General features: G+C 63.4%; 97 protein-coding genes, 3 tRNA genes and 3 pseudogenes (1 of these 103 running past the window's edge). 57 read left to right on the forward strand and 46 right to left on the reverse strand.

Annotation, left to right across the window (positions count from 1 at the left end; all coding sequences use genetic code 11):
- The 3 genes and pseudogenes from NP503_RS30245 to NP503_RS30255 all read right to left on the reverse strand — a co-directional run.
- A pseudogene (locus NP503_RS30245) lies at window positions 1-126 on the reverse strand (NAD(P)(+) transhydrogenase (Re/Si-specific) subunit beta); the annotation flags it as partial.
- Between the two features lie 119 nt (window positions 127-245).
- Window positions 246-322, reverse strand: a tRNA-His gene (locus NP503_RS30250).
- Window positions 323-691: 369 nt separating this feature from the next.
- The gene (locus NP503_RS30255) at window positions 692-1,150 is read right to left on the reverse strand and encodes a phasin (RefSeq protein WP_127270189.1); all 459 of its coding nucleotides are present in this window, start codon (window positions 1,148-1,150) and stop codon (window positions 692-694) included.
- A gap of 248 nt (window positions 1,151-1,398) precedes the next feature.
- Between NP503_RS30255 and NP503_RS30260 the strand changes: the two genes are divergently transcribed.
- Entirely contained in the window at window positions 1,399-5,160 is a 3,762-nt protein-coding gene (locus NP503_RS30260) for a PAS domain S-box protein (protein WP_127272204.1), read from the forward strand.
- A gap of 327 nt (window positions 5,161-5,487) precedes the next feature.
- On the opposite strand, the gene NP503_RS30265 is transcribed toward NP503_RS30260, so the two are convergent.
- The gene (locus NP503_RS30265) at window positions 5,488-7,446 is read right to left on the reverse strand and encodes an acetoacetate--CoA ligase (RefSeq protein ID WP_127270180.1); all 1,959 of its coding nucleotides are present in this window, start codon (window positions 7,444-7,446) and stop codon (window positions 5,488-5,490) included.
- Between the two features lie 273 nt (window positions 7,447-7,719).
- Between NP503_RS30265 and NP503_RS30270 the strand changes: the two genes are divergently transcribed.
- Window positions 7,720-9,573: an AsmA-like C-terminal region-containing protein gene (locus NP503_RS30270; RefSeq protein ID WP_127272203.1), complete on the forward strand. Its 1,854-nt coding sequence runs from the start codon at window positions 7,720-7,722 to the stop codon at window positions 9,571-9,573.
- A 22-nt stretch (window positions 9,574-9,595) separates the two neighbouring features.
- On the opposite strand, the gene NP503_RS30275 is transcribed toward NP503_RS30270, so the two are convergent.
- The 6 genes from NP503_RS30275 to NP503_RS30300 form a co-directional block, all read right to left on the reverse strand.
- On the reverse strand, window positions 9,596-10,414 hold the full coding sequence (locus NP503_RS30275) for an ABC transporter permease (protein WP_127271643.1): 819 nt from the start codon (window positions 10,412-10,414) through the stop codon (window positions 9,596-9,598).
- Window positions 10,415-10,418: 4 nt separating this feature from the next.
- The gene (locus tag NP503_RS30280) at window positions 10,419-11,393 is read right to left on the reverse strand and encodes an ABC transporter permease subunit (RefSeq protein WP_127272202.1); all 975 of its coding nucleotides are present in this window, start codon (window positions 11,391-11,393) and stop codon (window positions 10,419-10,421) included.
- An 8-nt stretch (window positions 11,394-11,401) separates the two neighbouring features.
- Complete coding sequence (locus tag NP503_RS30285; RefSeq protein WP_127272201.1) at window positions 11,402-12,541, reverse strand: ABC transporter ATP-binding protein; 1,140 nt, start codon at window positions 12,539-12,541, stop codon at window positions 11,402-11,404.
- Between the two features lie 84 nt (window positions 12,542-12,625).
- Window positions 12,626-13,723, reverse strand: coding sequence for a polyamine ABC transporter substrate-binding protein (locus NP503_RS30290; protein WP_127268369.1), 1,098 nt, complete (start codon window positions 13,721-13,723; stop codon window positions 12,626-12,628).
- A 340-nt stretch (window positions 13,724-14,063) separates the two neighbouring features.
- Window positions 14,064-15,014: a DMT family transporter gene (locus tag NP503_RS30295; protein ID WP_127268368.1), complete on the reverse strand. Its 951-nt coding sequence runs from the start codon at window positions 15,012-15,014 to the stop codon at window positions 14,064-14,066.
- 150 nt (window positions 15,015-15,164) lie between these two features.
- A complete protein-coding gene (locus NP503_RS30300) occupies window positions 15,165-16,607 on the reverse strand; it encodes a short-chain fatty acyl-CoA regulator family protein (RefSeq protein WP_127268367.1) in 1,443 nt (480 codons plus the stop codon).
- A 227-nt stretch (window positions 16,608-16,834) separates the two neighbouring features.
- Between NP503_RS30300 and aceA the strand changes: the two genes are divergently transcribed.
- From aceA to NP503_RS30315, 3 genes are all read left to right on the forward strand, one after another.
- Complete coding sequence (aceA, locus tag NP503_RS30305; RefSeq protein WP_127268366.1) at window positions 16,835-18,124, forward strand: isocitrate lyase; 1,290 nt, start codon at window positions 16,835-16,837, stop codon at window positions 18,122-18,124.
- Window positions 18,125-18,177: 53 nt separating this feature from the next.
- Window positions 18,178-18,420 carry a hypothetical protein gene (locus NP503_RS30310; RefSeq protein ID WP_127268365.1) on the forward strand — a complete coding sequence of 81 codons (243 nt, stop codon included), beginning with the start codon at window positions 18,178-18,180 and terminating at the stop codon, window positions 18,418-18,420.
- A 278-nt stretch (window positions 18,421-18,698) separates the two neighbouring features.
- Window positions 18,699-19,103: a response regulator gene (locus NP503_RS30315; protein ID WP_236383383.1), complete on the forward strand. Its 405-nt coding sequence runs from the start codon at window positions 18,699-18,701 to the stop codon at window positions 19,101-19,103.
- Between the two features lie 66 nt (window positions 19,104-19,169).
- On the opposite strand, the gene NP503_RS30320 is transcribed toward NP503_RS30315, so the two are convergent.
- On the reverse strand, window positions 19,170-19,886 hold the full coding sequence (locus NP503_RS30320; protein WP_127272725.1) for an HAD family hydrolase: 717 nt from the start codon (window positions 19,884-19,886) through the stop codon (window positions 19,170-19,172).
- 164 nt (window positions 19,887-20,050) lie between these two features.
- Between NP503_RS30320 and NP503_RS30325 the strand changes: the two genes are divergently transcribed.
- From NP503_RS30325 to NP503_RS30340, 4 genes are all read left to right on the forward strand, one after another.
- The gene (locus tag NP503_RS30325) at window positions 20,051-21,487 is read left to right on the forward strand and encodes a glutamine synthetase family protein (RefSeq protein ID WP_164749124.1); all 1,437 of its coding nucleotides are present in this window, start codon (window positions 20,051-20,053) and stop codon (window positions 21,485-21,487) included.
- A 46-nt stretch (window positions 21,488-21,533) separates the two neighbouring features.
- A complete protein-coding gene (locus tag NP503_RS30330; RefSeq protein WP_013530241.1) occupies window positions 21,534-21,902 on the forward strand; it encodes a four helix bundle protein in 369 nt (122 codons plus the stop codon).
- 103 nt (window positions 21,903-22,005) lie between these two features.
- Window positions 22,006-23,292, forward strand: coding sequence for an FAD-binding oxidoreductase (locus NP503_RS30335; RefSeq protein ID WP_127268125.1), 1,287 nt, complete (start codon window positions 22,006-22,008; stop codon window positions 23,290-23,292).
- A 262-nt stretch (window positions 23,293-23,554) separates the two neighbouring features.
- Window positions 23,555-24,379, forward strand: a complete 825-nt coding sequence (locus tag NP503_RS30340) for an SH3 domain-containing protein (RefSeq protein WP_164748959.1) — start codon at window positions 23,555-23,557, stop codon at window positions 24,377-24,379.
- Between the two features lie 12 nt (window positions 24,380-24,391).
- Here the strand turns inward: NP503_RS30340 and NP503_RS30345 are convergent, their stop codons facing one another.
- The gene (locus NP503_RS30345) at window positions 24,392-25,138 is read right to left on the reverse strand and encodes an SDR family oxidoreductase (protein ID WP_127268127.1); all 747 of its coding nucleotides are present in this window, start codon (window positions 25,136-25,138) and stop codon (window positions 24,392-24,394) included.
- A 314-nt stretch (window positions 25,139-25,452) separates the two neighbouring features.
- Between NP503_RS30345 and zwf the strand changes: the two genes are divergently transcribed.
- From zwf to edd, 3 genes are all read left to right on the forward strand, one after another.
- Window positions 25,453-26,922, forward strand: coding sequence for a glucose-6-phosphate dehydrogenase (gene zwf / locus NP503_RS30350; protein ID WP_127268128.1), 1,470 nt, complete (start codon window positions 25,453-25,455; stop codon window positions 26,920-26,922).
- Window positions 26,904-27,620 (forward strand): 6-phosphogluconolactonase, encoded by a 717-nt coding sequence (gene pgl, locus NP503_RS30355; protein ID WP_127268129.1) that lies wholly within the window; start codon window positions 26,904-26,906, stop codon window positions 27,618-27,620. The genes zwf and pgl overlap by 19 nt, the downstream gene beginning before the upstream one ends.
- A gap of 73 nt (window positions 27,621-27,693) precedes the next feature.
- Window positions 27,694-29,517 (forward strand): phosphogluconate dehydratase, encoded by a 1,824-nt coding sequence (gene edd, locus NP503_RS30360; protein WP_127268130.1) that lies wholly within the window; start codon window positions 27,694-27,696, stop codon window positions 29,515-29,517.
- A 68-nt stretch (window positions 29,518-29,585) separates the two neighbouring features.
- Here edd and NP503_RS30365 read toward each other — a convergent pair whose 3' ends face one another.
- From NP503_RS30365 to NP503_RS30380, 4 genes are all read right to left on the reverse strand, one after another.
- Window positions 29,586-31,250, reverse strand: coding sequence for a VWA domain-containing protein (locus tag NP503_RS30365; protein ID WP_127272341.1), 1,665 nt, complete (start codon window positions 31,248-31,250; stop codon window positions 29,586-29,588).
- A 369-nt stretch (window positions 31,251-31,619) separates the two neighbouring features.
- Complete coding sequence (locus NP503_RS30370) at window positions 31,620-32,618, reverse strand: GlxA family transcriptional regulator (RefSeq protein WP_164748958.1); 999 nt, start codon at window positions 32,616-32,618, stop codon at window positions 31,620-31,622.
- Between the two features lie 20 nt (window positions 32,619-32,638).
- Entirely contained in the window at window positions 32,639-33,538 is a 900-nt protein-coding gene (gene folD, locus NP503_RS30375) for a bifunctional methylenetetrahydrofolate dehydrogenase/methenyltetrahydrofolate cyclohydrolase FolD (RefSeq protein ID WP_127269251.1), read from the reverse strand.
- A 180-nt stretch (window positions 33,539-33,718) separates the two neighbouring features.
- Window positions 33,719-36,268, reverse strand: a complete 2,550-nt coding sequence (locus NP503_RS30380) for a Wzz/FepE/Etk N-terminal domain-containing protein (protein WP_127269250.1) — start codon at window positions 36,266-36,268, stop codon at window positions 33,719-33,721.
- A 199-nt stretch (window positions 36,269-36,467) separates the two neighbouring features.
- On the opposite strand from NP503_RS30380, the gene NP503_RS30385 reads away from it, so the two are divergent.
- Complete coding sequence (locus NP503_RS30385) at window positions 36,468-37,763, forward strand: lipopolysaccharide biosynthesis protein (protein ID WP_127272343.1); 1,296 nt, start codon at window positions 36,468-36,470, stop codon at window positions 37,761-37,763.
- Here the strand turns inward: NP503_RS30385 and NP503_RS30390 are convergent.
- The 3 genes from NP503_RS30390 to NP503_RS30400 are packed head-to-tail and all read right to left on the reverse strand — an operon-like array spanning window position 37,760 to window position 40,643.
- Window positions 37,760-38,683, reverse strand: a complete 924-nt coding sequence (locus NP503_RS30390) for a DUF6492 family protein (RefSeq protein ID WP_127271449.1) — start codon at window positions 38,681-38,683, stop codon at window positions 37,760-37,762. The two genes, NP503_RS30385 and NP503_RS30390, sit on opposite strands and share 4 nt — an antisense overlap.
- Window positions 38,680-39,474 (reverse strand): WecB/TagA/CpsF family glycosyltransferase, encoded by a 795-nt coding sequence (locus NP503_RS30395; protein ID WP_127271447.1) that lies wholly within the window; start codon window positions 39,472-39,474, stop codon window positions 38,680-38,682. The genes NP503_RS30390 and NP503_RS30395 overlap by 4 nt, the downstream gene beginning before the upstream one ends.
- Window positions 39,471-40,643, reverse strand: coding sequence for a glycosyltransferase family 4 protein (locus tag NP503_RS30400; RefSeq protein WP_127272679.1), 1,173 nt, complete (start codon window positions 40,641-40,643; stop codon window positions 39,471-39,473). The genes NP503_RS30395 and NP503_RS30400 overlap by 4 nt, the downstream gene beginning before the upstream one ends.
- A 172-nt stretch (window positions 40,644-40,815) precedes the next feature.
- Here NP503_RS30400 and NP503_RS30405 point away from each other — a divergent pair, with 172 nt between their 5' ends.
- The 3 genes from NP503_RS30405 (at window position 40,816) to proC (ending at window position 44,006) form a co-directional block, all read left to right on the forward strand.
- Window positions 40,816-41,814 carry a glycosyltransferase family 2 protein gene (locus NP503_RS30405; protein WP_127269839.1) on the forward strand — a complete coding sequence of 333 codons (999 nt, stop codon included), beginning with the start codon at window positions 40,816-40,818 and terminating at the stop codon, window positions 41,812-41,814.
- A complete protein-coding gene (locus NP503_RS30410; RefSeq protein ID WP_127269837.1) occupies window positions 41,783-43,129 on the forward strand; it encodes an O-antigen ligase in 1,347 nt (448 codons plus the stop codon). The genes NP503_RS30405 and NP503_RS30410 overlap by 32 nt, the downstream gene beginning before the upstream one ends.
- A 61-nt stretch (window positions 43,130-43,190) precedes the next feature.
- Entirely contained in the window at window positions 43,191-44,006 is an 816-nt protein-coding gene (proC, locus tag NP503_RS30415; RefSeq protein ID WP_127269835.1) for a pyrroline-5-carboxylate reductase, read from the forward strand.
- Between the two features lie 371 nt (window positions 44,007-44,377).
- On the opposite strand, the gene NP503_RS33320 is transcribed toward proC, so the two are convergent.
- Both NP503_RS33320 and NP503_RS30425 read right to left on the reverse strand, forming a co-directional pair.
- Entirely contained in the window at window positions 44,378-44,767 is a 390-nt protein-coding gene (locus tag NP503_RS33320; RefSeq protein ID WP_306256354.1) for a type II toxin-antitoxin system VapB family antitoxin, read from the reverse strand.
- Complete coding sequence (locus NP503_RS30425; RefSeq protein WP_127272181.1) at window positions 44,694-46,007, reverse strand: NAD(P)H-dependent oxidoreductase; 1,314 nt, start codon at window positions 46,005-46,007, stop codon at window positions 44,694-44,696. The genes NP503_RS33320 and NP503_RS30425 overlap by 74 nt, the downstream gene beginning before the upstream one ends.
- Window positions 46,008-46,347: 340 nt before the next feature.
- Between NP503_RS30425 and NP503_RS30430 the strand changes: the two genes are divergently transcribed.
- The 3 genes from NP503_RS30430 to NP503_RS30440 all read left to right on the forward strand — a co-directional run bounded on the left by NP503_RS30430 (window position 46,348) and on the right by NP503_RS30440 (window position 48,594).
- Entirely contained in the window at window positions 46,348-47,754 is a 1,407-nt protein-coding gene (locus NP503_RS30430; RefSeq protein ID WP_027035737.1) for a PTS galactitol transporter subunit IIC, read from the forward strand.
- 73 nt (window positions 47,755-47,827) lie between these two features.
- Complete coding sequence (locus NP503_RS30435; RefSeq protein ID WP_127267974.1) at window positions 47,828-48,289, forward strand: PTS sugar transporter subunit IIA; 462 nt, start codon at window positions 47,828-47,830, stop codon at window positions 48,287-48,289.
- A gap of 17 nt (window positions 48,290-48,306) precedes the next feature.
- On the forward strand, window positions 48,307-48,594 hold the full coding sequence (locus NP503_RS30440) for a PTS sugar transporter subunit IIB (RefSeq protein WP_023809203.1): 288 nt from the start codon (window positions 48,307-48,309) through the stop codon (window positions 48,592-48,594).
- A gap of 33 nt (window positions 48,595-48,627) precedes the next feature.
- Here NP503_RS30440 and NP503_RS30445 read toward each other — a convergent pair whose 3' ends face one another.
- The 3 genes from NP503_RS30445 to NP503_RS30455 form a co-directional block, all read right to left on the reverse strand.
- Window positions 48,628-50,022: a multicopper oxidase family protein gene (locus NP503_RS30445; protein ID WP_127267973.1), complete on the reverse strand. Its 1,395-nt coding sequence runs from the start codon at window positions 50,020-50,022 to the stop codon at window positions 48,628-48,630.
- Between the two features lie 103 nt (window positions 50,023-50,125).
- The gene (gene metH, locus NP503_RS30450) at window positions 50,126-53,935 is read right to left on the reverse strand and encodes a methionine synthase (RefSeq protein WP_127272180.1); all 3,810 of its coding nucleotides are present in this window, start codon (window positions 53,933-53,935) and stop codon (window positions 50,126-50,128) included.
- A 129-nt stretch (window positions 53,936-54,064) separates the two neighbouring features.
- Window positions 54,065-54,883, reverse strand: coding sequence for an alpha/beta fold hydrolase (locus NP503_RS30455; protein WP_127272179.1), 819 nt, complete (start codon window positions 54,881-54,883; stop codon window positions 54,065-54,067).
- A gap of 188 nt (window positions 54,884-55,071) precedes the next feature.
- On the opposite strand from NP503_RS30455, the gene NP503_RS30460 reads away from it, so the two are divergent.
- From NP503_RS30460 to NP503_RS30480, 5 genes are read left to right on the forward strand one after another with little or no spacing between them, the layout of a single operon-like run.
- Window positions 55,072-56,325: an ABC transporter substrate-binding protein gene (locus NP503_RS30460; RefSeq protein ID WP_027035742.1), complete on the forward strand. Its 1,254-nt coding sequence runs from the start codon at window positions 55,072-55,074 to the stop codon at window positions 56,323-56,325.
- 3 nt (window positions 56,326-56,328) lie between these two features.
- Complete coding sequence (locus NP503_RS30465; protein WP_027035743.1) at window positions 56,329-57,066, forward strand: ABC transporter ATP-binding protein; 738 nt, start codon at window positions 56,329-56,331, stop codon at window positions 57,064-57,066.
- Window positions 57,063-57,776, forward strand: a complete 714-nt coding sequence (locus tag NP503_RS30470) for an ABC transporter ATP-binding protein (protein ID WP_127269236.1) — start codon at window positions 57,063-57,065, stop codon at window positions 57,774-57,776. The genes NP503_RS30465 and NP503_RS30470 overlap by 4 nt, the downstream gene beginning before the upstream one ends.
- 12 nt (window positions 57,777-57,788) lie before the next feature.
- Window positions 57,789-58,664, forward strand: coding sequence for a branched-chain amino acid ABC transporter permease (locus tag NP503_RS30475; protein ID WP_127269237.1), 876 nt, complete (start codon window positions 57,789-57,791; stop codon window positions 58,662-58,664).
- Entirely contained in the window at window positions 58,661-59,695 is a 1,035-nt protein-coding gene (locus NP503_RS30480) for a branched-chain amino acid ABC transporter permease (RefSeq protein ID WP_127269238.1), read from the forward strand. The genes NP503_RS30475 and NP503_RS30480 overlap by 4 nt, the downstream gene beginning before the upstream one ends.
- Window positions 59,696-59,719: 24 nt before the next feature.
- Here NP503_RS30480 and NP503_RS30485 read toward each other — a convergent pair whose 3' ends face one another.
- The 4 genes from NP503_RS30485 to NP503_RS30500 all read right to left on the reverse strand — a co-directional run bounded on the left by NP503_RS30485 (window position 59,720) and on the right by NP503_RS30500 (window position 64,194).
- Window positions 59,720-61,036 carry a M20 family metallopeptidase gene (locus NP503_RS30485; protein ID WP_127272178.1) on the reverse strand — a complete coding sequence of 439 codons (1,317 nt, stop codon included), beginning with the start codon at window positions 61,034-61,036 and terminating at the stop codon, window positions 59,720-59,722.
- A gap of 57 nt (window positions 61,037-61,093) precedes the next feature.
- Complete coding sequence (locus NP503_RS30490) at window positions 61,094-61,999, reverse strand: MurR/RpiR family transcriptional regulator (RefSeq protein WP_127268681.1); 906 nt, start codon at window positions 61,997-61,999, stop codon at window positions 61,094-61,096.
- A gap of 170 nt (window positions 62,000-62,169) precedes the next feature.
- Window positions 62,170-63,795, reverse strand: coding sequence for a DUF882 domain-containing protein (locus NP503_RS30495; RefSeq protein ID WP_127268677.1), 1,626 nt, complete (start codon window positions 63,793-63,795; stop codon window positions 62,170-62,172).
- Between the two features lie 324 nt (window positions 63,796-64,119).
- Window positions 64,120-64,194, reverse strand: a tRNA-Thr gene (locus NP503_RS30500).
- A 161-nt stretch (window positions 64,195-64,355) separates the two neighbouring features.
- On the opposite strand from NP503_RS30500, the gene NP503_RS30505 reads away from it, so the two are divergent.
- From NP503_RS30505 to yacG, 9 genes are all read left to right on the forward strand, one after another.
- Entirely contained in the window at window positions 64,356-64,550 is a 195-nt protein-coding gene (locus tag NP503_RS30505) for a hypothetical protein (protein WP_127268678.1), read from the forward strand.
- A gap of 146 nt (window positions 64,551-64,696) precedes the next feature.
- On the forward strand, window positions 64,697-65,989 hold the full coding sequence (murA, locus tag NP503_RS30510; RefSeq protein WP_127268679.1) for a UDP-N-acetylglucosamine 1-carboxyvinyltransferase: 1,293 nt from the start codon (window positions 64,697-64,699) through the stop codon (window positions 65,987-65,989).
- A gap of 205 nt (window positions 65,990-66,194) precedes the next feature.
- Entirely contained in the window at window positions 66,195-66,629 is a 435-nt protein-coding gene (locus tag NP503_RS30515) for a DUF2948 family protein (protein WP_127268680.1), read from the forward strand.
- 7 nt (window positions 66,630-66,636) lie between these two features.
- The gene (hisD, locus tag NP503_RS30520; protein WP_127272355.1) at window positions 66,637-67,929 is read left to right on the forward strand and encodes a histidinol dehydrogenase; all 1,293 of its coding nucleotides are present in this window, start codon (window positions 66,637-66,639) and stop codon (window positions 67,927-67,929) included.
- A gap of 6 nt (window positions 67,930-67,935) precedes the next feature.
- Complete coding sequence (locus NP503_RS30525) at window positions 67,936-68,421, forward strand: UPF0262 family protein (protein WP_127271901.1); 486 nt, start codon at window positions 67,936-67,938, stop codon at window positions 68,419-68,421.
- Window positions 68,409-68,879 (forward strand): low molecular weight phosphatase family protein, encoded by a 471-nt coding sequence (locus NP503_RS30530; protein ID WP_127272356.1) that lies wholly within the window; start codon window positions 68,409-68,411, stop codon window positions 68,877-68,879. The genes NP503_RS30525 and NP503_RS30530 overlap by 13 nt, the downstream gene beginning before the upstream one ends.
- Window positions 68,880-68,966: 87 nt before the next feature.
- A complete protein-coding gene (gene infA / locus NP503_RS30535) occupies window positions 68,967-69,185 on the forward strand; it encodes a translation initiation factor IF-1 (protein WP_006200926.1) in 219 nt (72 codons plus the stop codon).
- A 21-nt stretch (window positions 69,186-69,206) separates the two neighbouring features.
- Window positions 69,207-69,836 (forward strand): Maf-like protein, encoded by a 630-nt coding sequence (locus tag NP503_RS30540; protein ID WP_127269084.1) that lies wholly within the window; start codon window positions 69,207-69,209, stop codon window positions 69,834-69,836.
- The gene (yacG, locus tag NP503_RS30545) at window positions 69,833-70,030 is read left to right on the forward strand and encodes a DNA gyrase inhibitor YacG (RefSeq protein WP_127269085.1); all 198 of its coding nucleotides are present in this window, start codon (window positions 69,833-69,835) and stop codon (window positions 70,028-70,030) included. Before NP503_RS30540 ends, yacG begins: the two co-directional genes overlap by 4 nt.
- Window positions 70,031-70,085: 55 nt before the next feature.
- Here yacG and NP503_RS30550 read toward each other — a convergent pair.
- Window positions 70,086-70,298 (reverse strand): annotated as a pseudogene (locus NP503_RS30550) (ABC transporter substrate-binding protein); the annotation flags it as partial.
- On the opposite strand from NP503_RS30550, the pseudogene NP503_RS30555 reads away from it, so the two are divergent.
- The 5 genes and pseudogenes from NP503_RS30555 to NP503_RS30575 all read left to right on the forward strand — a co-directional run.
- A pseudogene (locus NP503_RS30555) lies at window positions 70,288-70,434 on the forward strand (helix-turn-helix domain-containing protein); the annotation flags it as partial. The pseudogenes NP503_RS30550 and NP503_RS30555 sit on opposite strands and share 11 nt — an antisense overlap.
- Before the next feature lie 319 nt (window positions 70,435-70,753).
- Window positions 70,754-70,829 (forward strand) — tRNA-Phe (locus NP503_RS30560).
- A 155-nt stretch (window positions 70,830-70,984) separates the two neighbouring features.
- Window positions 70,985-71,422: a hypothetical protein gene (locus NP503_RS30565; protein ID WP_023813918.1), complete on the forward strand. Its 438-nt coding sequence runs from the start codon at window positions 70,985-70,987 to the stop codon at window positions 71,420-71,422.
- Between the two features lie 174 nt (window positions 71,423-71,596).
- Entirely contained in the window at window positions 71,597-72,067 is a 471-nt protein-coding gene (locus NP503_RS30570) for a hypothetical protein (RefSeq protein ID WP_127269086.1), read from the forward strand.
- Window positions 72,068-72,120: 53 nt separating this feature from the next.
- Window positions 72,121-72,702, forward strand: a complete 582-nt coding sequence (locus NP503_RS30575; protein ID WP_127273682.1) for a hypothetical protein — start codon at window positions 72,121-72,123, stop codon at window positions 72,700-72,702.
- On the opposite strand, the gene NP503_RS30580 is transcribed toward NP503_RS30575, so the two are convergent.
- Genes NP503_RS30580 through NP503_RS30590 form a run of 3 tightly spaced genes read right to left on the reverse strand, consistent with a single transcriptional unit; the run spans window position 72,699 to window position 76,440 of the window.
- On the reverse strand, window positions 72,699-73,574 hold the full coding sequence (locus tag NP503_RS30580; protein ID WP_127269088.1) for an alpha/beta hydrolase: 876 nt from the start codon (window positions 73,572-73,574) through the stop codon (window positions 72,699-72,701). The two genes, NP503_RS30575 and NP503_RS30580, sit on opposite strands and share 4 nt — an antisense overlap.
- Before the next feature lie 24 nt (window positions 73,575-73,598).
- Complete coding sequence (gene fhuB, locus NP503_RS30585) at window positions 73,599-75,650, reverse strand: Fe(3+)-hydroxamate ABC transporter permease FhuB (RefSeq protein ID WP_127272357.1); 2,052 nt, start codon at window positions 75,648-75,650, stop codon at window positions 73,599-73,601.
- Complete coding sequence (locus tag NP503_RS30590; protein ID WP_245456803.1) at window positions 75,643-76,440, reverse strand: ABC transporter substrate-binding protein; 798 nt, start codon at window positions 76,438-76,440, stop codon at window positions 75,643-75,645. The genes fhuB and NP503_RS30590 overlap by 8 nt, the downstream gene beginning before the upstream one ends.
- Window positions 76,441-76,841: 401 nt before the next feature.
- Between NP503_RS30590 and NP503_RS30595 the strand changes: the two genes are divergently transcribed.
- Window positions 76,842-78,947, forward strand: a complete 2,106-nt coding sequence (locus NP503_RS30595; protein WP_164748871.1) for a TonB-dependent siderophore receptor — start codon at window positions 76,842-76,844, stop codon at window positions 78,945-78,947.
- 434 nt (window positions 78,948-79,381) lie between these two features.
- Complete coding sequence (locus tag NP503_RS30600) at window positions 79,382-79,729, forward strand: hypothetical protein (protein WP_032808338.1); 348 nt, start codon at window positions 79,382-79,384, stop codon at window positions 79,727-79,729.
- A gap of 86 nt (window positions 79,730-79,815) precedes the next feature.
- Here the strand turns inward: NP503_RS30600 and ggt are convergent, their stop codons facing one another.
- The 3 genes from ggt to NP503_RS30615 form a co-directional block, all read right to left on the reverse strand.
- A complete protein-coding gene (ggt, locus tag NP503_RS30605; protein ID WP_127271721.1) occupies window positions 79,816-81,555 on the reverse strand; it encodes a gamma-glutamyltransferase in 1,740 nt (579 codons plus the stop codon).
- Window positions 81,556-81,865: 310 nt separating this feature from the next.
- Window positions 81,866-83,158 (reverse strand): L-rhamnose catabolism isomerase, encoded by a 1,293-nt coding sequence (gene rhaI, locus NP503_RS30610; protein ID WP_164748870.1) that lies wholly within the window; start codon window positions 83,156-83,158, stop codon window positions 81,866-81,868.
- 97 nt (window positions 83,159-83,255) lie between these two features.
- Complete coding sequence (locus NP503_RS30615; RefSeq protein ID WP_127267355.1) at window positions 83,256-85,358, reverse strand: bifunctional rhamnulose-1-phosphate aldolase/short-chain dehydrogenase; 2,103 nt, start codon at window positions 85,356-85,358, stop codon at window positions 83,256-83,258.
- Between the two features lie 185 nt (window positions 85,359-85,543).
- On the opposite strand from NP503_RS30615, the gene NP503_RS30620 reads away from it, so the two are divergent.
- From NP503_RS30620 to NP503_RS30650, 7 genes are all read left to right on the forward strand, one after another.
- A complete protein-coding gene (locus NP503_RS30620; RefSeq protein ID WP_023813909.1) occupies window positions 85,544-86,353 on the forward strand; it encodes a DeoR/GlpR family DNA-binding transcription regulator in 810 nt (269 codons plus the stop codon).
- 55 nt (window positions 86,354-86,408) lie between these two features.
- Window positions 86,409-87,404, forward strand: coding sequence for a rhamnose ABC transporter substrate-binding protein (rhaS, locus tag NP503_RS30625; protein ID WP_013533599.1), 996 nt, complete (start codon window positions 86,409-86,411; stop codon window positions 87,402-87,404).
- A gap of 84 nt (window positions 87,405-87,488) precedes the next feature.
- Window positions 87,489-89,030, forward strand: a complete 1,542-nt coding sequence (locus NP503_RS30630; protein WP_127269353.1) for a sugar ABC transporter ATP-binding protein — start codon at window positions 87,489-87,491, stop codon at window positions 89,028-89,030.
- Window positions 89,027-90,001: an ABC transporter permease gene (locus tag NP503_RS30635; RefSeq protein WP_127269352.1), complete on the forward strand. Its 975-nt coding sequence runs from the start codon at window positions 89,027-89,029 to the stop codon at window positions 89,999-90,001. Before NP503_RS30630 ends, NP503_RS30635 begins: the two co-directional genes overlap by 4 nt.
- On the forward strand, window positions 89,998-90,993 hold the full coding sequence (locus NP503_RS30640; protein WP_127269351.1) for an ABC transporter permease: 996 nt from the start codon (window positions 89,998-90,000) through the stop codon (window positions 90,991-90,993). The genes NP503_RS30635 and NP503_RS30640 overlap by 4 nt, the downstream gene beginning before the upstream one ends.
- The gene (rhaM, locus tag NP503_RS30645; RefSeq protein WP_127269350.1) at window positions 90,993-91,310 is read left to right on the forward strand and encodes an L-rhamnose mutarotase; all 318 of its coding nucleotides are present in this window, start codon (window positions 90,993-90,995) and stop codon (window positions 91,308-91,310) included. Before NP503_RS30640 ends, rhaM begins: the two co-directional genes overlap by 1 nt.
- Window positions 91,307-92,683, forward strand: coding sequence for an FGGY-family carbohydrate kinase (locus tag NP503_RS30650; RefSeq protein ID WP_127271724.1), 1,377 nt, complete (start codon window positions 91,307-91,309; stop codon window positions 92,681-92,683). The genes rhaM and NP503_RS30650 overlap by 4 nt, the downstream gene beginning before the upstream one ends.
- Here the strand turns inward: NP503_RS30650 and NP503_RS30655 are convergent, their stop codons facing one another.
- The 3 genes from NP503_RS30655 to galE form a co-directional block, all read right to left on the reverse strand.
- Window positions 92,684-94,510 carry an alanine racemase gene (locus NP503_RS30655; RefSeq protein ID WP_127271726.1) on the reverse strand — a complete coding sequence of 609 codons (1,827 nt, stop codon included), beginning with the start codon at window positions 94,508-94,510 and terminating at the stop codon, window positions 92,684-92,686.
- A 2-nt stretch (window positions 94,511-94,512) separates the two neighbouring features.
- On the reverse strand, window positions 94,513-95,763 hold the full coding sequence (locus tag NP503_RS30660; protein WP_127271728.1) for a D-amino acid dehydrogenase: 1,251 nt from the start codon (window positions 95,761-95,763) through the stop codon (window positions 94,513-94,515).
- Window positions 95,764-95,868: 105 nt separating this feature from the next.
- A complete protein-coding gene (galE, locus tag NP503_RS30665) occupies window positions 95,869-96,864 on the reverse strand; it encodes a UDP-glucose 4-epimerase GalE (protein WP_127270794.1) in 996 nt (331 codons plus the stop codon).
- Between the two features lie 267 nt (window positions 96,865-97,131).
- Here galE and hemA point away from each other — a divergent pair, with 267 nt between their 5' ends.
- Complete coding sequence (hemA, locus tag NP503_RS30670; protein WP_127270796.1) at window positions 97,132-98,409, forward strand: 5-aminolevulinate synthase; 1,278 nt, start codon at window positions 97,132-97,134, stop codon at window positions 98,407-98,409.
- A gap of 335 nt (window positions 98,410-98,744) precedes the next feature.
- Here hemA and NP503_RS30675 read toward each other — a convergent pair whose 3' ends face one another.
- A complete protein-coding gene (locus tag NP503_RS30675; protein WP_127271730.1) occupies window positions 98,745-99,911 on the reverse strand; it encodes a pyridoxal phosphate-dependent aminotransferase in 1,167 nt (388 codons plus the stop codon).
- 112 nt (window positions 99,912-100,023) lie between these two features.
- Window positions 100,024-100,446: a large conductance mechanosensitive channel protein MscL gene (mscL, locus tag NP503_RS30680; protein WP_027038576.1), complete on the reverse strand. Its 423-nt coding sequence runs from the start codon at window positions 100,444-100,446 to the stop codon at window positions 100,024-100,026.
- 142 nt (window positions 100,447-100,588) lie between these two features.
- On the opposite strand from mscL, the gene NP503_RS30685 reads away from it, so the two are divergent.
- The 3 genes from NP503_RS30685 (at window position 100,589) to NP503_RS30695 (ending at window position 104,783) form a co-directional block, all read left to right on the forward strand.
- Complete coding sequence (locus NP503_RS30685; RefSeq protein WP_127268170.1) at window positions 100,589-100,903, forward strand: hypothetical protein; 315 nt, start codon at window positions 100,589-100,591, stop codon at window positions 100,901-100,903.
- Complete coding sequence (locus tag NP503_RS30690; RefSeq protein WP_127268171.1) at window positions 100,893-101,168, forward strand: type II toxin-antitoxin system RelE/ParE family toxin; 276 nt, start codon at window positions 100,893-100,895, stop codon at window positions 101,166-101,168. Before NP503_RS30685 ends, NP503_RS30690 begins: the two co-directional genes overlap by 11 nt.
- 126 nt (window positions 101,169-101,294) lie before the next feature.
- Window positions 101,295-104,783, forward strand: coding sequence for a PAS domain-containing hybrid sensor histidine kinase/response regulator (locus NP503_RS30695; protein WP_127272462.1), 3,489 nt, complete (start codon window positions 101,295-101,297; stop codon window positions 104,781-104,783).
- Window positions 104,784-104,931: 148 nt separating this feature from the next.
- On the opposite strand, the gene NP503_RS30700 is transcribed toward NP503_RS30695, so the two are convergent.
- Entirely contained in the window at window positions 104,932-105,840 is a 909-nt protein-coding gene (locus tag NP503_RS30700; RefSeq protein WP_164748869.1) for a LysR substrate-binding domain-containing protein, read from the reverse strand.
- A gap of 146 nt (window positions 105,841-105,986) precedes the next feature.
- Here NP503_RS30700 and NP503_RS30705 point away from each other — a divergent pair, with 146 nt between their 5' ends.
- Window positions 105,987-107,498 carry an MFS transporter gene (locus NP503_RS30705; RefSeq protein WP_127328241.1) on the forward strand — a complete coding sequence of 504 codons (1,512 nt, stop codon included), beginning with the start codon at window positions 105,987-105,989 and terminating at the stop codon, window positions 107,496-107,498.
- A 32-nt stretch (window positions 107,499-107,530) separates the two neighbouring features.
- On the opposite strand, the gene NP503_RS30710 is transcribed toward NP503_RS30705, so the two are convergent.
- Both NP503_RS30710 and NP503_RS30715 read right to left on the reverse strand, forming a co-directional pair.
- A complete protein-coding gene (locus NP503_RS30710; protein WP_023813893.1) occupies window positions 107,531-108,190 on the reverse strand; it encodes a response regulator transcription factor in 660 nt (219 codons plus the stop codon).
- Window positions 108,191-108,310: 120 nt separating this feature from the next.
- Window positions 108,311-108,727, reverse strand: a complete 417-nt coding sequence (locus NP503_RS30715) for a hypothetical protein (protein WP_127266720.1) — start codon at window positions 108,725-108,727, stop codon at window positions 108,311-108,313.
- A 187-nt stretch (window positions 108,728-108,914) separates the two neighbouring features.
- On the opposite strand from NP503_RS30715, the gene NP503_RS30720 reads away from it, so the two are divergent.
- Both NP503_RS30720 and NP503_RS30725 read left to right on the forward strand, forming a co-directional pair.
- Complete coding sequence (locus NP503_RS30720; RefSeq protein ID WP_063173552.1) at window positions 108,915-109,265, forward strand: DUF952 domain-containing protein; 351 nt, start codon at window positions 108,915-108,917, stop codon at window positions 109,263-109,265.
- On the forward strand, window positions 109,262-110,338 hold the full coding sequence (locus NP503_RS30725; protein WP_127266719.1) for a quinone-dependent dihydroorotate dehydrogenase: 1,077 nt from the start codon (window positions 109,262-109,264) through the stop codon (window positions 110,336-110,338). Before NP503_RS30720 ends, NP503_RS30725 begins: the two co-directional genes overlap by 4 nt.
- An 8-nt stretch (window positions 110,339-110,346) precedes the next feature.
- Here NP503_RS30725 and NP503_RS30730 read toward each other — a convergent pair whose 3' ends face one another.
- Together NP503_RS30730 and NP503_RS30735 are read right to left on the reverse strand one after the other, a co-directional pair.
- The gene (locus tag NP503_RS30730) at window positions 110,347-110,520 is read right to left on the reverse strand and encodes a hypothetical protein (protein ID WP_164748943.1); all 174 of its coding nucleotides are present in this window, start codon (window positions 110,518-110,520) and stop codon (window positions 110,347-110,349) included.
- Window positions 110,521-110,820: 300 nt separating this feature from the next.
- Window positions 110,821-112,176 carry an MATE family efflux transporter gene (locus tag NP503_RS30735; protein WP_127266718.1) on the reverse strand — a complete coding sequence of 452 codons (1,356 nt, stop codon included), beginning with the start codon at window positions 112,174-112,176 and terminating at the stop codon, window positions 110,821-110,823.
- 131 nt (window positions 112,177-112,307) lie between these two features.
- Here NP503_RS30735 and NP503_RS30740 point away from each other — a divergent pair, with 131 nt between their 5' ends.
- On the forward strand, window positions 112,308-113,213 hold the full coding sequence (locus NP503_RS30740; protein WP_127266717.1) for a histone deacetylase: 906 nt from the start codon (window positions 112,308-112,310) through the stop codon (window positions 113,211-113,213).
- 66 nt (window positions 113,214-113,279) lie between these two features.
- Here NP503_RS30740 and NP503_RS30745 read toward each other — a convergent pair whose 3' ends face one another.
- Complete coding sequence (locus NP503_RS30745; RefSeq protein WP_013533620.1) at window positions 113,280-113,543, reverse strand: DUF6460 domain-containing protein; 264 nt, start codon at window positions 113,541-113,543, stop codon at window positions 113,280-113,282.
- A gap of 273 nt (window positions 113,544-113,816) precedes the next feature.
- Here NP503_RS30745 and NP503_RS30750 point away from each other — a divergent pair, with 273 nt between their 5' ends.
- Window positions 113,817-114,806 carry a glycosyltransferase family 2 protein gene (locus NP503_RS30750; RefSeq protein WP_206517189.1) on the forward strand — a complete coding sequence of 330 codons (990 nt, stop codon included), beginning with the start codon at window positions 113,817-113,819 and terminating at the stop codon, window positions 114,804-114,806.
- Window positions 114,799-115,343, forward strand: the 5' portion of a protein-coding gene (locus NP503_RS30755) for a class I SAM-dependent methyltransferase (RefSeq protein ID WP_127266715.1). It continues 157 nt past the right edge of the window; the window shows 545 of its 702 coding nt (coding positions 1-545); the start codon lies at window positions 114,799-114,801; its stop codon lies beyond the right edge, outside the window. Before NP503_RS30750 ends, NP503_RS30755 begins: the two co-directional genes overlap by 8 nt.

Raw genomic sequence — 115,343 nt, forward strand, 5'->3', positions numbered from 1 at the left:
GGAGTTGAGCATCGAGACGACGACCGGCATGTCGGCGCCGCCGATCGGGATGATCAGCAGGATGCCGAGCACCAGCGAGGCCGCAACGATCAACCAGAAGACCAGTTTGGACTCGGTGGTGACCAGCCTATTTGTATCACAATAAGAAACACATTAGGTATCACAAAATCGGAAATAGCCGCAAGGCTAATCACTAGCTGTCGAAACTTCTATAGTAAATTCAATAGCTTAGCGAGGAAAGTCGATGGTACCGTTGGCTGGGATCGAACCAGCGACCTCCGGATCCACAATCCGGCGCTCTAACCATCTGAGCTACAACGGCACGTTGCCTGAGCGGATCGAAACAGAAACTCATCCGCCCGCTCTGTCGTTCGGCGATGCGTCCTTACGGGCTTATGGATTCTAATTCAAGGCTTTTGGAAAGCAAAGGTCACTTCCCCACATCGACGCGGCATTTGCCCAGCAAGAAGGCGCAGGCAAGGGCCGGGCGACGGACAAAGAAAAAGGCCGGCGGGAGGAGGTGCCGGCCTTTTCCTGTTACGAGCCAGCGGGAGGAGGTGCTGGCTGGTCACCCGGGGAGCAGAGGGAGGAGGTTCCACTCACCGGGTATTCCTTGATGGCTGCTATCATACACCTGATCGTTTTTAAGAAAATGCGACCTTTTGTTGCATCTTCAGATCATGCGCAAATGTTAGGCAACCTTGATTTCCTTCATCGCCTTCTCGAAGGCGGTCTTGATCGGCTTGGAGACGTCCTCGGCCGCCTTGGAGGCAACGGCCTGGAAGTCCTTGGCCTGCTCGACGGTCGATTCGACGCGCTTGCGCAGGAAGGCGGTCTGCAGCTCGACGACTTCCGACAGCGACTTGGCGCCGATCAGGGCTTCGAGGTGGGAAAAGCCGGCCTCGGCATTGGCACGCAAAGCGGAGATGGTCTTGAGCGACAGGTCGTTGGAAACGGTCTTGGCGTTCTCGTAGGTCGACTCCAGAGCCTTCTGGGTCTCCTCGGCGCCGGTCTTCAGCTTGGCATAGGCCTCTTTCGACTGCTCAACGCCCTTTTCGGCGAAGGCGCGCATCTGGTCGGTGGCCTTGGAAGCGTCGAAGCTCGGGAATTCAACGTTTTCGATCGTCTCGGCGGTCTTGGTCCTGGACATTTTCCATCCTTTTCAGCGGCAGCGGCTTTGACAGAAAGCCGTCTCGTTCCTGTATGATGGCAATATAAAGGCAAATTTTGTGCGTTGCAATATCTTTGTTGCAGTGCACCATAAATTTCTTTTGGGCCGTTAACCAAGAGCCCAGATTCCAGCCTTTGCACGTTCTGGCTTGTGGACCTTCGCGCCTCCGGCTTTTATTAACAAAGCGTTAACTGCAAAATCGCCGCTCCGTGAGGTCCGCCAAGCGCATGCCGTCCGAATATTCCTTCCTCGATGTCGCCGTGCTCGACGCGGTCCGCCAGCGCTTTGCGGCAGGCGACGCGATCGCGATCCTGTCGGCGGATCTGGAGCAGGTGATCTGGGCCAACGGGCCAGGAGCCGCGATGTTCGGTTATCCCGACATCGAGGCGATCATCGGCGCCTCGGCGCAGTTGCCCGTGATCGCCAGGCGCCAGATCATGGCGACCAGCGGATTTCCCGAGATTGGCAGTGACCGCGCCATCATGGTGCGGCTGGCGACCGGCATGACCAGCCGCGCCGTCGGCTTCCTGGCCAGTGCGGTGACCATGCCGGACGCCGAAAAGGCGATCATGCTGGCAGTGCCGGCGGCTCAGACCGGGTCACGCAGTGCCGGCGAAATCGCCGCGCGCGCCATTAGCGGCCTCACCGAGGATGGTCATTTCATCGCCTTTGTCGATGCCGGGGGCAACGTCGAGGCGGCCTCGGAAGGATTTTCGGCACTGGGCATCCTGCCGGAGACGCTGGCGGCACTGGTTGCCGACGTCGCAGCCGAGAGCGACCGCATCGTCAAGCGCCTTGTCCCCGGCGGCACGGCCTCCTACCCGGCAGGGCTGGCAAGATTGACCGAGGAGCGGCATCTGCTGGTGGTGATCGACGAGGACCAGCTCGACGACACAGCCCCTGCGGGCGAACATCCTACGCAAACCATTGCCGAGACGGCACCTGCTGGCGACGCGGCTTCCCAGCCGGAACAGGGCCGCGAGGCACCGACCGACGAACCGAGCGCCTCGCAGCCGGCCGGCGACATCGCCGCATCGCAGCATGAGATCGCCGATGCGATCGGGCAGGCGCCGACGGCGGCTAACAGCGATCAGCCGGCAGCAGAGCGCATGCCCGCGCAGCACGACCATTGGTACTTCAACGCCGGCGAGGACGGAGGGCAACAGGCGCCGCGACCTGCCGCGTCCGGACCTGAAGCGCCTCAAGAGCCGGCCGCCCTGGAAGTCCAGTCCACGGCCACGCCGACGACCGTCTCGGCGATAGACCGCGCCGCGGCGCCGGTGCGCTTCGTCTGGCGCACCGATGCCGAAGGCAAGTTCAGCGCGCTGTCGCCGGAATTCGCCGACATCGTCGGCAAGCCGGCGGCCGACGTGATCGGCCGCCGCTTCCGGGATGTCGCCGCTACATTCGGCCTCGACCCCTCCGGCGAGATATCAGGGCTCCTCGAACGGCGCGATACCTGGTCCGGGCGCTCCGTGCTGTGGCCGGTCGTCGGCACCGATCTGAAGATACCGGTCGACCTGGCGGCGCTGCCTGTCTATGGCCGCAGCCGCGCCTTCGAGGGTTTCCGCGGCTTCGGCGTCGCCCGCGCCAGCGACGCGGTCGTCGATCCGGAGGCCATCGGCATGGCGCTGGTGCCCAATAGCCAGGCGCCGGCAACGCCGGAACCGCAAGTCATCCAACCCGCGCCCGAACAGCCGAACGCCGAAGAGCCCAAGACCGAGGACACGCAGGCATCGGATCCGTTCAAGGGCGAGGTGCCGGCGTTGACCATCGTGCCGAAACAGGAGCGGCGCTTTGCCGATAAGGTGATCCGGCTCGCCGAACATCGCCAGCCTGCCAACGACAAGGGCCTGTCGACCCTGGAACGCAGCGCGTTCCGCGAAATCGGCGAGCGGCTGAAGAAGGATAGCGCTCCGGTCGGGCCGCCAGAGACCGAGACTGTGGAGGCATCGGCAGCGGAGACCGAGGCTCCGGTCAATGCGTCCGACGACCCGATGCGCACCGACGGCATCCCTGCGTCAGGGCCAGAGAACGAACCGGTCGAGGCATCCGATGTCGATGCCGAAGACGACCGGGATCTGGCACGGCTTGACGGTCACGCGGACGAAGCCCCTCGTGACGCCCGCTCGGGGGTGAATGTGACGGGCTCGTTGCTCGACTATGCCGGCCAAGATGACGAACGTGGCCCCGTGGCGGCGGAACCAGAGAACACAGCTGCCGTTTCGCCCGGCGAAGAGCCTGAATCCACTGACGCGACACATGATGGCCTCGATGACGACAGCATGACGTCGGCGGATTTTCGCGATGCCGAAGACAATGAGGATTGGGCGCAGCCCGACGAGGAAGCCGCGTCGCCCGACGAGCAGACGGTTGGCGAGGAAACCGCAGGCGTCTCTGCGGAAATACCCCTCGAGCGCCCTCGCCTGCAGGTTCCGCCGCTCAAGGCCGAAGGGTTCGTGCCGTCGGCGTTTTCCGCCGGAGATGAACACAAGGCTCCGGACACGTCGCTGCTCGGCAAGCTGCCCGTGCCGCTGCTCATCCATTCCGGGGACCGGTTGCACTATGCGAATGAGGAATTCCTCAGCCTGACGGGTTACGAGGCGCTTGACGATCTGGCGGATGCCGGCGGCCTCGGCGCGTTGTTTGCCGACCCCTATGCCGACGACGGCGTTTCCGACGGCACCGATCGCGCGCTGCGGCTGAAAACGCGTGACGGACAGGAATTCCCGATCGAGGCCATTTTGCGCTCGGTCCCCTGGCGCGACGGCAAGGCGCTGATGCTGGTCGTGCGACGCTCCGGCGAGGATGATGCGCCGGCGAGCCTGCATGTGGTTGGCGACGAGCAGACGCAGCCGGATATTTCCGAACTCAAGGCGCGCATCGCCGAGATGCGCACCATTATCGACACCGCCACCGACGGCGTCGTGTTGATCGGCCGTGACGGCACCATCCGATCGATTAGCCGGCCTGCGGAAGCGCTGTTCGGCTTCGACAGCGACGATGTGACCGGCAAGCCGTTCGCCTCGCTGTTTGCGATCGAAAGCCAGCGCGCGGCGCGCGACTATCTCAACGGACTGTCCGAACCCGGCGTGGCGAGTGTCATGAACGACGGCCGCGAGGTGATCGGGCGCGAGTCGCAAGGACGCTTCATTCCGCTGTTCATGACCATCGGCCGGCTGCCCAACGACAGCGGCTTCTGCGCCGTCGTTCGCGACATCACGCAGTGGAAGCGGGCCGAAGAGGACTTGACGCAGGCACGTGCGGTGGCCGAGCGCGCGTCCTCGCAGAAGACCGATTTCCTGGCCCGCATCAGCCACGAGATCCGCACCCCGCTCAATGCCATCATCGGTTTTTCGGAATTGATGGTCGACGAGAAGTTCGGACCTGTCGCCAACGACCGCTACCGCGACTATCTGCGCGATATCAACCGCTCGGGCAATCATGTGCTCGACCTGGTCAACGACCTGCTCGACATCTCCAAGATCGAGGCTGGCCAGCAGGAGATGGCCTATGAGGCGGTGTCGCTCAACGACACGCTGGCCGAGACGGTGGCGATGATGCAGCCGCAGGCCAACCGCGAACGGGTCATCATCCGCTCCAGCTTCGCTTCGCGGCTGCCGGAAGTGGTGGCCGACCTGCGCAGCGTGCGCCAGATCGCGCTCAACATCCTGTCGAATGCCATCCGTTACACTCAGGCCGGCGGCCAGGTGATCGTCTCGACCGCCTATGAGACCTCGGGCGACGTCGTCATGCGGGTGCGCGACACCGGCATCGGCATGAGCCATGCCGAGATCGAGCAGGCGCTGAAGCCGTTCAAGCAGATCAACGCGCTGAAGCGCGGACGCGGCGACGGGACCGGGCTTGGACTGCCGTTGACCAAAGCGATGGTGGAAGCCAACCGTGCCCGGTTCACCATCAATTCGACACCGGGCGAAGGCACTCTGGTCGAGGTCGCTTTTCCGTCGACCCGTGTGCTCGCGGAATAGGTCAGCCCTCTCCGCGGTTCGGTCCCGATAAAAAGAAAAGGCGCCCAAAGGACGCCTTAAGAGATGGGATTGCTGTCACAACGGGGGCTTGAGCGAATTCGGATCCTCGGGGCTGAGGAACGGGATTTCTCCCTCAAGTTACCTGCGACTATCGACGCCGGACCTTAACAACTCCTTACCGGGGCTCCGGAAAATTTACGAATGTGTACCACTCATGAAATCTAGGTAAATTCTAGCGTGATATTTCGTTAACCATGCTGGAAAGGCCTTTTTCACCCATCTCGTTGCCTCCAACAGTGGCTCCTCTGGAGCGACATCCATTGGCGGTCACTCGGCCAGCTGTGGCAGGTTCTTGAACAGGTCGAGCGCTTCCGGGTTGGCGAGCGCTTCCTTGTTCTTGATGGCGCGGCCGTGCACCACGTCGCGCACAGCAAGCTCGGTGATCTTGCCCGACTTGGTGCGGGGAATATCCGACACGGCAACGATCCTGGCCGGGACATGGCGGGGACTGGCGCCACTGCGGATCTTAGCGCGTATGCGTTTTTCCAGATTCTCGTCGAGCTGCGCGCCGGCGGCCAGGCGCACGAACAGTACGACGCGCACGTCGTTGTCGAAGTCCTGGCCGATGCACAGCGCTTCCAGAATCTCCGGCATCTGTTCGACCTGGTTGTAGATCTCCGCCGTGCCGATGCGCACGCCGCCCGGGTTGAGCGTGGCGTCGGAGCGGCCATGGATGATCAGGCCGCCATGCGCGGTCCATTCGGCGAAATCGCCGTGACACCAGACATTGTCGAAGCGCTCGAAATAGGCCGCCCGGTACTTCTTGCCCTCGGGGTCATTCCAAAAGCCGATCGGCATCGCCGGAAAAGCCTTGGTGCAGACCAACTCGCCCTTCTCCTGCCGGACCGGCCTGCCGTCATCGTCCCAGACATCGACCGCAAGGCCAAGGCCGGGTCCCTGGATCTCGCCGGTCCAGACAGGCTGCGTCGGCACGCCGAGCACGAAGCAGGAGACGATGTCGGTGCCGCCGGAGACCGAAGCCAGATGCACGTCCTTCTTGATGCCGTCATAAACGAAGCGGAAATCTTCCGGCGATAGCGGCGAGCCGGTGGAGGAGATTGCCCGCACAGTGGCCAGATCATGCGTGCGGATCGGCTTGAGGCCAGCCTTGCGCACGGAATCGATGAACTTGGCCGAGGTGCCGAGGAACGTCATCTTCTCGGCATCGGCGAAATCGAACAGCACACTGCCGTCGGGGTAGAAGGGCGAACCGTCATAGAGCAGCAACGTGGCCCCCGAAGCGAGCCCCGACACCAGCCAGTTCCACATCATCCAGCCGCAGGTGGTGAAGTAGAAGAAGCGGTCGCCATCGGTGAGACCAGCATGCAGCCGGTGTTCCTTGACATGCTGGATCAGCGTGCCGCCGGCCGAATGGACGATGCATTTGGGAATGCCGGTCGTTCCCGACGAAAACAGGATGTAGAGCGGATGCGAAAACGGCAGCGGCTCGAAGGCAACGGGCTTGCCGACGAAGGGCGACAGCGCCTCTTCCAGCGCTACCGCCTTGTCGATGGTCCCGGCGACATCAGTCGATGTGCCGAGATAATCGACGACCAGAATCTTGCGGACAGTGCCGAGCTTGGCCGCGACCGCGGCGATCTTGTCGGCGACTTCGATCGCCTTGCCATTGTACCAATAGCCATCCGGCGCGATGAAGACGACGGGCTCGATCTGGCCGAACCTGTCGAGCACGCCCTGCTCGCCGAAGTCGGGAGAGCAAGACGACCAGACGGCACCGATCGAGGCCGCGGCCAGCATGGCGGCGACGGTCTCCGGCATGTTGGGCATCATGGCGGCAATGCGGTCGCCCTTCTTCACCTTGAGCGACAGGAAAAGCTGCTGCAGCCGCGAGGTCAGCGCGTGCAACGCGTTCCAGGACAGCCGGCGCTCGACCTTGTCTTCGCCGCGAAACACGATTGCGTCGCCTGAGCCGGTCTTCTTCAGCAGATTCTCAGCGAAATTCAGTGTCGCATCGGGAAAGAAAGAAGCGCCGGGCATCTTGTCGCCGTCGACGAGCAGGTTATCGCCCCTGTCGCCGACGATGCCGCAGAAATCCCAGATCAGGCTCCAGAACCCCTCACGGTCCTCGACCGACCAGGCATGAAGCTGCGAATACGAGGAAAACGCTACGCCGGCTTTCACTCCGGCGGCCTTGGTGAAGGCGGTCAAGGGTGCTGCGTCAATCTGGTCTTGCGTCGGGGTCCAGAGCGGTTGTCCGGCAGCCATGATCGTTCCTCCACGGTCGCCATCGCTTATGCATATCGCAGCGCAGCAGAGCAAGATTTTGTTCGGCTGATGCGACCAGATGTGCGCAAATGCCATCGCCGGGCCATAAAGACTTGAAATGCCTCAGCCCTAAGTCGTAGTGACAACTTGAAGTCGTGGTGGCGGCCGGAAGTCGTGGTCATGACTGGGGGTCGTGGTGACGACCGGGGTCGTGGTGACGATCGGGGTTACACCCGCCGGGCGATTTGTCGGAATGGAAGCATACGGGGCCATATGCCATCATCTATGATCCGGCGCGGAATATGGGCGATCGGCGCTGCCGTGATCGTCGTCGCGCTGGTCGTTGCCGCCCTGCCGCTGATTGCCTCCACCCGTATCGTGCGCGACCGCATCGCCTGGGAAATGAGCGCGTGGAGCGGCTTCCGGGTCGCCATCGACGGTTCGCCGCGCATCGAGGTCTGGCCGACATTCCGGGCAATCCTGACCGATGTGACGCTTTCACAATGGACCGACACCGAGGCGCCGCCTGTGGTCGAGGCAGAACGGGTCGAGGTCGACCTTTCCGCCATGGCGGCGCTGCGCGGCGACGTGGTGTTTTCGACGGCGCGGCTGGTGCGGCCGACGATCCGGGTCCAGCGCACGCCTGCCGGCCTTTTCCTGCCCGCTGTCCCCACCGGCGGGCGCATCACGCGTTCCATCGACACGGCGCGCGGCGTGGTCAATGCCGACCCCGCCAAGCCGGACCTCGACAAGCTGCCTACCGACACCTTCGGCACGGTCGAGTTTCGCGACGGCCGAATGGTAGCGTCCATCGGCGGCAAGGACGTCGAGATCCTGAGCAGTTTAAACGGTCAGGCGAATTGGGCGGCGATGAACAGCAATGCGACGCTGTCGGCAACAGGGATCTGGCGGGGCGAAAGCGTCGCGCTGGACGTCGCCTCGGCCAGACCGCTTGTGCTGTTTGCCGGCGGCACGGCGCCGCTGACGCTGTCCTTTAAGGCGGCGCCCGCCACCTTCTCGTTCGACGGCACGGCCAGCATGTCTGAAAATACCTATTTCGACGGTCAGGCGAAGTTCTCGGCACCCTCGCTGCGGCGTGTCCTGGAATGGTCGCAGGCCGGCATCGCTCCGGGTGCAGCGATCGGCTCGGTCAGCATTTCGAGCAAGATCACCGCGACCGGCGGGCGCGTCAAGTTCGACAACACGGCAATTGCACTCGACAACAATCCGGGGATGGGTGCACTGGACCTCTCGCTTGGCGAAGCACAACCTGTGATCTCCGGCACGCTCGCCTTCGACACGCTCGACCTCAGATCGTTTCTGTCAGCCTTCACCCCGCTGGTGCCGACCGGAGGGGCGGGACCCGGCGAAATCGACACAAGTTTCGCCGACAAGATCAATCTCGATCTGAGGCTGTCGGCAGCCCACGCCACGGCGGGACCTATCCAGCTCGCCGATGTCGCCGCCACGGCCCAGGTCAAGGATGGTCTGTCCGTCTTCGACATCTCCGATGCCTCGGCCTTCGGCGGCAACATCCAGACCAGCCTTCGCTTCGATCGCAAGCCGGAAGGCTCACAGGTCGAAATCCGCCTTCTGGCGTCCGACATCGACGGCGGTGCATTCGGCACGGCGGCAGGGATGACGCGGCTGGTGCCGGTCGGCACGGGCACCGTCTCGGTGATCCTCAAGGGGCCGGGCAGAACCTGGGATTCCATCTTCGACAATGCCGACGGCTCGGTCTCGGCGACCTTCGGGCCGGGTGCGTTGAGCAAGCTCAACCTGCCGGCCTTCCTCAAACATACCGAACAGGGCGGCTTCTTCGCGCTCGACGATGTCTCTGACGGAACATTGCCGATCGACGGTGCCGAGATCAAGGCCACCATTTCGAAGGGCGTGGCGCGGATCGACAAGGCCGAGGCCAATTCAGCGAAGTACAAGATCTGGCTGTCCGGCATCGCGTCCTACGCCGGGCGCGGACTGGCCTTGTCCGGCGGCGTCATTCAGCCTGACCAGGCGGCAACGCAGGCCAACGGCCAGCAAGGTCCCAACCAGTCATCATTCTTCGTCGGCGGAACCTGGAGCACGCCGTTCATTTCCCCGATCAGCCGCGGCGTTTCGGGGGAATAGGCGACACTGCGCCTTCTGTCTTTCACCCGCGCTGCGCCACCTGCTCGTCGAGCTGGCGCTGCACCTCACGCCGCTTGTTGGCAAGCGAGGCGATGATGACGCCCATCGCCACGACGGCGATCAAAATGGTACAGGCGGCGTTGATTTCCGGCGTCACGCCGAGGCGAACCTGGCTGTAGATCTTCATCGGCAGCGTCGTCGCGCCCGGCCCGGAGGTGAAGCTTGCGATGACCAGATCGTCGAGCGAAAGCGTGAAAGCCAGCATCCAGCCGGAGACGATCGCCGGCATGATGACCGGCAATGTGATCTGGAAGAAGGTCTTCACCGGCGTTGCGCCAAGATCCATCGCGGCTTCTTCCAGCGAGCGGTCGAAAGTCATGAGCCGCGACTGCACGACCACGGCGACGAAGCACATGGTCAGCGTGATATGGGCGAGCGTCACGGTGAGAAAGCCACGGTCGAGCCCGACCGCGACGAAGAGCAGCAGCAGCGACAGGCCGGTGATCACTTCCGGCATGACCAGCGGCGCAAAGACCATGCCGGAGAACAGCACCCTGCCCTTGAAGCGCGTGTAGCGGGTCAAGGTGAGTGCCGCCAGCGTGCCGAGAACGGTCGCTACCGTGGCCGAGATCAGGCCAACGCGCGCCGTCACCCAGGTCGCGTCCATGAGGCCCTGATTGTGGAACAGCGAGACGTACCATTTGGTCGAGAAACCGCCCCAGACCGTAACCAGTTTCGACTCGTTGAACGAGAAGACGATGAGCAGCACGATCGGCAGATAGAGAAAGGCAAAGCCAAGCACGATCGAAGTGATGTTGAAGCGGCTCCAGGTGGCGTTCATGAGGTCACCTGTCCATTTCCTGAGCGCGCGCCTGGGCCCGCTGGAAGAGCATGATCGGCACGATCAGCAGCAACAGCAGGATGACGGCAACGGCCGACGATACCGGCCAGTCGCGATTGGCGAAGAACTCGTTCCACAACGTCTTGCCGATCATCAGCGTCTGCGAGCCGCCGAGCAGATCGGGAATGACGAACTCGCCGACGGCCGGAATGAACACCAGCAGACAGCCGGCGATGACGCCGGGCAGCGACAGCGGGAAGGTGATCTTCCAGAACGCACTTGTCGGCGGACAGCCGAGATCCTTGGCTGCCTCGATCAGCGAATAGTCCATCTTCTCAAGCGCGGAATAGAGCGGCAACACCATGAACGGCAGGTAGGAATAGACGATGCCGATGAAGATCGCCGTATAGGTGTTGAGGATGATCAGCGGCTGGTGGATGACGCCGGTGGCGAGCAGCAGCTGATTGAGCAGCCCTTCGGGCTTGAGAATGCCGATCCAGGCGTAGACCCGGATCAGGAACGAGGTCCAGAACGGTAGGATCACCAGCATCAGCAAGGTCGGGCGGATCGTCGCCGGCGCGCGCGCCATGCCATAGGCGATGGGGTAGCCGACGAGCAATGTCAGGACCGTCGAGACCGCGGCGATGATGACGCTGGTTACATAGGCGTTGAAGTAGAGGGCGTCCTGCGTCAGCCAGGCGTAATTGTCGAGGCTGAGTTGCTTCAGCTGAGCCAGGAACCCGGAAATGCCGCCGCTGAAATCGAGCGCCGGCGTATAGGGCGGAATGGCGATTGCCGTCTGCGACAGCGAGATCTTGAAGACGATGACGAACGGAATGAGGAAGAAAAACAGCAGCCAGACATACGGGATGATGATGACCAGTCGGCCAACGAAGGCAGCACCCAGCCTGGCAAGGATGGATTTGCCGGCATTGGATGCCGGAGAGGCTGATGAGGTGGTGACGGCGGCGCTCGACATGGTCGCCCCTACCGCGTCAGCACGACGCCGGCATCGGGCCGGAAGGAAACCCAGGCGCGGTCGTTCCAGCTCAACGGATCCTCGGTGATACGGGCCGCGTTCATGGTGCTCGCGCGCACCACCTGGCCGTCGTCCAGCCTGACATGGTAGACGGTCATGTCGCCGAGATAGGCGATGTCGTAGACCTCGCCCTCGATGGCGTTGACCGCCTCGGCCGGCTTTTTCGACGACACCTTGATCTTTTCGGGCCTGATGGCGAAGGTGACGGCCGTCCCGGCGCCGGCGGTGCCGGCATTGTCGGTGCGGATGGTGAGGCCGTTGCCGGCATCGATGCTGGCGCTGCCGGCCTCGCCACGCGCGATCTTGCCCTCGAACATGTTCACATTGCCGACGAAGCCGGCGACGAAGCGCGATCCCGGCGCCTCGTAGACTTCGGCCGGCGTTGCCACCTGCATCACCTCGCCCTTGTCGATGATGGCGATGCGATCGGCCATGGTCATCGCCTCTTCCTGGTCGTGGGTGACGACGACGAAGGTCAGGCCGAGGTTCTGCTGCAAATCCATCAGTTCGAACTGCGTCTCTTCGCGCAGCTTCTTGTCCAACGCGCCGAGCGGCTCGTCGAGCAGCAGCACCTTCGGCCGCTTGGCGACCGAGCGGGCGAGCGCGACGCGCTGGCGCTGGCCGCCGGATAGTTGGTGCGGCTTGCGCTTGGCGAACTGCTCGAGTTTGACCAGCTTCAGCATCTCGGCAACGCGCGATGCGATTTCGGGCTTCGGCATGCCGTCCTGCTTGAGACCGAAGGCGATGTTGTTCTCGACCGTCATATGCGGGAACAGCGCATAGGACTGGAACATCATGTTGACAGGCCGCCGGTAGGGCGGGATGCCACGCAGATCCTGGCCGTCAAGCAGAATGCGGCCGGCTGTCGGCTCCTCGAAGCCGGCGAGCATCCTGAGCAGCGTCGACTTTCCGCAACCGGAGGCGCCGAGCAGCGCGAAGAACTCGCGCTCGAAGATGGTCAGAGACAGATTGTTGACGGCGGTGAAGTCACCGAACTTCTTGGTGACGTTGTCGAACTGGATGTACGGCTTGGCATTCGGGTCGTTCCACGGTGCAAAATCCCTGCGGATGCTGCCAAGCGATTTCATATCCCACTCCGTCCTGATTTTCTTGCTTCTTGCCCCAGGTAGAAACGGTCCCGGCAGGTGGCTGCCGGGACCGTGTCGGATTGCTTACTGGCCAGTGACGATCTTGGTCCAGGTGCGCGTGATGACGCGCTGGGTCTTGGGATCGTATGGCGAGACGGTGTAGAGCTTCTTTATGGTCTCGGCATCGGGATAAACCGAAGGATCCTCCAACAATGCCTTGTCGACGAATTGCTGCGAAGCCTTGTTGCCGTTTGCGTAGAGCACGTAGTTCGACGACTTGGCGATAACTTCCGGCTTCATCATGTAGTTGATGAACTCGAGCGCCTCCGCCACATGCGGCGCGTCGGCGGGGATTGCCATCTGGTCGAACCACATCTGCGCGCCCTCCTTCGGCACGGAATAGCCGATTTCGACGCCCTGCTTGGCCTCGACCGCGCGGTTGCGGGCCTGGAACACGTCACCCGACCAGCCGACCGCCAGGCAGATATCACCGTTGGCGAGCGCGTTGATGTATTCGGAGGAATGGAACTTCCTGATGTAAGGCCGCACCTTGAGCAAGGTCTCCTCGGCCTTGGCGATATCATCGGGTGACGTGCTGTTCGGGTCGAGGTTGAGATATTTCAACGCCGCCGGGATGATATCTGCCGGCGAGTCCAGCACGTAGACGCCGCAGTCCTTCAATTTGGCCAGGCTATCGGGATTGAAGAAGACGTCCCAGCTGTCGATCTTGTCAGTGCCAAGCGCCGCCTGCACCTTCTTGATGTTGTAGCCGATGCCAACCGTGCCCCACATGTAGTTGACCGAGTATTCGTTGCCGGGGTCATATTTGGCGGTTCGCTCGGTAACCGTGTCCCACATGTTGGAAATGTTGGGCAGTTTCGACTTGTCGAGCTTCTGGAACACGCCGGCCTGGATCTGGCGCGCAAGGAAATTGCCGCTGGGCACGACGACGTCATAGCCGCTGCCGCCGGCAAGCAGCTTGGTCTCAAGGATTTCGTTGGAATCGAAGGTGTCATAGACGACCTTGATGCCGGTTTCCTTGGTGAAATCGTCGATGATCGAACTGTCGATATAGTCCGACCAGTTGAAGACGTTGACGACACGATCCGCGGCGTGACCGCCGACGGTGAACAATGTCAGGAATGCCGAGGTTGCCGAAAGCCAGAGCGCTTTGCGGATCATGCTATTCTCCTTTGATGAGTGTTCCTTCACCGGCTCGTCGCGATATCAGCGCGACCGGCATTTTCTTCAGACTATTGAGCTTTCCAAGGGGCGACAAGCGCGAACTGCCGAGACCATGCAGGCGGTTCGATGAGATGGCTGGATGCCCCTGAGGCGGCCTGGGAGGCGTGCCAATACCGTCATAGGCTTTCGCCGTGGCGCGGGCAGAGATACGACGATATGGTCCGGTCCCGATCGGACCGGCTGGGAGACTTGGCAAGATACGCCTGTCTTGTTGTTGCCGTATTCCCAGCCTGCCCGTGCTGCAGCGACGTTGTCAATGGCAAAGCTGCAGGCCGCTTCAATTAGGCGACGGCACCCCGGTGACCCCTGCGCGTTCGGGCCGTGCCTGGCGCTTGAATTCGAGCCCGATATGGACGAGCAGCGCCGTGACCACCACCGCGCCACCGATGATGGTGCGCCCCGACGGCACCTCGGAATGGATGAGCCAGACCCATATCGGGCCGAGGATCGGCTCGAACGTGCCGAGCAGAGCCGCGATGGCCGCCGGGATCAACCGTGCGCCGGTGGCGAAGAAGGCGAGACCGAGGCCGAGATTGACCACGCCGAAGGCAAACAGAAAGCCCATGTCGCTGACTGACACGGTGAAGGTCGATGCCTGCGAGACGGCAAAGCCGGCCGCGAGCATGGTGCCGAGGCACGTCGCCGGCGTCATGCGCACGCCGGAAAACCGCCGGGTGATGACGGTGGCGACCGAGAACATGACCGCGATCAACAGCGCCAGCCCATCGCCTATGGGCGAGACGGCGCCATCCAGCGATTCCGACACCATGATGGCGACGCCGGTGATGACGGCGGCGATTGCCACCCAGGTGGCGACACCGACCCTTTCGCGAAACAACGCCCAGGCAAACAGCGCCGCCAGCAACGGCACGCCTGCCTGCATCAAAAGGATGTTGGCGACGGTGGTGTAGGCCAGCGCCACGACGAAGGCGGTCGATGCGGTGGCAAAGCAGATCCCGACGGCAAGGCCGGGCAGACCCATGTCGTGGAACAGCTTCAACGTGCCACGCCAGCCGTCACGCCAGACCATGAAGCAGACCAGGAAGGCGGCTGCCCAGACGGATCGCCAGAAAATGACCGTCCAGCTGTCACCGACAGTGATGAAGCGGGCGATGGTGCCGCCGAAGCTCCACATCAGCGCCGACAGGAAGACCAAAAGCATGCCGACGCGCTCCTCGCGCGGCGAGACGGCTGGCGATGCGACGATCGGCGATGCGGTATCGATCATGAGCGCGACTGTCGGGCTTTTGTGGACGGGACGATGCGCAAGGGACGACAAAAAGATGCTCTGTTCGCGTAACGCAAAGGCGCAGGCCGGAACTGAGCCAGCGGCCGGCGACAATTATGGCACCTTGCCCCCATTTCAGAGGACACGGCGTTACTGGAAATCGAAGGCACTCAGGCCCGTCACCATCTCGTCAAGGCCGAGCGGGCGCGTCACCGGCGGCTCGGCCCGCGCCAGGCAGCCGACGCGTTCGCAAAGCCGGCAGGCAGGCCCGACCGGCGTCGCCGCAATACTGCCGGCCTTTGCGGTGATTGCCGCACCGGGCAATGCCGCGCCATAGACGATCTCGTCCCGAAAGCCGATGTCGCAACCGAGCAGCAGCGCGGTGCGGCGCGGACGTTCCGAGAATGCGCCTTGCGGCCCTTCCAGTGTGCGGGCGATGCACAGGAACTCGGCGCCGTCGGGCATTTCCACTGCCTCGACGAAGACCTGGCCGGGTTGGGTGAAGGCAACATGCACGGGCAGCTTGGGACAGCCGCCGCCAAAGCGGCTTTGTGGAAAGCCCTGGCTGCCGGCCTTGCGGAAGCGGTTGCCTGCATTGTCGACCTCCAGCATGAAGAACGGCACCCCCGAGGCACCCTGCCGCTGCAGCATGGTCAGCCGGTTGGCTGCCTGTTCGAAGGAGACGCCGAAGCGCGAACGCAGGACATCGATGTCATAGCGGGCGCGCACGGCAGCCGCGTGAAAGGCCTGATAGGGCATCATCAGCGCATGCGCCGCATAACGGCCAAGTTCGAAGCGGGCCAGGCGGCGCGCCTCGTCGGTGCTCAGCTTGAGCGCCTGGATCTCGCCGGCGACCGCGACCGTCATGCGGATCAGGCAGGCCTCCATCGCGACTTCGCGCAACTGGTCGAACGGCGACAGGCGTTCGGACAGGAACAGGCGCTGCGAATGACGATCATAACGGCGGCGCCAGTTCGGCATGGTGGCGACCGGCAGCACCTTGACCACGATGCCATATTCGCGCTTCAGCCAGGCCTTCAGCGCGCCGAACAGATCGTCGCCGGGATCGAGCACCGAGGTGAACGCCGCGGCCTCCCCCTCGAGGGCAGCGAAATGGTTCGGCCGGCGCTCGAAAATCTCGTGCACCTCGTCGATCGGCAGGCGGGCGCCGGAAAGCGCCGTCGCCCGACCTTCGCGCGCCAATAGCTCGTTTAGGTCGGACAGGCGCTCGGCCTGCTCGCGATAGGCGCGGAACAGTTTTATCACCGCCGCGGACGCGTTGGGCGCGGCCTCGGCAAGCTCGATCAGTTCCTGATCTCCCGGCAACTCGCCGACCAGCAGGGGATCGGTGAACACTTCCTTCAAGGCAGCGACCGACCCCCTCGCCTCGCCCTGCAGCTCGTGCGGATCGACCTTGTAGACGGAGGCCAGTCTGAGGATCAGCTGCACCGTCAGCGGCCGCTGGTTGCGCTCGATCAGATTGAGATAGGAGGGCGAAATGCCAAGACCCTCGGCCATCGCCGTCTGCGTCAGGCCCTTGGCGTTGCGGATGCGGCGGATGCGCGGCCCGGCGAAAATCTTCTGGTCAGCCACGGACTGTCCTTTACAGCATTTACACGAATTTCTGGGCTCGGTCCTTTTACAATAATGACAAATTTACAACGCACCTCTGTCAAACGCAACACAGGTTTTCTCTTATATTCCGTCGGTTTCCCTGATTTTTGTGGCTGATGTCGCGCAGAAATGTAAATCCAGTCATAACCCAACGACCCCAAATTCTTGAAGCCTTGACACAGTTCAGCAATTCCTCGGAGTGACCAATGACTGATTTTTACAACCTCGTGCCATCGGCCCCGGAAGGTCGTTTCGACGGTATCGAACGGCCCTACTCCGCGGCGGATGTGAAGCGTCTGCGCGGTTCGGTGCAGATCCGTCAGAGCCTCGCCGAAATGGGTGCCAACCGGCTGTGGAAGCTCATCCATGAGGAGGACTTCGTCAACGCGCTCGGTGCCATGTCCGGCAATCAGGCGATGCAGCAGGTGCGCGCCGGGCTGAAAGCGATCTACCTGTCGGGCTGGCAGGTTGCCGCCGACGCCAACACGGCTGGCGCGATGTATCCGGACCAGTCGCTCTATCCGGCCAATGCAGCGCCCGAACTGGTCAAGCGCATCAACCGGACGCTGCAGCGCGCCGACCAGATCGAAACGTCCGAAGGCAACGGGCTTTCGGTCGAGACATGGTTCGCGCCAATCGTCGCCGACGCGGAAGCCGGTTTCGGCGGACCGCTCAACGCCTTCGAAATCATGAAGGCCTTCATCGAGGCGGGCGCCGCCGGCGTCCATTATGAGGACCAGTTGGCGTCGGAAAAGAAATGCGGCCATCTCGGCGGCAAGGTGCTGATCCCGACCGCGGCGCACATCCGCAACCTCAACGCCGCGCGCCTGGCGGCGGACGTGATGGGCACGCCGACCCTGGTCGTCGCGCGCACCGATGCGGAAGCCGCCAAGCTGCTCACCTCCGACATCGACGAACGCGACCAGCCTTTCGTCGACTACGACGCCGGCCGCACGGTGGAAGGCTTCTACCATGTCAGGAACGGCATCGAGCCCTGCATCGCCCGCGCCATTGCCTATGCGCCTTACGCGGATCTGATCTGGTGCGAGACCTCGAAGCCGGACCTGACGCAGGCCAGGAAATTCGCCGAGGGCGTGCGCAAGCATCATCCCGACAAGCTGCTCGCCTACAATTGCTCGCCCTCGTTCAACTGGAAGAAGAACCTCGACGACGCGACGATCGCCAGGTTCCAGAAGGAGCTCGGCGCCATGGGCTACAAGTTCCAGTTCATCACGCTCGCCGGCTTTCACCAGCTCAACTACGGCATGTTCGAACTGGCGCGCGGCTACAAGGCGCGGCAGATGGCGGCCTATTCCGAGTTGCAGGAAGCGGAGTTCGCGGCCGAGGCCGATGGCTACACCGCGACCAAACATCAGCGCGAAGTCGGCACCGGTTATTTCGACGCCGTGTCGATGGCGATCACCGGTGGCCAGTCATCGACCACCGCCATGCATGAATCGACAGAGCACGCGCAGTTCAAACCGGCCGCCGAATAGCGAACAGAAGAACTCAGAGGAAACGCCCAACAGGGCTTGGAAGGAGAAGACCAATGGCATCGATAAGCCGTGTCAAGGAACGCGCCGAGGAACAGTCGACGACGATGAACGTCGACCAGCAGGCGACGATCCGCATGCTGGCCAACGACCTGCACCGCCTCAACCAGTCGGTGATGAAGGCGGTCGAGGCGGGCGTCTCGGTGGAGCTCGTGCGCTCGGCACGACATCATGGCGGCGACGGCAACTGGGGCGATCTGCTGATCCCGGTGATCGTCACACAGCAGCGCCACGGCTGACCGGAATCCATGCAACCGGCCCTTCACCTGCGCAGCCCCTGCGCAGGTGAATTTTCTTTTTATGAAACGCACTTGTGGACAGTTGAGTACAGTAGCGTTGCTTGAAATTCACTGCTCCGGCGATGATTTCAGGCACTTTTATTTCAACTTGACATAGGCTCCGATCTCACGCCAATTGCGCTCCGGATTCAACTCTGCATTGAAATAGGGGCGAGCTTCTTGGCCGACTTGTGTGCCCGGTGAATGGCGAAGGCGAGACTCCAAGACATCCGAATCCGGTGACCCGCGGTTCAACCACCGAGGCGGTCCGCGATCCGTCGCAGGTGCTTGTCGTCGGCAAATCGCCAATCAATCGCGTGGTGATTTCAAAGATCGTCGAGCGATCCGGGCTCAAGCCGATTTCCGAATCTCCCGACACGGCGGCAAGGATCTTGCGGTCGCTCATTCCCGGCGCGGTTGTCCTTGACGGCGGCGCCGACAACAAGGACTGCGACAATCTGATGTCCAGCATCGACGCGTTGCGCCGCGCCTCGGGCAAATCGCTGCCACCAGTAATCCTGCTGTCAACCAAGAATGGCACCAGGGAAAGTCTGGGCCTGTCTGGTATCATCGACGTGGTGGTCGCCAAGCCGATCACGCCCGAACGGTTGCAACCGGTGATCGATCGCCTGATTGGCCGCTAGAGCAGCCAGAAAAAGTGCGCGGAGTTTCCGTCCGGGAATCAGAAAACAAACAGCTGGATCCTGTGATCAACCTGCATTCACGATGCTTTCGATCAGTCCGGGCAGTTGTCCGAGATCGGATATCTGGCGGTATCTCGTTTCAGCCACCGGCGCCTCGACATGCTCCAGCACCCAGGTCAGTTCATGCGGCACGTGGACGCCCCAACCGCCGGCCTCGATGGCCGGTACCACATCCGACTTCAGCGAGTTGCCGACCATCATGCTCTTCGCGGCACCATCGCCGTGGCGGCTGAAGATCCTGCTATAGGTGGCAGCATTCTTGTCACTGACGATCTCGACCGCGTCGAACAGATCGCCAAGGCCAGAGCCAGCCAGCTTGCGCTCCTGATCGAAGAGGTCGCCCTTGGTGATCAGCACGAGGCGGAATGCGCCGGCAAGCTTTTCGACCGTCTCGCGGGCATGCGGCAAGGCCTCGATCGGATGGTTCAGCATTTCGCGGCCGGCATCGAGAATCTCCGCTATGACCGAGGCCGGTACGCGGCCTTGCGTGACCTCGATCGCCGTCTCGATCATCGACAGGGTAAATCCCTTGATGCCGAAGCCATAGACGGCGAGGTTGCGCCTTTCGGCCTCCAGCAATCGTGCCGAGATGTGCTCCGCTTCGCCATGGTCGACGAGCATGGCGGCAAAGCGCTTTTCCGTCAGCCGGAAGAACTGCTCGTTCTGCCACAGCGTGTCGTCGGCATCGAATCCGATCGTTGTCAGTTTGCCGTTGGGCCGCATTCAATTTCTCGATTAAGATTTGGGGGCCTCGATTGAAGTGGGACGGCCGAAACTAAGCCGATTGGCGTGATTTTCAACCGCGCCGGCCAATGCCCGACGCGGCTCCCCTTCCCTTCCATAGGAGGGCACGGCTATACTCCACAATCCGCAACCCAATCTGGTGAATGATGCCGCCTGCAAAAAAGGAAGTCCGTCCGTCGAGCCGCGGAGGACGCGCCCGCACGCCTGCCTTCGTGAAAAACCAACGAGGCGTCAAGAACTGGAAGGAAGTCAGCGCCTGGCTGGAGTGGCGCGGCATCGAGGACATCGAGTGCATCACGCCCGATCAGGCAGGCGTTGCGCGTGGCAAGATGATGCCATCGAAGAAATTCACCTCCAACACCTCGCTGGCGCTGCCGTCGGCAGTCTTCATGACGACGATTTCCGGCGGCTACCCCGAGGATGGCAACGGCTTCCATTACCCGGAAGATGACGGCGACCTCAAGCTCATGCCCGACCTGTCGACGCTGACGGTGGTGCCTTGGGAAGAAGACCCGACGGCCGCGGTCATCTGCGACCTCGTCCACCAGGACGGACGCTCGGTCGAGTTCACGCCGCGCAATGTGTTGAAACGTGTGGTGGCCGCCTATGACAAGCTCGGCCTGAAGCCAGTGGTGGCGCCCGAGATCGAGTTCTACCTGGTGCGCAAGAATCCCGATCCGGACTATCCGCTGACCCCGCCGGTCGGCCGGTCGGGACGCGCGATCGGTGGCGGCGCCGGCTATTCGATCGCCGGCGTCAACGAATTCGACGAACTGATCGACGACATCTACCATTTCTCCGAAAGCCAGGGCCTGGAGATCGATACGCTGATCCACGAGGAGGGCGCCGGGCAGTTGGAGATCAACCTGCGCCACGGCGACCCGATCGAACTGGCCGACCAGGTGTTCATGTTCAAGCGCACCATTCGCGAGGCAGCACTCAAGCACGAGATCTATGCCACCTTCATGGCCAAACCGATCCAGGGGCAACCCGGCTCCGCCATGCACATCCATCAGTCGATCATCGACAAGAAGACCGGACGGAACATCTTTTCGGCCGCTGACGGCTCGGAAACCGACGACTTTTTCCACTTCATCGGCGGCATGCAGAAGCATGTGCCGAACGCACTTGTGATGTTCGCGCCCTATGTCAATTCTTACCGCCGGCTGACGCAGGCGGCGTCGGCGCCGGTCAACAACAAATGGGGCTATGACAACCGCACCACGGCGTTTCGTGTGCCGCGCTCGGATCCCGCGGCGCGGCGCGTCGAAAACCGCATCCCGTCCTCCGATGCCAACCCCTATCTGGCGCTGGCGGCATCGCTTGCCTGCGGGCTGATCGGCATCACCAACAAGATCAAGGCCGAGCCTCCCGTCCTGACCACCGCCAATGCCGACGAAATCGACCTGCCGCGTGGCCTGCTCGAAGCCGTCGACCTGTTCGAGGGCGACGAGGAACTCTGCGCGCATCTGGGCAAGTCCTTCGCCGCCACCTATGCGGCGATCAAGCGGGCGGAGTTCGAGACCTTCATGGAAGTGATCAGCCCGTGGGAGCGGGAGTATTTGTTGCTGAATGTTTAGGGGAGTAGGGGAGTAGGGGAGTAGGGGAGTAGGGGAGTAGGGACGGATGACCGAAAAAACAGGGTCCTACAAGGACTTGCTTGTTTGGGAGCAGGCGATGGATCTTGCGGTGGCGGTCTACGGTGCTACTAAATCCTGGCCCAAAGAAGAGCTTTATGGGCTGACCAGCCAAGTGCGGCGCTCTGCAACGTCGGTGCCGGCAAACATAGCCGAGGGGTATGGCAGGGAAATTCGAGGCTCCTATTTGCAATTTCTCCGTATTGCCCAAGGATCATTGAAGGAACTGGAAACTCAGCTTCTGATTGCTGAACGTATTGGCATCGCGCCGAAAGCGACGTCCGGCCCATTGTTGGCGAGTACCGAAAGTGTGGGAAAGCTTCTTCGGCTTCTCATCCGTAAACTTGCAGCCGAATAGCCTCCCTATTCCCCTATTCCCCTATTCCCCTATTCCCCTATTCCCCTATTCCCCTACTCCCCTATTCCCCTATTCCCCTACTCCCCTACTCCCTGCGAGCATCATGCCTTACCAATCCCCAATTTCCCCCGGCCGTTCCTGGTACGAGGACACGGCGGGACCGAGGCCCGAATATCCCGGACTGGATGGCGACCGGACATGCGATGTCGTCATCATTGGTGGCGGCTTCACCGGGCTGTCGGCGGCGGCGCATCTGGCCAAGGCAGGCACCAATGTCGTGCTGATCGACGCGTACCGCTTCGGCGATGGCGCCTCCGGGCGCAATGGCGGGCAGCTCGGCACCGGCCAGCGCGCCTGGGCCGAGGACCTGGAATCCGAGTATGGCTTGGCCCGCGCCAAGGCGCTGTTTGATCTTGCCGAAGAGGCCAAGGCGCATCTCCTCGAATTCACTGCCGCCAACCAGATCGATATCGACTATATGCCGGGCCAGCTCTCGGTGGCGCACAAGCCCCGCTATGTCGACGACTACAAGGCGCATGCCGAGATCATGGCGAGCCGTTTTGCCTACCCGCATATCTCGTTCATGGATGCCAGGGAGACGGCGGAGCGGTTGGGCTCGACCGCCTATTTCGGCGGCACGCGCGACACCGGCACCGGCCACATCCATCCGATGAAGCTGGTGATCGGCACGGCGCGGGTGGCAGCGCTTGCAGGCGCGCAGCTGTTCGAGGGGACGCCGTCGACCGGCATCATGTCCAGTGGCGGCAAGGTCAAGGTTTCGACACCGAGAGGGACGGTGATGGCCCAGAAATGCCTGATAGCGGTCAACGCCTATGGCGGCACGCTCGAGCCGGTGAGTGCGGCGCACATCATGCCGATCGGTTCCTTCATCGGTGCGACCGTGCCTCTGGGAGCGCACTCGAACGTTTTGCCGGGCGGCGAGGCGGTCGACGATTCCCGCTTCGTCGTGCGCTATTTCCGCAGATCGAAGGACGGGCGGCTGCTGTTTGGCGGACGCGAGGTCTATGGCGTCAACGATCCCTGGGATATCCACATTCACATCCGCCGCCAGATCGCGGAACTCTATCCGGCGCTCGGGGATGTCGAGATCACGCATGGGTGGGGCGGCTATGTCGGCATCACTGTGCCGAGAAAGCCTTTCGTGCGCGAAGTGATGCCCAATGTGATCTCGGCCGGCGGCTATTCCGGCCACGGCGTCATGCTGTCGAACTATTTCGGTAAACTCTATGCTGAAACCGTTGCCGGCAACCGCGACCGGCTGAAGCTGATCGAGGATCTGAAAATCCCGCCGTTCCCCGGCGGTCGGCGCTTCCGCACGCCGCTGCTGTTCCTGGCGCTCAACTGGTTTGCGTTGAGGGACAGGATCTAGCCGACCGACCTGATGTAATATTGTAATATTCATTGTAACATTTGTTGCCCGTGCGACGCATTGCGCAATTTCCCGCAAAGGCGCAGAATCCCCTATAATGGCGTACTGATGCCACAATCGCAGGCGAAAGCTGCCGGTTCTGGGCGATTGTTCGGGGATTGTTGCGGGACTGCCCGCGTTGTTTTTGGGACCTATGCGGATCAGACGCCGGACTTCCGGCACCGACCGAGAGAACGTCGGCCCGCTTATGGAGGTGGCAAGAGTGAGAGAGCCCTTCAGTTTCGGTACGCCGGAACGTCGGCGCTTTGCCATGCAGTTCGGATACGATATGCGGCCGTCCTTCTGGCAGGAAGTCCGTTCGAACTCGCATCTGGTGATCGCCGCGATCGGCACCGCCGCGCTGCTTGGCGTCGCCGCCGTGGCGCTGTGGCTGGCATTGCCGGCCAGCGACAGACAAGCGGCAGCGAGCCCCGAGCAGACAATTCCAACGGTTCCGGTGAAGACGACGAAAATAACCCCGGTTGGGGCCGCGGTCGCCGCGGCAGCCGTGCCGCAGGCGCGCAAGTCCGACGCAATTCCAACAACCGTGGCGGCCGCGCAGGCCAACATCCCCGCACTCGCCGCCAATGACCCGCGCTGGACCGGTTCCCAGCCGAAGGACGCATCCGCGTCCGATTCGACCGCTCCCAAGGCAGCGGACAAGCAAGCGGCGGCATTCGCACAGCCGGCAGCCGCTACCGATGCTGCCACCGAACTTGCCAAGGTAGCCGCGCCCAACGCAGCCGCGGGCAACCACCCCGACGGCGCACAAACCGCCGCCATCCCCGCGGTGCAGCCGCAAGAGCCAGCGGCAGAGGGGGATGACAGCCAAGCCAAGGCGAAGCCGAGGAAAGCCGCAGCCGCCGGAACAGGGCGCATCCTGAGGGCCGTGACCATGCGAAGCGGCCCGAAGAAAAATGCCGCCGCCATCGGTACGGTGCCAGCCAAAACCTCGGTGCAGGTGAAGAGCTGCAAGCAATGGTGCCAGATCACCTACAACGGCAAGACCGGCTGGATCTACAAGAGTTACATCAAGACCGGCGCGTGACGCCTGGCACTTTCAGATGCAGCGGCCGCCATCGACCTCCAGCGCCACGCCGGTGATGAAGGCGGCCTCGTCCGAGGCCAGCCAGAGTGCGGCGTTGGCGATGTCGAGCGGCGTCGAAAGCCGGCCGAGCGGGATCGATGCGCGGAACTTCTCGCGGATTTCGGGCGTATCGGCGCCCATGAATTTCTCCAGCATGCCGGTCTCGCCGGCAACCGGGCAGAGGCAGTTGACGCGGATGTTCTTCGGCGCCAGTTCGACCGCCATCGACTTGGTGGCGGTGATCGCCCAGCCTTTCGACGCATTGTACCAGGTGAGGCCGGGGCGCGGCCGCAGACCCGCGGTGGAGGCCGTGGTCAGGATGACGCCGCCGCCCTGCCGCTCCATGATCGGCACCACGGCGAGTGCCGCGTGATAGATCGCCTTCATGTTGACTGATGTTATCAGGTCGAAGGTCTCCTCGTCGACATTGAGCATATCGCCGTTGCGATGGGTGTAGCCGGCATTGTTGACCATGATGTCGATGCGGCCGAAGGCGCTTTTGGCGGCATAGACCATCTCGTCGAATTCGGAGCGTAGCGAGACATCGGTCTGGGTCCAGATCGCCGCTTCTCCGATCTCGCCGGCGACGCGTTCCGCGCCCCTGGCGTTGAGGTCGGCGACAACGACCCTGGCACCCTCCTGCGCAAAGCGCCTGGCGATGCCCTCGCCAAAACCCGACGCAGCACCGGTGATGATCGCAACCTTGTTTTCCAGACGCATGTTTTTTCCGCTCACTATTGGTGACGATCAACGGGCACGTCATTGGCGCTCATCCGCGCAAAGCCACGGCTTCTGACTGGATTGGCCGAAAGATGTGGAGCCATCGCCGATTTCTCCTTTGGCTTTCGCGTCAATCCCGCTCTATGCTGCAACTGCGAAGGCTTCCGGAGCCGCGCCTTCGACAAGCCTCCGGGTCATCGGACTGTCAAGGGGCAGGCGCATACACCCAGATGTGACACCATGGCACTGGAAAATTTAAATCGATTAGATTATATCAGCCGCGTCACAGCGACCGGCGTCAAAGCGGACAGACCATGACCAGCCAGATCATCCCCGTCGAGCCTTTCGACTTCATCATTTTCGGCGGCACCGGCGATCTGTCGGAACGCAAGCTTCTGCCGTCGCTCTATTATCGCCAGCGCGACCATCAGTTTTCGGAGCCGACACGCATCATCGGCACATCGCGCTCGAAAATGAGCGACGAAGAATTCCAGGCCTTCGCCAAACAGGCGATCTCCGAGCACGTCAAACCGGCCGACATCGACGCCAAGGAACTGAAGACTTTCCTGGCGCGGCTGTCCTACGTCTCGGCCGATGCGACGAGCGGCGCCGGATTCGACAAGCTCAAGAAGGCGATCGGCGACAGCGACCGCATTCGAGCCTTCTACCTGGCGGTGGCGCCGGCGCTGTTCGGCGACATCTCGCACAAGCTGAAAGAGCACAATCTGATCACGCCGAACTCGCGCATCGTGCTGGAAAAGCCGATCGGCCGCGACCTCGATTCGGCACGCAAGCTCAACGACCTGGTCGGCGACGACTTCCACGAAAGCCAGATCTTCCGCATCGACCATTATCTCGGCAAGGAGACGGTGCAGAACCTGATGGCGCTGCGCTTCGCCAACGCGCTCTACGAGCCGTTGTGGAATTCAGCCCACATCGACCATGTCCAGATCACCGTGGCCGAGACCGTCGGCCTGGAAGACCGCGTCACCTATTACGACAAGGCCGGCGCGCTGCGCGACATGGTGCAGAACCATATGCTGCAGCTGCTGTGCCTCGTCGCCATGGAAGCGCCATCGTCGATGGATGCCGACGCCGTGCGCGACGAAAAGCTGAAGGTGCTGCGGGCACTGAAGCGCATCAACGGCAACGAGGCGCCAAAGCACACCGTGCGCGGGCAGTATCGCGCCGGGGCTTCGGCCGGCGGACCGGTGAAAGGCTATGTCGAGGAACTCGGCAAGGACAGCAACACCGAAACCTTCGTCGCCATCAAGGCCGAGATCGGCAATTGGCGCTGGTCGGGCGTTCCGTTCTATCTCCGCACCGGCAAGCGGCTGGCGACGCGGGTTTCGGAAATCATCATCGAATTCAAGCCGATCCCGCATTCGATCTTCGGCGACAGCGCCGGACCGATCTTCGCCAACCAGCTGGTCATCCGGCTACAGCCCGACGAAGGCGTCAAGCAGTTCATCATGATCAAGGATCCGGGTCCGGGCGGCATGCGGCTGCGCCAGATCTCGCTCGACATGAGTTTTGCGCAGTCCTTCGACGGCCGCGCACCGGACGCCTATGAGCGGCTGATCATGGACGTCATCCGTGGCAACCAGACCCTGTTCATGCGCCGTGACGAAGTCGAGGCGGCGTGGAAATGGATCGACCCGATCCAGAATGCCTGGGAAAGTGCCAGGCAGGAGGCGCAGGGCTACACGGCGGGCACCTGGGGGCCATCGGCCTCGATAGCACTGATCGAGCGTGACGGGCGGACATGGCACGAGAGCAATTGAACAGCGCCGCCTACAGCTGGAACGGCTTCGCCGGGCGCCAGGAACTGGCGGCCGCCCTTGCAGATCATGCTGCAGGCAGACTGACCAAGGCGATCGCCGAGCGCGGCACGGGGTTGCTCGCCGTCTCCGGCGGCACCACGCCGGCAAAATTCTTCGCCGCCCTTTCAGCGATACCCATCGCCTGGGACAAGGTGATCGTGACGCTGGTCGACGAGCGTTTCGTGCCGGCCTCCTCGCCACGCTCCAATGCCGGGCTGGTGACCGCCAATCTGTTGCAGAACGCGGCCAAGGCGGCTCGTTTCGTGCCGCTCTATCACGAAGCCACCAGCATCGAGGATGCGGCCTCGTCCGATGATGCAGCGCTCCGGTCCTTGCCATGGCCGCTCGATGTCGTCGTGCTCGGCATGGGGCCGGACGGCCACACCGCCTCGTTCTTTCCCGATGCCGACGATCTGGCGACGCTGCTCGACCCGTCTTCCGACAGGATCGTGCTGCCGGTTCATGCGGCAAGTGCGGGCGAGCCGCGGCTGACCCTGTCGCTGGCGCGCATCGTCGAAGCCGGCTTCATCGCGCTGCACATAGAGGGTGAGGACAAGCGTATCGCCTTCGACGGCGCGGTGGCGCCCGGGCCGCGAAAGCCAATCCGTGCCGTGCTCGACGCAGCGCATAAGCCCGTAGAGGTTTTCTGGGCCCCCTGAATCTCGATTTACTCTGGTCCCGGCAAACGGCGGGAGGATGTTTCCGGGACCTCGCCTGAAAGGACCGACCGCCATGACCGCCAGACGCGACATCGAAGCCATCACCGAACGCATCCGCCAGCGCTCAAAGCCAGGCCGCGAGCGTTATCTCGGCCGCATCGCCGAGGCATCGAACCGCACCGCCAACCGGGCTGTGCTGTCGTGCGGCAATCTCGCCCACGGCTTTGCGGTGTGCAGCCCCTCGGAAAAGCTCGCGCTGGGCGCCGACAAGGTGCCGAACCTCGGCATCATCACCTCCTACAACGACATGCTGTCGGCGCATCAGCCGTTCGAGACCTTCCCCGCGCTGATCAAGGACGCGGCGCGCGAAGCCGGCGGCATTGCCCAGGTGGCCGGCGGCGTGCCGGCCATGTGCGACGGCGTCACCCAGGGCCAGCCCGGCATGGAGTTGTCGCTGTTTTCGCGCGACGTGATCGCCATGGCCGCCGCGATCGGCCTGTCGCACAACATGTTCGACGCCGCCGTCTATCTCGGCGTCTGCGACAAGATCGTGCCGGGGCTGGTCATCGCGGCACTCACCTTCGGCCATCTGCCGGCGGTGTTCATTCCGGCCGGACCGATGACGACCGGCCTGCCCAATGACGAGAAGGCCAAGGTCCGCCAGCTCTACGCCGAGGGCAAGGCCGGGCGCGCCGAACTGCTGGAAGCCGAGTCCAAATCCTATCATGGGCCGGGCACCTGCACCTTCTACGGCACGGCGAATTCCAACCAGATGCTGATGGAGATCATGGGCCTGCACACGCCGGGCGCTTCCTTCGTCAACCCCGGCACGCCGCTGCGCGAGGCGCTGACCCGCGAGGCGACGAAGCGGGCGCTGGCGATCACCGCGCTCGGCAACGCCTATACGCCTGTCGGCCGGATGATCGACGAGCGCTCGATCGTCAACGGCATCGTCGGCCTGCACGCCACCGGCGGCTCGACCAATCACACCATCCACCTGATCGCCATGGCGGCGGCGGCCGGCATAGCCATCACCTGGCAGGATATTTCCGACCTTTCGGAAGCCGTGCCGCTGCTGGCGCGGGTCTATCCGAACGGCCTCGCCGACGTGAACCATTTCCACGCCGCCGGCGGGCTCGGCTTCCTGATCCGCGAACTGCTCGACGAAGGCATCCTGCATGAGGATGTGCAGACGGTGTGGGGCGAAGGCCTGCGGCCCTATGCGGTCGAGGCAAAGCTCGGCGCCGACGGCAGCGTGGTGCGCGAGGCCTCGCCGAAGGCAAGCGGCGACGAAAAAGTGCTGGCGCCGTTCAACAAGGCATTCCAGGCGACCGGCGGCCTGAAGGTGCTGTCAGGCAATCTCGGCCACGCCGTCATCAAGACTTCCGCGGTGAAGCCGGAGCGGCGTATCATCGAGGCGCCGGCCAGGGTCTTCGACAGCCAGCAAGGGCTGAACGATGCGTTCAAGGCAGGCACGCTGACCGGTGATTTCATCGCCGTCATCCGCTTCCAGGGGCCGAAGGCCAATGGCATGCCGGAACTGCACAAGCTGACCACCGTGCTCGGCATCCTGCAGGATCGCGGCCAGCGCGTCGCGCTGGTCACCGACGGGCGCATGTCGGGCGCCTCCGGCAAGGTGCCGGCGGCGATCCATGTGACGCCGGAAGCGGTCGAGGAGGGTCCTATCGCCAGGATCCACGAAGGCGACATCATCCGGCTCGACGCCGAAGCCGGCACACTCGAAGTCCTGGTGCCGGCCGGGGAGTTCGCCTTGCGCCGGACGGCGGATGCCGATCTTATCGGCAACGAGTTCGGCTTCGGCCGCGAACTGTTTGCCGGCTTCCGGCAATTGGTCGGCCGCGCCGACCATGGCGCCAGCGCCTTCGGCACCGCTTGACGGCAGTTCTGCGTCGTTCATGAAAAAGGGCGGCACATGGCCGCCCTCTTGCGGTTGTGCATACGATTCTATTGCACGGTTAGCTCGGCTCGCTCGCCGGCCTTGACCGTCACGTTGCCTTCTTTCGAACTGTTGTCGGATTTCTCCGAAACCACGGCGTAGTCGCCCGCCGGGATCGCTGCCTGATACTTCTGGTCGAATGCATAGCCAAGCGACTTGCGGTTGCCGTTGATGTCCTTCTTGGCCTCGAAAATCTCGATCTTCGAGGCTCCGGGCGCGGTGATCGCCAGCACGCCGGCATTCATTGCGACCTTCAGATCCTGAAATTCGCCCACCTTGACGGTGAACGGCTGCTCGACGACGGCGAGATCAACCGTCGCAATCAACACATAGTCATCGGGCGGCAGATCGAATTTGCTGTCGGGTCCGTAGGCATAGGTCACCTCGTCCCTGGTTCCATCGATCTTCTTTTTTGCCTTGAGCACCTTGAAGCCGATGCCTGAACCGTCCGCCTTGTCGCCGCCCGCAGCATAGTAAGCATTGGCAACGACATGGCCAACACCGGCAACCATGTCCTTTTCCACGGTCTTGCCGGCAGCCAGCGGAATCGTCTCGGTAGCCACGCCCTGCCCGATCGTGACAGTCACCTTCTGGTCGCCGGCCGGCAACACGGCTTTCGTCGTCCCATAGAAGGTGGCGGGCATGTCGGCACCAGGATAGTCGATGACGACAGCCGCGCCATCGACGACATCCGCCCCCTCGCTCGGTCGCGGATGGATGATGAGCGTGCCGGCATTCAAGTTGAAGAGAGGCTTGTAGACCTGGCCTGCCTCGATCTTGACCTTCTGCTCGGTCTTCGCCTGGCCGTCACTGGCCACGACGATATAGTCGCCCAGTTCCAGATTGGCCTTGTAGGCGCCGTATTCGGTGCTGACGTAGTCGCCGCGCGTACCGTCGGGTTTCGCCTTGTAGATTTCCCAGGCGTTGCCGTCGGTGACGGGATCGCCGCCCTCGGCAAGCACTGCTATCGGCTGGAAATTGAAGTCCGGTTTGGCCAGCTCCGGTGCGGGCGCTGGCTCCGGTGCCGGAGCGGGTGCCGGTTCCGGCACCGGCGCCGCCACGGTCTCGGCAAGCGCCTCCTGCAGCGCCTTCTCGTCGGAGGCCTGGATGTATTTGCCGCCGGTGTTGTCGGCGAGGCAGGCGATCTGCCGGCCCTCATCGGCGGTCAGGCCGAAACCGACGACATCGGCGGTGAAGTCGACGCCGGATGCCTCGAGCTCCTTGCCAAGCGCGCAAGGGTCGCCGCCGCATGTTTCGAGCCCGTCGGTGATGAGCACGACGGTCGCCTTGTCCTCGGTGTATTTCAGCGCCTCGGCCGCCTGTTTGACCGCCGCCGTCAGCGGCGTCTTGCCGAGGAATTTCAGGCTGTCGGCAGCGGCCGAAATGGCGCTGCCCGAACCTGCCTGCGGCGGCACGATCAGCTGGATGTCGTCGCAGCTGCCCTTTTCACGGTGGCCATAGGCCATAAAGCCGATGTCGTCGTCGGTGGGGACCGATTGAAGCACGGTTCGAAGCGACTCTCGGGCGATTTCGAGCTTGGGCTTGCCGTCGATCTGCGCCCACATCGAGCCGGACGCATCGAGAATGATGATGACCTTGTTTGCGGCGAAGCCGAAGGTCGTCATCGACAAAAGGAGGATCGCCGCAGCGACGCCCCGTGCAAGTCCCGCCATCGAAATCTCCTAAATCCGCCCCTGATCCGGGCGGCAAGCTATTTGACGCGGCGCCGGGACACAAGTCCGGGCAGCCAGGTGCGTCGGGCCCGAACCCAGCTTAACAAAAGTCGTGATGACAGCCAGTTCGGGGTGTCGGCAGTGCCGATGGCTTTCCATGATAGGAATTTTTTCTTGACTGGATGCACTCAGCTATGGTACATTTTTGCCCATGGTGCTGATTTGCGCCGGTGACCCGCCGCTCAGGCGGGTTTTTCGTTTGATGCACCCAGCCTACGCGCCGGCGAAGGCTCCGAAGGAACCCGTTACCCGAATTCGCTACCCTGGCCCGATGCGCCGGGGCGCCGAACTTTTCAGCGGAAGCGGAATTCAGTAAGTCGTGCGGCGCTCTTCCGAGGGCGGCCTGCCGAATTGCAGCCGGTAGCTTTGGGCGAAGTAGGAATGCGAGGTGAAGCCGGTCGCTATCGCCACATCGAGGATCGGCATGTTGGTCTGGCGCAGCAGTTCGCGCGCCCGCTCCAGCCGCAACCGCATGTAATAACGGCCGGGCGTGACGCTGAGATGGCGCAGAAACAGGCGCTCGACCTGACGCACCGACAGACCGGCGGATTTGGCCAGCTGCACCGCCGACAGCGGCTCGTCGAGGTGGTCGGCCATCAGTTCGACGATGCGTCTGAGCTTCTCCGACTTGCCGGTCAGGTCGCGTTCCGGGCCGACGCGCTGGCGGTCGCCGGCCGAGCGGATGCGTTCGTGCTGGAACTGGTTGGCGACGCCATTGGCGAGGTTCGAGCCGAAATCGCCGCGCACGATCTCCAGCATCAGGTCGATCGAAGTGGTGCCGCCGGCGCAGGTGTAGCGCTTGCGGTCGATCTCGAAGACATTGCCGGTGCAGTTGATATCGGGGAAGCGTTCGACGAAGCCGGCGCGATTTTCCCAATGGATGGTGCAGCGATAGCCTTCGAGCTGGCCGGCCTCGGCCAGCAGGTAGGAGCCGACCGACAGGGCACCCAGCGCATTGCCGCGCCGGCCCCAGCTGCGCAGTGCCGCCAGCACCTTGCTCTTGCCGGGAAATTCCGTCGTCAGCCCGACCGAGACGAAAAGGATATCGACCGGCGGCAGGTCGGCAACGGCGTAGTCGATCTTGAGCGGCAGGCCATTGGAAGCCATCACCGGATCGCCATCGGCCGACACCGTCGTCCAACCGTAGAAGTCGCGGCCAAGCAACCGGTTCGCCGACCGGAACGTATCGATCGCGGCAGCCAGCGAGAACATGGAGAACTTGTCTACCAGCAGGAATGCGAACTGCCGCCCGCCTTGAACGGGGTCCGTGATGACCGGCCGTTCTGAGGGAACACTGGGGTTCGGCAAAGCTGCGGCTTTCTGGCGGGTCAGAAGGACGGCCGTTTCAATCCGGCCGCTAGGTAGGCCGAGGCTAACGTATTGGCCATCAGCATGGCAATGGTCATCGGCCCGACACCGCCGGGAACCGGCGTGATGGCGCCGGCGGCCTTAGCCGCTTCGGCATAGGCGACATCGCCGACGAGGCGGGACTTGCCCTCGCCCTTTTCCGGCGCCGGAATGCGGTTGATGCCGACATCGATGACGGTGGCGCCGGGCTTCACCCAATCACCCCTGATCATCTCCGGCCTGCCGACGGCCGCGACAAGGATATCGGCGGTGCGGGCCAAGGCGGGCAGATCCCTGGTGCGGCTGTGGGCGATGGTGACGGTGCAGTTGGCGGCAAGCAGCAGGTTGGCCATCGGCTTGCCGACGATGTTGGAGCGGCCGACGACGACGGCGTTGAGGCCGGACAGGTCCTTGCCGCGCACCCGCTCGATCAGAAGCATAGAGCCGGCCGGCGTGCAAGGCACGAAGGCTGTCTCGAGTTCACCGGTGCCGAGCTTGCCGACATTGATGAAATGGAAGCCGTCGACATCCTTTTCCGGCGCGATGGTCTGGATGATCTTGCCGGCGTCGATATGGGCCGGCAGCGGAAGCTGCACGAGGATGCCGTTGATGGCCGGATCGGCGTTGAGATCGCCGATGATCTTCAGCAACGCCGGTTCCGAGGTTTCGGCCGGCAGCGTGTGCTGGACGGAATGAAAGCCGCATTCCTTGGCGGTGCGCGACTTGGACGCGACATAGACCTGGCTGGCCGGGTCCTCGCCGACGATAACCACGGCAAGACCCGGCTTGGCCTGGCCCTTGGCGACAAGCTCAGCCGTCAGGGTCTTGACCGACCCCACAACGTCGCCGGCAACGCTCTTGCCATCAATCACTTCGGCCATGGACTACCCTCAACACCAGAATGCCCAAGCGCGTCGCTTGCGGAAGCGACGCGCTTTTCGATCTTTCACAGCGTGGCATTTTCACGAAAATTCCAACATGCAATCCCGCCAAAGCGCCGTCCCATGCCGTTTACGCGAAACCGGCATGTTTTTGTACGGCACAGCGCAGATTTTTGTGGCTCAGAAGTAGCGACGCCGCACGCGGCTCTCGGTCAGTTCGCGAACCGCTTCGCGGAATTCGCGCAGGCTGGCGCGGATTTCCTCGATTGGCGCTTGCTGCTCGGCATCCTCCGCGGCCCGCGACGGCTCCGCCGATCGCTGATGAGGCTGAGGCGCCTGCTGCTGCGGGAGGGACGGCTGTGGATAGGACTCGGAAGCAGGCTGAGCCGGATCGGGCTGCAGCCCGGCATTGGCGGCCGGCATCGATTGCGGATAGGGATAGGCCGGCGGCTGTGCGTAGCCCAATGGCTGCGCGTAGGGATAGAGCTGCGGCCCGGAATATGGCCGCTGCTGCACCATGGGAGGCGGCAGTGGCGGCTGCGCCGTCTGCTGCGGATGGCCGCCGGGCTGGAAAGGCCGCGACGGGTATGCTGCCGCGGCCGCCTGCCGAGGCTCGAAGGCCGGCGCCGACTGGGGGTAAGCGGAGTATTGCGGATCCTGCATCGGCTTCGCGTTTTCGGCAGAGGCCCATTCAACGGTATCGAACGGCTCCTCCCGGGACGGCCTGCGTGAGACGGACTTGTGCAGCCTCGACAGCAAGGCACCGATCCGGCCGGAACCTTCGGCCGGCGAGACCTCGGCTTGCTGGACAGGCGATGGCGAGCCAGGCGGTGGTGATGCAGGCGGGGGTGTCGATGGCTGCGGCGCTGGTGGTTGTGGCGGCGCCGGCGGCGGCGCTGACCGATATGCCTTGTCTTCGTAAGGCGTCCGGTGTTCGTCCGTGCCATGGTCGCGACGCGAGCGCGAATTGGCAGTGTCACGCAGGCTCTCATAGGCGCCACGCATGGCTCCGAGGCCAATGCCGGAGGCGAAACCCAGCAACAGGCCGGCGAGCGCGACCACGACCCGCGACGGCCCGTTCGGCTCGAGCGGCGCGAAGGCCTTCGAGATCACATTGATGTTGGCTGTGTTGATGTCCTTCTGCTCGCCGGTCTCCTTGGCGCGCAGCAGATACTGTTCGTAGACGGAACGCTTGGCGGTCGCCTCGCGCTCCAGTTCGCGCATCGACACAAGGTCGCTGTTGACGTCACCGCTGCGGACCTTCAGCTGCGCCAGGCGAGAGGCAAGATCCTGTTCGAGCTGGACCGCGCGCTTGAGGTCGACCTGCAGCGACGAGCCGATGCGGCGCAGCTCCGAGGCGATGCGGTCGCGTGCGCCGGCAAGCTGGGCATTGAGCGCCTGGAGTTCGGGATGACGCGGGCCGAACCGAATGGCAGCGCGGTCAGCCTCCTGCTTGAGCGATGCATATTGCGAACGCAGATCGCTCATCGAGTTGGAGTTGATCTCCTCCGGCAAGGTACCGGTGAGAACCGAATTGACGTCGACCGAACGCGCCGAGGCCGCCCGGGCATTCAGCTCCAGCGTGCGGGCGCGGGCAACCGACAGCTGCTCGTTGAGTTTCAGCATTTCGTCATCGCTGATGAGGTGGCCCTGCGCATCGACGAGATCATGGGTAGCCCTGAAATCCTCGACCTTGCGCTCGGCCGCCTCGACCCCTTTGCGCAACTCGTCAAGCCTGGCCGTCAGTTCGTCGGTGGCGCGGCCTGCCGTGTCCGACTGTATCTGGCCGAAGGTCTGCAGGAAGACATCCGTCATCGTGTTGGCGATGAGGGCCGATTTCTCGCCATTCTGCGTGGTGGCGCTGACGGTGATGACGAAGGTCTTGCCGCCGCGCTCGACCGAAAGGCTCTCGGCCAGATTGCCGACAGCAAGTGCACGGCGGCGGGTGTCGTCGACACCCCCCGGCCCGTCATTGCGCGACAGGACGGAGCGGATGAGCGACATGACGCTGAGGCCGCCGCCGCCTTGCCCATTGAATTCCGGATCGTTGACCAGATTGAGCTTGTCGACGACCTTGTTGAGAACGGTGCCTGAGGTCAGCACCCGAACCTGGTTCTCGACGATGGCCAGCGTGGCATCGGAAGCGACGACCGACTGGGTGAGGTCACGATCGGTGAGCTTCAGGTCGCGCGGGTCGACGATCAGTTCGGTGGTGGCCTCATATTTCTTCGGCGTCGACAGCGCGATGGCAAGGCCGAGCGCGGCACCCAGTATTGTCGTCGTCACGATCAGCAGCTTCGACTTGCCGACACCGCGCACGACCTGCATCGGATCGATCAGCGGCTTCCACTGCTGGCTGTCCCTGCCGTCGTTTCGGGATACCGACGCGTCGCCTGCAGCGTAAGGTTCCGATGCATGATCGGCGCGCCGGGCGCCGGCGGTTTCGGCGGCACCAATTTGTGTCCGTGGCGTCGTTTGCGCGCGATATGATGACGAAGCTTGCTCATGATCCCCGTCGGTCACGACCGGATCCGACAGTTTCGGGTTGCGCGCCTCGCGCTGCGAACGGGCGAGGCGATGACGCGTGGCGGCATCCTCGCGCCATGACGGGTCTGCCCGGTCGCCTATCGAGACCAGGGACGCGTCGGGTTCGTCGCCGCGCACAGCCTGGCCAAGCGCCAGCAATGAGCGCTCGCGCTTCCAGTCCTCGCGGTTTTCCCTGTCGACCATCGTCTTGAACTTTACCTTTGGCGACCTGCAAACGGCGCTTGGCCATTCGTTAAGCCACGCTAAACAGGCATGGAAAACAAAAGGTTAATTTTCCCGCACCGAAGCGTCGGTTTCTCGCTTCGGTTGCATCTATTTTCGACACAGGCTTAAGCCTCCAGAACGGCACGTTAAGTTTTCCCGCCTAGGCTCTCCTTGAGAAATGACGCAGGCCAGTGACATACCGCAAAGGCGGCCCCTCGCCCGGATCGGCAGCTTTTTGGCCGAACGACGGGGGCTGCTTCGCGACTATTTCTCGGCGATCAGCGGCGCCGGCGGGCGACTGGTGTTTTCGCTGGCCTATTTCATCGCGCTGGCCAACACGCTGTCCATTTCCGAATTCGGCATGTTCGCCACCGCTTCGGCGGCCGGTGTCATGCTGTCGCGCATCCTCGCCTTCGGTTTCATCTCGGCGCTCTACCGCACCGCCACCATCCGCCCCAATCTGATCGGCACCTTTTCCGCCGGCTTCCTGCTGCTCGGCGTGCTGTCGCTGCCGCTGCTGGCCGCGGCCTCGTTCGGCGTCTACCTGCTTTTCTTCGCCGACACCGTGCCGCTGTCGGTGTTTGCGGCAATCGTCTTTGCCGAAGCGCTGCTGTGGCGGCCGGTCGAGGTGGCGCTGATCGTCAACAATGGCCTGGGCAAATTCGGCCGCGCCGCGCTGCTGGCTATCCTGGCGACCGCGTTGCGGGCGCTTGGCGCGGTGCTGTTCATGTTCTCTGCGCATCACAGCGTCTGGATATGGTCGTGGTTCTATATCGGCGCCAATGCCGCCTCGCTGCTGATTGCCTTCGGCTTCTTCTACCCCCGCCAGCGGTTGCGGCTGCGCATCGAGCTCTATCTCAGGCGATTGGCCGATTCTGTCTACGTGGCCGGCGCCGAAGTGCTGTTCTACCTGCAGATGGAGTTCGACAAGCTGCTGGTGCTGGCGATCGGCGGCCCGCATCTGGCTGGCATCTACGCCATCATTATGCGGCTGGTAGACCTGACCGCCATTCCGATCCGCACCTTCTCGATGATGCTGGTGCAGCGCATGATGCGCGCACCGGAACTGTTGTCACGGCTGGCGGTCAAGAGCGGCATCGAAGGCGGTGTGTTCGCGGTCTCCACGGCAGCGCTGCTGACGCTTGGCATCGTGCTGCATTTCTTCCCCAATGCGCTCGGCAAGAATGTCGCCGAGGCCGCGCCGCTGGTCGTGCTGGCGATCTGCGTGCCTGGCTTGCGCAATCTGGTCGAATATCAGGCCGAGCTTTTGTTCGCGCGCGGCCAGACGCTGGTGCGGGCGCTCAATCTCGGTCTGCTCGCCGCACTGAAGGCGCTGCTTTTGACCTATGTGCTGACGACCATCCTCGACACGCCGAACCTGGTGCTGTCGCTCAATGTCGTCTTCCTGCTTTTGTATCTCGCCTCGACGCTGCTCACCTATTCGGCGATGCGTAAACCGGCAAAGCCCATCTAATCCAGCCCGGTCAAACGGCGGATACGGCCGATATCGGTGCCGATGAAGGATTGCATGCCGATCGCCACCTGCTCCGGCGCCATGGCGGCAACGAAGCGGCGGAACTCGTCGTCCGACAGCGCCTCGCCGGTCCAGTGCACCCGGCAGAACTCCTCCGAACCGTGGAAGTGGCCGGCACCCTGTAGCAAATCGTCGACATAGCGGCCGTAGATCATGCATTCGGAGAATTTGCGCGCCGAGCCGACGACCTCGACCCAGTTGCGACCATGGACCTTCTCGATCTCGCCGCACATGGCCAGCACGGTGTCGCGCCGCCAGGCGATCAGCGTCGAGATGTAGTCGTGGACCGATGTCCGGGACGGATCGATGCCGAGTGCCGACCCCGCGTTGCGCGACCAGATGCGATGCTCCTCATGACCTTCGTCCGCCAGCACGCCGTCGCGGCGGAACAGCCGCGCCTTGCCGTCGCGCCAGAAGGCGGCGCAGTCGAAAGGTTTGAGGAAGGCAACATCGGAATCGCAGAAGATCAGCACATCTTGAGATGCATGCGCCGAGATGGCGATGCGACGCAATTGCTGCACGTGCCAGCCACGCAGCGGCTGGGTCTTCAGGCTGAGCCAGACGCGCCGGCGAAACAGGCTGAGCGGATCATCAAATGCGTGCAGCCAGCGCGGCAGCAATTCACGCTCGTCGACGACCGTGCGGCGGCCGGTTTCCAATTGGCGAAACAGCCTGACGTCGCGATGTTCGACCAGGATGTAATGGTGCGCCGCGCCCGAAACGTGGCGATCAAGTGTCTCGCACAGCAGGCGGCAGCGCTCGAAGTCGGGCGCGTAGCTTGCCGTCACGATGGCCGCCGTCGGTGTCTGCCGCAGCGGGCCTGGCTCGACAGCGGTGCCTGGCACGAACCTGCTGTTCACTTGACATCCTCCGCGGCTTCGGGCGCAAGCGAGAATTTCTGCCTGACGACGCGCAGCAGGAACAGTGGGTTGCCGACCACATAACGGCGCCACAGGCGGCTCGGTTCGACAGCCAACCGGAACAGCCATTCGAGCCGCAGCCGGCGCATCCACAAGGGCGCGCGGGGCACCGCGCCGCTCAGGAAATCAAGCAACGCGCCGACGGCGATCGGCAGCGTGCAGTGGCGCGCGTCGATGTGGCGTTCGATCCACAATTCCTGGCGCGGCACGCCCATGGCGACGAGCAGCACGTCGGGCCGAAGCGCGGCGATCCGGTCGACGATTTCCTGCTCCTGCGAAGCGGGGAAATAGCCGTCATGGATCACCACGAACCGGTGCTGCACCGCCAAGGCGGCCAGCTTGACCGACGCCGCTTCGGCATTGACACGCGTCGCGCCGAGCAGCCCAACGGTCAGCGGCGTCGTCGAGGCCTGCAGGAAGGCCGGGACGAAATCGGTGCCGTTGAGATTGTCGGGAAACGGCGCCCCGTAGAGGAGCCTCGCCGCCAGATCGATACCGATGCCGTCGGGCAGGATGAGGAAATCATCGAGTGCCCCGGCGAACACCGGGTCGGTATAGGCGATGTTGGCGTTGTGGGCGTTGAGGAAACTGACCTTGGTGAAGCGCCGCTCGGCAATCAACCGGTTCAGCAGGGCGATGGCATCGTTCCAGCGGACCGCAACCACCGGGATGCCAAGGATCGTCATCAGCTTGTCGAGCCCGAACGCAGCGCGGGCGGAATGCATGTTCATGCAAACGCCTCCTGCCTGGCAGGCTCAAGCTCTTCGAGGCCGAGCCGGATGGCAGCGTCGAGCGCCTTGACCTGCGAGCCCCGGAACGCGCTGCCGTCGACGTCGCGGATGTCGGCCGCCGCAGCCTCGAGAGCCCTGGCGAAGGCGACGGGATCGTCGGTGACGACGCAGTTGGCCGGACGGTGGTCGATGCCGCGCAGCGAACGGCTCGTGGCGACCGAAGGCAGGCCGAGTTCGAACGTTTCGATGGTCTTCAACTGGACGCCGCTGCCCGCGGTGCTGATCAGCGGAATGACGGCAGCACCGCGCACGAAAGCCTGCGCGTCGGGCACGCGGCCGACAAGTTCGACACCCGGATGCTTCGAGGCGACGCCCGAAGGCATGTGGCCTGCGATGCGGATGCGGAAATCGGGCCGCAGATGCGGCACCACCTTGTCCAGGAACCAGTCGAGGCCGATGCGGTTCGGCTGCCAGGTCCAGGTGCCGATCAGGGCCGCGTCGCAGTCGATGCGGCGCGGGCCTTTCAGGGTTGGCGCCTGGGCACCGGTCACCAGCGGCAGCACCGCCGAGCGGTTGTCGGAGGCGACACCGAGTGCGGCGCGGTCTTCCTCGGCCAGGGTGAAGACGAAGCGCGCCCGGCGGCAGACACGCTCTTCGACGGCCTTGAGCAACCTCGCCTCACGACGAAACAGCAGGCGCTGGAAGAGGCTGCCGGCGGCAGCGGCGTTCTCCCGCGCCGAAAGATACTCGACATTGTGGGCAACGAAGATCGAAGGCCGCTCGGTGAACAGCTTTTCGAAGGCGCCGGCGAACTGCACGGAATTCAGCACGTAGCCGTCAACCGGTCCAGCTTGCTCGATGGCAGCGAGAACATCGCTGTCGGACACGGCGCGCAGCTTGACCGAGGCGAAGGTGAGGCCCGAAAGCAGCGCCTTGCCGACCCAGGCCAGCTTCTGCCGCGCGGAGGCATTGTCCGTGCGCACGTCGATGGCACCCAGCACCACGGTGTTTTCGGGGTCGGCCGCGGGTTTCCCCGGCCAGGTGAAACCAATGACGGTTACGCGCACGCCAGCGCGCCGCAGGGCGGCGATGATCGCAGCGTTTGCGATCTCGTAGCCCGAGGCGAGAGCACCGTCGGGCACGATCGATGTGGCGAACAGTAGATGCATCTCACCTATCCAGTGGTGTAGCCGGTAGCAAAGCGCGGTGAACCCTTGATTAAGCGAGCACATTCGACGGCCGAAAGCCTCTGCTTGCAGGCGTTCTCCGTGCAAGGTGATTAACGAAACCTTATCAACCGCGGTGCTACCAGAGCCCAACTCACCATGTGGCTGGACACGGATGATCCCTTTGCCATCGGACGGTTCGGTATCGGTCGCGGGACGCACGCCGCGGCTTGACGTCGAGGCCGTCGAAGCCGTCGTCACCTTGCCGACCTTCAAGCGTCCCGAGCAGGTGCTGGAAACGCTGGCGTCGCTGCGAGCGCAGCAAACCGGCAGGCGCTTTGCCGTGATCGTCATGGAGAACGAAGCCGAGGCGCGGGCCGGCGCCAAGGCAGCGCTGCCGCTGTTCGAGCGGGGCGAAATGTCGGGCCTGGTCATCATCGCGCATGAGCGCGGCAATTGCAGCGCCTACAATGCCGGCTGGCAGACAGCCATCCTGCAATTCCCGAACTTCAGGCATCTGCTGGTCATCGACGATGACGAGATCGCCGATCCGCAGTGGCTGGAACGGATGTGCCGGGCTGCCGAAACGCTCAGTGCCGATATTGTCGGCGGCCCGCAGGTGCCCGTGTTTGCCGACCCCGCCCATGCGCGATGGGCCGAGCATCCGGTGTTCGCGCCGCCTTATCGGGCAACCGGGCGGGTGCCGGCGCTCTATTCGTCCGGCAATCTTCTGGTCGGGCGCAACGTGCTGATCGCCATGGGTCCACCCTTTCTCGATCTCAGATTCAACTTCATGGGCGGCGGCGATTCCGACTTTCTCAGCCGGTCGGCGCAAAAGGGCTTTGTGCTGGGCTGGTGCGCCGAGGCCAAGGTGCATGAAACCGTCCCGGCCCGGCGTATCGAAGCCGACTGGATCCGGGCCCGCAGCCTGCGCAACGGTGTCATCTCGACACTGGTCGAAAAGAAGAAGCGCGCCGGCACACCGCTGGCCGGCGCCAAGGTGTTGCTGAAGAGCCTGGCACTGCTTGCCGCCTCGCCGCTTCGCGGCCTGATCCGGCTGGCGCGGACCGGATCGCCTGATATCGCCATCTACCCTGTCCATGTGGCGCTGGGCCGCGTGCTGGCCGAATTCGGATATGCCAATGAGCAATATCGCCAGCCTGAGAAAAACTGAGCGCGCGCCGCTCAGCGCCGCGTTCACGCGCGAAGGCGTGGCCACCGCCATTGCCGCGCTGCTGTTGACCGTCATCATGGTGTCCTTCCGGCCGTTCCAGCCGGGCGGCGCAGAACTCGCCGGTCAAGGCGGCGACATCGTCAACCAGCTTGGCTTCGGTTCGCTCGGCGCCATGTCGATCTTCTCGCTGATGGCCTTTGCCGATCCGCGTGTGGTGCGCTCGCTGCTCAGCCCGTCCTGGATGCTGATGCTGGGCTTCTTTTTCCTCTCGGTGATCCTGTCGACCGATCCGCCTTCGGCCATGCGCGCCGCCTCCTTCACCCTGATCGGCATCCTGACGATGGCGACGATCCTGGTGCTGCCTCGCGACGCCGAAGCCTTCTCGAAGGTGATCATCTTCACCGCCGTCGTGGTCATGGGCCTTTCCTATCTCGGGCTCATCGTTTTTCCGCATGAGGCGATGCACACCGCCGACTCGCAGGAGCCTGAGCATGCCGGCCTGTGGCGCGGCGTGTTCACCCACAAGAACATCGCCGGGCCGATCATGGCCTGCCTCAGCTTCGCGGGCCTCTATCTCTACCGGCGCGGACAGCGCTACTGGGGTGCCGGGATCTTCTTCGCTGCGATGATCTTCATGCTGCACACCGGCTCCAAGACGACAGCCGGCCTGGTGCCGTTCTCGATCCTGATCGTCATGTTCCCGAGCCTGATCGGCATGCGGCTCGGCACGCCGATCCTGTTTGCGCTGGCGATCGTCGCGACAGCGGTCGGCACGCTGGGCATCGTATTCCTGCCGCCGATAAAACATCTCGCGGCGATCTATTTCCCGGACATGACCTATACGGGCCGCACGACGCTGTGGGAGTTCGCCGGCAGCATGCTCGCGAAGAAGCCATGGACCGGTTACGGCTATGAGAGCTTCTGGGGCACGCCCTTGCTGCTCAACCAGGACCAGCCCTTCGACCGGCCGTGGGACATCCGGACCATCGTGCACGGCCATGACGGCTACCTCGACATCGCCGTGCTGATGGGCATTCCGGCACTCTGCGTGGCGGTCTACACTTTCCTCATCGCGCCGCTGCGCGACTACATGCGCATTCCGTTGCGCAGGGAAAACATTTTTCTCGGTGACTTCTTCATGATGGTGGTGCTGTTCACGGCGCTGAACGCTTTTCTCGAAAGCTTCTTCTTCCATCGCGGCGACCCGGTCTGGCTGTTCTTCGTGCTCGGCGTATTTGGCCTCAGGCAAGTCTCGCTGCGGCCGATGGCAGTGCGCGATCCCGATCGCGGCTCGCGATCTTTCCGTTCCTCCTGACGGGGGCTTCCCCGGGGAAGCGCCAGCGTCTATGTGAAAGCCTTCCTTCGGAGGGCTTTTGATGACGATCAGGCTTGTTCTCGCCGGCTGCGGCAATATGGGTTACGCCATGCTCTCAGGCTGGCTGAAATCCGGTAAGCTTGCGCCATCGGCGGTTTTCGTGGTCGAGCCCAATGCCGATCTGCGCAATCGCGCGGCCACGCTGGGCTGCGCGACATCAGCCGATGCCGGCAGCATCCCGGCCGATGCCGTGCCCGATCTCGTCGTCATCGCGGTGAAGCCGCAGGTGATCCGCGATGTCACCTCCGCCTACAAGCGTTTCGGCGATGGCCGCACCACCTTCGTCAGCATCGCCGCCGGCACGCCGGCCAACACCTTCGAGGAAATCCTCGGCAGCCGCGCGCCGATCGTGCGCTGCATGCCCAACACACCCGCGGCAATCGGCAAGGGCATGATGGTGGTGTTCTCCAACAAGCTCGTGTCGGATGACACCAAGCGTTTCGTCGCCGATCTTTTGTCGGCGAGCGGCGAAGTGGCCACCATCGACGACGAGGGCCTGATGGATGCGGTGACCGCCGTCTCCGGATCTGGGCCGGCCTACATCTTCCATTTCATCGAAGCGCTGACCGTGGCCGCCGAGAAGGCCGGGCTGCCAACGGCGACCGCCAAGCTGCTCGCCATGCAGACAGTCTATGGCGCCGCCTCGCTCGCCGCCGAAAGCGGCGAGGAACCGGGCGTGCTGCGCCAGCAGGTCACCAGCCCCAACGGCACGACGGCCGCGGCGCTGGCCGTGCTGATGGGCGAGCACCGGCTGACGCGCCTTCTCACAGAGGCGGTGGAGGCTGCGCGGCTGCGGTCGGTCGAGCTGGGGAAGTAATCGTCAACTCCTCCGCTGCCGAAGTTTTGATGGGTCGGACGTGCTTGCGTTGATGGCTTGGCGGAAATGCACATCGCTTCGTCATCCTGGGGCGAAGCAAGGAGCGCAGCGACGCGGCGCAGACCCCAGGATCCATGCCGCGACTTCAAAGCGCTGCTGCGGTGCAGAATTCTGCTCCGCTGCATTCCTCGACCAAGATCACGGCATGGATCCTCGGGTCTCCGCGACGTCGCTTCGCTCCTGCTCCGCCCGTGGATGACGAAGTTGGGAAGGCTCCGGTCAATCCCGAATGTCTACGATGATCCATCGAAACGAACGACGAAATCCGAGCTGCCAGCAGGCCTTCCAACGTGACAACCCCTGTGCACCTGTCAGGCGTCATTCTGGCCGCCACCCCACATGGCATCGATCTCATTCTTGCTCACGACCCGGCCAGCCTTGCCCGCTTTGGACCTCAAATCACCGGCGATTGCAGCCAGCCGTTCCGCCAGAGGCATACGGGCGTTTTTCAGTTCACTTTCAAGCGCTTCGATAACCGCTCTGGTCATGGAAACCTTGCGCTTGGCGGCAAGCTGGCGAGCCAGTTCGCGGGCAAGCGGATTCCTGATTCGAAGGTTCATGTGACCGACCTTGGCGACATTTGCCCCACAATCTATCATTTGTCGTAGCAGCGCCAGCGTGGTCCTTTCAGGCCCCGTAGAGCATCTCGTCCTGCAGCCGGCGCAAGGCGAACAGCCTTGTCGTCTGGTCGGGCGACGCATTGTCTGACGTCAGCAATTCGCCTTTCCTGACCGGTTTCAGCACCTTGCCGCCCTCGAGCAGGCCGACCGGCACGGCGCGCTGGGCACGGGCTTCGCCGACGGTCATCGTCCAGGAGCGGTAACAGGTCTCGCCGATCGCATCGAAGGTCTCGCCGGCGGCGAGATCCCGCTTGGCGACCGCACAGACTTCGGCAACGGGTTGCGGCAGCGGCACCATGTCGGGCTTGCCGAAAAGCATGATGCGGGCGGCGGTCAGCGGCACCTCCAGTGAGGTCAGATGATAGGGCCTAAACAGGCTGTAGTAGGGGCCGTGGCCGATATGCAGGTCGTCCATGCGCTCGATGATGCGCGGATGCGTCGCCTCGACGATGACGAACACGCCAGGCGCGACGCCCTTGCCGACCGTGTAGTCGACGACGCCTTTCCTGAGCAACAGACCGCCATCCTCGCGCGGGATCAGCACCTTGGCGAGGTCATCGCGGTCGGCCTTGGGGCCGTGCATGCCGGGCACGTCGGGCACCAGCCCGGTGGCGTTGGCGATGGCACACATCTCGACCATGGTCTTGGAACCGTCGACGAACTCGACCAGCATGCGCGGGTTCATGTTGCGGCGGATGGCTTCGGCGCGATAGTCGTCCGGTACGGCATCGTGGTTGAGCGGGTTGTTCTTGCCCTTGCCGGCCGAGACGATGGTCAGCCCGAGCGCCGACGCGAATTCGATCAGTTCCATGCAGCTCGACGGCTCGTCGCCCGCACCCACCGAATAGACGACGCCAAGCCGGTCGGCCTGCTGCTTGAGGTAGCAGCCGATGGTGACGTCGGCCTCGACGTTCATCATCACCAGATGCTTGCCGTGCTCCATCGCCATGAGGTCGAAATCGGCGGCGACGCCCGGCTTGCCGGTGGCGTCGATGACGACGTCGATCAGCGGATTGGTGACCAGCATCTCGTTCGAAGTGACGGCGATCTTGCCGCTCTCGATAGCGCCGGTGACTTTCGACGCGGTGTCGGCTTCGACGGCCATGGCTTCGTCGCCATAGGCGATACGGATGGCATCGCGCGCGGTGTGCGGGCGGCGCGTCGAGACGGCGCAGATCGAAATGCCTGGCATCAGCATGCCTTGGGTGACCAGATCGGTGCCCATTTCGCCCGAACCGATGACACCGATGCGCACCGGGCGGCCCTCGGCGGCACGCCTGGCGAGATCGCGGGCAAGGCCGGTCAGGGCGACGTTGGTCATGCAGGAATGTCCACAGCTTCGTGATTTGAGGTCGGATAGCAGGGAACGGGTTCTATTTGCCAACGAAACCCGGTCGCGACCGGCAATTTCCCGCGAAATCGTCTCGGAAGGGACGACCGCCGAGGCTCGATTGGCCGAAGCGCAACCAATTGACATCGCAGCTGACAACCCCAATAAAACATTCGTTTGTCAACAAAGGCAAATGTTCACCGACGCGACAGTCGGAAAGCATTCGCCTCTGGGGCAAATTGGGGAGTGTCTTTGCGCCGGGGCGTCAAAGGCTGGATGGAGCATCATTGCGAGGCGTCGAGCGAAGGCTCGCGGCTCCAGGGGAGGAAAAATGGATACTGTTCTCGCGGGCCTAAAAGGGGCCATCGATACGCTTGGCCCGACGATCCTGCTGCCAATTGTCATTTTCATCATCGCCGTGGTTCTGGGCGCCAAGGTCAGCAAGGCTTTTCGCGCCGCCGTCACCATCGGCGTCGCCTTCATCGGCATCAATCTGGTGCTTGGCCTCATGTTCACGTCGATTGGCGACGTCGCCAAGGCCATCGTCACCAACACCGGCATTCATCGCGACATCATCGATGTCGGCTGGCCCTCCGCGGCCGCGATCGCCTTCGGCTCGTCGGTCGGCCTTTGGGTCATTCCGGTCGGCATCCTCGTCAACATCGTGCTGTTGCTGACACGCATGACGCGCACGCTCAATGTCGACGTCTGGAATTTCTGGCACTTCGCCTTTGTCGGCTCGCTGGTGGTCGCCGCAACCGACAATCTGGCCTATGGCATCGCGGTCGCAGCACTTGTCGCAGCACTCTCGCTGCTGTTCGCCGACTGGTCGGCGCGCGCGGTACAGCAGTTCTACGGCGTGCCCGGCATTTCGGTGCCGCATCTCGCCTCGGCACAGATCCTGCCGATCGCCATTGTGCTCAACTGGATCATGGACCGCATTCCCGGGATCAACCGCATCAACATCAACACCGATACGATCGAGCGCAGGTTCGGCGTGTTCGGCGAACCTGTCGTGATGGGCCTCATCATCGGCCTCGTGCTTGGTGCAATCGCGTTCTACAATGCGGGTGATCTCAGCGTGGTGCTGGCCAAGGTTCTGGGCACCGGCATGACACTGGCCGCGGTGATGCTGCTGCTGCCGCGCATGGTCAAGATCCTGATGGAGGGGCTGATCCCCGTCTCCGACGCCGCACAGGCGTTCGTGCGCAAGCGCACCGGTGACCGAGAGCTTCTCGTTGGCCTCGATTCGGCGATCCTGATCGGCCATCCGGCCGCGATCTCGTCGTCGCTGATCCTGGTGCCGATCGCGATCATCCTGTCCATCATCCTGCCGGGCAACCGCGTCATCCTGTTCGCCGACCTCGCGGTCATCCCCTTCATCGTCGCCATGACCGCGCCGCTGGTCAAAGGCAACGTGTTCCGCATGGTGGTGATCGGCACGGTGACGCTGGCCATCGGCTTCTACGTCGCCAACGCGCTGGCGCCGCTGTTCACCAGCGCAGCAGTCTCGTCGGGCTTCAAGCTGCCGGCGGACGCGCTGCAGATCACCTCGGTGGTCGACGGCTTCCTGTGGGTGCCTTACGTGGTCATCGAGGCGATCCAGGGGATGGGGCTTGTCGGCATCATCGTGATCGCAGTGGTCATCGCGGCATTGTTTGTCCTCTACCGCCGCAATCCGCTCGGCTGGGAGCGGGCCGCGGGCGCCGAGGACGAGCCGGCCGAAGAGACGGCCTGAACCTGATAGCGTCCACCCTCAAACCGATCGTGCGCCCTTCCCGCGGCGCACGATTTCATAGACGGAGCAAAGAATGTCCGACGGACTCATGCAGCTTCTGGACCCTGACGCGATCGTGCTCGGATCCGATGCCTCGACCAATGAGGAGATCATCCGCATCCTGGCGGGCCGGCTGGAGAGACTTGGCTATGTCAAAAGCAGCTATGCCGACGCGGTCGTGCGCCGCGAATTGACCATCCCGACCGGACTGCCGCTGGAACGCTCCGATAATGTCGCGGTGCCGCACACCGATCCGGAGCATGTGCTGAAGCCTGGCATCGCGATGGGCACATTGAAGCAACCAGTGACCTTCGCCAACATGGAGGATCCCGACGAGATGCTGCCGGTCGGCTTCGTCTTCCTGCTTGCCATCAACGACAAGGACAAGCAGATTGAGGCGCTGCAGGCCGTCATGGCCACCATCCAGAACCCGCAAGCCTTGGATGATTTGAGGTCGGCCAGAACCCTCGAAGACGTGCGAGCCGTACTCGGCTGAAACAAGGAGAAGCAGAGATGTCGAGACAGAAAACCATTCTCTTTGCCTGCGGCACGGGCATCGCCACCTCGACCGCGGTCAATGTCGCCGTCACCGAGGAAATGAAGAAACGCGGCCTCACCTTCAATGCCCAGCAGGCGAAGGCCACCGAAGTGCCCGGACTGGCCGACAATGTCGACTTCATCGTCGCAACCACCCCGATCTCCGCTTCGGTCACCAAGCCGGTGATCAAGGGCCTCGCCTTCCTCACCGGCATCGGCAAGGACAAGGTGCTCGACGAGATCGAGGCGCAGTTGCGCAAATGACGGCACAGACGCTACGCGCAGGCTGACGCGGCTTCACACCACCCTGACATAGCTCGTCATTCCCGATTTCTGGTGCTCGATGATGTGGCAGTGCAGCAGCCAATCGCCGGGATTGTCGGCGACGAAGCCGAGCTGAACCTTCTCGTTGGGCTGGATGAGATAGGTGTCGGAAATCACAGGCTGAACCTGGCGCGTCGAGGATGACAGCACTTTGAAGCTCATACCGTGCAGATGCATCGGATGAGATTGCGGCGTCAGGTTCTCCATGTCGATGACGTAGCTTTGGCCAAGCTTCAATTCGGCCAGTGGCGCGGTCGGGTCCTTGGTGTCGCCTGGCCACGGCACTTTGTTGAGGGCCCAGAAACTATAGCCAAGCGAACCGCAGATGCCATCGCTCGGGACGTTTTCCGCCGTGGCGCTTAGTGCCAGGGAAATATGCCTGGCACTGGCGAGATCCACTTCCGCCACCGGATTGAGCTCCAGCGGAGCAACATCGCGAATGTCCCGTTTGAGGGATTTTCCTGTCGCGCGCAGGGTCGCCAGGATTTTTGGCTTGGTGCCCCTGACGTCCCTCAAGCTGACCATCGCGCCTTCATTGTCGGGCATGCGTATGGCCAGCTCCATGCGCTGGCCGGGTCCGAGCAGCAAGGCGTCGGGCGAAAAACGCTCAGGCACCGGATTGCCGTCGAGCGCCATGACACTCGCCTCCGCACCGTCGACGCGGAAAGCGTAGATGCGCGTCACGTCGGTGATGGCGACACGCAGCCGCGCAAGTCCGCCGGCCGGCGCATCATATTGCGGCTGGTCGAGCCAGTTGGCGGTGCGTACCGTGCCGTAAGTGCCGGTTCTCGCGGCATCGCGCGGCCGGAACTGGTCGATGAACTGACCGTCGTCGCCGAGGCGCCAGTCGCGCAAATTGAGGACGATTTCGGCATCGAATTTCGGATCGTTGGGATTCTCGACCACGATCACGCCGGTCAGGCCATGGCCCATCTGCTCCAGCGTGTTGCAATGCGGGTGGTACCAGAAGGTGCCGGCATCGGGCGACGTGAAGGCGTAGTCGAAATGATCGCCGGTGTAGACGTAGGGCTGTACCAGAAACGGCACGCCGTCCATCTTGTTGGGAACGCGAATACCGTGCCAGTGGATCGTCGTCGGATCGTCGATCGCGTTGACAAGGCGTGCTGCGAAGGGCTCGCCCTTTTTCATCCTGAGCACGGGCGGCATTCCGGCGTTGCCATAGGTCAGCACATCCCTGGTCTGGCCGACATCCATCAGCTTCGCCTGGATCTTTGCCGTCTGCAAAACCACCGGCTCAGGCGTCGCGGCGGCCCAGCCACCAAGCCGGCCCATCGCCGAAAGCCCGATCCCGCCCGCGCCGGCAACCGCAGCCGTCTTCAAAAGCCTGCGGCGTGTGAGTAAGGTCATTCGGCGCTCCAACTATAAAGACGGCTGCCCGCGCAGGTGTAACCGCCGCGCCACGGATCACAAGCCGGCAACCAGCGCAAATTCTGTTGAACGCATGGCGCCGCTATTCAGCCGCCTCGGCATAGTGTGCCGGTACGTAGTTGAGGATGGGGCCAAGCCAGCGCTCTACCTCGGCCAATGGCATCGCCTTGCGGCGTGCGTAATCCTCGACCTGGTCGCGTTCGACCTTGGCGACGCCGAAATAATAGCTTTCGGGATGCGCCAGATAGATGCCTGATACCGAGGAACCCGGCCACATTGCATAGCTTTCGGTCAGGCTCACGCCTGCATTGCGCTCACCGTCGAGCAGCCGGAACAAAGTCGCCTTCTCGGTGTGATCGGGCTGCGCCGGATAGCCGGGCGCCGGACGAATGCCGCGATAGGGTTCGCCGATCAGTTCGTCCGGCGCCAGCGCTTCATCTGAAGCATAGCCCCAGAATTCCTTGCGCACCTTCTCATGCATCCGCTCGGCAAAGGCTTCGGCGAAGCGGTCTGCCAGCGCCTTGACCATGATCGACGAATAATCATCATTCGCTCGCTCGAACCGTTCGGCGATAGCCACCTCCTCGATGCCGGCGGTGACGATAAAGCCGCCGATGTAATCCGGCTTGCCGCACTCCGCTGGCGCGACGAAGTCCGCCAGTGCGACATTGGCCTTGCCGTCGCGCTTGGTCAGCTGCTGGCGCAAGGTAAAGAAGGTCGCCAGTTCCTGCGACCGCTTTTCGTCCGTGAACAGCCTGATGTCGTCGCCGACGGCATTGGCCGGCCAGAAACCGACGACGCCGCGCGGCGCGAACCATTTCTCGGCGATGATCTGCTTCAGCATCGCCTGCGCATCCTCGAACAGCTGGCGCGCGGCGGCGCCTTGCGCCTCGTCTTCGAGAATTTTGGGATAACGGCCCTTCAGCTCCCAAGTCTGGAAGAACGGCGTCCAATCGATGTAGCGCGCGAGTTCGGTGAGATCCCAGTTCACGAATACCTTGACGCCGGTAAAGGACGGCTTCGGCGGCTCGTAGGCAGACCAGTCGATCCGGTGCGCATTGGCCCTCGCCTTGGCCAGCGGCAGCCGTTGCTTGTCGGCTTCGGAGCGGGCATGCGCATCGGCGACCTTCTTGTATTCGGTGCGCACCGTGTCGACATAGCCGCCCTTGGTCTCGTTCGACAGCAAGGACGACACGACACCCACCGCCCGGCTGGCGTCGGTGACGTAGACCGTCTGGCCCTTGGTGTAGCGCGGGTGGATCTTCACCGCCGTGTGCACACGGCTGGTCGTCGCGCCGCCGATCAGCAGCGGAATGTCGAAGCCTTCACGCTCCATTTCCGAAGCCATGTGCACCATCTCATCGAGAGACGGCGTGATCAGGCCGGAAAGGCCGATGACATCGACATTTTGCTCACGGGCCGTCTGCAGGATCTTGGCCGCCGGCACCATGACGCCGAGATCGACGATCTCGTAGTTGTTGCAGGCGAGCACGACGCCGACGATGTTCTTGCCGATGTCATGGACATCGCCCTTGACCGTCGCCATCAGGATCTTGCCCGCTGTCTGGCGTTCGCCATTGTCGATGCCGTTGGCGGCGTTGGCCAGCTTCTCGGCCTCCATATGCGGCAGCAATCCGGCGACGGCCTGCTTCATCACCCGCGCCGATTTCACCACTTGCGGCAGGAACATCTTGCCCGCGCCGAACAGGTCGCCGACGACGTTCATGCCGGCCATCAGCGGGCCTTCGATGACATGCAGCGGCCGCTCGGCGGCAAGCCGCGCTTCCTCGGTGTCGGCGTCGATGAATTCGGTGATGCCGTTGACCAGTGCATGGCTGATCCGCTGTTCGACAGTCCATTCGCGCCAGGCGAGATCGCGCTCCTGCGCTTCCTTCCCGGCCGTGCCTTTGAAGCGTTCGGCAATCTCCAGCATGCGTTCGGTGGCGGTGCCGCCGGCCCTGGGCGCGCGGTTGAGCACGACGTCCTCGCAGGCCTCGCGCAGATCAGGCTCGATCGTATCGTAGACGGCAAGCTGACCGGCATTGACGATGCCCATGTCCATGCCGCGCTGGATGGCATGGTAGAGGAACACGGCATGCATGGCCTCGCGCACCGGCTCGTTGCCGCGGAACGAGAAGGACAGGTTCGACACGCCGCCGGAGATATGAACATGCAGCAGCGTCGCGGTGATCTCGCCGGCCGCCTCGATGAAGTCGACACCGTAATTGTCGTGCTCCTCGATGCCGGTGGCAATGGCGAAGACATTGGGATCGAAGACGATGTCCTCGGGCGGGAAGCCGGCCTGCTCGGTCAGGAGCTTGTAGGCGCGCGTGCAGATCTCGACCTTGCGCGCCTTGGTGTCGGCCTGGCCGTCCTCATCGAAAGCCATGACGACCACGGCGGCGCCATAGGCCCGCACCAGCCTGGCATGATGCAGGAATGCCTCTTCGCCCTCCTTCATCGAAATGGAGTTGACCAGCGGCTTGCCCTGCACGCATTTCAAGCCGGCTTCGATGATCTCCCATTTCGAACTGTCGACCATGACGGGAACGCGGGCTATGTCCGGCTCGGCGGCGATCAGGTTGAGATAGTCGACCATCGCCTTCTTCGAATCGATCAGCCCCTCGTCCATGTTGATGTCGATGATCTGCGCGCCATTGGCGACCTGGTCGCGCGCGACGTCGAGCGCGGCGACATAGTCGCCTGCCGTGATCAGTTTCCTGAACTTGGCCGAGCCGGTGACGTTAGTGCGCTCGCCTACATTGACGAACGGAATCTCGTCGGTGAGCGTGAACGGCTCCAGCCCGGACAGGCGCATCTTGGGCTCGATGTCTGGAATGGCACGTGGCGGATATTTCTTCACCGCTTCGGCGATGGCGCGGATGTGCTCGGGCGTCGAACCGCAGCAGCCGCCGACGACATTGACCAGTCCCTCGCGGGCAAACTCCTCGATCTGCGCGGCCATGAAGTCCGGGCTCTCGTCATACCGACCGAATTCATTGGGCAGGCCGGCATTCGGATAGGCGCAGGTGAAGGTGTTGGCGACGCCTGAAATCTCGGCCAGATGCGCCCGCATCGCATTGGCGCCGAGCGCGCAGTTGAGGCCGATGGTGAAGGGGCTGGCATGGCGCACCGAATGCCAGAAGGCGGTCGGCGTCTGGCCCGACAGCGTGCGGCCGGAGAGGTCCGTGATGGTGCCCGAAATCATCACCGGCAGGCGCACGCCCTTTTCGATGAAGATCTCTTCCGCTGCGAAGATCGCCGCCTTGGCATTCAGCGTGTCGAAGATCGTCTCGATCAGGATGATGTCGGCGCCGCCATCGATCAACCCGCGCAGCTGCTCGCCATAGGCGAGGCGCAGGTCGTCGAAGGTCACGGCGCGGTAGCCGGGATTGTTGACGTCGGGCGACATCGAGGCGGTGCGGTTGGTCGGCCCGAGTGCGCCGGCGACAAAGCGGCGCTTACCGTCCTGCTGCTCGGCACGAACAGCAGCGCGGTGTACCAGCCGCGCGCCATCGCGGTTCAGCGCGTAGACGGCATCTTCCATGCCGTAGTCGGCCTGTGCGATCGAGGTCGAGGAGAAAGTGTTGGTTTCGAGGATGTCGGCGCCCGCGATGGCGTATTGATAGTGGATCTCCTCGATCGCCCCGGGCTGCGTCAGGATCAGAAGATCGTTGTTGCCTTGCTGATGGCAGGCGCAGCCGGCGAAGGCCTCGCCGCGAAACTGGTCCTCGTCAAAGCCGAGGCCCTGGATCTGTGTGCCCATGGCGCCGTCGAGGATGAGAATGCGCTCGCGTGCTGCCGCAGTGAGCGCCGCAAGCACTTCCGAACCGTCGGGTTTTGCCGCTACGGGGCCGAACAATGCGTCCAGCGATGCAGAATTCTGCGACATTTTTTATCCCTTTGGCGACAGACCTTTTCATGTCACATAAGGATATCTTTATGTCAATATACGACAGATGCTCGCCATTGTCACCCCACCCATCACGAAGTGGGGTCTGAGGCGCGGTTTACTACGAACCTACGCTCTGTCGACGCTTGCCAGGAAGCGGGCGAAGATCGGATCAAAACGATCCGGCGAATCCCAGAACGGCGCGTGGCCGGATTTGTCGAGCAGATGGGCCTTGCCTTCCCATAGATTGGAGAATTTCACAGCGGAGACGAAATCGGTGTTGACGAATGGCTCGTCGATGCCGTTCAGAACGGCGATCGGCGGCGTCTTGCCGGCCACGATTTCGCGCTGGTTCCGGCCGGTGCCGGCCGCGAACTTTTCGAACATCAGGCGCCGCGCCCGCCCATCGGTGCGCGCCACCGTGTCGATGAGAAACGGCTCGAACGGCTCGCCGCAAGTGCTGCGCGCATAGGCCTCGACATCGGCGCCGCTGAAGGTTTCCTGCCCCGCGAGGTGCATATGCGGGCTCGGCTTGAATCCGTTGCCGACCTCCTCGGGCGAGACGGGCGGCGTGCCGGTGATCATCAGGCCAAGCAGGCCGGGAAAGCGGTCGATCATCTCAAGCCCGATATGGCCGCCGAGCGACCAGCCGAAGACGATGGCCTTGTCGATGCCGAGCAGCCCAAGCACTTCGGTCATGGCATCGGCATAGCCTTCCATGCTGTAGGAACGCTCAGGATCGATCGCATCGCCGGACGCTCCGTGGCCGGGCAGGTCGGGAGCGATCAGGTGGTAGCGCTCGCCCAACGGGCCGTCCAACTGGTTGCGGAAAACGGCGCTGGAAGATGAATTGCCGTGGATCAGCATGACAGCGGTGCCCTGGCCACTGGTCTGGCGCACCGCGATCTTGCCGTGGCTGGTGTCAAGGGTCTTCTGCGCGATCGTCATTGTCCGCTCCGTTATAATTGCCTTGTTTTAGTGCAGTTGCGCAGCAAAGCGCCACGGCTTCCATACCTTTGCGGGAACCATCTTCCCGGCCAGGTTGCGTTGAAAAATCCTTTTCAAATAAGAACAATTATGCGTAGATTGTCAATTATCCAACTCCCGATGAACGGGAGGAAACAGGGAACAGCACGATGAAGCCCAAATCCGCCGCAAGTCGAATCCGCCATATGCTGATGAGCACCACGCTGATCGGCATGTTTGCCGCATCAGCCGCCCCCGCCTTTGCCGACGTCGTCAAGATCGGCCTGCTTGCGCCGCTGACCGGCCCTGCCGCGGCGGACGGCCAGGAATTCCAGCGCGGCGTGCAGATGGCCATCGACGAGGCCAACGCAGCCGGCGGCGTTGCCGGGGATACGTTCGAACTGGTGGTCGGCGACGTCAAGGATCAGTCCGCCGGCAACGTCACCAGCGCGGTCGAGCGCCTGCTTGGCGATCCGGGCGTGCACTTCATGCTGACCGGCTATGCCAGCCTGACCAATTTCGAGATCGACAACATGGCCGAGGCGGAAATGCCCTACATGCTGGCGGCCACCTCGCAGCAGACCAGGGACATCATCGCGCCGAGCCCCGACAAATATATGTGCTGCTGGTCGCTGACCCCTTCCTTCGACGCCTACAACACCGACGTAACCCTGTTCGTCGAGAAGCTCGCGGCCGATGGCAAGATCACCCTGCCGACCAAGAAGGTCGCCATCATCTCGTCCGACAACGCCTATTCGAAGACCATCTCCGAAGGCATGAAGAAGACCTTCAAGGAGAAGGGCTGGACCATCACCGTCGACGAGATCGTGCCATTCGGCGAAGTGACCGACTGGCGTTCGATCCTCGCCAAGGTGCGCGAGAACGTTCCCGATGTCGTCATCAACACCGACTATCTGCCCGGCAATTCGGCGTCGTTCCTGAACCAGTTCCTCGAGCAGCCGACCAAGAGCCTCGTCTTCCTGCAATACGCACCGAGCGTTCCGGAATTCGTCGAGCTGACCGGCAAGAAGTCGGATGGTGTCATCTACAACCTGCTCGGCGGCGCGCTGACGACGCCGAAGAACCCGCGCGCCGATGAGGTGGCGGCCAAGTTCAAGGCAAAATACGGCGTCGAGAGCGGCACCTACGGCGTCGGCCTCTACGAAATGACCAATGTCTATTTCGACGCGGTCAAGAAGGTCGGCGGCGCATCCGACCATGCGGCGATCATGAAGGCGCTGTCGGAGACCGACAAGCAGGTCGCGGAAGGGCGGCTGAAATTCGATCCCGCCACCCACCTTGCCACGCAGGGCGACGACTATATTCCAATCACCTTCTTCCAGATCTGGGATGGCCAGCGCACGCTGATCTCGCCGGAAAAATACGCCACCGGCGCCTTCAAGCTCCAGCCCTGGATGAAGTAGGGAATGGCCCTGCTTGAACTGGACGACGTGTCGAAGGCCTTCGGTTCGCTGAAGGCCGTCGACGGCGTGTCGTTCAAGGTCGAAGCCGGCGAGATCTTCGGCATCGCCGGCCCGAACGGCAGCGGCAAGAGCACGCTGTTCAACATCATCACCGGCATCCCGTTCGGCCCCGACCGGGGCCAGATCCGCTTTGACGGTCTTGCCATAAACGGCAAATCGGGACACGCGATCGCGCGCCTCGGCCTTGCCCGCACGTTTCAGCGCGAGACCAGCTTCGACGGGCTGACCGTGTTCGAGAACGCGCTGATCGGCGCCAGCTACGGCAAGCAGGAAAAAACGGCCGTGGCAGCTCGCGATGCCGCCGCCGAGGCGCTGGAATTCGTCGGGCTCGGGTCCGCGTCCTTCGGGCGGCTGGCCGGAGAGTTGTCCGTCTTCGAGCGCAAATGCCTGATGCTGGCCACCGCGATCGCCATGAAGCCACGCATGCTCTTGCTCGACGAGCCGGCATCGAGCCTGACCAAGCCCGAGATCGAGACGTCTATCGGCCTGATCCGCCGCACCGCCGAACGCGGCATCACCATCCTTCTGATCGAGCACGTGCTGACCTTCCTGATGAGCCTTTCGCAACATCTGCTGGTGCTCAACAATGGCCGCGTCCTGGCCGCTGGCGACCCGGCCGGCGTGATCGCCGACCCGCGCGTCATCGAAGCCTATCTCGGCACCAGGAGATCGGCGGCGTGAACCCCATTCTCAGCGTCGAAGGCGTCACCGCCGGCTATGGCCGCGTCACCGTGCTGCACGATATCTCGCTGGAGGCCGGCCGTTTCGGCAATGTCGGCCTGTTCGGCCCCAACGGCCATGGCAAGACGACGCTGCTGCGCGCAGTCTCCGGGCTGCTGCAGCCGAAGAGCGGCCGCATTCTGTTCGACGGGCAAGACATTGCCGGCCGCAGCGCACGCGCCATCGTCGGCGCCGGTCTGATCCATGTGCCGCAAGGCAACCGGCTGTTTCCCGATCTCTCGATCGCCGACTGCATGGCGCTCGGCGCCTATTCGCCAAGGGCCCGGCCGCATGAGGCGGAGAACCGTGAGAAGGTGATCAAGCTGTTTCCGAAACTGGCGGAACGCTGGCGCCAGCGCGTGCGCACATTGTCGGGCGGCGAGCGCCAGATGGTGTCGATCGGCACCGCGCTGATGAGCCATCCGCGCCTGCTGATCCTGGACGAGCCGACGCTGGGGCTGGCGCCCAAGATCAAGGACGAACTCTGCGCCTCCGTCATGGACATTTCGCGCGGCGGCGTGCCGCTGATCGTCGTCGAGCAGGATATCGAATTCCTGCTGGAGCTGACGCAGCAACTCTACCTCGTCAACCATGGCGCGGTGGCGACCGAGATCAAGCCGGGCGAAAGCCTCGACCACGGCGAGATCATGTCGATGTATTTTGGCCATTAGGAAAATCCGAAGATGAGCGCATTGGCGGAAATCCTGTTCGGCGGCCTGTTCCAGGGCTCGCTCTACGCCATGATGGCGGTCGGGCTGGCTCTGGTCTGGACGACGATCGGCGTGTTCAATTTCAGCCATGGCGTGTTCATGATGCTGGGCGCCTACATCGCCTGGCAGCTGGTCGAACTCGGCCTGCCGGCGGCGGTCGCCTTTCCGATCGCCGTCGTCGTCATGGCCGGCGTCGGCTGGATCCTGCAGGCGAGCGTCGTGCGGCCGCTGATCGGCCGACCCAACATCGTGCTGGTCGTCGTCATCACCACGCTGGCGGCCGGGTCGCTGATCGAGAACGGCGCGCTGACCATCTGGGGACCGCGCTCGAAACAGATCCCGGCGCTGATCGCCGGCAACGCCACCATCGGGGGCGTCGGCGTCTCCCTGCACCAGATCGCCATCATCGTGATCACGCCGCTGATCCTGGCCGCACTTTGGGTGTTCCTCAACCGCACGCGGCTGGGGCTGGCGCTCCGCGCCGTGGCGCAAAATGAAGATGCCAGCCACCTTGTCGGGCTGAACGTCACCGCGCTCTATGGGCTGGCCTTCGCCATTGCCGCTTCGCTGGCCGGGCTCGCCGGCATCTTCATGGGCGGCTACCGTTTCATGTCGCCGGTGATGGGCAGCGACCCGCTGCTCAAGGCGCTGATCGTCGTCGTTTTCGGCGGCATATCGAGCGTATCGGGTCCGATCTTCGCCGCCTATCTGATCGGCTTCTTCGAGGCAGCCTGCAGCTATTATTTCGGCTTGTACTGGACGCCGGCACTGCTGTTCGGCGTGCTCATCCTGACCCTGATGGTGCGCCCCGAGGGCATCTTTGCCAGCCGCTCCCGAGGCCTAGCATGACCGACACGACATCGCTGATCGCGCCTGGCCACGCCGAGGCGGCAACCCCGATCGCTCCAGGCCGCACGCCGTGGAAGCAGGAGGCCATCGGCTTCGTGCTCGGCTTCGCCCTGCTGGCGCTGCTGCCGCTGATCTTCGGTGACACCTATGCCCGCCACATCCTGATCATGGCCTTCATCTATGCGATCGTCGCCTCGAACTGGGACCTCAGCCTCGGTTATGGCGGCGTCTTCAATTTCGGCCATCTGGCGCTGTTCGGCATCGGCGTCTATGCCTACAGCCTGCTGACCAAGCTGGCCGAATTCGACCCGTGGATCGCGCTGTTTGCCAGCGGTGTCATCGCAACCCTGGCGGCGATCCTGGTGACCATCCCGATCCTGCGGCTGAAGGGCATCTACATCATCCTGGTCACTTTCGGCTTCGCGCAGCTGGTGATGCAGGTGATCATCAGCCAGTCGGCCATCACCGGCGGCACGCAAGGGCTGGTGCGCATTCCCGGACTCTATATCTTCGACCATAACATGGTCCGCGACGGCAAATCAGCCTATTTCTACATCGCGCTGGCACTGCTGGTGGCAAGTACGCTGTTCCTGCGCGTGTTTGTGCGCTCACGCGCCGGGGCCAGTATCGTCGCCTTGCGCGACAATGAGGAATACGCCATCAGCCGCGGCGTCTCGATCGTGCGCCAGCGCATGCTGACGCTTGCCGCGAGCGCCTTCTTCACCGGCATCGCCGGCGCCTTTTACGCCGCCTACCAGCGCAATGCCTCGATCGACGTCTTCGGCATGAGCCTGGCGACCATCATCCTGTCGATGGTGCTGCTTGGCGGCACCAGCACCATCTACGGCGCCATCGTCGCCTCCTTCGTGCTGACGATCTTCGCCGAATGGATGGCCGATTTCGGCGCGTGGCGGCCGATGATCACGGCGATGCTGATCATCGGCGTGATGCTGGCCTACCCGAGCGGCCTGGTCGGCATGATCAAGGCTTCATGGGGCGCCGTCGCCGGACGCCTGAAACGCCCGGGCTGATCGTTTCGGAATAGCGGCTGCGCCTCAGCGGATGCCGCACCAGTCGATGGCCGAAGCGGCGATCACCTTGGCGGTCTCGACCACCGATTCGACCTCGACATATTCGTCGGAACCGTGAAACCCGTCGCCTGAGGGGCCGAAGATGACACCGTCGACGCCGGCGCCGGCATAGTGCGCGGCATCGCACACGGCGACGAAGCCGCGAGCCTGCGGCGCCTTGCCGACCATGGCCTTGCGCTTCATCAGCGATGTCACCAGCGGATGATCGACCGGCGTGTTCATCGGCGGGAAATACAGCCCGCCGAGCTCCCATTGGATCGCAGGCGGGTTGTCGCGCAGCCACGCATCGGTCTGGGCGAAATGGTGGACGAACGTCTCGAAATCGCGGCGGTAGTCGGCCGAGTTCTCATCGGGCAGGAATTTCATGTCGAGATCGAGCACCGCGACGTCGGGAATGATGGCCGGGTTGGTCATGACGGTCGGCAGGCCATGCTGGCCAAGGCCGGTTCCGCCATGCATGACGCCGATGTTGATGGTGTTCATACCGAGCGGCAGCAATGGATGCGATTTCGCCCGCGTCCGGTCCAGCTCATACTGGCGCACGGCGGCGATGAAACGGGCGGCGATCTCGATGGCGTTGACGCCCGGCTCGAGCCGCTCCTTGTCGTGGCGCTGCGGATAGATCTCGTTGTAGCGCAGCGCCGAATGGGCGTTGCGCCCGCGGATCGTCACCCGCGCCCATTCAAGCCCGCCTTCGACCGGCAGGACATCACCCCAGGTCGGTTCGGCGACCAGCACCGCCTTGGCGAGCTTGCCCTTCTTCACCGCGTCCATGGCGCCGAAGCCGCCGGCTTCCTCGTCGACGACCGAGTGGATGGCGAGCCGGCCCTGCAGCGTGATGCCCGCCTTGCGGATCGCGCGCGCGGCGGCGATGCAGGCGGCGACGCCGCCCTTCATGTCGACGGCGCCACGGCCATAGAGGCGGCCATTGGTGATCTCGCCGCCGAACGGATCGACCGACCAATCCTTCATCGCGCCGACCGGCACGACGTCGATATGGCCGCACAGGATCAGGCTGCGATCCTCGTCTCCCGCCCATTCGCCGACCAGATTGGGCCGACCGGGCAAGACATCCCATTGCTCGGTCCTGAACCCGTCCTGCTTGAGGATCGGTTCGAGCAGCGCCTGGACATCCGCCTCGCGGTTGATCGCCGGATTGGGCTCGAATTTGGGGTTGACCGAAGGGATGCGGACCATGTCGCGGGTCAGCCCGATCAACCAGTCGCGATCGGTCTCGATCTCAGCCTGCACGGCATCGATGATGGTCTGGTTGTCGGGCATCGTCGCTTCCTTCTCTGCGTCGCGGCGCTTTGCATCGCTGCACTGGGCGCAACGACACTATTTCCTTGTGGTTTTGGATTTGGCGGCGTCGTCGGCCGATGACGACAGGGCGGTATCGAGCGTGACCGCATTGGCACTGCGGATCTTCTCGATGTCCTCGATGCGCTTGCGCACCCCGGCGCCGTGGCCTTCCAGCGCGTGGGCGAACACGGTTTCCATCTGGGCAACGGCCGTTGCCAGCGTGTCGAACGGCGAGTTGGCGTCGATCGCCGCGACCATGGTCAGGTCCGCTATGTCAGATATCGGCGACAGCCAGACATCGGTGAACAGCAGGATGGAGACGCCGCGCTCCTTGGCCTGCTGGGCAAAGCTCACCACGTCCGACTGATAGCGCCGGTAGTCGAACACGACGAGGAGGTCGCGCTTGCCAAGGTCGATCAACAGGTCGAAATCGGCGGGGCTCAACGAACCGATGTCGCGCACGCCGGAGCGGAACTGCAGGAGGTAGCCGGCCAGCATGGAGGCGATATGCCGGCTGAACCGGCCGCCCAGCAGCACGACCTGCCCCTTGCTCTCCAGCAGCAGGTTGACGGCGCGCGTGTAGGCCTGCACCGGCACTGCCGTGCGCGTGCGCTCCAGGCTGTCGGAAACCGAATGGAAATAGGCAAGTGCGGTGCCTTCGCTGGAGCCGCCCGGGCGCTTGGCCTCCATCATCAAAAGCGGCGAATGCAGCCTGGATTCAACTTCGGTGAGCAGGCGTGCCTGGAAATCGGCAAAGCCGACATAGCCAAGCTTGCTCATCAGCCGCGTCACGCTCGGGTCACTGACGCCAGCGCGCCGTGCCAGCCGGGTCGCGGTGCCCAGCCCCGACATCGGATAATCAGCGAGCAGGACCTGGACGATCTTCTCTTCCGCGGAGGTGAACGCCACGGTCGTATTGGCCAGTTCTTCGCGGATCGACATTGTCATCGCCCATCGCCGACGGAAAGACGATTATCTTACAATTTCACACATGTTTGTCAAATTTGGAACTTCTCTTACAGAGCCATCGAGAGTTCGGCATGACTTGCTATCCCATGGCAGCCAAGCCAGTCGTGCAACACATCCACGTCGGCTCGAACGAGGGCTGGCGTCTATTTGAAGCTGGCGATGGGCAGGAACTTGACCGCGGAACCGGTGAAGCGCCGGTGATCGGAGGTCCGTCCTCGCGGCTGGAATCCATCGAGATAGATGTGCTCCGGCGCTGTGCGGATGAGATTGGCGGCAATGACGGGCGCCGCAGGGCTAGCTCCGCCGGCGATGCCACGACCTGTCTCAATCGGCCGGGACAACGCTGCCGGCACGATGACCGCGGTGGCTTCGGGATCGAGATTTGGCTGGACACGGTCGGCCTTCGGGCTGGTCCTGACGCGATCTTCGGGCTTCGATTGGGCAACCGAGACCCGCTGGCCGGCCAACCCATTGTGGCCGTCATCGGCGTGGTTCAAGGCCAGCAAGGCAGCGACCGCATCGCCGGATTTGTCTGCTTCAAGCTGGCGCGTCGGGCTTTCCGGTCGCCATGTCGGCAACGGGATGTTGAACGCCACCATGTCCGGCGCGCCGCCCGCGGGACCGGCCGACTTGCCCGAGGGAATTTCAGCATCGGTTGCTGTTGGATTGGCCAGTTCGGCCCGCGCGGTGGAAGCGTTGGCTGCTGCAAGCGGCGCGAGTTGCGGGGTCGGAATGCTGGTCGTGGACCCGCTGCGCGGGGCGAAGGCTGGCAGCGGCACCGAGCCCGGCGCCATGGCCATGACGATCGCTTCAGGCGTCTTCCCCTCCGGTCCAATCGGCGATTCTTCGGCCCTATCGACGGAAGCCATCTGGATGTCGGCGCGCTGGGCATCCTGCGGCGGCACGATTGCGATGCCGGCGGGCCTGGGTTCAACGGACTTGGCCGGCTTGCGTGGCGCCGGCACCGCTTCGGCGACATCATCGGTCTCGTCCGCGCCGCGCCCACCCAGAAGCGTCGCCAGCAGGCCGCGCGCCGGCCTGCGTTGGCCGCCGTCGGCACTTGCCAGGTCGATGTTGGGCGTGCCGGCGCCCTTGCGCGACTTGTAGGCGGCAAACGCCTGCCCATAACCGGGCAGCGGTTTGCCGTCGCTCGGCACATGCAGCGTATTGCCGTTCGGGAATACCCTTGCGAGTTCCTGGCGGCTGATGCCCGGCCAATGCCGCACATTGCCGACATCCATATGTATGAAAGGCGAACCGGAGGTCGGGTAATAGCCTACGCCGCCGCCCTGCATCTTGAGGCCGATGTCGCGCAGCTTCTTCAGCGGCACATCCGGCAGGAAGAAGTCCATCGCGCGGCCAACCATGTGTTGGCTTTCCCGAGCCACGCCCTTCGAGCGGCTGCGCAGCATGGCGTTCGTCGCTGGCGACCGATAGGCGCTGACCACGTGGATATAGGCTCTCGAGCCGCTGGCGCGATAGGCCTGCCAGACAAGATCGAGCAGGCGCGGATCCATCTTCGTCGGTTCGTTGCGACGCCAGTCGCGCAGCATGAGATTGATCTTCTTCAATCCCGCCGGATCATAGCGCCCATTGCGCTTGAAGACGATTTCAGCCTTCTCGCCCGTATGGAGATGTTGAATCTTCAAAGCACGCGTCTCCGCGAACGCGCCGGTGACACACAGGCAAAGGAACGCTGCGATGATGGCAGGCAGTGTCCAAAGACGGGAAGCACGGGGGGCGTTTTGCACGTTTTCGCTCACGTTCATGCCTTGCACGTTCTTTTGTTTCGGGCGATTTCAGGTTCCCGCCCAGATGAAGAGCCTTTCAGCCCTCTTCCTGACAAGCATGGACTTGACCGACGCAGACAGGCGTCCATGCCACAACACGTCATGTTGATGAACAGCATCTTGGTTAACGAATCGTGTCGCTTCCGAGAACGCGTTTCGGCTGGAGTTGCCTGTGGCAGCCATTTTCTGGAGCAATGCACGGCTGATGAGGTCCGCCAGCACGACGGCCGCGCCGTTCCCATGTAGCCGCCTCGCCCTCGCAAATGCAGAGAACGAATGTGCGGCAACAAGGATGTTGGAAACTGGTGCTGCGAGAGAGGATTGAACTCTCGACCTCTCCCTTACCAAGGGAGTGCTCTACCACTGAGCTACCGCAGCCGCTGATGGCGGGGCTTCTGCCATATCGAACCGGCAAGCGCAAGGCCAAGCGCAACGCTTCTGTGAAAGCCTTTGCCGGATAGCTTTTAATGACATGGCAGTGCCACAATGTTGGCTATCCCTGAACAGCAAGCTGGTGGGTCGCCGGCGGGGACGGGGCGATGGACGACAAGGCAATTCCAGTGAAAAAGGATGGTCCACCGAAAAACAGCGCAACAATCCGCAAGGATCGGCTGGCCGAGCAATTGCGCGCCAATCTGCAGAAGCGCAAGGCGCAGTCACGCTCGCGGCGGACCGGCGATGCCGACGAGCGGCCGGACGGGCTCGCTGCATCGAAGGAAATACAAAAAGATTAACTCAAATCGGCCACTCTTGGCCCGGGGTGGGCGAAATCCCATTTCTTGAACCAGCGTAATTCTTGAACCAGATTGGCCAATGGTCTAGACGGGCCGCTACTCAAACGATTGAACCGGCCCTTTTTGGCCGAGAGGGACGTTCTTCCATGGATCGCATCAGAATTGTCGGGGGCAACAAGCTCTCCGGAAGCATTCCGATCTCGGGCGCGAAAAACGCGGCGCTGCCTTTGATGATCGCCTCGCTTTTGACCGACGACACGCTGACGCTGGAAAACGTGCCGCATCTGGCCGATGTCGAGCAACTGATCCGCATCCTGGGCAACCACGGCGTCGATTATTCGGTCAATGGCCGCCGCGAGAAGCAGAATGAGGGCTATTCGCGCACCATCAACTTCTCCGCCCGCAACATCGTCGACACCACAGCGCCCTACGAACTGGTGTCGAAGATGCGCGCCTCGTTCTGGGTGATCGGCCCGCTGCTGGCCCGCATGGGCGAAGCCAAAGTGTCGCTGCCGGGCGGTTGCGCCATCGGCACGCGGCCGGTCGATCTGTTCCTCGAGGGCCTGCAGGCGCTGGGCGCCGATATCGACGTCGACACCGGCTATGTCATCGCCAAGACAAGGAATGGCCGGCTTGTCGGCAACCGCTACATCTTCCCGAAAGTCTCGGTCGGCGCCACCCATGTGCTGATGATGGCCGCGGCGCTCGCCAAGGGCGAGACGGTGCTGGAAAATGCGGCTTGCGAGCCCGAGATCGTCAACCTCGCCGAGTGCCTCAACGCCATGGGCGCGAAGATTTCCGGCGCCGGCACGCCAACCATCACCATCGACGGCGTCGAATCGCTGTCGGGTGCGCGCGTGCGCGTCATCCCCGACCGCATCGAGACCGGCACCTATGCCATGGCCGTCGCCATGACCGGCGGCGACGTCGTGCTCGAAGGCGCGCGGCCGGACCTGCTGCAGACGGCACTGGACGTGATCGCCCAGACGGGTGCGGAGATCACCCCGACCAATTCCGGCATTCGTGTGAGGCGCAACGGCGCCGGCATTTCGCCGGTCGACGTGACGACAGCGCCGTTTCCGGCCTTCCCGACCGATTTGCAGGCGCAGTTCATGGGCCTGATGACGATGGCCAAGGGCAAGTCGCGGATCACCGAGACGATCTTCGAGAACCGCTTCATGCATGTGCAGGAACTGGCGCGGCTCGGCGCTCATATCACGCTTTCGGGCCAGACGGCGATCGTCGACGGCGTGCCGAAACTGAAGGGCGCGCCGGTCATGGCAACCGATCTTCGCGCCTCGGTGTCGCTGGTCATCGCCGGCCTGGCGGCGGAAGGCGAGACCACGGTCAACCGCGTCTACCATCTCGACCGCGGCTTCGAGCGGCTGGAAGAAAAGCTGTCCAACTGCGGCGCGGTGATCGAACGGATTTCGGCGTAGCCCGCGACCTCGGCTCCTCTCCAGCAACGCAGGAGATTGGCGAGATCCTTCGCGGCAGCGTCCTTCTCCCCGTCACTATATGGGGAGAAGTGCCCGGCAGGGCGATGAGGGGCAGCGCAGACCTGCAGCTGTTGGTGCGGTTGCACCGATCGCCAAGACCGCCTAACAGAAGGCTGAACAATCAACCTTCAGGTGCGAAATCCGCATGACCGGCCTTAAGCTTATCGCGCTAGACGACCAGGACCTGAGCATCGTTTCGGCTCATGTCCAGGATGCCGTGCTGAAAGTCAGCGACCTCGAATTCCTGCCTGCGGCCAAGCGTTTCCTGCTGACCATGAACCGTTTCGTCTGGGAAGCAAAATCCGGCCTGTTTCGCCAGCACAATGAGCGACGGCAGGCCGTGCTGCATTTCGACCGCGTGCTCGGCGCCAAGACCAGCGGCATCGACCGCGACAAGCCTGCGGAAGTCTTGTCGCTGCTGGCGATCAGCTTCATCGAGATCAGCAAGCCGGCCGGCATCGTCGAGCTGATCTTCTCGGGCGGCGGTGCGATCATGCTCGACGTCGAATGCATCGAGGCCCGCCTTGCCGACATCGGCGGGGCGTGGGAAGCCACCTCGCGCCCCATCCACAAGGCCTGAGCGTCCGATGGCCATCACGCTTCGTCAGTCCGACGCCGATTTCGAGCAGCGTTTCGCCGCCTTCCTGTTGACCAAGCGGGAAGTGTCCGCCGACGTCGATGCAGCGGTGGGCGCCATCATCGCGCGCGTGCGCGCCGAGGGCGACGCGGCGCTGATCGACTATTCACGGAAATTCGATCGCGCCGATCTGGCTGGACTGGGCATTGCCGTTTCGAAGGACGACATCGCCCAGGCCTACAAGGCCGCCGACCCAAAGACGATCGAGGCGCTGGAATTCGCGCGCGACCGCATCCGCTCGCATCATGAGCGGCAGCGACCAAAGGATGACCGCTATACGGATGCCGCCGGCGTCGAGCTCGGCTGGCGCTGGACGGCGGTCGAGGCGGTTGGGCTCTATGTGCCGGGCGGCACGGCGAGCTATCCAAGCTCGGTGCTGATGAACGCCGTGCCGGCCAAAGTGGCCGGCGTCGAGCGCATCGTCATGGTCGTACCGGCGCCGGGCGGCATCATCAATCCGCTGGTGCTGGTGGCGGCCGACATATCAGGCGTGTCGGAAATCTACCGTGTCGGCGGCGCGCAGGCGATCGCCGCCCTTGCCTACGGCACCGAAACGATCAGGCCGGTCGCCAAGATCGTCGGCCCGGGCAATGCCTATGTCGCGGCGGCCAAGCGCCAGGTGTTCGGCGCCGTCGGCATCGACATGATCGCCGGGCCGTCGGAAGTGCTCGTCGTGGCCGACGGCAGCAACGATCCGGACTGGATCGCGGCCGACCTGCTGGCCCAGGCCGAGCACGATGCATCGGCGCAATCGATCCTGGTCACCGACGATCCAGCCTTCGGCATCGCTGTCGAACAAGCCGTCGAGCGCCAGTTGCAGAGCCTGCCACGCGCCGAGACGGCGGCGGCGAGCTGGCGTGATTTTGGTGCGGTGATCCAGGTGTCGACCATCGACGCCGCGCTGCCGCTGGTCGACCGCATCGCCGCCGAACATGTCGAACTGGCCATCGACGACGCCGAGGGCTTCCTGTCGCGGATGCGCAACGCGGGTGCGGTCTTTCTCGGCCGCCACACGCCGGAAGCCATCGGCGACTATGTCGGCGGCTCCAACCATGTGCTGCCTACGGCGCGCTCGGCGCGCTTCTCGTCCGGTCTGTCGGTGCTCGATTTCGTCAAGCGCACGTCGATCCTCAAGCTTGGACCGGAACAGTTGCGGATCTTGGCGCCGGCGGCGATTGCGCTGGCCAAGGCGGAAGGCCTTGACGCGCATGGACGCTCCGTCGCCATACGGTTGAACATGTAGGCGGCGATGTCTGGCCCCGATCAAACCCGCGCCAGGCTGATCGATGTCGAACTCGATGAATCGATCGGCCGGTCGACACCCGATGTCGAGCATGAACGCGCGGTGGCGATCTTCGACCTGATCGAGGAGAACAGTTTTCAGCCCGTCAGTGACAGCGGCGACGGCCCTTACCGGCTGAAACTGTCGCTGGCCGAGCAGCGCCTGGTGTTTGCCGTGGCGCGCGAGGATGGCACCGCCGTCGTCACCCATATCCTGTCGCTGACGCCGCTCAGGCGCATCGTCAAGGACTATTATATGATCTGCGAAAGCTACTACGACGCCATCCGTTCCTCGACGCCGAGCCACATCGAAGCGATCGACATGGGCCGCCGCGGCCTGCACAATGAAGGTTCGCAGACGCTGATGGACCGGCTGTCCGGCAAGATCGACATCGACTTCGATACGGCGCGCCGGCTGTTCACGCTGGTCTGCGTACTGCACTGGCGGGGCTAGCCCTGGCACCCGGCGCCCTGCCCCGTTCGATCCTGTTCCTGTGCGGCATGAATGCCGTGCGCTCGCCCATGGCGGAGCAACTGGCGCGCCGCATGCTGCCCGCCACCGTCTTTGTCGCTTCGGCAGGCGTTCGCGCCGGCGAGCGCGATCCATTCGTCGATGCGGTGCTTGCCGAAGACGGTCTCACGCTGGGCGGGCGTCACCCAAGGACGATGGACGATCTCGAGGACGACTATTTCGACCTCATCGTCACGCTGGCGCCGGAAGCGCACCACGCCGCACTTGAACTCACCCGCTCGCTCGCTGTCGAGGTCGAATACTGGCCGACGCCGGACCCGACCGACGCCAGCGGCACCCGCGAACAGATCATGGCTAGTTATCGCGACGTGCGCGAGCGGCTGAAGGTGCGCATAGGCCGACGTTTTCTGCTTCCAGGAGCAAAAAACGCGACGGATTAAGCGTGTTCACAAGCGGACGATTATCATATAGGTTCCGCCGAAATTCCGGCCAGGGTGCTGGAACTACCATCCAAGCAAAGGTATCGAATGCCGAAGGAAGAAGTCCTCGAGTTTCCGGGTGTCGTGACGGAATTGTTGCCGAACGCGATGTTCCGGGTAAAGCTCGAAAACGAACACGAAATCATCGCCCATACGGCCGGCCGCATGCGCAAGAACCGCATCCGCGTGCTGACCGGCGACAAGGTTCTGGTCGAGATGACGCCATACGACCTGACCAAGGGCCGCATCACCTATCGTTTCAAGTAAGCAAAGCCCGACTGGTCCGCGATGAGCATTTTGCAGAAGCTGGTGCTTGCCTCGGGTTCGCCGCGCCGGATCGAGCTCTTGCAGCAGGCCGGCATCGAGCCGGACCGCGTGCTGCCGGCCGATGTCGACGAAACGCCGTTGCGTGCCGAGCATCCGCGCTCGCTGGCCAAGCGGCTGTCGAGGGAAAAGGCCGAGAAGGCGTTCGCCTCGCTGCAGACCGAAGCCGACTACGCGCCAGGTTTCGTGCTGGCCGCCGACACGGTGGTTGCCGTCGGACGGCGCATCCTGCCCAAGGCGGAAACCCTCGACGACGCTGCCAACTGCCTCGGGCTGTTGTCGGGCCGTTCGCACCGGGTCTATTCCGGCATCTGCCTGATCACCCCGGGTGGCAAGCTGCGCCAACGGCTGGTCGAGACGCGGGTGCGTTTCAAGCGGCTGCCGCGCGAAGAGATTGACGCCTATGTCGCCTCGGGCGAATGGCGCGGCAAAGCGGGTGGTTACGCGGTCCAGGGCCTCGCCGGCGCCTTCGTCGTCAAGCTGGTCGGCTCCTACACCAATGTCGTCGGGCTGCCGCTCTATGAGACCGTCGCGCTGTTGAGCGGCGAAGGCTTCAAGGTGCATGGCGGCTGGCTGGCGGGACCCCGGCTGTGAATTCCGATCCCAAAGTCACGCCCTTGCGCCCGAAGCGCCCCTGCCCCGAATGCGGCAAGCCCTCGGCGCGCGACACCTTCCCGTTCTGCTCGACGCGCTGCAAGGACATCGACCTCAATCGCTGGCTGAAGGGCGCTTACGTCATCAAGGCTCGCGACGACGAGGAAGAAACGGACCCCGACGATTCGAAATGAGCCGGGCGCCCAGTGACCAGATCTGGTCGTGATCGAGCTCGGCTGATGTGTGCGGGCCGGCGGCGCAGCCGGCGATCGACTTGTCGTAAGTCGGCTGGTTGCCGAGATCCTGGACCGTGACCTTGACGTCGGGAAATTGCTTGTTGAAACCGGCAATCGTCGCCTTCAGCGATGAAGCCGCGACATTCCGGCTCCAGATGGTGATTTCGCCGGATTGCGCGAAGGCCGGGGCTGAGCCCAGGGCAAGCGCGAGCGCGGCGCAGGTGATGCATCAGGACGCCAATGTGCTGCGCGTCGCCATGGATTCGGGCTTCGGCTCGCTCAGCGCCTTCAACAAGTCGTTCCGCAAGCTCGCCGGCATGTCGCCCTCCGATTTTCGTAGAGGCGTGACCGGCGCCAGATAGGTGGCGGCGACCAATGCGGGTCTGAGCCGCGAAGCATTGTGCGCCTCGATCGTCGGCTAAAGGCAGTGCCACGGCATGTCAGCCGGCAATAGCGGCACGGACAGGGATGGCGAAGGCCGCATCGTGCCATGCCGTGCCCGATTCCCGCCCGCAAGCGGCATGGAAACCGGGGCACCGCACGGCGTCGCTTTTCCTGCCTGAAATCGCCCACTAGGCGCTGGACAGGCCGAATTCCCGTGCTATAACCCACGCGCTTTCAAGGGGCGCCCCACGGCGCCTCGATGAATTCCGGCCAACGAGTTTTCGTTTGCCGGAACAGGCCCAGATAGCTCAGTTGGTAGAGCAGCGGACTGAAAATCCGCGTGTCGGTGGTTCGAATCCGCCTCTGGGCACCACTACTCCCCGGTCCGTTTTGGACACACCCCATCGCGTCGCCGCCTGCATCGCCAAGTGGAATCACTTTGCGCACATTAGCCCGCAGACGGATTTAATTTGCTTGGCCACCCCTCAACCCTAGGGCAAACTGCCTGCCGGGGCTGCAGGAGGTGAAATGAGAGCACGCGCAGCGACGCTTGGGGATCTGGAGGATGTCTTTCGCGGTCTGTCCAAGCGGATGTCGGACGAATACGTGGCGGCCGGCAAGGACAGCAAGATCGCCTACGACAATCTGATGATGAATTTGAAGGAGGGCCGCGCGCACGCGCTTGTCGAGGGCGACAAGGCCGTGGCGATCATCGCCTGGCACGAGAACAGCGACGCCGCCGACACGCTGTTCGCCGCACGGGAGGACTTCTTCCGCGCCGCGACCGTTCGCTTCTGCAAGCGGCATATCAGGCACATCCAGGCGCTCGCCGGCAACCTCGCCATCCACTCGCGCAGTTGGCTCCAGGGGCCGGATGTCGCAAGATGGTTCGGCGTTATCGGCTATGTCGAGCGCGGCCGGGAGAACGGCGCCACTTTGTTCGAGCTGCCGCCGGCTCGCGGATAGGCAATCGCGGGATATTGCCTGGCAAGCTTGCAGTTTCGAGCGCTCTCCCAGGAGGGCGCGAAGAGACTCTGCCACCAGCCGTCCTGGCAGAAGCTGTGAGACGTGCTGCCGTTGATTTCCAGATGTTTCCTGCGACTATCGGCACGCACGCTTGCGGTGGATAAGGTCGAAACAATGCATCTGGACTACTCCGATCACGTCTTCGTCGACCTCGTGCCCGAGCAGTTCGGCGCGTCGGAAACCATCGTCGCGCGTTATCGCGGGCTTGTCGCCACCGCCTTTCGCTACCGATCCGGCGTTGCCGGGCTTCGGATCAGCAACGCGAAGGGCGAAATCGTCATGCTGCCGTTCCAAGGACAGCAGATTTGGGACGCGACCTTCCTCGGCCGCTCCCGGACCATGCGCTCGATGTTCGATGAGCCGGTCGCGACCCGCGACTATCTTTCCAACTACGGCGCGTTCTTCATCCACTGCGGCGCCACCGCAATGGGAAATCCGGGGCCGGATGACCGCCACCCGCTTCACGGCGACCTGCCCAATGCGCCCTATCAGGATGTGCAACTGATCGCCGGCAGCAATTCCGAAGGGCCTTTCATGGCGCTGACGGGGCGCTGTCGACAGACCGTCGCTTTCAGCCATATGTGATGGAGCCCACCGTACGGCTGCAACTCGACGCCAGCAGCCTCGCCGTCGACATCGTGATCGAGAACCTGAAACGCTCGGCCATGGAGTTGATGTACCTGGCGCACATCAATTTCAAACCGGCCGATGGCGGGCGCCTGGTCGACACCGTAGCGGATGATTCCGCGGACATTGTCGTGCGCCAGACGCTGCCGCCCTTTTTCACGCCGAGCGAAAGCTACCTTGCCTACCGCGATGCCGTTGTCGCCAATCCTTCGCGGCATCGCCTGCTGACCAAGGGCGAGCCGATCGACCCAGAACTCGTGCTGACGATGAGGGCTAAGGCGGACCCCCAGGGCTGGGCGCACGCCTTGCAGGTCCATCCGGACCGTACTGCGGATTTCGTCAGCTTTCGCCCCGACGAGCTCAATTATGCCGTCCGCTGGATCACACGCGGCGCCGACCAGGACGCGCTTGGCCTCGTGCTGCCGGCCACCGCCGAACCAGACGGCTATCTTGCGGCCAAGGAAAGAGGCCGCCTGGTTCGCGTCGCACCCGGGGAAAAATTCCGCTGTGCCCTGCGTTTTGGCGCTATGGACGCGGACGCAGCCACACAACGAGAACAAGCCATTGCAGCGTTGAGAGGTGAAGGCCGTTAGTCGCAAGCCCTGACCGCAAACGCTGCCTGAACCGCACGATTGACCGTGACCGGCAGGATCGACATGTGGTTCTCGCCGGCGTGCAGCTCGAAGCGCGCACGCACGCCCGGGAGAGCATCAAGCCGCTGCGCCATTGCCCGCGCGAATTCGTCGGTGCATGTCACCTTCTTCTGCTGGAGGCGCTTTTCCTCGTCCTCGGCGCCAATCTGAAACGGCGCCAGCTTCTCGGTCTCGTACTCGCCGGCCGACAGGATCACGGTCGTCGCCAAACCAGCGGGGATGGCGGCCTCGAAGGTTTCGAGAAAGCGATCGATGGCACGGTCTTCCCAATAGATGGCGGGGCTCGCCGCGATCCAGGTCTGGAAGGCCGAGGGCCGCGTGAACAGGGCATAGAGCGCAAACAAGCCACCGAAGGAATGGCCATAAAGCGCCTGGCGGCTAGCGTCGACCGTGATCCGACTGGCGACCCACGGCTTCAACTCGTCCTCGATGAAGGCAAGGAACTCCCCTGCCCCACCGGTCCGGACTTCGGGCGTGCCCTCATAGAAGGGCGGATAGGTCTTGCCCGGCGGCGGGCCGAGATCCCATGAGCGGCGCAGCGGGTCATAGGCGCCCTCGACGGGATAGCCGATGGCGACGATGACGCCCCAGCCGACATTGGTGCCCGTTGGATAGAAGGCCTGCGCGCGCATGGCGTCGACCGCCGTGCCGATGACGGCGTTGCCGTCGGTCATGTAGAGCACAGGCCAGCCGGCCTCGGGCACCGGCCCGGACGGCACATGCAGGAATATCCGCCAGGGGGCGCCGCCCTGCGCCGGGACAAGATCGTGGACCGTGGTGTCGGCGATCAAGGCTGGCATCGACTTGGACATCGATATCTCCACAAGGGCTAAAGGTCAGCGGCGGCGCAGCAGCCACATCAGCACCGGGCCGCCGATCAGTGTGGCGACGAGACCGGCCGGGACCTGGCGCGGGAAGATGGCGGTGCGGCCCACCCAGTCGGCGGCGACCATGATCAGCGCGCCGGCGAGCACCGCGCCAACGGCCTGCGGCAGCGCACGGGAGAGGCCAAGGCGACGGGCAAGGTGCGGCGCCATCAGGCCGATGAAGGTCAGCGGACCGACGATCAGCGTCGAGGCTGCGGTGAGTGCCGCGACCACCAGCAGCACGAGAAGCCGCGTCCTCTTCAGGTCAATGCCAAGGCCTTGCACAGCGGCGGGGCCAAGCGGCAGGATGTCGAGCCAACGCATGAAGAAAGGCGCGAGTGCGAAGAGGCAGACGGCGATGCCACCGGTGAGCAAGGCGTCACCGACATCGACGCCATAGGTCGAACCGGTCAGCCAGTTGAGCAGCAGCATGGCACGCGGATCGCCGGTGGCGGTGAGCACCAGGATCAGCGCGTCGAACAAGGCCGTCAGAGCAACGCCGGCAAGCAGCAGCCGCTCCGGCGCATAGGCGGCACGGCGGCCGATCGCCAGCGTCACCAGCAAAGCGGCGAAGGCGCCGATGGTTGCCGCCGCCGTCTGAACCGGGCGTCCGGCATCCGAGAGCGCAAACAGCGCCACCATCATGCCGAGCGCAGCACCGGCGCTGATGCCAAGCACTTCCGGGCTGGCCATCGGATTGCCGGTCAGCCGCTGCATCATCAGCCCGGCAAGCGCCAGCATCGCCCCGGCGCTCAGCGCGGCAAGCACGCGGGGCCACCGCCACGACAGCAAAGGCTGCAGCTCGTCGCCGAAGGCGAAGTTCCAGCCATGCGGGCCCGGTCCATAGAGCAGGGCCAGCCCGAGCAGCAAAAGCAAGGCCAGGCCGATCGCCGTCAGCATAAGGCCGGGCCGGCTTGCGCGCGGCAGGCGCGCGGCCATCAAGGTCGGGGCTTCCGAGCCAAGAGCAAGGCGCGGCAGCAGCCAGAGAAGCAGCGGCGCGCCGAGAAGTGCTGTAATCGCTCCGGTCGGCAGCAGGTCGCCTTGCGGCCCGGTGGCGATCTGCACGGCCTGGTCGGCAGCCCACAACAGCGCCCCGCCGATCAGCGGCGCCATCACCAGTTGCTGGCCCAGCCGCCGGGCACCGCCGATGCGCGCGAGCGTCGCCGCGGCCAGGCCGACGAAACCGATGACGCCGACAGCGGCAACGACAAACGCGATCAGCGCGACGGCGGCCGCCAGTCCGGCGAAGCGATAGGCGCCGAGCGGCACGCCAAGACTGCGCGCGCCTTCATCGTCGAGGCCAAGCAAGGTCAGTGGCCGCACCATGAAGAAGATCGCAAGCGCAGCAGTGCCGATGCGCGGCAACAGCCACAGCGTCGTCGACCAGTCCTGCTGGCCGAGCGAACCGGCGCCCCAGATGAACAGGCTGGCCAGCCATTCATGCCGCAGCACAATGAGAGCGGCACCGATGGCGCCGGCATAAAGGCTGACCACAAGCCCCGCCAGCACCACCGAAAGCGGCGACAGGCCCTTGTGCCAGGACAGAGCGAAAACGGCGGCAAGGGCGACGAATGCGCCAGCCAGCGCCACCCATTCGCGCCCGAAGGCAAGCAGCGACGGTGACAGAAGCGTCGTCAGCGCCAGCGCCAGATAGGCACCGGCCGAGACGCCGACCGTTTCGGGCGAGGCAAGCGGGTTGCGCAGAACCTGCTGCAGGACGGTTCCGGCAAGCCCGAGCGCCGCACCGCACAGAAGGCTGACGGCAAGCCGAGGCAGGAAAGCATAGTGGACGAGCACCTGCCGCATGTCGGCGATGTCGGGGGCGGCGAGCGATTGGAGCCAGAGCGCCGATGGTAGCTGCACGGTGAGGTTTGAGACGGTTGCCGCTGACGCTGCCGCGAGCAGCACCGCGCAAAGCAGGATCGCGCCTACCGGCTGATTGCTGAAAAAGCTCCACGCGGAGGCCCGGCCGGCCGACGCATGCTTCCCCCCTTGGGCAATGGCCGCAGCATCCTCAGCCACGGGCGGCCTCCACAGTCATCGCAGACGCCAGGACCCGAGCAAAACGGGTGGCGGACGGAAGGGCGCCGAACATATGGACGGCGGGAAGACGCATGATCGAGCGGTTGCGCACGAAAGGCATGGCGTTCCAGACCGGACTTTCGGTCAGCGTGCCGCCCGCGCCCTCGGGCAAGGGTTCAAGATAGGCGAGGCGAGCGTCGCTGGATGTCGCCAGCCCGTCGATACCAATGGTCGAAAACCCCCAATAATTGGTCTCGGCCGTCCAGGCGTTGGCGAGCCCGATGCGATCGAACACCTCCTGAAACAGACTCTTCTTGCCGTAGACGCGCACATTGCGCGGGTCCATGAAGCTGACGACATAGATCGGCCGCGCCGAAAGCGGCGCCAGTTGCCGGCGAACTTCCGAAAAATACGCATCTGTCGCCGCGATCAGCGCCTCGCCTTCGCTTTCCTTGCCGACAAGCCCGGCAAGCTGGCGCGTCGCCTCGAGCGCGCGCTGATAGGGCTGCCCGGCCTCGGTATAGAGCCCGATCGTCGTCACCGGCGCCACGCGTTCGAGCAGCGGCTTGATGCCGTCGAGATACGGCATGGACAGGATGATGTCGGGCCTGAGTTGCTGCAGCAATTCGAGATTGGGTTCGAGCAGCGTTCCGACATCGGCGATCTCAGGCGGCAGCGGCGGTTCGACCACCCAGGTCTCCCAGATGTCGCGACCGGCAATGGCAACCGGGCTGACACCGAGCATGAGCAAGGTCTCGGCCAGGCCGTCATCCAGGCAGACGATGCGCAACGGTTTCGCCGTGGCAGATGGCGATGCAATTGCGGCAAAGGGCAGAACGAAAAGTCCCAGCGCGCCGCGCCGGGTGATCCGACCGCGGAGACGGTCGGCCCTGTGGGATTCAAGGGCTGCCATCATCGCGCAGCGCCTGTGCGGAAAGCCGGCTGGGCGTGGATTTCAGGCACGGGTTTTCTCCAAAACGACGCATTCAAAAATCTGGCTGCCGGCAGCCGATGGTCGGTTGACTATGAAACATGACTTCCATAGTCAACATTGAAGATGACTAACCGAGTCAACAAATTTAAATTGGCGCAAGGCGGACCGGTCCTGCGCGCATTGCGGGCAGTGAGGGTATCAAGATGGGGTTGAGTGCATATCGTGCGGCGCGGCGGCGAAGCCGGACCCGGAGCCTCGTGGTCGCATCGCTTTCGACCCTGCTTTGCACCCAGGTCCTTGCGCAGGAAGCCGCGACCGAGCTCAACCCGATCAATGTCGAGGGACAGAGCGACAGCCCGGTCGGACCGGATGACGGCTACATCGCCAAAAACACCACCACCGGCTCGAAAACCGACACGCCGCTGAAGGAAATTCCGCGCTCGATTTCGGTGGTGACCCGCAAGCAGCTCGACGATCGCCAGCCGGGGCAGCTTGAGGACGCCTTGTCCTATCTCGCCGGCGTCACCATCTCGCCATGGGGCGTCGACGATCGCTTCGACCAATGCCTGATTCGTGGGTTCGACCTCTGCACGTCGGCGATCTATCGCGACGGGCTGCCGCAGAAAGTGATCGATTTCTCAGGCTTCAAGATCGAGCCCTACGGGCTGGAGCGAATCGAAGTCTTGAAGGGGCCATCCTCGGTGCTCTACGGCGAGAACGAGGCTGGCGGCATGGTCAATGCCGTCACCAAGCGGCCGACTGACAAGCCGATCTATGACGGCTTCCTCAGCTATGGCAGCTTCAACACCGTCGAGGCCGGGCTGGATATAGGCGGCCCGATCGACGATGCCGGCGTGTGGTCCTACCGGCTGACCGGCCTGGTTCGCAACGGCGCGCTCGAAACCGACTATTCCCGCAACGACCGCATCTTCGTCGCGCCGGCGCTCAAGTGGCAGCCGGATGCGCAGACCTCGCTGACCGTCCTGGCCAACTACCAGTGGGACAGGCTGACGACGAATCAGTTTCTGCCGGCGCAGTATGGCAATCTGCCGCGCAATTTCTTCACCGGCTCGCCTGACTTCGACCGCTTCGATGCCAACCATGGTTCGATCGGCTACCAGTTCAGCCATGAGTTCGACGACCATTGGACGGTGCGGCAAAACCTGCGCTACTCGCAGCAGGAAACCGACTACCGGCAGCTCTATTTTGGCGAGTGGCTTGGCGGCCCATACATCGGCGCAGACGAACATACGGTGCAGCGCACGCTGTTCACCGTGGATGAGACGGCAAGGCTGTTCAACGTCGACAACCAGGCCGAGTACAAGGCTGACTTCGGCGTGGTCGAAAACAAGCTGCTGTTCGGTCTGGATTACAGCAGACAATCGGTCGACGGGCGCAACGGCTACGGGGCGGGTCCGCCGCTGGACACCCAGAACCCGGACTACTCGATCCCTGTCACGCCGCCGAGCCTCATCATTACGGATCGCGTGGAGACGATCGGCCAGGTCGGCCTCTATGCACAAAACCAGTCCAAGATCGCCGACCACTGGGTCCTGACAATCGGCGGCCGGCAGGCCTGGATCGACCACACCAATTTCAACCGACTCGACGGTGCAGGCAGCTACGATCAGAAGGACCATGCCTTCACCGGCAATATCGGCATCGGCTATCTCTTCGACAACGGCCTGACGCCCTACGCCAGCTATGCCGAATCCTTCACCACCAATATCGGCCCGACCCAGTCCGGAGACGCGCTGCTGCCGTCGTTGGGCAAGCAGTATGAAGTCGGCTTGAAATACGAGCCGACCTTCTTCCCCGGCTTCATCACCGCTTCGCTGTTCGACCTGCGCAAGACCAATGTGCCGACGGCAGCAGCCAATCCCGTCTACCAGGTCCAGACCGGAGAAGTCCGCCATCGCGGCCTGGAGATCGAGGCCAACGCAGATCTGGCTTCCGGCCTCAGCATGACGGCGGCCTACACCTATCTCGACGCGGAGATAACCAGCGATGCCGCCGCCGTCGTCGGTAACCGCCCGGCCAGGGTGCCGGAACACCAGGCATCGCTGTGGGCCAACTATGAGGTTGGCAGCGGCGTGCTCGAGGGCCTGAGTGTCGGCGCCGGCGTGCGCTATATCGGCGCCAGCTTCGGTGACAGTACGAACACGGTTAACGTGCCCGGCCACACGCTGGTCGACGCGGCACTGCGCTACAAGAAGAATGGCTGGCAGGCAGCGCTCAATGTCTCCAACCTGTTCGACAAGACCTACTATTCGACCTGCTATGAGGCCGGCAGCAATGCCGACCTCAGCTGCATCTATGGCGAAGGCCGCGTCATCAAGGGCAGCCTCAGCATGAAGTTCTGATGCATGCCGCTCGGCTGCCTCGGCTGGCAGTGATCTGGCATGCGGGATCTGAAGCGCGCCGCATGAACCTGTGATGACGCGCGTCCAGAGCCGCGATTCGACGCGGCCCTGTCCTCCGTCCGGATGGCGGCAAGACGATTCGCACCGTCACGGTGGGCGTGCGACGTCCCGCTCGCCGAAAATCGCTGCCCGCGAAGCGCAATCCACGTCCCGCATCATTTTTCCTCCACGAATGCATTCCAGGATGGATGGTCCCACGACCGCCTCCGGGCGGCGCGCTCTGGATTGGATTGCCTGAAAAAGGCAACGAATCAAAAAACCGGCGGCGGTCGTCGCCAGAAGGTGTAGAAGACCGTACCAAACGCATTGAAGGGAGTGCGATCGGGTTGCGCTCGGCAAGGCTTGATGGTTTGTTGCCGCTATACGGAGAATGAATGATGCGAGAGCCTGCCGGTCAAGACGAATACGGGTCGACGAACCCTTTCGATCCGGACGACCTGCCGACGTTGAACGCAATCGGCCCGAGCATGGGTAGCGGCAATGATTTCGAGAGATATGCCGTTGCCGTGATCATCGTGTTCGGTGCGCTGATCATTGGCGGGCTGATGGCCGCATCGATGGTCTTCGGGCACCGCAACGGCTTCCTCTTCGCGCTTGGCGGCGCCACGTCCGCCTGGATATCCGGAAACGCGCTGCTGCTCGACCGGCCGCGTATCTATGCGCTGTTCGTCGGCATTGCCGCCTTGATGCTGGTTGCGTCCACTCTCACGCTGGTCTTGTGACGGCCAAATCGGTGTGAGCCGATCCACTTGAGCAGCGGGCGATCAACCCGAATCGCCACGCTGCACCAGGTTTTTCCTCCGAGCTGTCAGTATCCGAGCGCCTCGCCAGAGGCCGCGCGGCTGTCGATGGCGCCGTTGTAGCGCGCGCCGCCGCCCTTCTCGATTTCCGCCAGGCTCTTGCCGCCGACCAGGATGCCGGCCGCCTGCCCCCAGGTCTGGTCAGCGAGATCGAGGTGATATCCCATGCCGGCCAGCAGCTTTTCTGTGTCCGGCGACAGGCCGAACGGCTCGACATAAACCTTGTCGGGCAGCCATTGATGGTGGATGCGAGGCGCGTCGATCGCCTCCTGGATGTTCATGCCGTGGTCGATGACATTGACGATCGCTTCCAGCGTGATCGTGATGATGCGCGAGCCACCCGGGCTGCCGATGACCATGAACGGTTTGCCGTCCTTGGCGACCACGGTCGGGCTCATCGACGACAGCGGCGTCTTCTTCGGCTGGATGGCGTTGGCCTCGCCCTGGACAAGGCCGTAGAGATTGGGCACGCCGGGTTTCTGGGTGAAATCGTCCATTTCGTTGTTGAGCAGGATGCCGGTGCCGTCGGCGACGACGCCGGCTCCGAAGGAGCCATTCAGCGTGTAGGTGACCGCGACCGCATTGCCTTCATCGTCGATGATCGAATAATGCGTCGTCTCCTTGCTCTCGCCAAAGCCCTTCGGCATCAGATCCTGCGACACGCCGGCCCGGAACGGGTCGATCTTGTCGCGGATATCCTTGGCATAGGCCTTATCAAGCAATTTCGAGACCGGATTGTCGACGAAATCGGGATCGCCGAGCGCGGAATTGCGGTCAACATAGGCATAGCGCATCGCTTCGACCATGACATGGATGGACTCGGCCGATCCGGCACCGAGATAGGATAAGGGATAGCCCTCCAGAACGTTGAGGATTTCGCAGATGATGACGCCGCCGGAGCTGGGCGGCGGCGAGGAGGTGATCTCGTAGCCGCGATAGGTGCAGGTCACGGGCTTGAGTTCGCGCACCGCATATTGCTCGAAGTCGGGCTTGGCGAGAATGCCGCCCTTGGCGCCGCTCGCCTTGACGATGGCATCGGCGATGGCGCCTTTGTAAAAGGCATCCGCACCCTCTTCGGAAATGGCGGCGAGCGACGCCGCGAGGTCGGGCTGGACCAGCCGCTCGCCGATGCCATAGGGCTTGCCGTCGGGTTTCAGGAATATGGCGGCGGCCGCGGGGTCCTTCGCCAGCCTGTCGGCGCTGCCGGCAAACGAGGCGGCGTCGCCCTGGTTGAGGATGAAGCCGTCCCTGGCATAGCCGATTGCCGGCGCCATCAAATCCTGGCGGGACAATTTGCCGTATTTTTCGCGGGCCATCTCCAGACCGGCCACCGAACCCGGCACGCCGACCGCAAGATAGCCGTCGAGACTGGCCCCCTTCACCGGGTTGCCGTCCTTGTCGAGATACATGGTTTTTGTCGCCGCCAGCGGCGCCCGCTCGCGAAAATCGAGAAAGGTCGATTTGCCGTCCTTGAAGCGGATGGTCATGAAGCCGCCGCCGCCGATATTGCCGGCATTGGGGTAGACGACCGCGAGCGCATAGCCGACGGCAACCGCCGCATCGACAGCATTGCCGCCCTTTTTCAGCACCTCGATACCGACTTCGGACGCCAGATGCTGGGCCGTCACCACCATGCCGTGCTCGCCCTTGGCCGGCGCAGGCGATGCGGCGAAGACGCCCGTCAACGGCGCGAGGGCGAAGGTGATGGAAAGACTGGCGGCGATCAGTGTCCGACGGTTGAGAGGCATGGCGGTTCTCCGGGCGGGGGGACGCCTAGAAGACCGTGTTGGACTGATCGAGTCCACTAACAATTAAGGGAGCGTGAGAAGAGCCCCCTCACCCGGATTGCCAACTGAATTGCGAAGCGCAATTCGAGGCAATCCGACCTCTCCCCGAGGGGAGAGGAGGTTGTCAGCGCTGACGTCAGTCTCTTCTCCCCAGCGGGGGTGAGGCGTGGTCCGCGCAGCGGGCCAAAAGCCAACTGCTTGGCTTTTCGAACAACGAACGCCCGGAGGGTCGGTGGCCGCAAAACGGCCGGATGAGGGGGCCGGCTCGGCCTCAGACAATGCCGCCAGAGCCACCCACAACCGCCGGCCGTTCCGCAGCGACCTTGGCGCGGTAACCCGCCGCCCTATAGGCCGCGACCGGATCAATGGCGCCACCAGTCTTCAGCCGCGCCATGGCGAGGATCGGCTCGACATCGGTGCGGTAGGCGGCTTTCAGCGTCTGCGTCGCCATCAGCGCATCATTACTGTCCTGAAAACCTTCCAGCGCCTTGCGATCGACGAGCAGCGCCTGCGCATAGGCGCGCTGCACCTCGACCGCCGACAGCATCAGGCTTTCGATCGGATCGGTGACGTTGTGACTCTGGTCGAGCATGTGCGCCGGATCGAAACCCTCGGTGCCGGACAGTTCGGCATCGACCAGTTCGTTGAAGACGAGGAACAGCCGGTAGGGGTCGATCGAACCGGCATCGAGATCATCGTCGCCATACTTCGAATCGTTGAAATGGAAGCCGCCGAGCTTCTTGAATTGGATCAGCCGCGAGACGATCATCTCGATGTTGACGTTGGGGGCATGGTGGCCGAGGTCGACGAGACAGAACGCCTTGTCGCCCAATTCCCTGGCGATCATGTAGTTGGTGCCCCAGTCCTGCACGACGGTGGAATAGAAGGCCGGCTCGTACATCTTGTGCTCGCTGAACAGCTTCCAGCCGGCGGGCAGTCCGGCGTAAACCTCTTTCATGGCGTCGAGATAGCGCTCGAACGCCTTGGCGAAATTGACCTGGCCCGGGAAGTTCGAACCGTCGCCGATCCACACCGTCAGGGCCTTGGAGCCGAGCGTCTTGCCGATCTCGATACATTCGAGATTGTGCTCGACCGCTTGCCGGCGCGTGCCGGCATCGGCATGCGACAGCGAGCCGAATTTGTAGGAAAGCGCCTGGTCCTTCGCGTCGGAAAAAGTGTTGGAGTTCATGGCGTCGAAGCCGAGGCCAAAGCGCGAAGCCGCCTGCTTCAGCCGGTTCGGGTCGGCCTTGTCCCACGGAATGTGCAGGGAGACGGTCGGCGTCGCTTGCGTCAATTGCTGGATGACGGCGCAGTCCTCGATCTTGTCGAAGATATCGCGCGGCTCGCCGGCGCCGGGAAAGCGGGCAAAGCGCGTGCCGCCGGTGCCGACACCCCAGGACGGGATCGCCACCGCGAATTTCTCGACCTTGTCTCTGATAGCGTCGATGGCGATGCCGCGACGGTCGAGCCGCTCGCCGAGCGAGGCGTAGTCGCGCTCGAGGTTGGGCTTGCGCGCGGCGTTGTCCTTGTCGACGAGGTCGGCGGAGATGATGGATTCGGACAAGTGCTGGTTCCTCCCAAAATATATGCGGGCAGCGCTGCCCCTCATCCGCCTGCCGACACCTTCTCCCCGTATAGTGATGGGGAGAAGGGCGAAGCGGCTAGCGCGTAAAGCTCTGGGCGTTGCCCGCGTCGACATTGATGATGTTGCCGGTCGACTTGGCCGACATGTCGGACGCCAGGAAATAGATCGCTTCGGCGATGTCTTCCGGGAAGACCGAGCGCTTCAGCATCGAACGCGAGCGATAGTGCTCCTCCAGATCGTCGGTCGACATCTTGTAGGCGGCGGCGCGCTGTTCCTTCCACTCGCCGGTCCAGATCTTCGAGCCGCGCAGCACCGCGTCCGGGTTGACGACATTGACCCTGATCTGCGCCTCCGCGCCCTCAAGCGCCAAGCAGCGGGCGAGATGGATCTCGGCGGCCTTGGCGGTGCAATAGGCGGCGGCGTTGGGTGATGCGGCAAGGCCGTTCTTGGAGGCGACGAAGACGACGTTGCCACCAATCATCTGCGCGCGGAACAGCCGGAACGCTTCCCGCGAGACCAGGAAATAGCCGGTCGACAGGATGTCCATGTTCTTGTTCCACAGCGCCAGCGTCGTCTCCTCGATCGGCGCCGAGGAGGCGAGGCCAGCATTCGACACCAGAATGTCGATGCCGCCGAACTCGACCGCTGTCTCGGCAAAGCCGGAGATAACCTGGTCCTCCGAGGTGACGTTGATCAGCACCGGGCGGACGAAATCCTTGCCATAGACCTTGGCCAGTTCGTCATTGGCGCTGGCCAGCGCTGTCTCGTCGATGTCGGCCAGCACCACGCAGGCGCCTTCGCGCAGCAGCCGGTTGGCCGTGGCGCGGCCGATGCCGCCGGCGCCACCCGTGACCAGGGCGATCTGGCCGGCAAGCGACTTCGGCTTCGGCATGCGCTGCAGCTTCAGATCCTCGAGCAGCCAGTACTCGATGTCGAAGGCTTCCTGTGCAGGCAGCCCGACATAGGACGAGACGGTGGAGGCGCCGCGCATGACGTTGATGGCGTTGACATAGAATTCTCCCGAAATGCGCGCCGTCGCCTTGTCGCCGGCGAAGGTGAACATGCCGACGCCGGGCATCAGGTAGACGACGGCATTGGGATCGCGGATGGCGGGCGAGTCCGGATGCTTGCAGCTGTCGTAGTAGGCCTGGTAGCCGACGCGATAGGCTGCGATGTCGTCGGCAAGCCGCGCAATCACCGCATCGACATCGGGCTTGGCCGGATCGAATTCGATGACCAGCGGGCGGATCTTGGTGCGCAGGAAATGGTCGGGGCACGAGGTGCCGAGTGCCGCCAGCGGGCGCAGATCCCTGGAATTGACGAATTCGAGCACGGCGGCGGAATCGTCGAAATGGCCTGTTTTGTGGCTCTTCTCCGAGATCAGGCCCCGAATCCTCGGCATCAGTTTGGCCGCGATGGCACGGCGCTCGGTGGCGTCGAGTGCCTTGACCACTTCACCGCCGAAGATAGCGACACCTTCGGAGCGGCGCTCGAACCATTCGATCGCCTGGTTGATCACCGAGATCGTCGTCTCGTAGCATTCCCTGGGGGTGTCGCCCCAGGTGAACAGGCCGTGGCTTTCCAGGATGACACCCTTGGCATCGGGGTGTTCGAGGCAGAATTTCTCCAGCCACAGGCCAAGCTCGAACCCGGGACGCTTCCACGGCAACCAGCCGATGGCGTCGCCGAAGATTTCTTTGGTCAGCGCCTTCGAATCCTTCGCGGCGGCAATGGCGATGATGGCATCGGGATGCATGTGGTCGACAAAAGGCTTCGGCACGTAGGCGTGCAACGGCGTGTCGATAGAGGCCGCGCGTGGATTGAGGTTGAAGGTGCAGTGCGGCAGGAAGCCGACCATTTCATCTTCGTGCTCGACGCCGCGATAGAGACCTTTGAGCGCGCGCAGCTTGTCCATGTAGAGCGTAGCAAAGCCGTCCAGCTTGATCGAGGCGCTGTCGCCGCCCGATCCCTTGACCCACAGCACTTCGACATCCTCGCCGGTGAGCGGGTCTCTCTCCCAGATCTTCGACGACGTGTTGCCGCCGCCATAGTTGGTGACGCGCTTGTCGGAACCAAGTGTGTTCGAGCGGTAGACCAGAAGTTCCGGCCCGCTCATAGCGTGAGCCTTGGCCTCGTCCCACAGATTGGCGAGGCGCGCGCCGGTGCGCTTGTCGAGCATAAGAAATCCTCCCGAAGGCACGCAAAAGGCGCGGCCATTTGGCCCCGAATTTCCACGGAAGCAGCCGGCTTGTCAATCACAAACGATCAATATCGATCATATTGCACTGCACAATGAAATTATATGATCGGAAATGATTGACACTGCGCGTTTTGGGTGCCTAGATGCTCAGGCAGGGAGGAACCATGCACGAAAAAGAGCGCCACAGGATCATTCTGTCCGCTGTCCAGGAAAAGCCTGTGGTGACGGTGCAGGAGATGGTCGACCTGACGGAGTCGTCCGAGGCGACGATCCGGCGCGATATCGCGGCCCTCCACGTCCAGAAGCGGCTGCGCCGTGTGCGCGGCGGCGCCGAGGCAATCTCGCCGCCGCAGTTCATCGGGCTGGCCGGCCGGCCCTTTTCCGTCAACGAAACGATCAACGCCTCGCAGAAGCGGGCGATTGCACGCGAAGCCGTGGAACTGTGCAAGGACGGCGAACCGATCATCATCAATGGCGGCACCACCACCTTTCAGATGGTGCATTTCCTGACCGGCCGCCGCATGCCGATCTTCACCAATTCGTTCCCGATCGCCGAGCACCTGCTCAAGCACTCCAAGAACACGGTGATGCTGTCGGGCGGCACCATTTATCGCGAGCAGAACATCATCCTGTCGCCCTTCGACAATGACGTGACGCGCAATTTCTATGCGCGCCGCATGTTCATGGGCGCGCAGGGTCTGGGGCCGCTCGGCCTGATGGAGGGCGATCCGCTTTTGATCCAGGCGGAGCAGAAACTGATCGACCAAGCCGACGAGTTGGTGGTGCTGGTCGATTCCTCGAAATTCCGCAAACGCTCCAGCCTGATCCTGTGCGGCCTGTCGCGCATCGCCACCGTCATCACCGATGACGGCATCGAGGATCGCGAAGCCAAGATGCTGGAGACCGCGGGGGTGACGCTGATCGTCGCCCGCACATCCGCGACCAACAAGGAAGAATCTTCACTGCAGGCCTGAGGCCAACTCGCGCTCGCAGCGACGATGGAATGCAACGCTCAAGGGAGGAAATTCGATGAGCTTCTTGAAGAAATTGATGGTGACGGCTGCATTCTCAGCCGCCATGTTCGTGAATGCCGCCTATGCCGAAAACGTCAAGATCGCACTGGTGGTGAAATCGCTCGGCAACGGCTTCTTCGATGCCGCCAACAAGGGCGCCGAAGAGGCGGCCAAGGAACTCGGCGATGTCGACATCATCTACACCGGCCCGACCAAGGCGACCGCCGAAGCGCAGATCGAAGTGGTCAATTCGCTGATCGCGCAGAAGGTCAACGCCATCGCCATTTCGGCCAATGACGCCGACGCCTTGGTGCCGGTGCTGAAGAAGGCCATGGAACGCGGCATCACCGTCATCTCGTGGGATTCGGGCGTCGCCAAGGAAGGCCGCCAGCTTCACCTCAACCCGTCCGATACCGGCCTGATCGGTGAGACCATCATCAAGCTTGCCGCCGACCACCTGCCGGAAGGCGGCGAGGTCGCCATCCTGTCGGCCTCCTCGACCGCCACCAACCAGAACGCCTGGATCGACGCGGCCAAGAAAATCCTGCCGGAGAAGTTCCCCAAGATCAAACTCGTCGCCACCGTCTATGGCGATGACGATTCGGCCAAGAGCACCGACGAAGCCAAGGGCCTGTTGAAGTCCTATCCGAACCTCAAGGCGATCATCGCGCCGACCACCGTCGGCGTCGTCGCCGCCGCCCAGGTCGTCACCGACGAGAACCTGATCGGCAAGGTCAATGTCACCGGCCTCGCGCTGCCGTCCGAGTTCAAGAAGTTCATCGACAACGGTTCCAGTCAGGCGGTTGCCCTGTGGAACCCGATCGACCTCGGCTACTCGGCCGTCTACCTCGCCCATGATCTGGCGGTGAAGAAGGAAGAGGCGAAGCCCGGCGCCACGCTGTCGATCGGCCGCGTCGGCAAGGTCACGCTCGACGACACCAACTCGGCTGCGATGGCTCCGCCCTTCCAGTTCGACAAGTCGAACATCGAAAAGTTCTCCAAGATCTATTGATCTGGAGTCCTCTCGAGCTGACGCGGCGGGGCTCACGTCCCGCCGCGACTTTAAACGAACCTTGTTTCAGGGCTTGATACGATTATGGACACGACAGCCCAACACGGCGCGGTGAAGGAGCGGCCTCCGGCCTCGGCTCCACGCCTGACGCTGTCCGGCATCTCCAAGAGCTTTCCCGGCGTGCGCGCGCTGCACAATGTCAGCCTGTCGCTCTACCCCGGGCAGGTGACGGCGCTGATCGGCGAAAACGGCGCCGGCAAGTCGACGCTGGTCAAGATCATGACCGGCATCTACCAGCCCGACGGGGGTACGATCAGCATCGACGGCCAGGCCGTCACCCTGCCGAGCGCGCATGCCGCCTTCGGGCACGGCGTCACCGCCATCCACCAGGAAACCGTGCTGTTCGACGATTTGTCGGTCGCAGAAAACATCTTTCTCGGCCATGCGCCGCGCACGCGATTGCGCACCATCGACTGGCGCACGATGCGCAAGAACGCGCGCGAAGTGCTTGACACCATGCATGCCGGCCACATCGACGCCGATGCGCGCCTGAAGGACCTCGGCATCGCCAACAAGCATCTGGTCGCCGTTGCGCGCGCCATGTCGATCGACGCGCAGATCGTCATCATGGACGAGCCGACCGCCGCACTTTCGATGAAGGAGATCGAGGAGCTCTTTTTGCTGATCGAGTTCCTCAAGAGCGACGGCAAGGCAATCCTGTTCATCAGCCACAAGTTCGACGAGATCTACCGTATCGCCGACCGCTACACGGTGTTCCGCGATGGCGAGATGGTCGGCGAAGGCCTGATCAAGGATGCCGGCCAGAGCCAGATCGTGCGCCTGATGGTCGGCCGCGCGGTCGATCACATCTTCCCGCAGCGCAAGGCCGAGATAGGCGCGCCGGTGCTCTCCGTTTCCGGCCTGTCGCATCCGACCGAATTCAACGACATCGGCTTCGAACTGCACAAGGGCGAGATCCTCGGCTTCTACGGCCTGGTCGGCGCCGGCCGCAGCGAGGTGATGCAGGCGATATCGGGCATCACCCGCACATCAGCCGGCACGATCACGCTGGAAGGCAAGACGCTCGCGCCGAAATCGGCGGCGGATTCGATCGATGCCGGGATCGTCTACGTGCCCGAAGAACGCGGCAAGCAAGGCGTGGTGATCGGCCTGCCGATCTTCCAGAACGTCTCGCTGCCTTCACTCAAGCGCACATCGAAGTCCGGCCTGCTGCGGCTGTCGGAGGAGTTCGATCTGGCCCGCTCCTACACCGAGCGGCTCGACCTCAGGGCCTCCTCGCTCAGCCAGGACGTCGGCACGCTGTCGGGCGGCAACCAGCAGAAGATCGTCATCGCCAAATGGCTGGCGACGTCGCCCAAGGTGATCATCCTGGACGAGCCGACCAAGGGCATCGACATCGGCTCGAAGGCCGCCGTGCACGGCTTCATGGCCGAGTTGGTGGCGCAAGGCCTGTCGGTGATCATGGTGTCCTCCGAGCTGCCCGAAATCCTCGGCATGTCCGACCGCGTCGTGGTCATGCGCGAGGGGCTCGTCGCGGCGGTCTACGACAACAAGGGGTTGGACGCCGAGACGCTGGTTCGGACGGCAGCGGGGATCGCGGCATGAAGGCTTTCCTGAAATACCGTGAAATCTGGCTGTTGGCGGCCATCGTCGTGCTGATCGGGCTGATTTCGACGCGCTTCCCGGCCTTTGCCGACCCCGGCAATCTGCGTCAGGTGTTCAACGACACCTCGATCCTGATGATCCTGGCGCTCGGCCAGATGGTGGTCATCCTGACCCGGTCGATCGATCTGTCGATGGCGTCCAATCTCTGCTTCACCGGCATGGTGGTGGCGATGCTGAACGCAGCACATCCGGCGATCCCGATCCCGCTGCTGATCGTCATTGCGCTGGCCGTCGGTCTGGTGCTCGGCGCCATCAACGGCCTGCTGGTCTGGCGGCTGAACATTCCCTCGATCGTGGTGACATTGGGCACGCTGACCATCTATCGTGGCGCGACCTTCGTCCTGTCCGGTGGCGCCTGGGTCAATGCCGACAAAATGAGCCCGGACTTCATCGGCTTTCAGCGCGCCGCCTTCCTCGGCATTCCGGTGCTGTCGTGGATCGCCATCCTGGTCATTGCGCTGTTCTTCGTCCTGATGACGCGCACCGCGCTCGGCCGCTCGATCTATGCCATCGGCGTAAACCCGACGGCTTCCGTCTATGCCGGCATCGATGTCGGCCGCACCAAGTTCATCGTCTTCTGCATCTCCGGCATGATCGGCGGCCTGTCAGGCTATCTCTGGATCTCGCGCTATGTGATCGCGTCGGTCGAGGTCGCCAATGGCTATGAGCTCAACATCATCGCCGCCTGCGTCATCGGCGGCATCTCGATCGCCGGCGGCATCGGCTCGGTCGGCGGCGCGGTGCTCGGCGCACTGTTCCTGGGCATCATCTCCAACGCGCTGCCGGTCATCAACATCTCGCCCTTCTGGCAGATGGCGATTTCTGGCAGCGCCATCATCCTGGCCGTCGTGCTCAACGCGCGCGGCGAACGCCAGCAAGGCCGCATCATCCTCAGAAAGGTGGAGGCGTGACCGACATCCCTGCTCCGCGCCACATTCCCGACCGGCTCGACAAGCCGCTTCGTTCGGCGATCTTTTCCTGGGAAGCGCTGCTGGTCGTGGTGGCCGTCGCCATCTTCGCCATCAACAGCTTCGCCTCGCCCTATTTCCTCGACCCGTATTCGCTGTCCGATCTGACCTTCAATTTCACCGAGAAAGGCCTGATCGCCTTCGCCATGGCGCTGCTGATCATCTCGGGCGAGATCGATCTGTCGGTGGCCGCCATCATTGCGCTGGCGTCGACGATGATGGGCATGGCGGTGCAGGCCGGCGCCGGCATGCCGGTGCTGGTAGCGATCGGCATCGTCGTCGGGCTCGGCTGCGGCGCCTTCAACGGTCTGCTGGTGACAAGGCTCGGTCTGCCCTCGATCGTCGTCACCATCGGCACGATGAGCCTGTTTCGCGGCATCGCCTTCATCATCCTCGGCGACCAGGCCTACAAGGGTTATCCCGCAAGCTTCGCCTTCTTCGGCCAGGGCTATGTCTGGTGGGTGGTGTCGTTCGAACTGGTGCTCTTCCTGATCGCGGCCGTCGTCTACTGGTTCCTGCTGCACCGTACGAGTTTTGGCCGACGCGTCTTCGCCATCGGCAACAATCCGATAGCTGCGCAGTTTTCCGGCGTGCGCGTCGGCCGCACCAAGTTCCTCCTGTTTTGCCTGACCGGGCTGATGTCGGGCATCGCCTCGGTGCTGATCACCTCGCGGCTCGGTTCGACGCGGCCATCGATCGCGCAGGGCTACGAGCTGGAAGTCATCACCATGGTGGTGCTCGGCGGCGTCAGTATCCTCGGTGGCGCCGGCAGCATTGTTGGGGTCGTGCTCGCGGCCTTCATCATGGGGCTGGTGACCTTCGGGCTTGGCCTGCTCAACGTGCCCGGCATCGTCATGTCGATCTTCATTGGCCTGCTGCTGATTATCGTCATTGCCCTGCCGATCGTCTGGCGGCGACTCCGCGGAGGGCGTTGATGGCCGAGAAATATGCATTCAAGATGAAGCTGAAGCCCGGCATGAAGGCCGAGTACAAGCAGCGTCACGATGAGATCTGGCCGTCGCTGGTGTCACTGCTGAAGCAGGCCGGCGTCTCCGATTATTCCATCCATCTCGACGAGGAGACCAATATCCTGTTCGGTGTTCTGTGGCGGCGTGACGACCACGGCATGGACGAATTGCCCGGATATCCGGTGATGCAGCGCTGGTGGGCTGAAATGGCCGACATCATGGAAACCAGGCAGGACAACGAGCCGGTGGCCGTGCCGTTGGAAACCGTGTTCCACATGGCATGAGTGCGATGCGCCACATCGCCGTTATCGACATCGGCAAGACCAACGCCAAGGTGGCGCTGGTCGACCTCGCTACGTTGAGCGAGGTGGCGCTGCGCCGCATGTCCAATGCGCCGGTGCGACAGGCGCCTTACCCGCACCACGATGTCGAGGCCCTGTGGGCATTCATCCTCGAAAGCCTTGCCGGTCTCAATCGCGAACAGCGCATCGACGCCATTTCGATCAGCACCCATGGCGCGACCGGCGTGCTGGTCGACGCGGCGGGTGAACTGGTGCTACCGGTGCTCGACTATGAGTTCGACGGCCCCGACGGGCTGGCCGAGGGTTATGACGCGATCCGCCCGCCCTTCTCCGAGACCGGCACGCCGCGCCTGCCGCTCGGCCTCAATCTTGGTGCTCAATTCTTCTGGCAGCAGAAGAGCTTCCCGGCGGAATTCGCCAGGGCCGCCGCGATGCTGATGTACCCACAATACTGGGCGTTGCGCCTGACCGGCATCGCCGCCAACGAGGTCACCTCGCTCGGCTGCCACACCGACCTGTGGAACCCGTGGACGGCGGATTTCTCATCGTTGGTCGACAGGCTGGAATGGCGCGGGCTGATGGCGCCGGTGCGGCCGGCCAGCGACCGCCTCGGCCCGATCCTGCCCATCGTTGCGATGCGAACCGGACTCGATCCGCAAACGCCGGTGTTCTGCGGCCTGCATGATTCCAACGCCTCGCTTCTGCCGCATCTTCTCTCCGACAAACCGCCTTTCTCCGTCGTCTCGACCGGCACCTGGGTGGTGTCGATGGCGGTCGGCGGCAAACAGATTGCGCTGGATGCCGCGCGCGACACGCTGGTCAATGTCAACGCAATCGGCGATCCCGTTCCCTCGGCGCGCTTCATGGGCGGCCGCGAGTTTTCCGGGCTGACAAAGGATCAGCCGGAGCAGTGGACCGAGAATGATGTCGGCGCCGTGCTGGCGCGAAAAATGCTGCTGCTGCCGTCGACCCAGCAAGGCTCGGGGCCATTCCCGCACCATGCCGCGGCATGGGTCAACGCCGACGGCCTGAACAGCGGCCAGCGCTTTGCCGCCATCTCGTTCTACCTGGCATTGATGACGGCAACCTGCCTCGAACTGATCGGCGCGGACGGCCCGACCACGGTCGAAGGCCCCTTTGCCCGCAACCGGCTCTTTGTCGGCATGCTGGCGGCAGCCACGGCGCGCGCCGTGGTTGGGTCCGAGGCCGCCACCGGCACCAGCATCGGCGCGGCGCTGCTGGCATCCGATCAGCCGGCGACGCACGGCAAGGGCGAAAGAATAGAACCGCCTGTAGACCCGGCCTGGGTCGACTATGTCAGCGCATGGCGCTCGGCAGTGGACGTGCAGGGCTGATCAGAGAATCCGTTTGCCGAAAGCCGACATGACGAAGTTGACCGCGTCGGTGCCGATCCGCGGCTCCAGATCCGCCGTCAGGCCCGAGACATCCATCGACAGCAAGCCACCGGAGAGCGCGATCGCCTCCATCGCCTGGTGCGTTTCGCGCACGGTCAGCCCGCCGGAGCCCGCAGCCCAGCCGGCGAATTCGGTTGCGGTCGGCGAATAGCTGACATGAAAGCCTTGCGTGCCTGAGGTGGCGATGCGGATCGCTTCGTGCATCAGGTCGCGCATGCCCATGGCGTCGATGTCGGTCATGGTGAAGGCCGACACGCGCGAATCCTTCAGCACCCGCGCCTCGGCCGGATCGGCGTGGCGCAGGCCGACGATGACGACATTTTCCGGCGACAGCTGCGGCTGCAGCGCGCCGGCCTTGTGATCGAGCCCGAGCGATCGCGCCAGGACCGAACATTCCGGCAGGTCGATGCCCTCCTCGTCCTCTGGCATCAGGGCGGCGATGGAATCGATCCAGATCAGGCCGAAAGAATGCGTCGCGCGAGCCGTCGCGGTCAGCGCCTTGTGGGCGATGCGACGATCGACGCCGGCAATCAGCCGGACCAGCCCCGATGGCGGCCGCTCGACATCGGCGAGTTCCACCACGTCGAAGTTCATCGCTTCCAGCCGGGCGCCGGTGCTTTCCCGGGCCAGGATGCCGGCAGCTCCCTGCCCGGCCGTGATCTGCACCATCTTGCGGCCGGAAAAATCCTCGACGTCGTGCATCGGGGCCTTCTCGACATATTCCGAGGTCATCGCCAAAAGCATGGCGCCATAGCTCATGCGGAAGGCGACGCGGTCGCCGACGGAGGGCCTCGGGTCGGCATCGGCGACATCCAAAAGCAGATGATCGCTGGAGGCGCCGAGCACCCTTATCCCCCTGGCGATCGGCGTCAGTCCCTCGACCAGCACATCCTCACGGCCGATATTGGCGATGGCGCGCAGCCTGTCGCCTTCGTCGGGGAAGACCGGCTGATTGCCGAAGGCGTCGTAGCCCGATTGGCCGATCGGTCGTGACGGCTTGAGCTTGACCTCGATGATGTCGCTTGTCAGCCGGCAGGCATCGGGTTCGAGCTCCGCCCACGGCGTGTCGCGGAAGGTCTCGACACCACCCTGCAGGATCGCCTCGCCGACGCGCAGATTGTTGATGCCGGCCGGCAGTCTGCCTTCGAGCAGCAGCGGCAGCGACGACGAGGCGCCGCCGGAGATCACGTCGAGGCTTCTGCCGGACAGGCGCTCGGTCTTGTAGGCATGGGCGACGAGTTGGCCGAGATTTTCCGGCGTCGGCATGATGGCGCCGAAACAGCCGAGATTGGTGCCGATGCCGGCAATGCGAACGCCCTTGAACTGCAGTATCTGCTCGACGGTCGGGATCAGGTCGTTCGGCCAGATGCCTTCTCGCAGATCGCCGAGATCGATCATCAGCATGATGTCGTGGATGCGGCCCATGCGCTCGGCGATGCGCGATATTTCGCGGATGGTGGCGAGTTCCGACTGCAGGCTGATGTCGACGGTGCGCACCACCTCCTCGACCCGCGCCATCGGCGGGCTGCGCAACAGCATGATCGGCGCGTTGATGCCGCTGTCGCGCAGCCGGCGGATGTTCTCGAAACGCGATTCGGCGATGCCGGCGACACCGCCGCGCAACATGGCGCGCGCCACTTGCGGCATGCCGCAAGTGCCCTTGGTAACGCCGAACACTTTTATGCCCGACAGCGCGCAGCGCTCGACGATCGTGCGCGCATTGCGCTCGATGCGGCCAAGGTCGATAGCGACTTGCGGTCCCGACATCACTACCCCCCGTAGACCAGCCCCTGCGGGTCGATCTCCGGCTTGCGGCCGGAAACGAGGTCGGCAAGGAATTTCCCCGAGCCGCAGGCCATGGTCCAGCCGACATGGCCGTGGCCGGTGTCGAGATAGAGATTCTTGTAGCGAGCCTGGCCGATGACCGGCACCGAGTTGGGCATCATCGGCCGCAGACCGGCCCAGAACACAGCCTTCTTCTCGTCGAAGGCACCCGGGAAAAGATCCTTGCCGGTGCTGATGATCGTCTTGAAATCGGCGGGCTTGAAAGTTCGGTCGAAGCCGGTGAATTCAGCCGTCGAGGACATCCGCAAGCGGTTGCCCAGCCTGGAATAGCCGATCAGCCGGTCCTCGTCGGCGCCGCCCATGGTCGGTCCCTTGCTTTCGTCCTCCAGGGGAATCGTCGCGGTATAGCCCTTTACCGGATAGACAGGCAGGTCGATGCCGTAACGGCGCCCGAGCAGGCCGCTCTCCGGTCCCATCGAGATGACCACGGCATCGCCGGCGACCGGGCCGGCCGACGTCATCACCGCGCGCACATGATCGCCCTCGATGTCGAGGCCTTCGACTGTCGTGCCGAACAGGAATTTGACGCCGAGCTTCTCGGCAGCATAGGCGGCCAGCCTGTCGACAAACTGCTTGGAATCTCCGGTCTGGTCGGTTGGCGAATAGACGCCCCCGGCAATCTTGTCCTTGACGCCGGCAAGGCCTGGTTCCAGCTCGACCAGCCGGTCGCGGCCGACGATTTCGATCGGCAGGCCGTGCCTGGCAAGATAACGGTAATTGTCGGTGCCGGTATCGAGGCTCTTTTGCGAGCGGAAGAAGTAGAGAATGCCCTTCTTGCGTTCGTCGTAGTGGATGCCGGTCGCTTCCGAAAGCGCATTGATGCAGTCACGCGAATAGAGCGCGAGCCTGAGCTTGATGTCGGTGTTGGCGCGCAGGCGCGCCACCGTGCACTGGCGCAGGAAACGCAGGCTCCAGGCGAGGAAATAGGGATCGAGGCGCAGCCTGACCTTGATGCCGAGATCATGGTTGTAGAGCCCGCGCAGGAAAGTCTTCAAAGCCGCCGGCGAGGCCCAGGCGGTGGCGTCACCCGGTGACACCAGGCCGGCATTGGACTGGCTGGTGCCTTGTGCCGCCGCCGGATGGCGCTCGATCACTGTCACCTCATGGCCGTCGCTGGCCAGATAATAGGCGGCCGCCGTACCGACGACACCGGCCCCGAGCACCGTTATTTTCATGCCATCCCCCAAGAGCTCCTCGCGGCGCGGCGCCTCCGCACCTTGCCGCGAAGGCCTTCAATAGCGCTTCGCTGCCCGCCTTGCGAGCCCTTGGGAGAACCCGGCTCAGCCGCGCGCGGAGTTCTTGCCGGTCAAGATGCGCTCCCAGGCGAGCGCGTCGGCGACGATCTGGTCGAGATCGTCGCGTTGCGGGGTCCAGCCGAGCTCGGCGCGGGCGAGATCCGAATTGGCAACCACCGCCGCGGCATCGCCAGGACGACGGTCGCCCATCTTCACCTCGAAATCACGGCCAAAAGCGCGGCGCACGCTGTCAATGACCTCGAGCACCGAATAGCCATGGCTGTAGCCGCAATTGGCGACGAGGCTTTGTCCCCCGGCACGCAGCCGCTGCAAGGCCAGGCGATGCGCCGCCGCCAGGTCGCTGACGTGGATGTAGTCGCGCATGCAGGTGCCGTCCGGCGTCGGATAATCGGTGCCGAACACCTGCATGAACGGCCGCTTGCCAAGTGCCGTCTCGCAGGCGACCTTGATCAGATGGGTTGCGCCCGGCGTCGACTGGCCGGTGCGGCCCTTCGGGTCGGCGCCGGCGACGTTGAAGTAGCGCAGCGCGGTATAGCGCAGGCCATGCGCGATCGACGCGTCGCGCAGCATCCACTCACTCATCAGCTTGGACAGGCCATAGGGCGATTCCGGCGACAGGCGGGCGTCCTCGCGCACCGGCTCCAGGCCGGCTCCGCCATAGACGGCGGCAGTCGATGAAAAGATGAAATTGGGCACGCCTTCGCGCACCGCGGTTTCGATCAGCGTGCGCGTCTTCGAGGTGTTGTTCTCGTAGTAACTGAGCGGGTCGGCGACCGATTCCGGAACCACGATCGAGCCGGCGAAGTGAATGATCGCGTCGACCTTGTTCTCCCTGATGACCGAGCCGACCAATTCCCGGTCGGCAACGTCGCCGACGACCAGCCTTGCCTCGGGCGCCACCGCCCATTCGAAACCGGTGGAAAGGCGATCGAGGACGACCACGCCCTCGCCGGCATCAAGCAACTCCCAGACCATATGGCTGCCGATGTAACCGGCGCCGCCTGTAACCAAAACCGTCATCCGCTTCCTCGCTTATCCAAGATTTATCGGAAACTGTCTCAACCCCCGCTCTACTGGAAAGCCCGCCGCATAACCATTGAAACCGTGGTAACCGGCATCGCCGGCTAGTGGCATCGTCCTGAAACAAAGTTGATCCACATCAAGGGAATAGGCCACGATCCGTGATCGTTAGGAACAGGTCCGGGGCGTGGCATTTTGACCAAAAAGGCCAGGTGGACGACCAACAGGCCAATGATTATGATCCCGCGCAAAAATTGGGAAGCCTATATGAACTATCAGCGGTTCTTCGAGGAAGCGATCGACCAGCTCCATGCCGAGCGTCGCTACCGCGTTTTCGCCGACCTGGAGCGGATCGCGGGCAAGTTCCCGCGCGCCATCTGGCGTTCCAATGGCCGCGCCGAGGAAATCACCGTCTGGTGCTCCAACGACTATCTCGGCATGGGCCAGCATCCCGACGTCATCGCCGCGTTCCAGAATACCGCTGGCAAGATGGGTTCGGGCGCCGGCGGCACCCGCAACATTTCCGGCACCTCGAACCCGCTGGTCGAACTCGAGGTGGAGCTTGCCGACCTGCACGACAAGGAAGCGGCACTGGTCTTCACCTCCGGTTTCGTCTCCAACGAGGCCTCGATCTCGACCATCGCGAAGCTTTTGCCCAACTGCCTGATCATCTCGGACGAATTGAACCACGCCTCGATGATCGAAGGCGTGCGGCGTTCCGGCGCCGAGAAAAAGATCTTCCGCCACAACGACGTCGCGCATCTGGAAAGCCTTTTGCAGGCGGCGGGACGCGAACGCGCCAAGCTGATCGTCTTCGAAAGCGTCTACTCGATGGATGGCGACATCGCGCCGATCAAAGAGATCGTCGAGCTCGCCGAGCGCTACAACGCCATGACCTATATCGATGAGGTCCATGCCGTCGGCATGTACGGGCCGCGCGGCGGCGGCATCACCGAGCGCGAAGGCCTGGCCGACCGCATCGACATCATCGAAGGCACCCTGGCCAAGGCATTCGGCACGCTGGGCGGCTATATCACCGGCACCAGCGCCGTGATCGACGCCGTGCGTTCCTATGCGCCGGGCTTCATCTTCACCACGGCACTGCCGCCGGCGATCGCGGCTGCCGCGACCGCGTCGATCCGCCATCTCAAGCGCTCGCAGGCCGAGCGCGACGCCCAGCAGCAGCAGGCGAGCCGAACCAAGCAGATCCTGTCGGCCGCCGGCCTGCCGGTGATGGACTCGCCGACCCACATCGTGCCGCTGCTAGTCGGCGATCCCGAGGCCTGCAAGATGGCCAGCGACCGCCTGCTCGGCGTGCACGGCATCTACATCCAGCCGATCAACTACCCGACCGTGCCGCGCGGCACCGAGCGGCTGCGCATCACGCCGACGCCGTTCCACTCCGATGCACTGATCGCCGAATTGCAGGATGCGCTGGTCGAGACCTGGGATGCGCTCGGCATCCCCTATGGCTCCGCCGGGCGGCCTTCGGTAGCCAAGAGCGACCGCATCATTCCCCTGCTGGTCCCCAAGTCAGGCGGCTGAAGCCGTTGCTGGTTGCGCCTGTCGATTGCTTCCAACGCCGCGACGCTCCGACGTCACGGCATGGATCCTAGGGTCTCCGCGACGTCGCTTCGCGACTGCTACGCCCTAGGATGACGAAGCGTGGGGGCTTCTGGCTAGTCACAGAGTTGGAGTCTGGCATCGTAGCAATGGCCGACCTTCGAGGTTGGCCGAGGCATCTTTCTCTTCGTCATCCTAGGGCGAAGCAAGGAGCGAAGCGACGCGGCGCAGACCCTAGGATCCATGCCGTTACTGCGGCCGAAGAGTGAGGCGGTCCAGAATCTTCAAACGCGCGGCTTTCCTGTCCAGCCCAATCCTCAAACTGCCTTCATCCACTTCGCCAGCCGGTGCGCCGCTTCCTCGACCTGGTCGAGGCGGCGGTGGAAACACAACCGCAAAAACGCCTCGCCGCCGGGGCCGAAAGCCGTGCCTGGCGCCAGGCCGACATTGGCCTTGTCGACAATGTCGAAGGCAGCGGTGCGTGAATCGGTGATGCCGTCGACAGTGAAAAACAGATAGAACGCACCCTGCGGCACCGTAAACCGGGCGCGGCCGGTGGCGCCGAGGATGCCGCAGACAAGGTCGCGCGCCTTGCGCGCCCGCTCCACCTGTTCGGCAACGAAGGCATCGCCCTCATCAAGGGCGGCGGCCGCGCCGCGCTGCATGAACTGGGCGACGCCGGAATTCGAATATTGGATCAGGTTCTCGAACACCTGCTGCAAGCTCGGATGTGTCTTGATCCAGCCGACGCGCCAGCCGGTCATAGCCCAGTTCTTGGAGAAGGAGTTGACATAGAGGATGCGGTCTTCCGCCGACGCGATGTCGAGGAAGGACGGCGCGCGGCCGTGGCCATAGTGGAACAGAGAATAGATCTCGTCCGCGATGATCCAAAGGTTTTTGGCGCGCGCCAGATCGAGGATGGCCTGCAAGGTCTCATCATCGGCGGTCCAGCCGGTCGGATTCGACGGCGTGTTGATGAACAGCGCCTTTGTGCGCGGCGTGATCGAAGCCGCGAGCTTCTCGACGTCGCAGGACCAGCCATTGCCGGAATGATCGAGCGTCACCGCGACCGGAACGGCTCCCGCTATCGCTGCCGCGGCATCGAAATTCGGCCAGGCCGGCGACAGATAGACAACCTCGTCGTCGGCACCGGCGAGCGCGTCGAGCGCCAGCTGGATGGCATGCATGCCGGAGCCGGTGACGATGAATTCTTCCTCCGGGAAGGTCTTGCCGAAATGCCTGGCATAGTAACGGGAGAGTGCCTGCCTAAGTTCGGGGATGCCCCTTTGCCAGGTGTAGAATGTCTCGCCGCCGGCCAGCGCCTTCGACGCGGCATCGGTGATAAAGGCCGGCGTCGGCAGGTCGCCCTCGCCGGCCCAGAGCGGAATCATGCCTTCGCGCAGGCGGCCGTAATTGACGACGGCGACAATGCCGCTTTCGGGTGCCGCACGGGCCTCGGTGCGCAAGCTGTCGATCAGGGTCATTGGCGGGTCCGTTTTGGTCTGCGGTTTTCGTCAGCGGTCCTTACCAGATGCGAAAACAGAAAACCCCGGCCGCGAACGACCGGGGTTTTGGTCCAGCAAATGCCGCCCGTGGTCAGCGCCGGGCGAGCAGATCGCGAATTTCGGTGAGCAGCGCGACGTCGGCAGGCGGCGGAGCGGCCGGTGCAGCGGGCTTCTCGCGCTCAAGCCGCTTGCGCATGTTGTTCACCGCCTTGACCATCAGGAAGATGATGAAAGCGAGGATGAGGAAGTTCAGAGCCACGGTGATGAAGCTGCCATAGGCAAAGACCGCGCCCTGCTTCTTGGCATCGGCCAGCGAGGTCGCGTTGACGGCTGAGGACAATCCGAAGAAATAGTTGTTGAAGTCCAATCCGCCGAAAATCGCACCGACGATCGGCATGATGATGTCGTTGACAAGGGAATCGACGATCTTGCCGAAGGCCGCGCCGATGATGACGCCGACCGCAAGGTCCATCACATTACCCTTGGAAATAAATTCCTGGAATTCTTTCAGCATTCGACCCTCCTTGTCGTGACTGGCCGAGTTGCCGTTTCCGTCCTTGCGACATCGACCTGAGACAACATAACAAAAACCTCCTGACGCAACATCGGCAAAAAGGAGAAAGCAACCGGTTTCTCCTTACCGGGAGCCGGCTAGGTTGCTCGCCGAGACCGACCCCGGTTCAGTTGTTCGAGACCCACGGTTCGGCAGGAGCAGCGTTGAATTTCTGGCAATCATAGGCGTTTTCGCCTACAATATTCTCATGAACATGCTCGAAACCATCAGCATTGACGTTTACCCGTGGGCGGCTCCGACAAAGGAGCAGCGCGCTTGGTTCGACGCACTTTCGCCCGATGAGAAGCGGAAAGCGATTCAGGCGGCCATCGACGAAGGTTTTGAGAGCCCCGTCAGCGACAAGTCTATCGACGACATTATTCGGGAAGCGCGTGCCGAATTCCCGCATGCGTCATAGGATAACGCATCGCGCCGAACGCGATCTGAAAGACATTTACCGACACACCTTCGAAAACTTCGGCCACACTCAGGCCGAAAAGTATCTGCGTGAACTCGACGCGGTGTTTGAGTTGCTCGGCGATTACCCGAATATGGGCAGGCTCTATGAAGGCAGGACCCATCAGTTCGTCCATGGCAAGCACATCATCCTCTATCGTATGGGTTCGGAGGAGATCATTGTCGGCAGCATCTTCCACGGCGCCCAGCGGCGATCTTCACCATAACGACATCGACACCGACGCGCCGGTCTGAGAACCGTCCTACACAGCTCTGCAATGGACTCGGACGCCAAGCTGTGATTGCGTCCGGGCAAGCCGGATAGAAAGACGGCAGAGGAGGAAAGTCCAAGCGTGCAGGGCTTGTTCATCGTCATCATCGCGGTCGCCTATGTGACGCTGCTGTTTGCCATCGCCAGCCTCGGCGACCGCCGCTCGGCCATCTCCGAGCCGAGCCGGGGGCGGCCTTTCATCTACGCACTCAGCCTCGCTATCTACTGCACATCCTGGACTTTCTTCGGCTCGGTCGGTCTCTCTTCCGAACGCGGCCTCGAATTCCTCGGCATCTATACGGGCCCGGTGCTCGTCTTCGTGTTCGGCTTCCCGCTGCTCAACCGCATCGTGCGGCTGGCCAAGACCGAGAAGATCACCTCGATCGCGGATTTCCTCGGCGCGCGCTACGGCAAGAGTTTCACCGTCGCGGCGATCGCCACACTGATCGCCACCATCGGCGCGGTGCCCTATATCGCGCTGCAGTTGAAGGCGATCTCCGGTTCGGTCAGCCTGATGGTCGAGCACTATACGGGATCGCCGCCTTCGTTCGATCCCTTCGTCAGCGACATCTCGTTGGTCGTCGCCATGCTCCTGGCGCTGTTTGCGGTGCTGTTTGGAACCCGTCACGCCGACGCCACCGAACACCAGGACGGGCTGGTGCTGGCGGTGGCGGTCGAAACCGTGGTCAAGCTCGCCGCCTTCCTGGCGATCGGCCTGATGGTCACCTTCCTGATCTTCGGCGGCCCGGGCGACATGTTCGACAAGCTCGCCCAGAACGGGCAGGTCCGGCAGGCGATGAGCTACAACACCTCGCTCGCCACCTGGCTGGTGCTGACTTGCCTTAGCGGCTTTGCCATCATCATGCTGCCGCGGCAGTTCTACGTCACCATCGTCGAGAACCGCGGCGAGGCCGAACTGCGCACCGCGACATGGGTGTTTCCGCTCTACCTCGTGGCGATCAATCTGTTCGTGCTGCCGATCGCTTTTGCCGGCCTGTCGCTGGTCGGCACCGGGACCAGCAGCGATCTCTACGTGCTGTCGCTGCCCTTGTTCACTGGCCATGACTTGCTGGCGATGGCGGCTTTCATCGGCGGCCTGTCGGCGGCGACGGCGATGGTGATCGTCGAGAGCGTGGCGCTGTCGATCATGATCTCCAACGACCTCGTCATTCCGCTGTTCGTGCGCCGCCTGCTCAAGACCTCGACCTCCGAGACCGAGGACTGGTCGACGCTCATTCTCAATGTTCGGCGCGGGGCGATCTTCATCCTTTTGTTCATCGCCTTCCTCTATTATCGCGAGAGCACTGACAGCGCGCGGCTGTCGTCGATCGGCCTGATGTCGTTCGCGGCCATCGCCCAGTTCGCGCCGGCGCTGATCGGCGGGCTGATCTGGCGCGGCGCCACTGGCCGGGGTGCGGCACTTGGCATGGTCGCCGGCATCCTCGTCTGGGGCTACACGCTGCTGTTTCCATCGCTTGCCGCCCCTGATACCGGCATCATCGTGCACGGGCTGTTCGGCTTCGAGGCGCTGCGGCCGCAGGCATTGTTCGGCACCGTCGCCGAACCGCTGAACCACGGCGTGCTGTGGAGCCTGTCGCTCAACGCGGTGTTCTTCGTGCTCGGTTCGCTGTCGCGCGCATCGGTGCCGCTGGAACGCATCCAGGCGTCGATCTTCGTGCCGCGCGATGCCGGCCCGATGCCAAGCCTGCGCCGCTTCCGCACCGCCATCACCGTCAACGACCTCAAGGACACGATCGGGCGCTATCTCGGCGTCGAGCGCACCGAGCGCTCCTTCCAGTCGTTCGAAAAGACCAACGGAACCTCGCTGCACGGCAATGAGCAGGCGAGCATGGACGTCATCCGCTTCTCCGAGCAATTGCTCGCCAGCGCCGTCGGTTCCTCCTCGGCGCGGCTGATCCTGTCGCTGCTGTTTCGGCGCCACGACCGCGAATCCCGAGATGCCTTCCGCTTGCTCGACGACGCCACCGAGGCGCTGCAGCACAACCGCGACCTGTTGCAGATCGCGCTCGACCAGATGGAACAGGGCATCACCGTCTTCGACCGCGATTTCCGCCTGATCTGCTGGAACCGCCAGTACCGGGCGCTGTTCGACCTGCCCGACGAGATGGGCCAGGTCGGCGTCTCGCTCGACCGCATCCTGCGCCATCTCGCCGAACGCGGCGACATCCCCGCCGATCAGCGTGTGGCCATGCTCAACCGCCTGACCAGTTTCGTCAGCCCATGGCAGATGGAACTGAAAACCTCGGGCCGCATCCTGGAACTGCGCTCCAACCCGATGCCGGACGGCGGCATCGTCGCCACCTATGCCGACATTTCCGGGCGCGTCGAACAGGATCTGGCGCTGAAGCGTGCCAATGAATCGCTGGAGCAGCGCGTCAAGACCCGCACCATCGAACTGACCCGGGTCAACGAGGAGCTGGCGCAGGCGCAGATGCTGGCCGAGGAGGCCAATCTCGGCAAGACGCGCTTCCTCGCCGCCGCCGGCCACGACATCCTGCAGCCGCTCAACGCCGCCCGGCTCTATTGCTCCTCGCTGATCGAGAAGGCCGGCAAAGGGCCTGCCGGCAAGGCCGCCGTGAACATCGAATCCTCGCTGGAATCGGTCGAGACCATCCTCGGCGCCGTGCTCGACATCTCCCGCCTCGACGCCGGCGCGATGAAGCCGGACGATACCGCCTTCAACCTCGACGGATTGCTGCGCCAGATCGGCAACGACTTCCGGCCGCTCGCCGCCGAGAAGAAGCTCGCGCTGACCATCATGCCGTCATCGCTGACAGTGACGACGGACCGCAATCTGCTGCGCCGCCTGATCCAGAATCTCGTCTCCAACGCCATCAAATACACGCGCCACGGCCGCGTGCTGGTTGGCGTCAGACGGCGCGGCGATTTGGCCGAGATCCAGGTGATCGACACCGGCATCGGCATCGCCGGCGACAAGCTGAACACCGTCTTTCGCGAATTCACCCGGCTCGACGAGGGCGCGCGCGAGGCCGAGGGCCTCGGTCTCGGCCTCTCCATCGTTGACCGCATCGCCCGGGTGCTGCGGCTGGAGATCCGGATCTTTTCCAACCCTGGCAAGGGCACGCGCTTCTCCGTCATCCTGCCCGTCGCGGCCGTGCAGGAACCGCGGCGCGAGATCGACGCCAGGGTTCCTGCCCGCGCGACGGCTTCGCTGGCCGGACTGCATGTGCTGTGCATCGACAACGACGCCCGCATCCTAGAGGGCATGCGGCTCCTGCTCGAAGGCTGGGGTTGCAACGTCGACACCGTGTCCGGTTCAAAGGATCTGGAAAGCGTGGTGACACACCGCCCGGACATCGTCCTTGCCGACTACCATCTCGACGGCGAAACGGGTCTCGATATCATCGTCAGGCTGCGCGCGCTCCATGGCGACACCCTGCCGGCCGTGCTGGTCACCGCAGACCGCTCCAATGAGGTGCGCACGGCCGCCGGCGGGCTCGAGATTGCGGTGATCAACAAACCGCTCAAACCAGCGGTGCTGCGCTCGATGATGGCCAGGGTCAGGCCGCTGGCACCGGCGGCCGAATAGCAGCAAAGGCGCCCGGTCTCAGCCCTGGTGTCCGAGGGTGGAGTCCTAGAGCATTTCACCGTTTCACGGAAAACGGCGATCTGCTCTAACTCTTTGTTTTAACGCAATTCTAAACGGAAAACCGCTTCACACTTTCCCTAGAATTGCTCTAGGCCAGGCCGTCGACCATCTGGGAACTGCGGAACCGGGGCCGTCCGGCATTGCCCGCCACAGGCGGACGATGCTCGCGAAAGGCCATTGCAAGCGTCCTCAGCGCCTCGCGGGACTTGGCGTCCGTCAGCGTCGAAAGCAGCACGATCTCGGAAGGCGGCAGCGCCGGCAGCCCGAATTTCCGGCTGACCTCGATGGTGCCGGATGGGGCAAGCCGGCAGGAAAATACCGAGGCTGCGAGGCCGGCCGAGACGGCTTCGGCAACGGCGAAAGAGCCGCAGCCGAGGAACACCTCCGTCCACGATATTCCGACAGCGTCGAGCGCGCGGGTGGTGATGTTACGAATACCGCAGGATGGCGAGGATGCCGCCAGGCGCAGCGGCTCGTCGGCCCGGTGGACGAAGTCGGGCGCGGCGTACCAGCCGAAATGTTCGGGCGCCAGCACTTCACCATCGCGCCGGTCGTCCTCCCGGCGGATGATCGCCGCGTCGATCTCACCGCGATCGAAAGCATCCAGCAGGTCGCGCGAATCATCGAGCCGCACTTCGATGGTGAGCGCCGGGTCATGCGCATTGAGCCGCGCCAGCAATGTCGGGACTTCCGCGCCTCCGACATGGGTGGCGATGCCCAGTGTGAAGCGGCGGCGCACCGAAGACAGGCTGGCAATGGCGCGATCGTGTGCCGCGAGGAAGTCGCGTGCGGGCTGGAGAAACACCGCGCCCTGCGCCGACAAGCGCACCAGCCGAGGCGTGCGCTCGATCAATTTCTGGCCGACGCGCTCTTCCAGCCGCTTCAGCTTCACGCTGATCGCCCCTTGTGTGCTGCCAAGAGCCTCGGCCGCACGCGTAAAGCTCTGAAGATCGGCGATGGCGACGAATGTTTTCACAGCGTCTACGTCCAGCGTCATGTCAGCTATCCGCACTTGTTGTCTCTGAAATAGCCAACCATGCAATTCTAATATGATCAAGCCTCGCCTACCCTGGGCCATACGCGCGCCGGGCGAGCTGCGATGGATTCGCCGATTGCCGACAAATACGTTCGAAAGGTTGAATCATGCCCACTGTATTGACCCGCCGAGGCATCGTGGTTCTGTTTGCCGCCTGCCTGGCATGCCTGATGTTCGGCCTGGAGATTTCAAGCGTTCCCACGATTCTGCCGACACTGGAGCAGGTTCTGCACGCCGACTTCAAGCAACTGCAATGGGTGATGAACGCCTATACGATCGCGGTCACGACGGTGCTGATGGCGGTCGGCACGATCGCCGATCGTTACGGGCACAAGCGTGTCTTTCTGGTCGCCATCGCCGCCTTCGGCCTGACATCACTGATCTGCGGCGTCGCCGAAAGCGTCTCCACGCTCATCGTCGCCCGGTTTCTGCAGGGCCTGAGCGGCGGTGCGATGCTGATCTGCCAGCTTGCCGTGCTGTCGCATGAATTCCGGGAAGGGCGCGAACGCGCCGTCGCATGGGGCTGGTGGGGCGTCATCTTCGGCACCGGCCTCGGCTTCGGCCCCATCATCGGCGGCGGCATCGTCGCGGTCTCGAGCTGGCAATGGGTGTTTCTTGTCCACGTGCCGGTTGCGGCGCTGGCGTTCGCCCTCGCTCTGATGGGCGTCCACGAATCGAAGGATCCACAGGCGGGCAAGCTCGACGTAGCAGGCATCCTGACGCTGTCGCCGTCGGTTTTCTGCCTCGTTTTCTACATCATCCAGGGGCCGGATCTGGGTTTCTCCAGCCCTGCCGCGCTGGCGATCCTCGGTATCTCGATAGTGAGCTTCATCGCCTTCCTCATTGCCGAGAAGGTCAGCCAGCGGCCGATGTTCGATTTCTCGGTCTTCCGAATCCGGCCCTTTTCGGGCGCCATCGTCGGCTCTGCCGCGATGAACCTCAGCTATTGGCCTTTCATGATCTACCTGCCGATCTGGTTCCACGCCGGGCTCGGCTATGACACCGTCTCCACCGGCCTTGCCCTGCTTGCCTACACGCTGCCGACGCTTGTGCTGCCGCCGTTGGCAGAGCGCTTTTCGCTGCGTTATCGGCCCGGCATCATCATTCCGGCGGGCCTCGTCATCATCGGCGTCGGGTTCATCCTGATGAAATTCGGCAGCGCCGCCGCGCAACCGGACTGGCTGACGATGCTGCCCGGCTGCCTGATCGCGGGGATGGGTCTGGGAATAACCAACACACCTGTCACCAACACGACGACGGGTTCCGTTTCGAGCGATCGCGCCGGCATGGCCTCCGGCATCGACATGACCGCGCGCATGGTTTCATTGGCGCTGAACATCGCGGTGATGGGCTTCATCCTGGCCAGCGGTGTGCTGGCGCATCTGGGGCATGCGCTGCCCGACCTCGACGCTGCCCAATTGCGTCTTCTCGCCGAAGCTATCGCTGCTGGAAACCCCATCTCCGGGCTCGCCGGGACCGTCGCCCAGGATGCGCTGCGCAACGGCTTTGGCTGGGTCATGCTCTATGGCGGGATCGGCGTCTGGATCATGGCCGCCATCAGTTTCGCAAGCTTCAACGGCCGGCCGGTGCGGCGGACGGAGGTTCAGTGCTCTGATTGAACACTACAATGATCGAACAGGCGCCCTGGCGATCAACCCGCCGGCTGCAGCGGGTCGCTGCCGATCTTGGACAGCAGGATCACCGCCTGCGTGCGGCTGTCGACGCCGAGCTTCTGCAGGATGGCGGAGACATGCGCCTTGATGGTAGCCTCCGATACACCGAGTTCATAGGCGATCTGCTTGTTGAGCAGGCCCTCGGCCAGCATGCCCAGCACCCGTGTCTGCTGCGGCGTCAGAGCCTGCAGCCGCTTGATGAGGTCCGATATTTCGGGATCGCGCTCGATGCCGAGATCGACGCCGGCTGGTGCTGCGATGTCGCCGGCAAGCACCGATTGCACGGCGCTGCGGATCTCCTCCATGCTGGCCGACTTGGAGATGAAGCCGGAAGCGCCGAGATCGAGCGCCCGCCTGATGGTCGCCGGATCGTCATGCGCCGACACCACGACCAGCGGCACCGCCGGATGGATGCCACGCAGCGAGACCAGGCCGGACAGGCCGCTGGCGCCCGGCATCGACAGGTCGAGCAGCACCAGATCGACGTCCTCGTTGGCCACGACCAGCGCCTTGGCGCTCTCGAAATCGCCGGCTTCATGGATGGCGGCGACGTTGCCGATGCCGGCGAGCGCTTCGCGCAGCGCACCGCGAAACAGCGGGTGATCGTCGGCGATGACGAAAGAATAGCCTGCCGGCAAATGTCCCTCCCCAAATCCCCGATGATTTTTGGCTTTTCGGGTTCAATTGGACGATTATGAGGGGCTGCGCGCTGTTTTCAAGCGGCAAAGCCAGCGCGCCGCCTCCCCTGGTTGAAGCGCTCAGGTCTTCTGAGCGCCGTCGTCCTTGTCCATATCCTTGACGATGCCCATGAAGCCGCGCAGGAAGCGCTCCATGTAGCTCATGGTCTTGTTGAAATCCTCCTCGCTCGGCAGTTTCGATTCGAGGCGGGCGGAGAGCGAATTCTCGAGCTTGGTGACGCGCTCGTCCATCGCCTTCATCGAGGTTTGCAGGCGGTCGACCTCGTCCTGGAAAGCAGCGCGTTCGTCGGCCGCCATCTTGCAGACGAGCTGGCCCGAACGTTCCTCGCAGATCGACATGGCGCCGGTCTGCGTATCGATACGGACAAAGCCGCTATCGGACTTTTCCAGGCGGTAGCGGTCGGTCTCTTCCGAATAAGCTGAAGCCGCGACCAGCGAAACGAGCGCGGCGGGGATCAAGATGTGCTGCAGACGCATGTTGTCCTCCATGGCCAAGGCCTCAGATATCGCATGTTTGCGCCGGAAATGGGGAAGACCCTTGGCGTGGCCTTTCCCGAATGGCTGGTTCGGAATCTTTTTGACGCAATTCCCAAGGGAAAGCGCTATGCGCTTTTCCCGGGAAAACCGTTTCACACTTTTCCTGGAACTGCTCTATAGCGCAACCATGTCTCAGATTATCTACAAGATAACCCCGCAAGCGCCTTGGCGCGAGGCCGAAACGCATGGTCGCTTCACCGGCGCGCCGATCGATGTCGCCGATGGCTTCATCCATTTCTCAACGGCAGCACAGGTCAGGGAAACGGCGGCAAAGCACTTTGCCGGCCAGACGGACCTTCTGCTGGTCGCCATCGACGGCGCCGGCCTGGGCGCTGCGCTGAGATACGAGGTCTCGCGCGGCGGCGCGCTGTTTCCGCATCTTTATGGCCCGCTGGACCTCAAGGCCGTGCTGTGGGTCCGGCCACTGCCGCTTGGCGCCGATGGTGTGCACCAGTTCCCGGCACTGGAGGGGCAATGAGCGTGCTCGACCGGCTCGGCCAGAAGCTGCTGTTCGCCTTCGATCCGGAAACCGCGCATGGCATGTCGATTGCGGCGCTGCGATGCGGCCTGCCGGTCGGTGCGCGGACGACGCTCGACGCGCGGCTGAAGGTCAGCGTCTGCGGCCTCGATTTCCCCAATCCGATCGGCATGGCGGCCGGCTATGACAAGAACGCCGAGGTTCCGGACGCGTTGCTTGGCCTGGGCTTCGGTTTCGCCGAGGTCGGTACCATCACGCCGTTGCCGCAGGCCGGCAATCCGAAGCCGCGTATCTTCCGGCTGACTGCCGACGATGCGGTGATCAACCGATTGGGCTTCAACAATGAAGGCCATGCAGCGGCCGAAAAACGCCTTGCCGCACGCAAGGGGCGCTCCGGCATCGTCGGTGTCAACATCGGAGCCAACAAGGACAGCAGCGACCGCATCGGCGACTATGAGCGCGGTGTCGCCCGGTTTGCGCAATACGCCAGCTATCTCACCGTCAACATCTCCTCGCCCAACACGCCGGGCCTGCGCAACATGCAGGCGCGCGAGCAGCTTGGCGAACTCTTGTCGCGTGTCATGGCCGCGCGCGCCGCGGCAACGGCGCAGCCGCCGGTGTTCCTGAAGATCGCGCCGGACCTGGTCGAGGCAGAGCTGGAGGACATCGCCGCCGAGGTCACCGAAAAGCAGGTGGACGGCGTCATCGTCTCCAACACCACCATCTCCCGACCGTCATTGCGCAGCGGCGACACCGCGCGCGAGACCGGCGGGCTCTCCGGAAAGCCGCTGTTCGAGCGTTCGACCATCGTGCTGGCGAAGATGCGCAAACTGCTCGGACCGGACCGCGCCATCATCGGCGTCGGCGGCGTCGATTCCGCCGATACGGCGCTGGACAAGATCCGTGCGGGTGCTGATCTGGTCCAGCTCTACACCGGCATGATCTATGCCGGGCCTTCACTGCCGGGCCGTATCCTTTCCGGAATGGTCCGTTTCGTCGAAAAGGAACGGCTGAAGTCGATTTGCGAGTTGCGCGGCAGCCGCCTCGACTTCTGGGCGTCCAGGCAACTCTGAGCCTGCTCTCAGGAGCGTAGATTGCGACTGACGGCCCGCTCGCAAATGGCGCCGCCGATGGCAGGCAACACGCCGAAGAGAAGCAATTGCGCGGTGCCGCCGATGCCAGAAACCGCGGAGAGAATGAACGCAGCGAGCAATCCCAGCGCCGCGCCCAAGACATATGGCAGGTAGCTTCGCATAAGCTCGCCCTGGAACAATTGGTGCATCAAGTCTGTTGGAAATCGACTGGAAGTGCAAGTGCATCCGACCGCACAGCAGGGCAACGAACTCGGTTTAACGGGTTGCTTCGGAGCCTCGCCGGCGCATTGGCTGACGGAGCATCAAACGAAAAACCCGCCTGTGCGGCGGGTCACTGGCGCAAATCAGCACCATGGCCAAAAATGTACCATAGCTGAGATCACCGAGTCAAGAAAAAATTCCTATCGCGAACAGGTGCCGTTCGCTGCCTGGACGGCGCAGGGCCTCCCGGAGGGCACCGTCTAAAACGCCGTCCGCACCCTGAGCCGCAGGATCGTCAGCAGGCTGAAGCCTCGCACCAGCAGGAAGACGTGCAGCGCCGCCCAAAGTCCATTGTTGCCGAAGGCGGGCGCAAGGGTCAGCAGCGCGGTCGCGAAAACCAGGAACGACAGCAGCATCATGTTGCGCATGTCGCGGGACCAGGTCGCGCCGATGAAGACGCCATCCATCTGGAACGCCAGCACACCGCTCAGCGCCGTGAATGCCGCCCATGGCAGGTAGATGTCGGCCACCGAACGGACTTCCTCCGATGTCGTCACGAGAGCGACCAGATTGGCGCCACCAGACAGCATTACCAGCGTCGCGGCTCCCGCCAGTCCGAAACCCCAAAACAGCGTCAGCCGCACGGCCTGGCGGAACGGTGCGGCGGCACGTGCGCCGACGGCACGGCCCGCCAGCTGTTCGGCGGCGGTGGCAAAGCCGTCGAGGAAATAGCCGGCGACGAGGAAGAAGTTCATCAGCACGGCGTTGGCGGCCAGCGTCACCGTGCCGAACTGCGCGCCCTGGCGGGTGAACAATGCGAAGGCGGCGAGCAGCGAGAACGAGCGGATCATGATGTCGCGGTTGAGCGACATCATGCGCAGGAAGGCGGCCATGTCGAGCAGGCGGTGGCGCGGCAAGGATGGGGCGGCCCGGAACCGGCGGATAACGATCGCCAGGCCGAGCAGCATGGCCAGGAACTCACCGGTGACGGTCGCCCAGGCAACGCCGGCGACACCCCAGCCAAGTTCCAACCCAAGCACGAAGCAGAGCGCGATGTTGATGCCGTTCAGCACCAATTGCAGCATCAGCCCAAGCCCGCCCTCGCCGCGCCCCAGCACATAGCCGAGGATGGCGTAGTTGATCAGCGAGAACGGCGCCGCGAGCAGCCTGATCCTGATGTAGACGCCCATCGCCTCGCTGACGCGCGGTTCGGCGCCCATGAACTTTTGCCCGGCGATGGCGACCAGCGGCGCAAGGGCAGCGAGCACGATGCCGGCGATAACCGCGATCAGCACGGCGCGCCAGAACACCGCCTGTTCCTCCAGGGCGTCGCCGCGCCCAAACGCCTGTGCGACAAGCCCGGTGGTGCCCGAGCGCAGGAAATTGAAAGAGGTGAAGACGACGTCGAAGATCAATGCGCCGGCCGCCAGGCCGCCAAGCAAGGCGGCATCGCCGAACTGGCCGATGACAGCCGTGTCGACCAGGCCGAGCATCGGCGTCGTCAGATAGGCAAGCGTCATCGGCACGGCGATGGCGAGCACGGAACGATTGGTGACGACAAATGATCCGGGGTTGATTGGGGATCTGGCGTCGGCTGGGGTTGCACCCTGGTCCAAGGATTGCTGCCTTGCTGATTGCGGCTTGATCGAACTGCCGATGTGCCCCATTTTCCAGCCACCGCGCAATCACTCTTCCCGTGACGGCCAACCGAAATCCCCGGCCTGGCGCGAGCCGCCGGATCCAGTTCATGCCCCTGCAGATCGTCCATAATCCCGACTACGATGCCGGCTTCGCCACCAACCATCGCTTTCCGATGAGCAAATATCCACTGCTGATGGAGGCGCTGCGTTCACGTGGCCTCGCCGGCCCCGACGCGCTCAGCACCGCCGAACCGGCACCGGTGTCATGGCTGGAGCTTGCCCATGCGGCGAATTATGTCGACCAGGTCGTCAACTGCCGCGTGCCCGAGAAGATCGAGCGCGAGATCGGTTTTCCGATCGGACCCCGCGTCTCGCTGCGCGCGCAGCTTGCCACCGGCGGCACCGTGCTGGCGGCGCGGCTGGCCTTGCGCCACGGCATTGCCTGCAACACCGCCGGCGGCAGCCATCATGCGCGGCGCGCGCAAGGAGCGGGCTTCTGCACCTTCAACGATGTCGCCGTCGCCGCGCTGGTGCTGCTCGCCGAAGGCGCGGCACAAAACATCCTGATCGTCGACCTCGACGTGCATCAGGGTGACGGCACGGCGGATATTCTCGCTGATGATCCGCGCGTGTTCACCTTTTCCATGCATGGCGACCGCAACTACCCCGTGCGCAAGATCGCCTCCGACCTCGATGTCGCGCTGCCCGACGGCACGGGTGACGCCGCTTACATGAAGAGGCTCGCCGCCATCCTGCCGGAGCTCTCCGCCCAAGCCCATTGGGACATCGTGTTCTACAATGCCGGCGTCGACGTCCATGCTGAGGACCGGCTTGGCAGGCTGTCGCTATCGGATGACGGCCTGCGCGCCCGCGACGACATGGTGATCAGCCACTTTCGCACGCGGGGCGTTCCGGTCTGCGGCGTCATCGGGGGTGGCTATTCAACTGACGTGCCCACGCTTGCCGCGCGCCACGCCATCCTGTTCGAGGTGGCCGCGGGCCACGCCCGATAGTACGATCTTGTCCAAAAACCGGGTGCCAGGGTTCGCTGACGCGGACCTGCGGTTCGGGATCATGCTCTACTTCCGGTAGTTGGCGAGCCTCAACAGGATGAACGCCGGCACGACGATAGCCGCGCCCAGCAGGATATAGCCGAGGAAACGGTCGATGGCGTGGAAGCCAAGATTCCACAGGTCCATGAAGAATTTGCGGATGCCGTAGAGCACATCCATCGGCGACCAGCCGAAGGCGTTCATGACCAGGCCGACGAGGAAAGACACCACCAGCAGTTTCAGGATCACCTTGAGCGGCGAGTCGCCAAGAAAGCGCGTCAATGCGGACAAGGCCCGTCTCCAGATTGAGGTACCCTGGCTAGAGGGCGTCAGCCAGACATACGCACTTGGCTTGTCCGCTTCAAGCCGGGAGTTCTGCGGGATAGCGAGACACCGAGCATAGTGTGGCCGCAAGCCGAGCCCAGGCGCATGGCAGACTGCCGGCTACTGCCGCAGCGATCCCGCTGGCTTATCTGTTTTCTAACCAATTGCCGCTATTCCCAATCGGATAGCGGGAGCAAGGCTTTGGTGGAGACGGAGAGAAACACCGCGCGACGCGGCGTCATGCTGTCGGTGGTCATCCCATGCTACAACGAGCTGGATGGCGTGGCCGAACTGCATCGGCGGGTAACGGCCGCATGCCTTGAACAAGGCCCTTCCTACGAGATCGTCCTTGTCATCGATGGCGCGACCGACGGCACGCGCGAAGCCATTCTCCAGCTGGCTGAAAAGGACGACCATGTCGTCGCCATCGACCTTGCCCGCAATTACGGCCATCAGATCGCGTTGAGCGCCGGGCTCGAATTCTGTCGCGGCCAGCGCATTCTCATTCTCGATGCCGACCTGCAGGATCCGCCTGAACTGCTCGGCGCGATGATGACGAAGATGAACGAAGGCTTCGATGTGGTCTACGGCCAGAGGCTGACGCGCGATGGCGAAAGCTGGTTCAAGCTCGCCTCCGCGTCCATGTTCTATCGCTTGCTGCGCCGGATGGTCGACGTCGACATAGCCCCCAATACCGGAGATTTCCGGCTGATGAACCGTCGCGCGCTCGACCATCTGAACGCGATGCCAGAGCGTTACAGGTTCATTCGCGGCATGGTGAGCTGGATCGGGCTGAAACAGGTGGCCTTTCCCTATGAGCGGCACCGCCGCTTTGCCGGAACCACCCATTATCCGCTGAAGAAAATGCTTCTTCTGGCGGTCGACGCGATGACCAGCTTCTCCATCGTCCCTTTGCGGTTCGCCTCGCTGCTCGGAATGATGTTCGGGCTTCTGGGCCTGGTCGTGCTCGGCTACACGCTGCTCGAATGGTCGGTCGGGAACGTGTTGCCCGGCTGGACCAGCCTTGCCGCGATCGTGCTGATCCTCGGCAGCGTCCAGCTTATGGTGCTCGGGATCTTCGGCGAGTATCTCGGGCGCATGTACATGGAGACAAAGCGGCGGCCGCTCTACTTCGTCAACGAGATCGTTTCGCGCAGCCAGGCAGTGGAGGGCGGCGAATTGCCGGTCCATCGCCTGCAGGAGATGGCAAAGAGGGCCGCACGTGCTTGAGGCGGAGTTCGACCGGTTTGCGCGGGAATATCAGGAGCAGCATGCCGCAAGCATAAGGCTGAGCGGCGAAAACCCGGATTTCTTCGCCAGGTACAAGATCGACGACGTCGCCGCGACGCTGCGGCGGGCCGGTGTCAAACCGCGACGAATACTGGATTTCGGCGCCGGCGTCGGCAATTCGCTAGGCCATATGCGCAACGCGTTTCCCGACGCGGAGATCACCTTGCTCGATCCTTCGCGGGAATCGCTCGACATCGCCAGCAAGCGCTTTCCCGGCCAGGCCGCCTTCACGCATTTCGACGGCAAGACAATTCCCTTTGCCGACGGCAGCTTCGACCTGGCCTTCGCGGCCTGCGTCTTCCACCATATTCCCGAGAACCTGCAGATCGGGCTGTTCGCCGAGATCGGCAGGGTGCTGGCCGATGGCGGCAGCTTCTTCGTCTTCGAACACAATCCCTGGAACCCGCTGACCACGCACGCGGTGAGAAACTGTGCCTTCGACGAAAACGCGGTTTTGATAAATTCGCGCGAGATGCG

It is taken from the genome of Mesorhizobium sp. SEMIA396 (assembly GCF_024518615.1).
Classification (GTDB): domain Bacteria; phylum Pseudomonadota; class Alphaproteobacteria; order Rhizobiales; family Rhizobiaceae; genus Mesorhizobium.

Coding starts and splice junctions, on each gene's coding strand:
- NP503_RS30435 (WP_127267974.1), top strand. CDS start 47,828: ATGTCCGACGGACTCATGCAGCTTCTGGACCCTGACGCGATCGTGCTC.
- NP503_RS30410 (WP_127269837.1), top strand. CDS start 41,783: ATGAGCAATATCGCCAGCCTGAGAAAAACTGAGCGCGCGCCGCTCAGC.
- zwf (WP_127268128.1), top strand. CDS start 25,453: ATGACCAGCCAGATCATCCCCGTCGAGCCTTTCGACTTCATCATTTTC.
- NP503_RS30690 (WP_127268171.1), top strand. CDS start 100,893: ATGCGTCATAGGATAACGCATCGCGCCGAACGCGATCTGAAAGACATT.
- NP503_RS30580 (WP_127269088.1), bottom strand. CDS start 73,574: ATGTCCAAGTCGATGCCAGCCTTGATCGCCGACACCACGGTCCACGAT.
- infA (WP_006200926.1), top strand. CDS start 68,967: ATGCCGAAGGAAGAAGTCCTCGAGTTTCCGGGTGTCGTGACGGAATTG.
- NP503_RS30540 (WP_127269084.1), top strand. CDS start 69,207: ATGAGCATTTTGCAGAAGCTGGTGCTTGCCTCGGGTTCGCCGCGCCGG.
- NP503_RS30285 (WP_127272201.1), bottom strand. CDS start 12,541: ATGAAATCGCTTGGCAGCATCCGCAGGGATTTTGCACCGTGGAACGAC.
- NP503_RS30705 (WP_127328241.1), top strand. CDS start 105,987: ATGCCCACTGTATTGACCCGCCGAGGCATCGTGGTTCTGTTTGCCGCC.
- NP503_RS30275 (WP_127271643.1), bottom strand. CDS start 10,414: ATGAACGCCACCTGGAGCCGCTTCAACATCACTTCGATCGTGCTTGGC.
- mscL (WP_027038576.1), bottom strand. CDS start 100,446: ATGCTGAAAGAATTCCAGGAATTTATTTCCAAGGGTAATGTGATGGAC.
- NP503_RS30660 (WP_127271728.1), bottom strand. CDS start 95,763: ATGAAAATAACGGTGCTCGGGGCCGGTGTCGTCGGTACGGCGGCCGCC.
- NP503_RS30505 (WP_127268678.1), top strand. CDS start 64,356: ATGGACGACAAGGCAATTCCAGTGAAAAAGGATGGTCCACCGAAAAAC.
- NP503_RS30455 (WP_127272179.1), bottom strand. CDS start 54,883: ATGACGATCGCGCAGAAGACCCTTGACACCAGCCACGGCAAGATCGCG.
- NP503_RS30720 (WP_063173552.1), top strand. CDS start 108,915: ATGTCTCAGATTATCTACAAGATAACCCCGCAAGCGCCTTGGCGCGAG.
- NP503_RS30700 (WP_164748869.1), bottom strand. CDS start 105,840: ATGACGCTGGACGTAGACGCTGTGAAAACATTCGTCGCCATCGCCGAT.
- NP503_RS30570 (WP_127269086.1), top strand. CDS start 71,597: ATGCATCTGGACTACTCCGATCACGTCTTCGTCGACCTCGTGCCCGAG.
- NP503_RS30465 (WP_027035743.1), top strand. CDS start 56,329: ATGGCCCTGCTTGAACTGGACGACGTGTCGAAGGCCTTCGGTTCGCTG.
- NP503_RS30265 (WP_127270180.1), bottom strand. CDS start 7,446: ATGGCTGCCGGACAACCGCTCTGGACCCCGACGCAAGACCAGATTGAC.
- NP503_RS30655 (WP_127271726.1), bottom strand. CDS start 94,510: ATGTCGGGACCGCAAGTCGCTATCGACCTTGGCCGCATCGAGCGCAAT.
- NP503_RS30630 (WP_127269353.1), top strand. CDS start 87,489: ATGGACACGACAGCCCAACACGGCGCGGTGAAGGAGCGGCCTCCGGCC.
- NP503_RS30750 (WP_206517189.1), top strand. CDS start 113,817: ATGCTGTCGGTGGTCATCCCATGCTACAACGAGCTGGATGGCGTGGCC.
- NP503_RS30335 (WP_127268125.1), top strand. CDS start 22,006: ATGCCTTACCAATCCCCAATTTCCCCCGGCCGTTCCTGGTACGAGGAC.
- NP503_RS30290 (WP_127268369.1), bottom strand. CDS start 13,723: ATGATCCGCAAAGCGCTCTGGCTTTCGGCAACCTCGGCATTCCTGACA.
- NP503_RS30405 (WP_127269839.1), top strand. CDS start 40,816: ATGATCCCTTTGCCATCGGACGGTTCGGTATCGGTCGCGGGACGCACG.
- NP503_RS30320 (WP_127272725.1), bottom strand. CDS start 19,886: ATGCGGCCCAACGGCAAACTGACAACGATCGGATTCGATGCCGACGAC.
- NP503_RS30485 (WP_127272178.1), bottom strand. CDS start 61,036: ATGCCCGACAACCAGACCATCATCGATGCCGTGCAGGCTGAGATCGAG.
- NP503_RS30600 (WP_032808338.1), top strand. CDS start 79,382: ATGATGCGAGAGCCTGCCGGTCAAGACGAATACGGGTCGACGAACCCT.
- NP503_RS30280 (WP_127272202.1), bottom strand. CDS start 11,393: ATGTCGAGCGCCGCCGTCACCACCTCATCAGCCTCTCCGGCATCCAAT.
- NP503_RS30615 (WP_127267355.1), bottom strand. CDS start 85,358: ATGCTCGACAAGCGCACCGGCGCGCGCCTCGCCAATCTGTGGGACGAG.
- NP503_RS30295 (WP_127268368.1), bottom strand. CDS start 15,014: ATGATCGATACCGCATCGCCGATCGTCGCATCGCCAGCCGTCTCGCCG.
- galE (WP_127270794.1), bottom strand. CDS start 96,864: ATGACGGTTTTGGTTACAGGCGGCGCCGGTTACATCGGCAGCCATATG.
- NP503_RS30385 (WP_127272343.1), top strand. CDS start 36,468: ATGACGCAGGCCAGTGACATACCGCAAAGGCGGCCCCTCGCCCGGATC.
- ggt (WP_127271721.1), bottom strand. CDS start 81,555: ATGCCTCTCAACCGTCGGACACTGATCGCCGCCAGTCTTTCCATCACC.
- NP503_RS30525 (WP_127271901.1), top strand. CDS start 67,936: ATGTCTGGCCCCGATCAAACCCGCGCCAGGCTGATCGATGTCGAACTC.
- NP503_RS30270 (WP_127272203.1), top strand. CDS start 7,720: ATGCCATCATCTATGATCCGGCGCGGAATATGGGCGATCGGCGCTGCC.
- NP503_RS30345 (WP_127268127.1), bottom strand. CDS start 25,138: ATGCGTCTGGAAAACAAGGTTGCGATCATCACCGGTGCTGCGTCGGGT.
- NP503_RS30445 (WP_127267973.1), bottom strand. CDS start 50,022: ATGACCTTACTCACACGCCGCAGGCTTTTGAAGACGGCTGCGGTTGCC.
- NP503_RS30675 (WP_127271730.1), bottom strand. CDS start 99,911: ATGACCCTGATCGACAGCTTGCGCACCGAGGCCCGTGCGGCACCCGAA.
- NP503_RS30740 (WP_127266717.1), top strand. CDS start 112,308: ATGCCCCTGCAGATCGTCCATAATCCCGACTACGATGCCGGCTTCGCC.
- NP503_RS30430 (WP_027035737.1), top strand. CDS start 46,348: ATGGATACTGTTCTCGCGGGCCTAAAAGGGGCCATCGATACGCTTGGC.
- NP503_RS30400 (WP_127272679.1), bottom strand. CDS start 40,643: ATGCATCTACTGTTCGCCACATCGATCGTGCCCGACGGTGCTCTCGCC.
- NP503_RS30490 (WP_127268681.1), bottom strand. CDS start 61,999: ATGTCGATCCGCGAAGAACTGGCCAATACGACCGTGGCGTTCACCTCC.
- aceA (WP_127268366.1), top strand. CDS start 16,835: ATGACTGATTTTTACAACCTCGTGCCATCGGCCCCGGAAGGTCGTTTC.
- edd (WP_127268130.1), top strand. CDS start 27,694: ATGACCGCCAGACGCGACATCGAAGCCATCACCGAACGCATCCGCCAG.
- NP503_RS30365 (WP_127272341.1), bottom strand. CDS start 31,250: ATGGCGGGACTTGCACGGGGCGTCGCTGCGGCGATCCTCCTTTTGTCG.
- NP503_RS30650 (WP_127271724.1), top strand. CDS start 91,307: ATGAGTGCGATGCGCCACATCGCCGTTATCGACATCGGCAAGACCAAC.
- NP503_RS30565 (WP_023813918.1), top strand. CDS start 70,985: ATGAGAGCACGCGCAGCGACGCTTGGGGATCTGGAGGATGTCTTTCGC.
- murA (WP_127268679.1), top strand. CDS start 64,697: ATGGATCGCATCAGAATTGTCGGGGGCAACAAGCTCTCCGGAAGCATT.
- NP503_RS30310 (WP_127268365.1), top strand. CDS start 18,178: ATGGCATCGATAAGCCGTGTCAAGGAACGCGCCGAGGAACAGTCGACG.
- NP503_RS30460 (WP_027035742.1), top strand. CDS start 55,072: ATGAAGCCCAAATCCGCCGCAAGTCGAATCCGCCATATGCTGATGAGC.
- NP503_RS30440 (WP_023809203.1), top strand. CDS start 48,307: ATGTCGAGACAGAAAACCATTCTCTTTGCCTGCGGCACGGGCATCGCC.
- NP503_RS30725 (WP_127266719.1), top strand. CDS start 109,262: ATGAGCGTGCTCGACCGGCTCGGCCAGAAGCTGCTGTTCGCCTTCGAT.
- folD (WP_127269251.1), bottom strand. CDS start 33,538: ATGGCCGAAGTGATTGATGGCAAGAGCGTTGCCGGCGACGTTGTGGGG.
- NP503_RS30515 (WP_127268680.1), top strand. CDS start 66,195: ATGACCGGCCTTAAGCTTATCGCGCTAGACGACCAGGACCTGAGCATC.
- metH (WP_127272180.1), bottom strand. CDS start 53,935: ATGTCGCAGAATTCTGCATCGCTGGACGCATTGTTCGGCCCCGTAGCG.
- NP503_RS30260 (WP_127272204.1), top strand. CDS start 1,399: ATGCCGTCCGAATATTCCTTCCTCGATGTCGCCGTGCTCGACGCGGTC.
- NP503_RS30475 (WP_127269237.1), top strand. CDS start 57,789: ATGAGCGCATTGGCGGAAATCCTGTTCGGCGGCCTGTTCCAGGGCTCG.
- NP503_RS30395 (WP_127271447.1), bottom strand. CDS start 39,474: ATGAACATGCATTCCGCCCGCGCTGCGTTCGGGCTCGACAAGCTGATG.
- NP503_RS30620 (WP_023813909.1), top strand. CDS start 85,544: ATGCACGAAAAAGAGCGCCACAGGATCATTCTGTCCGCTGTCCAGGAA.
- NP503_RS30635 (WP_127269352.1), top strand. CDS start 89,027: ATGAAGGCTTTCCTGAAATACCGTGAAATCTGGCTGTTGGCGGCCATC.
- NP503_RS30730 (WP_164748943.1), bottom strand. CDS start 110,520: ATGCGAAGCTACCTGCCATATGTCTTGGGCGCGGCGCTGGGATTGCTC.
- NP503_RS33320 (WP_306256354.1), bottom strand. CDS start 44,767: ATGCGTCGCCCGACCAGACGACAAGGCTGTTCGCCTTGCGCCGGCTGC.
- hemA (WP_127270796.1), top strand. CDS start 97,132: ATGAACTATCAGCGGTTCTTCGAGGAAGCGATCGACCAGCTCCATGCC.
- NP503_RS30255 (WP_127270189.1), bottom strand. CDS start 1,150: ATGTCCAGGACCAAGACCGCCGAGACGATCGAAAACGTTGAATTCCCG.
- NP503_RS30380 (WP_127269250.1), bottom strand. CDS start 36,268: ATGGTCGACAGGGAAAACCGCGAGGACTGGAAGCGCGAGCGCTCATTG.
- rhaS (WP_013533599.1), top strand. CDS start 86,409: ATGAGCTTCTTGAAGAAATTGATGGTGACGGCTGCATTCTCAGCCGCC.
- proC (WP_127269835.1), top strand. CDS start 43,191: ATGACGATCAGGCTTGTTCTCGCCGGCTGCGGCAATATGGGTTACGCC.
- NP503_RS30325 (WP_164749124.1), top strand. CDS start 20,051: ATGATGCCGCCTGCAAAAAAGGAAGTCCGTCCGTCGAGCCGCGGAGGA.
- NP503_RS30715 (WP_127266720.1), bottom strand. CDS start 108,727: ATGCGTCTGCAGCACATCTTGATCCCCGCCGCGCTCGTTTCGCTGGTC.
- NP503_RS30425 (WP_127272181.1), bottom strand. CDS start 46,007: ATGACCAACGTCGCCCTGACCGGCCTTGCCCGCGATCTCGCCAGGCGT.
- pgl (WP_127268129.1), top strand. CDS start 26,904: ATGGCACGAGAGCAATTGAACAGCGCCGCCTACAGCTGGAACGGCTTC.
- hisD (WP_127272355.1), top strand. CDS start 66,637: ATGGCCATCACGCTTCGTCAGTCCGACGCCGATTTCGAGCAGCGTTTC.
- rhaM (WP_127269350.1), top strand. CDS start 90,993: ATGGCCGAGAAATATGCATTCAAGATGAAGCTGAAGCCCGGCATGAAG.
- NP503_RS30330 (WP_013530241.1), top strand. CDS start 21,534: ATGACCGAAAAAACAGGGTCCTACAAGGACTTGCTTGTTTGGGAGCAG.
- NP503_RS30480 (WP_127269238.1), top strand. CDS start 58,661: ATGACCGACACGACATCGCTGATCGCGCCTGGCCACGCCGAGGCGGCA.
- NP503_RS30495 (WP_127268677.1), bottom strand. CDS start 63,795: ATGAACGTGAGCGAAAACGTGCAAAACGCCCCCCGTGCTTCCCGTCTT.